Source organism: Lentzea kentuckyensis, assembly GCF_002150765.1.
GTDB lineage: Bacteria > Actinomycetota > Actinomycetes > Mycobacteriales > Pseudonocardiaceae > Lentzea > Lentzea kentuckyensis.
Map to the genome: position 1 here is coordinate 1 of NZ_MUYM01000102.1, position 82,710 is coordinate 82,710.

76 protein-coding genes and 1 pseudogene are annotated in these 82,710 nt (G+C 67.7%); 44 read left to right on the top strand and 33 right to left on the bottom strand.

Annotated features, from left to right (window positions below; all coding sequences use genetic code 11):
- Positions 1 to 91 precede the first annotated feature (91 nt).
- Positions 92 to 1,336, bottom strand: coding sequence for a TolB family protein (locus B0F77_RS37880; protein ID WP_086667874.1), 1,245 nt, complete (start codon positions 1,334 to 1,336; stop codon positions 92 to 94).
- Positions 1,337 to 1,376: 40 nt separating this feature from the next.
- Complete coding sequence (locus B0F77_RS37885; RefSeq protein ID WP_086667875.1) at positions 1,377 to 2,414, bottom strand: DUF2786 domain-containing protein; 1,038 nt, start codon at positions 2,412 to 2,414, stop codon at positions 1,377 to 1,379.
- Positions 2,415 to 2,476: 62 nt separating this feature from the next.
- On the opposite strand from B0F77_RS37885, the gene folP reads away from it, so the two are divergent.
- From folP to B0F77_RS37900, 3 genes are read left to right on the top strand one after another with little or no spacing between them, the layout of a single operon-like run.
- Entirely contained in the window at positions 2,477 to 3,301 is an 825-nt protein-coding gene (gene folP / locus B0F77_RS37890; RefSeq protein ID WP_086667876.1) for a dihydropteroate synthase, read from the top strand.
- Positions 3,302 to 3,315: 14 nt separating this feature from the next.
- On the top strand, positions 3,316 to 4,254 hold the full coding sequence (locus tag B0F77_RS37895; protein WP_086667877.1) for a hypothetical protein: 939 nt from the start codon (positions 3,316 to 3,318) through the stop codon (positions 4,252 to 4,254).
- Positions 4,255 to 4,302: 48 nt separating this feature from the next.
- Complete coding sequence (locus B0F77_RS37900; RefSeq protein ID WP_086667878.1) at positions 4,303 to 4,587, top strand: hypothetical protein; 285 nt, start codon at positions 4,303 to 4,305, stop codon at positions 4,585 to 4,587.
- Here B0F77_RS37900 and B0F77_RS37905 read toward each other — a convergent pair.
- On the bottom strand, positions 4,544 to 5,596 hold the full coding sequence (locus B0F77_RS37905; protein ID WP_086667879.1) for a cytochrome P450 family protein: 1,053 nt from the start codon (positions 5,594 to 5,596) through the stop codon (positions 4,544 to 4,546). The two genes, B0F77_RS37900 and B0F77_RS37905, sit on opposite strands and share 44 nt — an antisense overlap.
- Positions 5,597 to 5,680: 84 nt before the next feature.
- On the opposite strand from B0F77_RS37905, the gene B0F77_RS50640 reads away from it, so the two are divergent.
- The 3 genes from B0F77_RS50640 to B0F77_RS37920 are packed head-to-tail and all read left to right on the top strand — an operon-like array spanning position 5,681 to position 9,653.
- Complete coding sequence (locus B0F77_RS50640; RefSeq protein WP_086667880.1) at positions 5,681 to 7,954, top strand: helix-turn-helix transcriptional regulator; 2,274 nt, start codon at positions 5,681 to 5,683, stop codon at positions 7,952 to 7,954.
- 32 nt (positions 7,955 to 7,986) lie between these two features.
- Complete coding sequence (locus tag B0F77_RS37915; RefSeq protein WP_086667881.1) at positions 7,987 to 9,135, top strand: exonuclease domain-containing protein; 1,149 nt, start codon at positions 7,987 to 7,989, stop codon at positions 9,133 to 9,135.
- Positions 9,132 to 9,653 carry a DUF6998 domain-containing protein gene (locus B0F77_RS37920; protein ID WP_086667882.1) on the top strand — a complete coding sequence of 174 codons (522 nt, stop codon included), beginning with the start codon at positions 9,132 to 9,134 and terminating at the stop codon, positions 9,651 to 9,653. The genes B0F77_RS37915 and B0F77_RS37920 overlap by 4 nt, the downstream gene beginning before the upstream one ends.
- Here B0F77_RS37920 and B0F77_RS37925 read toward each other — a convergent pair.
- The 7 genes and pseudogenes from B0F77_RS37925 to B0F77_RS37955 form a co-directional block, all read right to left on the bottom strand.
- Positions 9,637 to 13,416 (bottom strand): TIGR02680 family protein, encoded by a 3,780-nt coding sequence (locus B0F77_RS37925; RefSeq protein ID WP_086667883.1) that lies wholly within the window; start codon positions 13,414 to 13,416, stop codon positions 9,637 to 9,639. The genes B0F77_RS37920 and B0F77_RS37925 overlap by 17 nt on opposite strands.
- Complete coding sequence (locus tag B0F77_RS37930; protein WP_086667884.1) at positions 13,409 to 14,488, bottom strand: TIGR02678 family protein; 1,080 nt, start codon at positions 14,486 to 14,488, stop codon at positions 13,409 to 13,411. Before B0F77_RS37930 ends, B0F77_RS37925 begins: the two co-directional genes overlap by 8 nt.
- Positions 14,485 to 15,867 carry a TIGR02677 family protein gene (locus B0F77_RS37935; protein WP_086667936.1) on the bottom strand — a complete coding sequence of 461 codons (1,383 nt, stop codon included), beginning with the start codon at positions 15,865 to 15,867 and terminating at the stop codon, positions 14,485 to 14,487. Before B0F77_RS37935 ends, B0F77_RS37930 begins: the two co-directional genes overlap by 4 nt.
- A gap of 61 nt (positions 15,868 to 15,928) precedes the next feature.
- Positions 15,929 to 16,726, bottom strand: coding sequence for a TIGR02679 family protein (locus tag B0F77_RS37940; RefSeq protein WP_245849167.1), 798 nt, complete (start codon positions 16,724 to 16,726; stop codon positions 15,929 to 15,931).
- 19 nt (positions 16,727 to 16,745) lie between these two features.
- Positions 16,746 to 17,483: pseudogene (locus B0F77_RS37945) on the bottom strand (TIGR02677 family protein).
- Positions 17,484 to 17,539: 56 nt separating this feature from the next.
- On the bottom strand, positions 17,540 to 20,875 hold the full coding sequence (locus B0F77_RS37950) for a type ISP restriction/modification enzyme (RefSeq protein ID WP_086667886.1): 3,336 nt from the start codon (positions 20,873 to 20,875) through the stop codon (positions 17,540 to 17,542).
- A gap of 250 nt (positions 20,876 to 21,125) precedes the next feature.
- A complete protein-coding gene (locus tag B0F77_RS37955; RefSeq protein ID WP_086667887.1) occupies positions 21,126 to 22,172 on the bottom strand; it encodes a hypothetical protein in 1,047 nt (348 codons plus the stop codon).
- A gap of 176 nt (positions 22,173 to 22,348) precedes the next feature.
- Here B0F77_RS37955 and B0F77_RS37960 point away from each other — a divergent pair, with 176 nt between their 5' ends.
- The 13 genes from B0F77_RS37960 to B0F77_RS38020 all read left to right on the top strand — a co-directional run bounded on the left by B0F77_RS37960 (position 22,349) and on the right by B0F77_RS38020 (position 34,807).
- Positions 22,349 to 23,107 carry an SbcC/MukB-like Walker B domain-containing protein gene (locus B0F77_RS37960; RefSeq protein WP_211294233.1) on the top strand — a complete coding sequence of 253 codons (759 nt, stop codon included), beginning with the start codon at positions 22,349 to 22,351 and terminating at the stop codon, positions 23,105 to 23,107.
- Between the two features lie 56 nt (positions 23,108 to 23,163).
- On the top strand, positions 23,164 to 23,847 hold the full coding sequence (locus B0F77_RS37965) for a TIGR02679 domain-containing protein (RefSeq protein WP_245849194.1): 684 nt from the start codon (positions 23,164 to 23,166) through the stop codon (positions 23,845 to 23,847).
- Positions 23,848 to 23,857: 10 nt separating this feature from the next.
- Positions 23,858 to 24,199, top strand: coding sequence for a DUF2399 domain-containing protein (locus B0F77_RS37970; protein ID WP_086667889.1), 342 nt, complete (start codon positions 23,858 to 23,860; stop codon positions 24,197 to 24,199).
- Between the two features lie 273 nt (positions 24,200 to 24,472).
- Entirely contained in the window at positions 24,473 to 25,603 is a 1,131-nt protein-coding gene (locus B0F77_RS37975; RefSeq protein ID WP_158102932.1) for a DUF2786 domain-containing protein, read from the top strand.
- Between the two features lie 174 nt (positions 25,604 to 25,777).
- Positions 25,778 to 26,389 (top strand): hypothetical protein, encoded by a 612-nt coding sequence (locus tag B0F77_RS37980; protein ID WP_086667891.1) that lies wholly within the window; start codon positions 25,778 to 25,780, stop codon positions 26,387 to 26,389.
- 116 nt (positions 26,390 to 26,505) lie between these two features.
- Positions 26,506 to 27,825 (top strand): purine-cytosine permease family protein, encoded by a 1,320-nt coding sequence (locus B0F77_RS37985; RefSeq protein ID WP_086667892.1) that lies wholly within the window; start codon positions 26,506 to 26,508, stop codon positions 27,823 to 27,825.
- A 15-nt stretch (positions 27,826 to 27,840) separates the two neighbouring features.
- Entirely contained in the window at positions 27,841 to 29,421 is a 1,581-nt protein-coding gene (locus tag B0F77_RS37990) for a hydantoinase/oxoprolinase N-terminal domain-containing protein (protein WP_086667937.1), read from the top strand.
- Complete coding sequence (locus B0F77_RS37995) at positions 29,402 to 30,463, top strand: S-methyl thiohydantoin desulfurase family protein (protein ID WP_086667893.1); 1,062 nt, start codon at positions 29,402 to 29,404, stop codon at positions 30,461 to 30,463. The genes B0F77_RS37990 and B0F77_RS37995 overlap by 20 nt, the downstream gene beginning before the upstream one ends.
- Entirely contained in the window at positions 30,460 to 31,995 is a 1,536-nt protein-coding gene (locus B0F77_RS38000; protein WP_086667894.1) for a helix-turn-helix domain-containing protein, read from the top strand. Before B0F77_RS37995 ends, B0F77_RS38000 begins: the two co-directional genes overlap by 4 nt.
- 397 nt (positions 31,996 to 32,392) lie before the next feature.
- Positions 32,393 to 32,647, top strand: coding sequence for a hypothetical protein (locus tag B0F77_RS38005; RefSeq protein ID WP_143467124.1), 255 nt, complete (start codon positions 32,393 to 32,395; stop codon positions 32,645 to 32,647).
- Between the two features lie 205 nt (positions 32,648 to 32,852).
- On the top strand, positions 32,853 to 32,987 hold the full coding sequence (locus B0F77_RS51000) for a DUF397 domain-containing protein (protein WP_245849169.1): 135 nt from the start codon (positions 32,853 to 32,855) through the stop codon (positions 32,985 to 32,987).
- An 87-nt stretch (positions 32,988 to 33,074) separates the two neighbouring features.
- Positions 33,075 to 33,908 (top strand): helix-turn-helix domain-containing protein, encoded by an 834-nt coding sequence (locus B0F77_RS38015; protein ID WP_143467126.1) that lies wholly within the window; start codon positions 33,075 to 33,077, stop codon positions 33,906 to 33,908.
- Between the two features lie 68 nt (positions 33,909 to 33,976).
- A complete protein-coding gene (locus B0F77_RS38020; protein WP_245849172.1) occupies positions 33,977 to 34,807 on the top strand; it encodes an SAM-dependent methyltransferase in 831 nt (276 codons plus the stop codon).
- On the opposite strand, the gene B0F77_RS38025 is transcribed toward B0F77_RS38020, so the two are convergent.
- The gene (locus B0F77_RS38025) at positions 34,808 to 35,605 is read right to left on the bottom strand and encodes a sensor histidine kinase (protein ID WP_086667898.1); all 798 of its coding nucleotides are present in this window, start codon (positions 35,603 to 35,605) and stop codon (positions 34,808 to 34,810) included.
- Positions 35,606 to 35,888: 283 nt separating this feature from the next.
- On the opposite strand from B0F77_RS38025, the gene B0F77_RS38030 reads away from it, so the two are divergent.
- From B0F77_RS38030 to B0F77_RS38085, 12 genes are all read left to right on the top strand, one after another.
- The gene (locus B0F77_RS38030) at positions 35,889 to 37,451 is read left to right on the top strand and encodes an ABC-F family ATP-binding cassette domain-containing protein (protein ID WP_086667899.1); all 1,563 of its coding nucleotides are present in this window, start codon (positions 35,889 to 35,891) and stop codon (positions 37,449 to 37,451) included.
- A gap of 196 nt (positions 37,452 to 37,647) precedes the next feature.
- Positions 37,648 to 39,861 carry a xanthine dehydrogenase family protein molybdopterin-binding subunit gene (locus tag B0F77_RS38035; protein WP_086667900.1) on the top strand — a complete coding sequence of 738 codons (2,214 nt, stop codon included), beginning with the start codon at positions 37,648 to 37,650 and terminating at the stop codon, positions 39,859 to 39,861.
- A gap of 12 nt (positions 39,862 to 39,873) precedes the next feature.
- Positions 39,874 to 40,329, top strand: a complete 456-nt coding sequence (locus tag B0F77_RS38040; RefSeq protein WP_086667901.1) for a (2Fe-2S)-binding protein — start codon at positions 39,874 to 39,876, stop codon at positions 40,327 to 40,329.
- 61 nt (positions 40,330 to 40,390) lie between these two features.
- Entirely contained in the window at positions 40,391 to 41,632 is a 1,242-nt protein-coding gene (locus B0F77_RS38045) for an SLC13 family permease (RefSeq protein WP_086667902.1), read from the top strand.
- Positions 41,633 to 41,635: 3 nt separating this feature from the next.
- Positions 41,636 to 42,070: a universal stress protein gene (locus B0F77_RS38050; RefSeq protein WP_086667903.1), complete on the top strand. Its 435-nt coding sequence runs from the start codon at positions 41,636 to 41,638 to the stop codon at positions 42,068 to 42,070.
- Positions 42,071 to 42,145: 75 nt separating this feature from the next.
- Positions 42,146 to 43,132 (top strand): glycoside hydrolase family 113 protein, encoded by a 987-nt coding sequence (locus B0F77_RS38055; protein ID WP_086667904.1) that lies wholly within the window; start codon positions 42,146 to 42,148, stop codon positions 43,130 to 43,132.
- A gap of 36 nt (positions 43,133 to 43,168) precedes the next feature.
- Positions 43,169 to 43,963: a TIGR02452 family protein gene (locus B0F77_RS38060; protein ID WP_086667905.1), complete on the top strand. Its 795-nt coding sequence runs from the start codon at positions 43,169 to 43,171 to the stop codon at positions 43,961 to 43,963.
- 235 nt (positions 43,964 to 44,198) lie between these two features.
- Complete coding sequence (locus B0F77_RS38065; protein ID WP_086667906.1) at positions 44,199 to 44,723, top strand: ribbon-helix-helix protein, CopG family; 525 nt, start codon at positions 44,199 to 44,201, stop codon at positions 44,721 to 44,723.
- A gap of 69 nt (positions 44,724 to 44,792) precedes the next feature.
- Positions 44,793 to 45,635, top strand: a complete 843-nt coding sequence (locus B0F77_RS38070) for a DUF4097 family beta strand repeat-containing protein (RefSeq protein ID WP_086667907.1) — start codon at positions 44,793 to 44,795, stop codon at positions 45,633 to 45,635.
- Between the two features lie 10 nt (positions 45,636 to 45,645).
- Positions 45,646 to 46,581 carry an ATP-binding cassette domain-containing protein gene (locus B0F77_RS38075; protein ID WP_086667908.1) on the top strand — a complete coding sequence of 312 codons (936 nt, stop codon included), beginning with the start codon at positions 45,646 to 45,648 and terminating at the stop codon, positions 46,579 to 46,581.
- Positions 46,578 to 47,360 carry an ABC transporter permease gene (locus tag B0F77_RS38080; RefSeq protein ID WP_086667909.1) on the top strand — a complete coding sequence of 261 codons (783 nt, stop codon included), beginning with the start codon at positions 46,578 to 46,580 and terminating at the stop codon, positions 47,358 to 47,360. The genes B0F77_RS38075 and B0F77_RS38080 overlap by 4 nt, the downstream gene beginning before the upstream one ends.
- 14 nt (positions 47,361 to 47,374) lie before the next feature.
- Entirely contained in the window at positions 47,375 to 48,574 is a 1,200-nt protein-coding gene (locus tag B0F77_RS38085; RefSeq protein ID WP_211294234.1) for a cytochrome P450, read from the top strand.
- A 62-nt stretch (positions 48,575 to 48,636) separates the two neighbouring features.
- On the opposite strand, the gene B0F77_RS38090 is transcribed toward B0F77_RS38085, so the two are convergent.
- The 3 genes from B0F77_RS38090 to B0F77_RS38100 all read right to left on the bottom strand — a co-directional run bounded on the left by B0F77_RS38090 (position 48,637) and on the right by B0F77_RS38100 (position 52,358).
- A complete protein-coding gene (locus tag B0F77_RS38090) occupies positions 48,637 to 49,338 on the bottom strand; it encodes an SDR family oxidoreductase (RefSeq protein ID WP_086667910.1) in 702 nt (233 codons plus the stop codon).
- A gap of 51 nt (positions 49,339 to 49,389) precedes the next feature.
- Complete coding sequence (locus B0F77_RS38095; protein WP_143467128.1) at positions 49,390 to 51,264, bottom strand: hypothetical protein; 1,875 nt, start codon at positions 51,262 to 51,264, stop codon at positions 49,390 to 49,392.
- Positions 51,265 to 51,371: 107 nt separating this feature from the next.
- A complete protein-coding gene (locus B0F77_RS38100; protein ID WP_086667912.1) occupies positions 51,372 to 52,358 on the bottom strand; it encodes a fatty acid desaturase family protein in 987 nt (328 codons plus the stop codon).
- Positions 52,359 to 52,568: 210 nt separating this feature from the next.
- Here B0F77_RS38100 and B0F77_RS38105 point away from each other — a divergent pair, with 210 nt between their 5' ends.
- Both B0F77_RS38105 and B0F77_RS38110 read left to right on the top strand, forming a co-directional pair.
- Positions 52,569 to 53,726 carry a 4-hydroxybenzoate 3-monooxygenase gene (locus B0F77_RS38105; protein ID WP_211294235.1) on the top strand — a complete coding sequence of 386 codons (1,158 nt, stop codon included), beginning with the start codon at positions 52,569 to 52,571 and terminating at the stop codon, positions 53,724 to 53,726.
- A gap of 20 nt (positions 53,727 to 53,746) precedes the next feature.
- The gene (locus B0F77_RS38110) at positions 53,747 to 55,405 is read left to right on the top strand and encodes a methyltransferase (protein ID WP_086667913.1); all 1,659 of its coding nucleotides are present in this window, start codon (positions 53,747 to 53,749) and stop codon (positions 55,403 to 55,405) included.
- Between the two features lie 18 nt (positions 55,406 to 55,423).
- Here B0F77_RS38110 and B0F77_RS38115 read toward each other — a convergent pair whose 3' ends face one another.
- The 5 genes from B0F77_RS38115 to B0F77_RS38135 form a co-directional block, all read right to left on the bottom strand.
- Positions 55,424 to 55,780, bottom strand: a complete 357-nt coding sequence (locus B0F77_RS38115; RefSeq protein ID WP_086667914.1) for a VOC family protein — start codon at positions 55,778 to 55,780, stop codon at positions 55,424 to 55,426.
- A 75-nt stretch (positions 55,781 to 55,855) separates the two neighbouring features.
- On the bottom strand, positions 55,856 to 56,641 hold the full coding sequence (locus B0F77_RS38120) for a GAF and ANTAR domain-containing protein (protein ID WP_086667915.1): 786 nt from the start codon (positions 56,639 to 56,641) through the stop codon (positions 55,856 to 55,858).
- A gap of 520 nt (positions 56,642 to 57,161) precedes the next feature.
- Entirely contained in the window at positions 57,162 to 58,055 is an 894-nt protein-coding gene (locus tag B0F77_RS38125; RefSeq protein WP_211294236.1) for a transglutaminase-like domain-containing protein, read from the bottom strand.
- A gap of 192 nt (positions 58,056 to 58,247) precedes the next feature.
- Positions 58,248 to 58,703: a DUF6292 family protein gene (locus B0F77_RS38130; protein ID WP_086667916.1), complete on the bottom strand. Its 456-nt coding sequence runs from the start codon at positions 58,701 to 58,703 to the stop codon at positions 58,248 to 58,250.
- 195 nt (positions 58,704 to 58,898) lie between these two features.
- On the bottom strand, positions 58,899 to 59,075 hold the full coding sequence (locus tag B0F77_RS38135; protein WP_086667917.1) for a CsbD family protein: 177 nt from the start codon (positions 59,073 to 59,075) through the stop codon (positions 58,899 to 58,901).
- A 273-nt stretch (positions 59,076 to 59,348) separates the two neighbouring features.
- Here B0F77_RS38135 and B0F77_RS49345 point away from each other — a divergent pair, with 273 nt between their 5' ends.
- Genes B0F77_RS49345 through B0F77_RS38150 form a run of 4 tightly spaced genes read left to right on the top strand, consistent with a single transcriptional unit; the run spans position 59,349 to position 61,079 of the window.
- Positions 59,349 to 59,528: a hypothetical protein gene (locus tag B0F77_RS49345; protein ID WP_086667918.1), complete on the top strand. Its 180-nt coding sequence runs from the start codon at positions 59,349 to 59,351 to the stop codon at positions 59,526 to 59,528.
- A gap of 55 nt (positions 59,529 to 59,583) precedes the next feature.
- Complete coding sequence (locus B0F77_RS38145) at positions 59,584 to 60,720, top strand: N(5)-(carboxyethyl)ornithine synthase (protein ID WP_086667919.1); 1,137 nt, start codon at positions 59,584 to 59,586, stop codon at positions 60,718 to 60,720.
- Positions 60,713 to 60,868 (top strand): RGCVC family protein, encoded by a 156-nt coding sequence (locus tag B0F77_RS51005; protein ID WP_211294237.1) that lies wholly within the window; start codon positions 60,713 to 60,715, stop codon positions 60,866 to 60,868. Before B0F77_RS38145 ends, B0F77_RS51005 begins: the two co-directional genes overlap by 8 nt.
- A gap of 28 nt (positions 60,869 to 60,896) precedes the next feature.
- Positions 60,897 to 61,079 (top strand): hypothetical protein, encoded by a 183-nt coding sequence (locus tag B0F77_RS38150; protein WP_086667920.1) that lies wholly within the window; start codon positions 60,897 to 60,899, stop codon positions 61,077 to 61,079.
- Here the strand turns inward: B0F77_RS38150 and B0F77_RS38155 are convergent, their stop codons facing one another.
- The 7 genes from B0F77_RS38155 to B0F77_RS50195 all read right to left on the bottom strand — a co-directional run bounded on the left by B0F77_RS38155 (position 61,080) and on the right by B0F77_RS50195 (position 67,215).
- On the bottom strand, positions 61,080 to 62,117 hold the full coding sequence (locus tag B0F77_RS38155; RefSeq protein WP_245849179.1) for a fatty acid desaturase family protein: 1,038 nt from the start codon (positions 62,115 to 62,117) through the stop codon (positions 61,080 to 61,082). It abuts the gene before it with no gap.
- 152 nt (positions 62,118 to 62,269) lie between these two features.
- Positions 62,270 to 62,893 carry a hypothetical protein gene (locus B0F77_RS48245; protein ID WP_086667921.1) on the bottom strand — a complete coding sequence of 208 codons (624 nt, stop codon included), beginning with the start codon at positions 62,891 to 62,893 and terminating at the stop codon, positions 62,270 to 62,272.
- A gap of 379 nt (positions 62,894 to 63,272) precedes the next feature.
- Positions 63,273 to 64,013 carry a GAF and ANTAR domain-containing protein gene (locus B0F77_RS38165; RefSeq protein ID WP_086667943.1) on the bottom strand — a complete coding sequence of 247 codons (741 nt, stop codon included), beginning with the start codon at positions 64,011 to 64,013 and terminating at the stop codon, positions 63,273 to 63,275.
- A gap of 437 nt (positions 64,014 to 64,450) precedes the next feature.
- Positions 64,451 to 65,212 (bottom strand): GAF and ANTAR domain-containing protein, encoded by a 762-nt coding sequence (locus tag B0F77_RS38170; protein ID WP_086667922.1) that lies wholly within the window; start codon positions 65,210 to 65,212, stop codon positions 64,451 to 64,453.
- Between the two features lie 41 nt (positions 65,213 to 65,253).
- A complete protein-coding gene (locus B0F77_RS38175) occupies positions 65,254 to 65,985 on the bottom strand; it encodes a GAF and ANTAR domain-containing protein (RefSeq protein ID WP_211294239.1) in 732 nt (243 codons plus the stop codon).
- A gap of 58 nt (positions 65,986 to 66,043) precedes the next feature.
- Positions 66,044 to 66,202: a sigma factor-like helix-turn-helix DNA-binding protein gene (locus B0F77_RS50190; protein ID WP_245849180.1), complete on the bottom strand. Its 159-nt coding sequence runs from the start codon at positions 66,200 to 66,202 to the stop codon at positions 66,044 to 66,046.
- A 35-nt stretch (positions 66,203 to 66,237) separates the two neighbouring features.
- Positions 66,238 to 67,215: an NsdA family TPR-like regulatory protein gene (locus tag B0F77_RS50195; RefSeq protein ID WP_483868453.1), complete on the bottom strand. Its 978-nt coding sequence runs from the start codon at positions 67,213 to 67,215 to the stop codon at positions 66,238 to 66,240.
- A 142-nt stretch (positions 67,216 to 67,357) separates the two neighbouring features.
- On the opposite strand from B0F77_RS50195, the gene B0F77_RS38185 reads away from it, so the two are divergent.
- Positions 67,358 to 68,857 carry a molybdopterin-dependent oxidoreductase gene (locus B0F77_RS38185; RefSeq protein WP_245849184.1) on the top strand — a complete coding sequence of 500 codons (1,500 nt, stop codon included), beginning with the start codon at positions 67,358 to 67,360 and terminating at the stop codon, positions 68,855 to 68,857.
- Between the two features lie 201 nt (positions 68,858 to 69,058).
- Positions 69,059 to 69,706 (top strand): fasciclin domain-containing protein, encoded by a 648-nt coding sequence (locus tag B0F77_RS38190; RefSeq protein WP_086667925.1) that lies wholly within the window; start codon positions 69,059 to 69,061, stop codon positions 69,704 to 69,706.
- On the opposite strand, the gene B0F77_RS50200 is transcribed toward B0F77_RS38190, so the two are convergent.
- Entirely contained in the window at positions 69,678 to 70,088 is a 411-nt protein-coding gene (locus B0F77_RS50200; RefSeq protein WP_169731040.1) for a hypothetical protein, read from the bottom strand. The genes B0F77_RS38190 and B0F77_RS50200 overlap by 29 nt on opposite strands.
- A gap of 18 nt (positions 70,089 to 70,106) precedes the next feature.
- On the opposite strand from B0F77_RS50200, the gene B0F77_RS38195 reads away from it, so the two are divergent.
- On the top strand, positions 70,107 to 70,676 hold the full coding sequence (locus tag B0F77_RS38195; RefSeq protein WP_245849186.1) for a sigma factor: 570 nt from the start codon (positions 70,107 to 70,109) through the stop codon (positions 70,674 to 70,676).
- 212 nt (positions 70,677 to 70,888) lie between these two features.
- On the opposite strand, the gene B0F77_RS38200 is transcribed toward B0F77_RS38195, so the two are convergent.
- Both B0F77_RS38200 and B0F77_RS38205 read right to left on the bottom strand, forming a co-directional pair.
- Positions 70,889 to 71,896 (bottom strand): NmrA family NAD(P)-binding protein, encoded by a 1,008-nt coding sequence (locus B0F77_RS38200; protein ID WP_211294240.1) that lies wholly within the window; start codon positions 71,894 to 71,896, stop codon positions 70,889 to 70,891.
- Positions 71,897 to 72,108: 212 nt separating this feature from the next.
- Positions 72,109 to 73,146 carry an NAD(P)/FAD-dependent oxidoreductase gene (locus B0F77_RS38205; protein ID WP_086667927.1) on the bottom strand — a complete coding sequence of 346 codons (1,038 nt, stop codon included), beginning with the start codon at positions 73,144 to 73,146 and terminating at the stop codon, positions 72,109 to 72,111.
- A gap of 621 nt (positions 73,147 to 73,767) precedes the next feature.
- On the opposite strand from B0F77_RS38205, the gene B0F77_RS38215 reads away from it, so the two are divergent.
- Complete coding sequence (locus B0F77_RS38215) at positions 73,768 to 75,411, top strand: FAD-dependent oxidoreductase (protein WP_086667929.1); 1,644 nt, start codon at positions 73,768 to 73,770, stop codon at positions 75,409 to 75,411.
- Positions 75,412 to 75,817: 406 nt separating this feature from the next.
- On the opposite strand, the gene B0F77_RS38220 is transcribed toward B0F77_RS38215, so the two are convergent.
- Both B0F77_RS38220 and B0F77_RS38225 read right to left on the bottom strand, forming a co-directional pair.
- The gene (locus B0F77_RS38220) at positions 75,818 to 76,660 is read right to left on the bottom strand and encodes an alpha/beta fold hydrolase (protein WP_086667930.1); all 843 of its coding nucleotides are present in this window, start codon (positions 76,658 to 76,660) and stop codon (positions 75,818 to 75,820) included.
- A 108-nt stretch (positions 76,661 to 76,768) separates the two neighbouring features.
- On the bottom strand, positions 76,769 to 77,584 hold the full coding sequence (locus B0F77_RS38225) for an oxidoreductase (RefSeq protein WP_086667931.1): 816 nt from the start codon (positions 77,582 to 77,584) through the stop codon (positions 76,769 to 76,771).
- 250 nt (positions 77,585 to 77,834) lie between these two features.
- Between B0F77_RS38225 and B0F77_RS47400 the strand changes: the two genes are divergently transcribed.
- Positions 77,835 to 78,068, top strand: coding sequence for a hypothetical protein (locus B0F77_RS47400; protein WP_342746886.1), 234 nt, complete (start codon positions 77,835 to 77,837; stop codon positions 78,066 to 78,068).
- Between the two features lie 211 nt (positions 78,069 to 78,279).
- Here B0F77_RS47400 and B0F77_RS38235 read toward each other — a convergent pair whose 3' ends face one another.
- Together B0F77_RS38235 and B0F77_RS38240 are read right to left on the bottom strand one after the other, a co-directional pair.
- Positions 78,280 to 79,521, bottom strand: coding sequence for an FAD-dependent monooxygenase (locus tag B0F77_RS38235; RefSeq protein ID WP_245849188.1), 1,242 nt, complete (start codon positions 79,519 to 79,521; stop codon positions 78,280 to 78,282).
- Between the two features lie 277 nt (positions 79,522 to 79,798).
- On the bottom strand, positions 79,799 to 80,740 hold the full coding sequence (locus B0F77_RS38240) for an alpha/beta fold hydrolase (RefSeq protein WP_086667933.1): 942 nt from the start codon (positions 80,738 to 80,740) through the stop codon (positions 79,799 to 79,801).
- Between the two features lie 293 nt (positions 80,741 to 81,033).
- Between B0F77_RS38240 and B0F77_RS38245 the strand changes: the two genes are divergently transcribed.
- Positions 81,034 to 81,657, top strand: coding sequence for a TetR/AcrR family transcriptional regulator (locus B0F77_RS38245; RefSeq protein ID WP_086667934.1), 624 nt, complete (start codon positions 81,034 to 81,036; stop codon positions 81,655 to 81,657).
- 305 nt (positions 81,658 to 81,962) lie between these two features.
- Positions 81,963 to 82,607 (top strand): transposase, encoded by a 645-nt coding sequence (locus tag B0F77_RS38250; protein WP_086667935.1) that lies wholly within the window; start codon positions 81,963 to 81,965, stop codon positions 82,605 to 82,607.
- The last annotated feature ends 103 nt before the right edge of the window (positions 82,608 to 82,710 follow it).

Consider the following 82,710-nt stretch of genomic DNA (forward strand, 5'->3'; position numbering starts at 1 on the left):
GACCTCGCCGAGCTTGATCTCGTTGTGGAAGGTGGATGTCATGGGGTTGACGTTAGGGAGGGGGTCTGACGCTTTTTTCTCTTCGGGGTCTTCAGATGCGGTTGTGAAGGAGGAGTTCACTCGAAGGGGTGGGGGTTGTGGGTGCGAGGTTCGTCGCGAGCGTCGCGAACACCACCGTGCGGCCGTCCGCGCTGATCGTGGGCGCGACCGAGAAGTTGTTGCCCTGCCTGCCGAATCGTTCGCTCAGCCGCACGACCGAACCAGACCTCATGTCCTTCAGGAACACGTCGTCGACGTTGTTGGTGTCACGACGCACGAGGTTCGACGCCAGCGACGAGAACACGACGAACCGGCCGTCCGCGCTCACTGAGGGCTGGTAGGGCTGCGCGTCGGACACCGTCCCGTCAGGACGCGTGTTGACCCGCGTGATCGCCTTGGTGCGCAAGTCCTTCATGAAGATGTCCGGCGTGTCCTCCGTGTCGCCGGGCACCAATGTGTCGCCCCACGCCACGAACAACACGCGCGAACCATCAGGCGTGATAGCGGGCATCAGCGTGTAGGAGGACGTCTGCTCACCAATGGCGGACACGTTGACTCGTTCCACCGCACCGGAAACGACGTCTTTCACGAACATGTCCACGCTGCCGTTGGTGTCGTCCGGCACCAGGTTCGTGGCGGCGGAGGGGAACACCACCAGCCGTCCGTCCGCGCTCATCGCGAGACCGTGGTGCACCAGTTTGTCGCCCTGCGCGCCGGAAGCCGAAGTGCTGATCCGCGCCACCTTCCCCGACGACCGATCCGCGAGGAACACGTCCGCCACGCCGTTGGTGTCGCCCTCCACCAACGTCGACGCCTCGGACCGGAACGCCACATAACGCCCGTCGGCGCTGATGGCCGGACTGCCGAACGCCGGACCGTTGCCGCCACTCACGCGAGACACCTGCCCGGTGCGCATGTCCGTCACGAACACGTCGTCCACGCCGTTGGTGTCACCGGCGACCAGATTCGCAGCGGACGACACGAACGCCACGAACCGCCCGTCCGCGCTCAACGCCGGAGGGTCGAACGAAGGCCCGTCACCGCCGCGGGAGGCAGAACGCACGACACCTGTGCGCAGATCCTTCACGAAGACGTCGGAGACGCCGTTGCGGTCTCCGTGCACGAGGTTCGACGCGAGAGAGGGGAACGCGACGTAACGCCCGTCAGCGCTGATCACCGGCGTAGTGGAGTCGCCGTTGCCTCGCGTCAGCGGTCTGAGCAGCGAGAACGACGCGGAAGCCGGAACCGACAGGCCCACCACGAGCACAGCGGCAACGGCAACGGACTTCCCGAACATGGACGTGCACCACCCTAGGTCGCGGGGCGGCGGCGCCAGCCTATCCCGATGTAACCGTTTTCCGGCCGGTTCCGATGTCGGCGACGTCGGCGGCCGCCCGGCCCGCACCCCACCCGGCCGCCGAACGCACCGTCACGCGCGACGTGCGCGTCCGCGTGAACATCTCCTCGAACAGCGTGTCGACTGCCTTCTTGCGGTCAGCGAGCACCGGCAGCAACCGCTCGTCCGAGACATCAGGCGTCTCGGTCAGCCGCTCACCGATCCGCGTCGCGTAGGCCACCAGGAACGACTTCCGGAACGGCCGTGAGCGCGCCTCGGACCCCTTACCGTGCTTCCCGCCGAACGCCACCATCGCCCGTGTCGCCTGTACGAGCAGCGACGTCGACAGCAGCTCCACGCTCTCCAGGTCCACCTCGTCGCCCACAAGTGCGACGAACCCGAACCCGTCGTACGCGACCGCACGCGCGCGGAAGGCGCTCGACACCACGTGCACGAGCTGTGACTTCTCCTTGAAGTAGCTCTTGTCGAGCCACATCCGCCGCGACGTCGCCTGTGCCGGCAGGTCCGCGTCGAGCATCGCCCGTTCCAGCGCGTGCCGGTTCATCAGCTCCTGCGCCTTGGCCGACAGCGCCTCGGCCTCCTCGGGGAAGGACGTCGACTCCGCCTTCGCGAGCAGCCCGCGCACCCGGTTCAGCACCTTCGGGTCCAGCCCCGCGCGCACGGCCGACATCAACCCGTCGCCCGGCAACGGCAGGATCTGCGGCAACGAAGGCAACCGCCTCAAAAACTCCAACAGCCGTGCGGCCGTACGAGACGCGTAGGACGCCGTCTCGATGTGACGCGAAGCCCACGCCTCCAGCAGTGGGCCCTCCCACCACACGGAGGCGCCGATCTCGTCGAGCTGACGCTGCCACCGCGGGTGCACCGTCGCCTCGGCATGAGGCGAACAGGACAAAGCGACCACGTCCACCACGAGAGAGGTGGCCGACTCGTCGAGTGAACGCGACACGATCTCGCGAACGTCGTACGGCAGCCAGCCGCGCTGCCAGGCCGCGTCGACCGCTTTCACCAGTTCCACGCCAGGCAGTATGAGACGTCCGCCATGTGCAAAGGACGGCGCCCGCCTGGTAGACACGGGATGTGATCGAGCTCCAGTTCCGCGGCCGGACCGTCGTCCGTGACCACGCGCTGGTGATGGCGATCATCAACCGCACCCCGGACTCGTTCTACGACAAGGGCGCCACCTACGCCGAGGACGTCGCGATGGAGGCCGTGCACCGCGTCGTCGGCGAAGGCGCGGACATCGTCGACATCGGCGGTGTGAAGGCGGGCCCCGGCGACCTCGTCGACTCCGGCGAAGAAGTGCGCCGTGTTGTGCCGTTCATCGCACGCGTGCGCGACGCGTACCCGGATCTCATCATCAGCAGCGACACGTGGCGCGCGGATGTCGGCCGGCTCGCCTGCGAGGCCGGTGCGGACCTGCTCAACGACACGTGGGCCGGCGCGGACCCGCAACTGGCCGAGGTCGCCGCTGAGTACGGCGCCGGTTACGTCTGCTCGCACACGGGCGGTGTGAAGCCCCGCACGCGTCCGCATAGGGTTAGTTACCCGAACCTGGTGGCGGACGTCATCGCCGAGACGACCGCGCACGCGGAGAGGGTGGTCGCGCTCGGTGTGCCACGCAAGAGCGTGCTGATCGACCCCACACACGACTTCGGCAAGAACACATGGCACAGCCTCGCGCTGGTGCGGCACACGGACGAGCTGGTGGCGACCGGGTGGCCGGTGCTGATGGCGTTGTCCAACAAGGACTTCGTCGGGGAGACCCTCGGCGTGGAACTGCACGAGCGCGTCGAGGGCACCCTCGTCGCGACCGCGATCGCGGCGTTGGCGGGCGCCGCGGTCTTCCGCGCGCACGAAGTGGCGCGCACCAGACGAGTACTCGAGTCCGTCGCTCGACTGTGAGCTGGAGGTATCAGGTGGACGACGTCTTCGCCCGGTTTTCGGAGGACCGGTGGGACGACTTCCTCGACGAACTCGACAAGATCCGCGTGAGCGTGGCGGATCCCGCGGAACGGCAGCAGATGAAGGTGACCGCGCGCCGGGACGCGCGGGAGGCGGGCACTCAGCCGTTGCTCGTGCGGATGGCCCTCGCGGACCACTACCTGAACCTGCTCGCCATCGGCGTGTGGGCGGGCGACGAGAGCTGGCGCGCGGATCTGCGTGACCTGGTCGCCACTCTCGTGCCCGAGAACGACGAGTCACGTGACGACGCCTTGGTGAGCTCTGTCATCGCCGTGGTGCTTGCACAGCTGCTGCAGGACGCACGGCTGCGCGGCGGCTCCGAGGCTGATGTCATCGCACGGTCCGCGTGGGAGAAGGCCCAGGAGTGGGCGGCCTACGCGGAGGACCGTCACGTCGAGCGGCTCCTGCACGCCTCCACGGAGGCCGGCGCGCGCGTGGTGACGGCCTCGGAGGTCCAGGAGGTCGTCGAACTGGCCACGGCCGCCGCGGACGACCAGCACGCCGAGACGATCGCCGCGCTGGAGGTGGAGGGCTTCCAGGCGGAGTTCATGAACGGCGTGTGGGTGGTCGACGGGGACTTCCGGAACGCCGTCAGGGCGGCCGCGCGGGCGATCACGTTGACCGGCTACGGATGTGTCCTCGCGCGAAACATCCGGCAATCCGCCGTGATGCTTTGGCACGAGAACACGCTCGCCATGGCGGACTCGAAGGTGCCGCGCTGGCGCGTCTACCCGATCCTCGCGCCGGTTACTCCGCAATCGAAGTTTTCCGGCGGGGAAGGGTTGCCGTTCACCCGCGAGACACACCCGTTGGCACCCGCGCCAGAAGTCGTGCGCCGGTTGGCGGACGCCGTTGGTGTCAACCTGTCCCATCTGCTGGCTGCATTGCGGTGAAAGGGTGATCTTTGACTTTCCGCAACCTTCACTCGTTATCTTGGTGGCATGCCCAGATTTGCCGAGTTCGATGTGGAAGGCCTGCGTAAATCCAGCGCCGTCGCGGACTTTCCCTGGTCAGAGACGTGGGTCACGTTGATCCGCGTCGATGCCAAGGGAGTTGTCCGGCAAGCCAAGTCGTTGACCGAGAAAGCTTCTTTGCTGACCGTCGCGTCGGACAAGGACCTCGTCATCGCCTCCTGCCCGGAGATTTACGCCGTCGACGACCTGTCGGCAGCCCGAGCCGCAATCAAGGCTTCGGTCGCACGCGAAATGACGCCAAGCCTCGGATGAATGAGTCCCGCCACTCGGGCTCAGCGGCGAGCACGAGTTCCGGGAAACGCCGAAGGAGTGTTCCGAACGCGATCTCTCCCTCGATGCGAGCGAGCCGCGCCCCCACGCAGTAGTGGATCCCGTGCCCGAACGCGACGTGCGGGTCTCGACCCAGCTGCAGCACGTCCGGATCGGAATACCGGGACGGATCCCGGTTCGCTGCCCCAAGCGAGACGGTGACCTGCGAGGACCGCGGAATCGTGACCCCTCCGATCACCACGTCGGAGGTCGCGATGCGCGTCAGCCCCGTGGCGAGCGGGCCGTCGAAGCGCAGGAGCTCCTCGACGGCGTCCGGGATCAGGAGCGGGTCGTCGATCAACTTCCGCGTCATGGCCGGATGGCGCAGCAGCGTCAGCAGACCGTTGCCGATGAGCTGCACGGTGGTCTCGTGTCCCGCTGTGATGAGCAACACGAGGTTCTGCACGAGGTTCGGTTCGTCGCGGAGCTCGGTGATGACGTCGTCGCCTGGCTCCTTCGTGTCCAGGAGATTCTGCACGTATCCGGCGAACCGGGCGTAGGCGTCGACCATCGTCTCCGGCACGAGCAGCTCTGAGGAGAGCGTGCGGACCTCGTCTCTGTCCTTTTCGGGCACACCCAGAAGTTCACAGATGACGGCTATCGGCAACGGGTAGGCGAACGTGCCGATCACGTCGACCTCTTCTTCGGTCTCCCACGCGTCGAGCAGCTCGTTGGTCATCTGCTCGATCCGCGGCCGTAGGGCCTCCATGCGCCGTGTGGAGAACGCGCGCGCGATGGGCTTGCGCAGCCGTGTGTGCTCCGGCGGGTCGCTGTGGTTCAGCATCCCGCCCGGGATGACGGCACTGCTGAGACCGGGGTGGCTGAGCGACTGGACGACGTCGTCGTAGCGGGCGATCACCCACGACTTCTGGCCGTCCGGGGTTTCGACCAGCGCGGGGCCCTGCCCGAGCCAGTCGTCGAAGTAAGGGGTCGGATCGCTGAAGAAGCTCATGGTCACAGCGTGGTGTTTGGGCTGTTCAGGGGCATGAGTAGGCGATCACTCATCTTGCGGTCGCGGATCACCTAGCCTGGCGGCATGGGGTGGCCGTTCGTGGGGAGGGACGCCGAGCTCACCGCGGTCCGACGTGCGGTGCGAGATACCGGGCTGATCGTGGCGGGCCCTGCCGGCGTGGGCAAGACACGGCTGTTGGACGAAGTGACGTGCGACATCCGTCTGCGTGCCACGGCGGCTGTATCCGAGATCCCGTTGGGCGTGATGGCGCCCTTCTTGCCGTCAGTGGATCCCTCGCCGTTGGCGATGTTGACCGCCGCACGGACCGCATTGTGTGGTCGTGTCGTGGTGGTGGACGACGTCCATCTGCTCGACGACGCGTCGGCGGGTTTGTTGCACATGCTCGTGCAGCACCGCGAGGCCGTGGTGGTGGCGACGCTCCGTTCGGGCGAGCGCGCGCCTGATCCCGTTGTGGCGCTGTGGAAAGACGAGCTGTTGCCACGCATCGAGCTGGAGCCGCTCGGGCGTTCCGCGGTGACCGAGGTGCTGGAGACCGTGCTCGGTGGTTCCGTGGACAGTGCTTCCGCGGAACGGCTGTGGACGGCGTCTGCGGGCAACATGTTGCTGCTGCGAGAGATGTACTTCGCCGCGCAGTGGGTGTCGCACGACGGAATGTGGTCGTTGGACGGACCGTTGCCTCTGTCGCCGCGGTTGGTCGAGCTGATCGAGGCACATCTTGCCGCTGTACCGGCGGAGGAACGCCGCGTGCTGGAACTGCTCGCGTTCGGCGAGCCGCTCGACCTTGCCGCTTCTGAGGTGTTGGACGGCCTTGTCACCGTGTCCGCGGACGGGTTGCGGTTGGCGCATCCGCTGTACGGCGAGGTGTTGCGTGCGCAGTGTCCTCCTCTGCGCAAGCGCAACCATCAGCGCCATTTGGCTTCCGTGCTGAAGGATCCGTTGCGAGTAGCTGTTTTGCGTCTGGACAGCGGTACGGCGGATGACCCCGCATTGCTCTTGCAGGCCGCACATCTGGCCAGCGCGACGGGTGGTGTTGTTCTGGCAGAACGACTCGCACGTGCCGCATGGTCCGTCGGTGGTGGTGTGGAAGCCGCCTGGCTGTTGGCGCAGGTGCTGATATTCACCGACCGTGCGGAGGAGGCCGAAGAGGTTCTCGCGATGGTCGCCACCGACGACGATCCGATCGAGATCCGCACCATGCGGGGGATCAACCTCGGGTGGGCTCTCGGGCGCAGCGAAGAAGCCGCGGAGATGATCGTGATGCCGGCGGGACGGTCCGTGATGCTGTTCCACGCGGGCAAGTACGACGAGGCTCGTGCGTTGCTCTCCGAAACCGATCCGGCTGATGCGCCGTTGATCGCGATGATCGACGTGGTCCTGGGCCGGTACACGGGGCAGTACCCGGAGGTTCCCCTGAGCCCGGACGCCGGGCTGGGTGGCGTGATGATGACGTTCGTCGAGGTGTTCGTGCACTCCCTGCACGGCGATCTGGCTCGTGCGGAACGTCTTGCCGTGCGCACGTACGAGGAGAAGGCCGAGTGGGACACCATGCGGTCGACCTGGGCGGTGTCGTGTGCAGGGCTGGCGAGGGCGGGTGGACGGTTGCTCGAAGCCCGGAGGTTGTTGTTGGAGGCCAGGCCCGTGCAGCCGTTCGTGCGACTGTGCGAGCTCGCGCATGTGGAGGCGTTGCTGGGCAACGACGCGCGGTCGTTGCTCGCGGACGCGGAAAAGCTGGCGCCGCAAGGGATGCGGCCGTACCGATTCGGGTTGTGGCTGGCGCGGATCTGGGCAGGTGGGGTCTCACCGTTCGAGGCAGCTGCCGATGCCCGCGCCCACGGTGAGTTCGCCGGTGAGGCGTTGCTGCTGCATGAGGCGGTGCGGCTCGGACACGCGGCCGATGCACTTGAGCGGTTGCGCGAACTCGCTGCTTCGACCACGGGATTGCTGGTCCCGGTGTTCGCGGCGCATGCGGAGGCCCTGGTGCGCAACGACTCCGCTGGGTTGGAGGAGGTGGCGGCACGGTTCGAGTCAGCGGGGTTCATGTTGCTCGCGGCGGAAGCTGCTGCTGAGTCCGGCAATCGGGCGTTGTTCGGCCGGTTGGTCGGCTTCTGTGAGGGCGCGCGCACTCCTGCGTTGGCTCTGATGTCCGCGGTATCGCTTACCCGCCGTGAACGTGAGGTAGCCGTGCTGGCCGCACGCGGACTCACGAACAAGGAGATCGCGTCGTCGTTGGTGATCTCCGTGCGGACCGTCGACAACCACCTGTCGAACGCCTACGCGAAGCTCGGCATCGCGACTCGCGGTGAGCTCGCGTTAGTCCTTACGGATGACAACGGTTAACGGAAGGCACGGGTCCGAACGACACCCCCGGCATGAGCAACGGGTACGCGGTCGTCGACGTCGAAACCACCGGGCTCTCACCCGGTCACCACCACCGGGTGATCGAGGTCGCCGTCGTGCACGTCGACGAGTCCGGCCGCCGCACCGACGAGTGGTGCACGCTGGTCAACCCGCGCCGTGACCTCGGCGCCCAGCACGTGCACGGCATCAGCGCCGCCGATGCCCGTCGCGCGCCGGACTTCGCCGGCATCGCCGGTGAGCTGGCCGCGCGGCTGTCCGGACGGGTGCTCGTCGCGCACAACCTGTCGTTCGACCTGCGGTTCCTGAGCGCCGAGTTCGCTCGTCTGGGGCACGAGTTCGCTGCTTCGGGGCTGTGCACGATGGAGTTGGCCGGGAGGTTCCTCGGCGCGTCGTCGCGTTCGCTCGCCGCGTGTTGCTCCGCGGCCGGTGTGTCGATGGGGACCGCGCACTCCGCGTTGCACGACGCACGGGCGTGTGCGGGTCTACTGATGCGCTGCCTCGATCGCGTTGGTGACGTTTCACCCGTGCGGCTTGATGTGCCGCGTTCCAGTGTTTTTGCCGTGCAACGCGGTCACGGCCATTCCGCCGAGCAGCACTTCCTCTCCAAGCTCGTGCGGCTGCTACCGCGCGTGGAGACGCCGGGCGGTGACGAGTACCTCGACGTGCTGGACCGGGCGTTGGTCGATCGGCACCTTTCGGTGGAGGAGCAGGAGGAACTGGTCGACGTGGCCGGCGCGCTCGGCTTGGGGCTGCCCGAGGTGATGGGGCTGCACCGCGGCTATCTCGCCGCACTGGCCGAGGCCGCGTGGGAGGACGGGATGGTGTCCGCCGACGAGGAGGCCGACCTGCGGCTGGTCGCGTCGCTGCTCGGGGTGGACGTGAGCGACGTGTTGCGGCGGCGTTCGGTGCGGCTTTCGCTGGGAGATCTGGTCGTGTTCACCGGTGACATGCGCGAGCCACGTGACGTGTGGGAGAGCAGGGCGTTGTCGGCCGGGCTGGCGGTGAAGGGCGGGGTCACGAAGAAGACCGCGCTGGTGATCGCGGCGGACCCGGATTCCATGTCGGGCAAGGCGGACAAGGCGCGCACCTACGGCATCCCGATCGTGTCCGAGGACCTGTTCGCGGGCATGCTCGGGGAGCTCGCGGGAGGCCACGCGTGAACGACGTGCGGCAGGTGGCCCGGTTGATCCAGGAGCGCAACCGCGTCGACGCCGCCCTGTCGGCGTGCATCCGGCGGCCCGCGCTGCCGGGGCACCTGGGCGACTGGATCGCGGCCCAGGTCTTCGGGATCGAGCTGGAACAGCACACCACGGCCAAGGGCGTCGACGGGCGGTTCGCGGACGGGCGGACCGTCAACATCCGGTGGTACCTCAAGCGGGACAACCTGCTGGACCTGCGTGAGGACGGGCCGGACCACTACCTCGTGCTCACCGGGCCGAAGGCGCCCGCCGAGAGCTCACTCGGCACCGTGCGGCCGATGGTCATCGACGCCGTGTACCTGTTCGACGCCGCGGCCGTGGTGGCCGAGTTGAGGGCACGCGGGTGCAAAATCGGCGTCGCGTCCAGTGTGCGCGGGCACGTGTGGGAGGCCGCGGAGATCTATCCGCGGCACAACCCGGCGTTCGTGCTCAGTGACGAGCAACGGGAACTGTTGGCGTTGTTCACTCATCAGCCGTGAGGCTGTGACCGTCCCAAGTGAAGCGAACCGTCGTCACGGCGTCGTCGCCGTCGGTGCCGGTCGTGAGCTGGTGGATGGCGATGCCGGTCAGCTCCCGGTAGTCGCACCACTCGTGGTCCGACGTGAGCACCAGGTCCAGGTCGAAGTTGACCAGCAGTTCCAGCAGCTGACCGCGGTTCGTGGCGTCGACGCCGACGAAGACCTCGTCCAGCAGGATCAGCCGGGGCGCGGTCGGGGTGGCGTGGTAGTGGGCGGCGGCCGCGGCGAACAGCGGCAGGTGCAGCACGATGGCCTTCTCGCCACCTGACAGGGCGCCGTGGACGCGTTTGGTCACGGGGACCCAGCCCTCGCCGCGGTCCACCTTCACGACGAACTGGTGCCACGTCGTGTAGTCGAGGACCTGCGCGAGTTGTTGTTCCCAGCCCGTTGCCGTGTCGTGCGCGCGTGCCTCTTCCACGCGCTCGCGGAAGAACTGGTGCAGCAACGAGCGTTCCGACGCGTCGAGGTCCGAGCGCAGCAGAAGGTCACGTGCTTCACGGGTGCCTGGTGGCAGTTGAGGGTCCACCTGCCAGTCGAGCTGCACACGGATGCCGGACGCGGTTTGGACGCGCTCCAGGCGTTGGTTCATCGTGTCGACGAGGTCGGCGGCGCCCTGGATGCGCTGGGCGATGTGCCTGCGGGTGTCGCCGGTGAGGGTCTGGTCGAAGAGGTCGCGTTCGGCGTCGGTGATGTGCGTACGCATGCGGTCGCGTTCGGCCTTCAACGCCCCCAACAGCGCGTGCGCGCCCATCCGTACGCCGTCGATGGTTGCGCTCAGCACCGTGACGTCGTCGTCGGGGTCTAGAGAGAGGTCGATGCGACCGGCGAGTTGTTGTTGGGCCGCGTGCACGGCCATGCCCAGGCGAGCCTCGAAATCGCGGATCAGCCGTGGGTCCACCACACCGTCCGGCACGTCACCGGCGTCGGCGGGCAGGTGTCCGCTGGTGAGGTGGCGGTAGCGCGCCTCGGCCGCGTCGCGGACGACGGTGGCTTCGGTGGCGCGCGCGGTGTCCGTCTTGCGCTTCTCCTCGAGCGTGCCGAGGGTGCGCGCCAGTCCTGTTTGCTTGTCCTGCAGCAGTTCGCGTTCCTCAGCCAAAGCGAGTGCCTTGGTGCGCAACGTGATCAACTGCTGGTCGAGCGCGTGGAACTCGGAGCCCGCGGAACGTTCGACGGTGTCGAGCGTGATGGCGAGGTCGGCGGCCTCCTGCTGGCGGGCGCCGGCGGTCTCCTCGGCCTCGTCCGCGAGCGAGTTGCTCAGCGAGGCCCGGCTCAGGGCGTCGTGCGATGTCGCCTCGGTCGCGAGGGCGTCGTGGCGGTCGTCCAGCCAGCGGTGGCCCGCGGTGCCGAACGCCGACACCGCCTCCATGTCCGTGGCGTCGGTGCCGATGTCGCGCAGGGTCTCCGCCACGGCCAGCTCGGCGTCCGACAACCGCCGAGTCGCGGCGGCCACGGCGTCTTTCCTCGCCGCACAACGCAACTGCGCCTTGGTGCGCTGGTCCTCGGCGATCTCGATCGGATCGGTGGACGGTTGCCTGGCCAGCTCGCCGGCCAGGGTCGCGCGGCGCACGGCGATCTGGTTCAGCGCGGCGTCCACACCGGACAGATCGGTCGCGAGCTGTTCGATCAGGCCGGTGAGCTCGGCGATTCGGCCTGCCCGTGCACGTTTGCGCGAATCTGCGCCGATGTAGGTGGGGAACGGTTTGGCCCAACGGCCGTGTGTGTTGCCCAGGCGCCACGTTCCGTCGGCGCCGATAGCGGCGATATGCCGGGGAGCCGTCTCGCCGAACGCGATGCTTTCCAGGAAGTGGTAGCAGCGTTCGTCGTCGGTGACCAGCACTTCCCGCAGCGTGGAGCCGGTCGCGGGGCCGGCGAGCAGGGGTTCGGCGAAGCGGTCGTGGTCGGAGAGACCGAACGAGTTGTCCGGCGTGAGCCAGGCGTCCAGCAGACCCGACGCCTCCAGGGCGGCTTCGACTGCGGCGCACACGGCCGGTGGCGTCTCGGGACGGAAGTTGACCAAACGCCACAGGGGCGCGCCCACGGCCGTGGTGCGGTACGCGGCGTTGCGCGTGTACGGCGCGGGTGGTGGCACGTCGACCTGATTAGCGAGCTTCTCGCGGATGGCGTTGTACTGCGCGAGTTCGCCGTTCAACGCCGTGCGCGTCTCGTGCAGGCGCGCCTCGATGCCGCTGAACTCCTCGCGGGCCATGGCGGCGGCTTCCGCGACCTCGCCGTGCTCGGAAACACGCAGCTCAGAGCAGCCGCGCGCCCACGTATCGAAGTCCGCGCCGAACTTCGCAAACGCTTGCTCGAACGCCTGTTGCGCCGATGCCTCAGCATCCGTGGCCAGGTCGAGTTCCTCGTGGGTTTCCTCAAGCCGTTGGCGAGCGGCATCCCGTGCGTCAACGGCTCTCTCGTGTGCCGCAACGGCACGCATGACGGCGCTGATCTCGGCGGTGCGGGAGTCCACGGCGGCGGAGAGCAGCTGACGGCCCACACGTGCGTCGGTGCCGGCTTCGATCTCTTCGAACACCGACGGCATGCCCGCGAGTTCGGCGGCTTCTCTGGCGATCGTCGCCGAACGCCGCACCTCGTCGGCGCGGGCGGCCGCGTCGGACTTGGCCTGCGCGGCCAGTTCCTCGTCGGCGACCGCGCGTGCACGGAGCTTCGCGGCGTGAGATGCCGCTTCCGCGGCACGGAGGTTCGCGGCGGAAAGCTGTTGCCGCAACAGGTCGAGCTGCTTGCCCTCCTGATAGGCGGGCAGATCGGAGATGCCGGAGATCTCCGCGTCGACCGCGCTCGCCTCGCGCCCCAGCGCCGCGAGCTGCTCGAACGCCTCGTCGGTCAGCGTGATCTGGCGTTCGTAGCGGCGTTCGCTCATGCGGGCCGCACGCGTCGTGTCTTCGAGGTGTTCGGTGGCGGACTCCAACGCGTGTGCCGCCGCACCGAGCACACGTTGTGCATAGGTGCGTTGGACATCTGCGAGCCGTTCGGCGGTGGTGATGTCCTCATCGAGCCGCCGCAGCGTCTCGCGTTGCTGGTCGAGCCGTTCGAAACCCTCGGCGATCTCGGTGAGATCGGACTGGTCCAACGGCGGAAGCGCCTTGGACAGCAACGAGGACAGCACGCTCGGGTCGAGACGTTCGGACAGCTTCGGCGTGCGCAGCTGCAGCAATGCGGTGATCAACGAGTCGTACCGTTGCTCGCTCACGCCGGGGAACAACGTCGTCCGCACCGTGTGGCGGTAATCGGTCGGTGAGGCGTGCACGACGCCGTGTTCACCAATCGCCGCAACGAGATCCGTCTTGGTCAACGGCCGCCCGGCCTCGTTCACCAGCGCCAGGTCACCGACCCGCAGCGACGTGGTGAAGTACGTGGCCGTGACGTTGGACGTGTTCGTGGTGGCCTGCAACCGCGCACCGCACGTGAACCACTGCTCGCCGTGCTGGAACTCCAGCCACACGTACCCAACGCGCGTGCTGCCCTGGTTGCCCTCGCCCATGAGGTTCCAGTGCATGGTGCGGTCCGCGCTGCCGAACGTCGACAGCCGGTGCGGCCGCAGGTTCGCGTCGAAGAGGTACGGCAACAGCAGTTCGAGCGCCTTCGACTTGCCCGTGCCGTTGGGACCCCTGAGCAACAGCCGGCCCTGGTAGAACGAGAAGATCTCGTCGTAGTAGCGCCAGACGTTGATGATCCCAGCGCGGCTGGGTTGCCACCGGTCAGTCATGCAGCTCCTCCACCGCGTACCTGGCTGCCGCGGGCAGCCTGCGAACGGTGCCGTTCTCCGTGCGCGCCAGCCCGAACGCCTCCAGCAGCGCGAGCCCGTCCGCCGTGAGCCTGCCCGCGCCACCGTCCGACTGGTAGGCCTTGGCCCAGTTGCGGAACTTCGTGAGCAGCTCGCGTGTTTCCTCGACGAGGTCCTCGGTGGTCGCCGGGCCTTCTGCCAACCGGTCGAGCAACAACAGCGCGGCGACCTTCTCGTTGCTGTCGTCGTCCGGAAACCTCATGTCCGTGGCGATCGCGTCGGCGTCGACCACGAGATACCCCTCTGCGCGTTCCTCCAGCGTGCACCCGGCGAGCCCGACACCCGTCTGAACGATCTTGCGGCCGCTCGGCGACGTGAGGAACGCGAGCTGGCTCGCGGTCAGATCTTCCCGGTACACCACGGGATCGTCGATGAGCCTGCGCATGGTGGAGTGCCGTTGCCACAGGCTGCGGTGCGCGTTCTCGTACCGCGACTCGCGGGTCAGGTCGTCGATGCTGTCCACCGTGGACGGCGAGACCGGCGCAGCCAGCAGCCGGGTGATGAGCATCGGGTCGGCGCGGAGCTGTGGTTCGTTGTGCTCGATGGCACCTTGTTCTTCGAGGAACTTCAACACGTCCGTGTACGCATTCCGGTCGCTACGGCGGTTCGGGTCGAACGACGGGAGGCCGTCCAACGCGATCGACTGCCTGGTCTTCTCGGCCAGTGCGTCCGCGGTTGTTGTTGGTGTGGTGAGCAGTTCCGCGCACACCACACACAACAACACGTAACGCCGACGGTCGAGCGCGGGCCTCGTGCGGTCAGGCCGTTGCGTCGTCTTGAACAGGCGCGCGTATCCAGCGCGTGGTTCGACGAGCACACGCCAGCCGGTGTAGTAGTCGAACCACTTCACGATCGGTTCGCGGCGCCTTCTGATGAGGTCGAAGCCATCGGGGTCGTGCACGGCGGTCAGCAACGGGCGTGCGAGCAGCATCCGCACACCGCGCGCCACCTCCTCACCTTCCAGCCGTGCCAGCTGGTTCCCGATCTTGCTCATCGGCTCTGCACGTCGATCACGTAGTCGGGCCCGCTCAGCCGGCCCTTCTGGGTGGTGATCGTCGCCCAGCCACGCGCGTTGCGCAGGTTGATCTGCATCCGCCCGTCCGTCGTGCCCGCCGTGCGCGTGCCGGTGCTGTCCGGGTCGCTGCCCAGCGCCCGCCCGACCAGGTCGATCAGCCGGTGGAAGGTCGCGTGGTCGAGGTTGGTGAGCGTGGAGATCCGGATCGCGCCGTCTGTCTGGATCTGCCCCCACGCGTGCTCGAGCTCTTCGCGTTCCTTTTGAGCCTGTATGCGCCGGTTCCGCCGGACCTCGTCGACGTTGCGAACCTTGCCGGTGCTGCCGATGTGCTCCTGCTTGCCCGTTTTGCGTAGCTGCGGCGACACCGGCACCGGCGGCGTGTTGCGCCACGGCTCGCCGCTCGGGATCAGCTCCCCGTCAGCGTGTGCGAGGTGTGCGTGCCGCGCCGGCCACAGCCCGAACGCGGCGTTGAACAGCTCGTGTGCCTCGTCCTCGCTCCTGGTCTCGGCGAACCACCGGGCGAGTGCCTTGAAGTCGGCCGCGGTGTTCGTCGGCTTCTTGCGCTCGCTGATCCGGTCGAGCACGCGCAACAGCTGGACGATCGCCCTTCTCGCCACGTCCTGCAGCTCGTCGACGTTCTGGAACCAGGTCTTGAGGCTGTCCCAGGCCCTCGTTCGGTCCTGGCTCCAGTTCTCGTCCTGATACAGGTCAGCGCCGTTGCGCGCGCGTTCGTGCAGCTTCACAGGGTCGATGCGGGCGATCTTTTCCCGGATGCCCTGCTTGCGCGCGTCCAGGTCGGCGATGAAATCGCGCAGGTAGGTGATCGTGGTGCGCTTGACGTCCTGGAAGGTGGCGAGGTCGGCCTGCTCGTCCCTGAGCAGCCGCTGCAGGTCGGCGTTGAACCGCGTGGTGTTGGTCCTGAGGGCTTCGAGGTGACCTTCGAGCTCCATCAGGGCCGTGAACGTGCGGCGGTCGTCTCTCGCTTCGCTGAGTTCATCAAGGCGGTCCGCGATCGCGTCGAGGACGGCGGTCTGCAGAGCGCCGCTGCTGGTCAGCGTGGTCTCCACCTGCTGGATGCCGGCGTGCGCCGCCTCGCCCAGCTTGGTGAGGCCGTAGCGGTGCTGCGACGCGTCGATGAGGCCCCACTGGCGGAGATTCGTCAGGGACGCGGTCAGCTCGTCGTCGGTTGTCTGGTTGGACCAGCCGGTGTCCCTGAGCGCCTGATGCACGTCGTCGAGAGTGAGAGCGGTCTCCAGCCGTTCGTTCGCCACGCCGAATGCGTGCAGCACTGCGGTGTGCAGCTCTGCGTGCTCGGTGGTGGTGAAGCGGAACAGGTCCGCCGGCACCCGTGGGGACATCGTCACGGGGCCCACCGTAGCTGGTCGCTGTAGCTCGTTCGGATGACACGGCGCGCCGCCATCAGGCCGACAAATCGTCCAGAAGGTTGTCCAGCACAAGTTCCTCCTCGATGCGGCGGCCCGTGTGGCTCATCGTCGGCGCGAGAGCGGGATCCCAGCGTGCTTCGACCGGCACGCCGGTGAGCGGCCGGCCCACATCACCGGCAGTGAGATAAGACGCGGCGTCGAAGCGCCACGGCGTAAAGGGCACGCGATCGTGCAGCACGTTCGCGATGCGGATGCCGCCCCAGTCGAAATCGCCGTGGTAACGCAGCGTGCCGCGCGCGGAGACGATCAGGCGAAGCAGCTGCATCACAGCCGCGCTGGGCTGACCGCTCGTGCAGACCAACGGAGGACAGGACGGTCCGAGATGGTCGGCCGCGGCCGCGACGACGACCGGGTTCTCGCAGACGAACACGTCCAATGCCGCCAGGCGGGGAGGATCACGGACGAGCTGGCGCAAGGTGAGGTGCACCGGTTGACCGAGCCACGCTTCCAGACCCTGATGGCCGCGCAGGCCCAGGGTGATGACCGTCGTCGACAGTTCGTCACGCATCAGGCCGACGGATGCCCAGACCTCCCGACGCCATTCGGCGCCGCTGCCCTCCGGCAGGCCGCTCAAGGTGCGTGCGGCACGAAGTGCCAGTGTCGCCAGCGGACGATCATCGTCCAACGCGTGGGCGTCGCCTGTCATACGTGCCGCGAACCGTCCGATCGGCTCACCCGGCGACGGCAGGTTTCCCACAACGACGTTCAACTTGGTGAACAGATCGGCCGCGGCCCGTGGAGTCGGAGCGAGGCGTTTGACCTGGCCGCTCATCCGCAGCGAGAGGGCCCACTCAGCGAGACGTGGATCGTTCAGCTCCTCTGCCGGGCGCCGCATCCTCGGCTTCGCGTCCTGCGGCCATCGCGAGCAGCCGTTCGGCGCCCGTGTCATCGATCTCCGCCACCAGACCGGCGATCTCGGCACCCGTGGTCACCAGGTCCTTGATGAACCGTTCGAGGTAGTCGATCAGCTGATCCTTGTACGCGCGGAACGCGTCGACGTCCACGTCGTGCAGATCGATCGAGCGCTGCAACGACCCCATGAACGCCTGGGCGTTGTCGGCGAGATCGGAAAACCGGCCGACCAGGCCGTGCAGCAGCAGATGCACCTTGGCCGGATCAGGTTCTTGCTGCCTGGCCAGCTCCAGCAGCGCACGCAGCTGGGTGACGATGTCCGTGAGCGCTACGGCCTAAAGCGCACCACGCCGCCCCAGTGCCTCGTCGAACGTCTGCAGCGCCTGTTCAGCCGCCTCGCCGGCTGGTGTCAGCTGATAGAGAAACCGGGCGCGATGGAAGTCCTCGACCGTGGTGACGCGGCTGGTGTCCGGGTCGGCGCGCAGGTTGCCCCAGTCCTTCAGCCTGCCCAGCGCGTCCGTGACCGCCGCGAGGTCCGCGTCCAACTCCTCGTGCACGTCCTCGGGGCGCAGGTGCACGACGAACCGCCGCTTGGCACGGACGAACGCCCCCATCACCGCGCGATAGAGGTCGACGTTCGGCGCAGTCAGATGCGCGAACGGCTGAAAGTCCGGCATGGCGCCCAGCGTGCCAGGAGGGTCCGACAGTTTCGGAACCGAACGCCCGGAACAGGTCAAAGCAGCGGAGGCTCGCCTTGTTTGGGCGGCTTTCGGTACGCGGCGGGCACCGGTAGGACTCCCTCTCGTTCGAGATCCGCCACGGTGACGAGCGGGCCCGTGACCACTTCGTCGAGCAGTTCGTCCTGCTCAGGTTCCAGACGAACGCACATGTCGAGGACGGCCAGCAGTTCCAGCAGCTCCTCGTCGAACTGGGCCGTCCACCGTTGCGGGTTGATGTCGTCCAGTTCAGATGTCCGCTTACGGTGTTTGGGATCGCTCTGCCGGTAGCTGAGCCACTTGCGGACGACCGACATGCCGCCTGTCGAGTAATTCCACACCGCACGGCTGACCGGACGGATGCAGCCAGCCTCGTGGAACAGCGTGTCCTCCCCAAGCACCAGGGTTTGGGTCGAGTCATCCAGACGTGCCGAACGCGGAATCTCGCCGTCACCTGACGGCACCGGTGAGACAGGGCTTGGCTTTGCGTCGTCAGGAATCCCGAGCGGCCGCCCGGCGGCCGCATCGACCATGCGCTCACCGAACGTGTGCAGCCAGATGACCTTGCGGCCGACCTCGACCGCTCGTCGCCAGAGGCGAGCATCCAGCGTGATCGGTACTCGGATTCCCGGCGTTTTCAACTGCTCACGGAATCGCCTCGTGTAGCCCGGATGCGCGGTGACGCAGGCTATGTAGGCCAGCAGGTCGTCCGCGGCCACATGGGCACCGGTGAAGGTGTCTAAGGCGTTCAGTAGCGAGGGAGCGAGATTGGGGATCTCGCCCGCCGGATCTCGATACAACGGAAGCACGCGGCCGCCGCGGCCGTTGAAGCAGTGCACATCCGGGATGTCCGCCGTGAAGTGAAGAGCGATCCCGTCACTGATCGAGTGTGTGTGCTGCTCGGTCACGTAGAACTGTTTTGGGCCGTTGACTTGCCAGAGGGCCGGTCTGGGGCGGTCGATCAGTCGCCGATCGTGGATCATGACTTGGCGGTCGAAGCTGCGGTAAGCAAGTCGAATCAGCGGTGGCTTCAGTTCCTTCTCGGTTGCAATGGGACCTTCTCCGGCCAGTAGGCCTGGTTGGCCACAAACGTTGTCGGAGATCGTTCGGTCTTGCGTTTCCTTGAACAGGGCAGGCTTCTCGTCCTTATTGGCGTGTACCAAGCGAGCCCATCTCTCAAGCAGCGTGTCAGCGTCAGGAGCGTGAACCCAGTTGCGGTTGGGTGTGATGCCCGGCTGTTGCCAGGGCATCAGGTCTCCAAGCGCTGGATAGGTTTCCCATGCGTCGTCGCTCGGTCGAAGAGCTGCTTGCCACTCGGTGGAGCAGTCGGACCACCCGGAGTCGAGACTGAGTTCCGCCAGCGCCGCGAACTTCTCCGCCCGCGTGCCGGAAAGCGCCTGGTAGTGCACCGTGGCAGGTGTTTCCAGCTGTGGATCGCCTGCCCGGACGAAGATCCCGATGCAGATCTTGTGCTGGGTCGCGGGGAAGATCCGTGTGTTCGTGTCGGCGCGGTGCTCTTCGGGGGACAGGTCGATGATCCAGCCTTCGTCGGCGGTCTTGCGAAGGTACTGACGCATTCCCGCATATGCTTTTGACGTGAGGTAGGCGCTTGGAGTGATCAATGCGACCACACCGGCTGGTTCGTTTGCCTCGAAGGCCTTCCAGGCGGACCAGCGCCAGAAGTAAGTCCACATGTTGCTGAGGTTGAACTCGTGACGGCCCGCGCCGGGAATCCGGAACTCGTCGAGCGAGGGTCGCTTTGACCTGCTGGTTGGCCTCTTGGGATCACGGCGCTGCTCCAGCCACGGCGCGGCGCCGTGAGCCTTCTCTCGCCATGGCGGGTTGCCGATCACCACCATGACCGGGACGTTCCGTTTGTGGTGGTTCGCCTTCTCTCGGGACTCCATCAGGACCTCGTACTGCTGTCCCAAGGGAAACGGCTGGTCGTACGGGTTGTCCAAGGCGTTGGTGAGGAACCGCGGCTCCTCCTTGGGGAGTTCGACCTGGTACCGGCTCTTGAGTGTGGCGTGCAGGCGCAGCTCGGCGACGGCGAACGGTGCGGCCTGCAGTTCGAAGCCGACGAGCCGGTTGGCGAAAAGCTCGCGGAGGTGTGCTGCGGGAACGGCGTCGGTGTTGCGTATACGCCGCAACGTGTTCGCCGCACTTTCGAGCACCTCGGCCAGGAAAGTGCCCGCGCCCATCGCCGGGTCCAACACCGTCACGTCATCGGCAGCGAATCCTCGCTTCTTCTTGAGTCGCTTCTTCAGGATTTGGTCGACGAACGCGACCATCGACCGGGCAACGGGTGCAGGGGTGTAGTACGTGCCGCTTTGGCGGCGCAGCGCGGGGTCGTAGTGATCGAGAAAGGTCTCGTACAGCCGCGCATACGTATCGGCATCGCCGAGTTGGACGTGCGTCCAGTCGATGTTGCCGATCACCCGCACCAGTGAGTCCACGATGTTGAGGTGGCCCACCCACTTGGGGTTCGCGAGCATGGACAGCGCCGCGCCGAGCAACGAGTGCTTCTTCGCGAGCTGCTCGGCGATCGCCCACGGCGTGCGACCTTCGAAGTTGATGCCGTCGACGCGCGCCAGGAGCAGCGCGAACGTGACGGCCTGCGCGTAGGAGTCCGCGAAGTTGGTGTCGTTGTCGCGTCCGTCAGGGTTGGGGAAGAGGATGTCCCGCCACTCGTTCGCCAAGCCCGTGAACGGTTTGCGGCCCGGTGTGCTCTGTTCCTTCTGCAGTGTCTCCAGCACCTGGTCGCGGAGCAGTCTGCATAACGGCGCTACTTCACTGACGATAGCGCGCAGGCTCCGCGGTTCTGGTGGACGCCAGAAGAGGAAGTCACGAATCAGGCGCTCGAAGGCGCCATCGACGGCAGTGAGCCGGCTTCCGGCTCGTGAGATGTCGCCGTTGAACCGTGCGGCGTCGTCGACGAGCACGCCCTTTCTGTACAGTGCGAACGACCTGCCGTCGGAGTAAATCAGATTGGGTAGTGACTTGAGTTTCTCCCACTGCATTCGGTCGTGTTTGTCTGGCCGCCATTCACTTGTCTCCGGTGTGCCCTTGCCGGGCGCTTTGAGCTCGACGTAGCCCACCCGGCCGCTCGGCACATCGATGGCGATGTCGGGCCGGGAGCGCAGCTCGGTGATCGTCACCTCGTCGTGCACCTGGACACGCAGCCCCAGGATCTCGCCGAGTCGTTCGAACAGCTTGCTGACGGGCAGCCGCAGCCGATCCTCGTTGCGGCCGTCGCCTCGCATTCGGGGGACGAGCGCCGAACCGTACGCGGACACCGCTGCCGCGAACTCGTCGGTGCCGAGGGGAGACCTGCGTCGTTCCGGTCGCCCCATCGCGCCTCCCCGGCTGAAGTTGACGTCCTTTCGAGATTCGTTGCGATGTGGGCCACAAGTCAAGCAATAAACGATGTAGATTAGCGCGTCACCTGAATGCCTTGAACTTCATTGTTGTAGTTAACTCAGTGACCTGGTTTTGTTCGTGATTTTTTCGATCATAGGCCAGTCGTGTTCGCGCACTCACCCGTTGAGAGGCATTAGAATAATTGATGGACTGGCGTCCGGTTGCCCACCGCCGTGGGGATCTTCAGGCTTCGTTGTTCCACACTGCGTGCATGTACCGTCGCCGGTCATCTGGAGCCGTGTCGCGAACGAACGCACCGTCGTCGGTGCGGTAGACGCAGTCGATGCCAAGCCGGTGCAGATAGTCGACCCCATACTGCGCCGGCCGTAGCGGGAAGAGAGCGCTGAGCCGTGTCACCGGTCGAGGGCTGTGGGCGGAGTAGTCGAGCAGCTGTGCCGCGGCCTCGCGCACCTTCTCGTGGTTGGCCAAGCTCTTGGCCTCGACGATCTCGACCTCTTCCTCTTCGGCGCGGTACAGGTCGGGCCTCTTCCCATGGTGCGTGTAGAAGCTCGTGAACGTCAGGTCCACATGGAAGCGCTGGTAATGCGATACAAGCTGGCTTTCCACCCGCTCATAGTGAGCATTGCGCTCGGCGACATGTTGTGAGACCACATCAGTGTGGTAACTCTCTACCGGAACCACACGCGAACCTGCGGCAAGTGCTTGGCTGATGGCGGTGAGTTCCGCGCCGATCCGACTCTCTGTGGCACTCGGTACGATCCGGAGTTCGGTCAGCATCCTCGGTACGCGTTCATCGGTGACCAACCGTTGGCCGGCGACGTTGTCCCCTTCGTCGAATCCGAGCCGACGCCATACTTCGCGTCTGGGGCGCTCGATCGTACGGACGTTGTACACGCTGTAGACGTTGACGAAACTCCGCCCGCCGTCGAACTGATCCCACATGACATCGGCCAAGGCCTGGTTGCGGAAGAGGTGCCCAATCTCGCCTGCTGCCTTGACCTTGTTGTCACCGGTGAACACGACGATGTCGCCGGTACGCAGTCGTTCCATCATTTGGTTATGCGTGGCGATCGCGCCCCAGAAGTGAGCGGTGCCGGACGGATGAAGGGCACGCAACGCGGCAAGGTCTGCTGGCTGGAGCAGGTCGTGGTGCTCGCCCGACTCGAAATCGACCGCCGCCTCGATCGTCTGGTGGTAGCGGCGACGAGTCTTCGGATTGCCGTAGCAGGGTGCGAGGAGGACGTAAGGCTGCGTTCGCTGATCACCCATATGAGTGACGATATAGGGATTTTCGCAGGTCTGCGGCGGTCACGTCGTGTCGGTGTTGACATCGCCGTCGGCCTATCGGTTACCGACGGCTGTTGGAGAACTGCCCGTTCGGCGCCGAGCGGCGGTGCTGCTGTGCGTCCGGTTGGTTACGCAGTAGCCATTGGTGTGGGTGGCACATGAGTGATCTCAAGCTGTTCCGAATCACGGCGGGTCGCGCCAAAGAACTCGCCGGCGGTTCGGTCGCGCTGGAGCGTCACTTGCAGCGGACGATCGAGTCGAACATGGAGACCTTGTTCGGTGTCACGTTCCTTGAGTCCGAGTTCTCGACCGGCCCGCACCATCGGGGCAGGATCGTCTCCATCGGTATCGACGAGACTGGTTCTCCAGTGGTGGCGAGCGACGGCACAGAGGAACGCCTCACCCAGGCGCGCCACAGCACGCTTTCCGGTGGTGAGCGATCGGTGTCGCTGCACCTGCCGTTGTTCGCCGCGGCCCACGTGCTGCTCAGCTCCGCGGCCGAGCACGCTCCCCGGCTGCTGGCGTTGGACGAGGCGTTCGTCGGCGTGGACGACAAGGGGCGCAGCGAGCTGCTGCAGCTCACCGCGCAGTTCGACCTCGACCTGTTCATGACGGGTTACGACCTCTGGGCCACGTACGCCACCGTGCCTGCGTGTGCGCACTACGACCTGTCGCACTCGGCCGCCGAACACACGGTGAGCGCCTGTTGGTCGGGTGGGACGGCAGTGAGATCCTCGCCGACTACCCGGCCGGGAACCTCGCCACCGAGCTGGGTTCGCCGGGAATACGCCGTCGTGTCGCTGAAGGAACGGACATCTTCGCGTGACCACAGTGGACGATCTGCTGGCAGACCCGGCGTGGCAACGGATCCTCGCTGCGGCCCGGCCGCAAGATCGAACGTGACGGCGGTGAGCTGACTGGATCCATCGGCCTGGCCAGGCCCACCGACGCCGAGCGCAGACCGATCATCGGAATCACCGGGAAGTACCGGTCCGCCGACGTGGCCGCACCGCGCATCCAGCTGGTGGACGTGGATGATGCGATCCGTGCTGCGCACGGTGTCGGGCTGCTCGGGCTGCTCGCACGCCGGGACGGGCCGGTGCGCGACCGTGCCGCCGAGCGGGCCGACGAGGAGCTCGGCAAGGTGGCGGCGGTGGCGGACCTGCGCGCCAGGTGCGACTCCCATCGAGGTGAGCGGTGGTTCGAGCAGTGGGTCGACGAGATCAGCGGTGACGGCACGGTCACCAGCCTGGTGCGGCGCGGTGACGCCGATCTGCTCGGCTGGGCCGGCGAGGTGCTGAACAGGTTGCCCGCCAACGACAAGCCGCTGCCGGTGCTGACCGAGTGGGCCACTGGCAACACGAAGGCGCTGACGGGTACGCCACTGGCCTCGCTGGTGCTGTGGGCACTGGCGAAGCGCGACGGTGTGCCGGCTCCGGCGAACCGCGCGGAGCAACGTGCTCGCTGGGAGTCCGCGGGTGTGATCGTCGACGATCTCGCGAGCCAGGTGCTCGTGCTGAACCTGCGCAGTGATCACGACCATGTGGTCGCCGGGTGGTTGAACGACGCCGCGGTCTTCGGCATCCCGTTCCGGCTCACCCTGCATCAGCTGACCGTCGACCCACTGACGCCGAAGGCGGGCGACCTTTACGTGTGAGAACCCGGCGGTGCTGCGGGCGGCAGCGAGCGAGCTGGCAGACCGGTCTGCCACGCTCGTGTGCACAGAAGGTCAGCCGTCGGCCGCGTGTCATCGGCTCCTCGCCGCTGCCCGCGGTCAGGTGCACTGGCGCGGTGACTTCGACTGGACCGGACTGCGCACCACCGCGGCCGCGACCGCGCGCTATGAGGCGCTGCCTTGGCGGATGACGGTCGACGAGTACATGAGCGCTGGAAACCGTGGACTCCGAGTCGCTGAAGGGGCCACCTGCCGGCTCGCCGTGGGACGCCGCGCTGGCCAACGCCATGGGGAACAGCTCATTCCCCGCTTGCTGGAGGACCCGGTCACCTGACCGGGAGTGTCGGACCGGGTCACTACTCTGCAAGGACGGCGAAGTCACCAACTACCGCAGGGAGGGGCCGGCGTGGGCAAGCGCAACCGCGAGAAGCGGGCTGCGAGGAAGAAGGTCAAGGCGAGTCGCGGCCCGACTCCGCCCCGACAGGGCTTTGACGGGTACGAGGACACGTGGGCAGCGCCTCCAACCGTGTCGCCGGAGATGGTTGCCGAAGGATTGAAACAGGCTGCCTACTCGCGCGCGGTTGACACGGACTTCGTGGACAGCTGTATGGCCGATCTCGCGGGTCGCAGGCCAGTTGCCGCGCCTCGGACGGTGGCCATCGGTGCCGGGATCGTACTGGCCGCGGTGATCGACCGGATGTGGGCGGTGGGCTGGACGCCCGCCGATGTCCGGGAACAGATCCGCCGGACCGTCGACGCCACCGCGACCAGCCTGTTGATCGACGCGGTCGCCGCGGACGCCGCGAAACACTCTCCGTCCACTGTGGATGAACGATGGGCCGCGCAGGTGCGTGAGCTTGGCGCCGAGGTCTGGTGGGAGCCTGGTGTGCCACAGCTGTTGCAGTGGATGGAGCGACACCGGACCGATCTCGAGAGTGCGCTGCGGACCACGATCTTGTTGGTCGACGAGTTGATGAGGCTGCCTGAGCTGCCCGTCATCGTTCCGGCGCCGGGGTCGGCGTCCGCGCGCTCGTCCGCGTCGGTGAGCGGTGTGGACCAGAAGGTGCTGGCGCGGGTACGGGGGTTGTTGGCCAAGGCGGAGTCCACGCAGTTCCCTGAAGAGGCTGAGGCACTTTCGGCCAAGGCGCAGGAACTGATGAACCGGCACGCCTTCGAACGTGCGGTCCTCGACGCCGACGAGCACCGGAAACAGACGGCGAGTTCGACCCGGTTGTGGCTTGATGCGCCGTACGTCGACGCCAAGTCGCACCTGGTCGCCGCGATCGCCAGGACGAACCGATGCCGGTCGGTGTTCTATCCCCGGTTCGGGTTCGTCGCGCTGGTCGGCGAGTCGATGGACCTGGAGATCACCGAGCTGCTGACCACCTCACTGCTGGTCCAGGCCACCCGCGCGATGGTCGCCGAAGGCAGTCAGGCCACTCGAACCGGAACGTCTCGCACCCGGTCGTTCCGGCAGTCCTTCCTGGTCTCGTACGCCACGCGGATCGGCGAACGGCTCGACGAGGCCGGTGTTCGGGCACACGATCCGGTCGAGGACGAGCGACTGCTTCCGGTACTGGCCGAGCGGTCCCGGGTGGTCGAGGAGACGTTCGAGAACATGTTCAGCGATCTCGTCCGGAGGTCGGCGACGGTCAGCAACGGCGCCGGGTGGGATGCGGGCCGGGCAGCCGCCGACCGGGCGGACATCACCCTCGAACGCCAGGCCGTCGACGCTTGACCACTCGCTGATTCGGGCCGCGCGGCTCTCGTGTGCTTCGTCGCAACGGCGGTGGGCACCTCCGGACTTTCGGAAACCTCGATGGGGTGATCCGCGCGGTGGCGTGGATCAAGAGCGGGGTCGCGTTGCGCCGTTCGGGCTAACCTCCCGCGCGTGCGGACGAGGCTGACCCCCATGCAGCAGGCGGTGGTGGATGCCGGGCGCCCGTTGCCGCAGCTCACCGACCCGCTTGAGGTCGAGCTCCAGGTGAGCGCGTTCGTGGGACCGTTCGCCGACAACGAGGAACTGTGGGAAGTCGTCGTGCGGCACCTGCGGGAGGTGCCGAGCCGGCGTAGCGCCGCGCTGCTCACCGCGTTGGCGCATCTGTTGCCCGGCAGGCCCGCGCAGTGGGCGCGGGAAGCGGCCGAGCGGCAGCAGGAACCGCCGTGGGACCTCGAAACGCTGACGTTCGGAGAGTGCTGGATCGGCGACCGATCGATCGACGCGGGATATCTGGCACTGCTGTGCAGTTATTCGTATGGCGATGAGCCGCACGCGATGGTTTTCATGATCGACGAAATCAGTGGCGGCCTCACGCGGCACGCGTTCCTCACGCGGCAGGTCGATGAAGCGTTGGAGCGGCTCAAGCAGCAGGTGCGGTTGGAGTCGATCACGGCCGAGGCGGCGCATTGGTTGCTGAGCCGCAGCTACGACCGGTTTGAGCGGCGGCCTGGGCTCGGGTTCGGCACTGATGTGCACCACACCCGGTTGGTTGCGCGCAGGCGGATCACGCTGGCGATGAATTAGACGGCCTGTGCGAGTCGCAACGTGATGATTCACCTGACAGTGCACATTGTCTGTAGCTCGATCGTGGGGTGGCGATTACTGTCCGACTTGTCGATCACAGGGCGGAGGGACGAGACGTGGCCGCTCTTGCGGGGCGTGATGACCAGGCCCTCAGTCGTGTCCCTGACCAGGCGCGGCACCCGTGGTTGTCGGTCGCGACCCAGCGCTTCGGGCAGACGTCCGCGCTGAGCCAGTTGCTGCTGGGCGCGACACTCGGGTTCGGCATGACGTTCTGGGACGCCTTTCTGGCCCTCGCGATCGGGGTGGTGCTGCTCAACGTCATCGCTGTCGCGGTGGGGGTGATCGGGCAGCGGGAAGGGCTCTCGACCGCGATCCTCACGCGCTGGACCGGGTTCGGGCACGCCGGGTCGGCGATGCTCGGGCTGATCATCGCGTTGTCCTGCACCGGGTGGTTCGGGGTGCAGACCGGGCTGGCGGGGGTGGCGCTCGCCGACGTCACGGGGGTGTTGCCGTCGCCGGTGTGGTCGTTGATCTTCGGGATCGTCGTCACGGTCATCGCGGCCTACGGGGTGCGGTGGATGGCGTGGACGGCTTATGTGGCGGTACCGGCGTTCCTGTTGCTGCTCGGGTGGCTCGTGCTGACCAACGTCGGCGACGTCGGGGCCACCCTCACGAGCGCGGCGCCGGGGCCGCCGATCGGGTTGGTCACCGCGGTGACGCTGGTGACCGGGAGTTTCATCGTCGGTGCGGCGATCGCGCCGGACATGACGCGTTTCAACCGTTCCACCCGGGATGTCGTGAAGCAGACGGTGCTGGGCATCACGGTCGGCGAGTTCGTCATCAGCCTGGCCGGGGTGATCATCGCGCACGGGTTGGGCACCACCGACATCATGGGGGTCATCAGCTCGTCCAGCGGGTGGATCGGTGCGCTGATCGTGGTCACCGCCGTGCTGAAGATCAACGACTGGAACCTCTACTCGGCGTCGCTCGGGCTGGTGAACTTCTTCGACGCGGTCTTCGCGGTGCGGATCAGCCGCGCGCAGCTGACGGTGGTGATCGGGTGCGCCGGCAGTTTCCTCGCCGCCGCCGGGATCGTGCACCAGTTCAGCAACTTCCTGGTGTTGCTGGGCGTGGTGTTCCCACCGGTCACCGGGATCATGATCGCCGAGTACTACGTGGTGCGGCAGTGGCGCAACGAGATCATTTCCACCCGGCCGCTCGTGCCGCGGTCGGCGCCCTCGTGGGTGCCGGCGACCGTGGTCATCTGGCCGGCCGCCGCGCTCGTCGGCGAGCTGTTGCCGTTCGGACAGTCCAGCCTGAACTCGCTCGTGCTGGCCTTCGCGCTGTACGTCTCAGCTGGGCGACTGGACCTGCTTCGAATGAGGACGCGGAGGGCCACCAACCGTAAGGTGGCCGGGGAGGCGTCGGCCGCCTGAGGGGTGGTTTCGTTCATGCACATCGGTATCGACGTCGGCGGCACGAACACCGACGCCGTTCTCCTTGAGGGTCGGCGTGTTCTGGCCGAGTGCAAGAGGACGACCACCGCCGACGTGACGACCGGGATCGTCGCGGCGGTCGGCGGGCTTCGGCAGCAGCTGGCGTTCAACCCGGCGGCGATCAAAGCGGTCATGATCGGCACGACGCACTTCGTCAACGCCGTCGTCGAGGGCAGGGGACTTGCCAGGACGGCCGCGGTCCGGCTCGGACTTCCCGCCACCAAAGCACTTCCGCCGTTCGTCGACTGGCCGCAACGGTTGCGGCAGGTCATCGGCGGGCACGCGTACCTCTGCCACGGCGGCCACGAGTACGACGGCCGGGTCATCTCGCCGCTCGACGAGGACGAGCTGCGCGCTGTCGCCGCCGACATCGCGGCCAAGGGCGTGCGGTCGGTCGCGATCTCGTCGGTGTTCTCGTTGGTCAACGACGACTTCGAACGGCAGGCCGCGGAGATCCTCACGGCCGAGGTGCCGGACCTGTTCGTCAGCTTCTCGCACGAGATCGGACGGCTCGGCCTGCTGGAGCGGGAGAACGCGACGATCATCAACGCCGCGCTGCGCGAGCTCGCCGGGCAGATCGCCGACGGCCTCACCGAATCGCTGACGGCACAGGGCATCGGCGCCCCGCTCTACCTCAGCCAGAACGACGGCACGCTGATGGACCTGGAGTACGCGCGCTGCTACCCGGTCGCGACGTTCTTCTCCGGTCCGACGAACTCGATGCGCGGCGGCGCGTTCCTGTCCGGTTTGGACGATTGTGTCGTGATCGACGTCGGTGGCACGACGACCGACGTCGGCATGCTGCGCAACGGGTTCCCGCGCGAGGCGTCGTCGCAGGTGCTGATCAGCGGGGTGCGCACGAACTTCCGGATGCCGGAGGTGCTGTCGTTCGGGCTCGGCGGCGGCAGCCTCGTGCGGCAGGGGCCGAACGGTGTCGAGGTGGGTCCGGACAGTGTCGGATTCCGGTTGCCGCAGCAGGCTTTGGTGTTCGGCGGCGACACGCTGACCGCCACGGACGTCGCGGTCGCGGCCGGTCTCGCGGACATCGGCGACAAGGCGCTGGTGCGTCACCTCGACCGCACGCTCGTCAGTTCGGTGCTCGACCACGTCAGCGACCGGATCGCCGCCCAGGTCGACCGCATGCGCACGTGCCCCGCGTCGTTGTCCGTGGTGCTGGTCGGTGGTGGCAGCGTGCTGGTGCCGGACGGGATCGAGGGCGCCAGCGACGTGATCAGGCCCGCGCACCACGCGTTCGCCAACGCCATCGGCGCGGCGATCGCGCAGGTCGGCGGCGAGGTCGACCGGGTGTTCGCGATGGCACCGGACCGGCGGGACGAGGTGCTCGACGCGGCCCGGCAGGAGGCTGTGGACCGGGCGGTGGCGGCGGGAGCGAAGGCCGACACCGTGCGGATCGTCGCCGTCGAGGAGATCCCGCTCGCGTACCTGCCGGGAAACGCGAGCCGGGTGCGGGCGCGTGCGGTGGGTGATCTGGTGCTGGACCACTACAGTCCGGCCCATGCACCTGCTCCAGCCTGACGAGGTCGACCGGCTCGCGCTGGGCGTGGTCGTGCTCGGCAGCGGTGGGGGTGGCGGCGAGCACGAGACCCATGCCTTCGCCGCGATGCTCCGGCACGAAATGCGACAAAGCGGTCCTGTCACTGTGCTTTCACCCGAAGAAGCCGATCCGGACGGGTACGGGGCACGCGTGGGACTGATCGGCGCGCCGACCGTGATGATCGAGAAGCTGCCGTCGGGCCTGGAGGCAGAGGAAGCCCTGAAGGCGTTGCAGGCGCACGACTCCACGCCCGCGACGGCCGTCATCGGGTGGGAGGTCGGCGGGTGCAACGGGCTGTTGCCGCTGCTCCTGGCCGCGCGGCTGGGGCTGCCGTACGTCGACGTGGACGGGATGGGGAGAGCGTTCCCACGGATCGACCAGACGACCTACGACGCGGCCGGACTGCCCACGACCCCGTTGGCCATCACCGAACCCGGCGGAAACCGGGCGGTGCTCGACGCGACCGGCATCGAGAAGCTCGCCCGCACCGTGATGGTCGACTTCGGCGGCTGGGCGATGATGGTGGCGAAGCCGTTGAAGCTCGCAGACGCACTCAAAGCGGGCGTAACGGGCTCACTCGCGCGTGCACTGGAACTCGGTGAGATCTGGTCCCAGCAAACGGTTTCAGTCGACGAACGCGCCAAAGCTTCCGGCGGTTTCCTTGTCACGCGGGGAAAGGTCGTCGAAGTGTGGCGGGAGTCCGTCGGGGACTTTCCGCGCGGAACGGCGGCACTGCGCTGCCTGGACGCCGACGACGCGTATGTGCGGCTGGAGATGCAGGGTGAGTACCTCGTCGCGCTCGCGGACGGCGAACCGCTCGTGACGACGCCTGATCTGCTGTGCTGCTTCGACGCCGAGTCCGGCCGCCCGCTGACGACCGAGCGCCTCACGTTCGGCGCGGTGGTCGACGTGGTAGCGCTCCCATCGCCGGTGCAGTGGGTGCGGCCGGAGATGCTCGGCCGGGTCGACCCGCGGGCGTTCGGCTACGACCTCGACTACGTGCCGTTCCGGGACGTCACATGATCGACGACGCCGACTCGCTGACAGTGCGCGATCTGCTGGAGATCGGCGTGCTCGGCGACGCGAGCCTGCTGGCGGGAGAACGCGGCGTCGACACCGAGGTCGCGGACGTGCGGCTGGCGGCGGACATGACGGCGGTCGAGGCGTGCTCGGCGGGCGACCTGGTGATCCTGACGGGAAACCAGCCGTACCTCGTCGAGGTGGCGCTGCGCCGGGCGTACAGCGCGGACGTGCGGGCCGTGGTGCTGGTGCGGCCGTCGACCGGCAGCTATCAACTTCCTTCCACCGCAACGATCTCGTTCGCGAACCGGCTCGGCGTCCCGCTCGTGCAGACCAAGGCCGACGACCCGCTGCTGGTCGCCGACGCGTTGCGCACGGCCGTGCGCCGTCCCGAGGTCGCGGCGGCCAGGCTGCTCAACGCCGTCACCGCCCGGCTGGGCCGAAGCAAGCCCGACCCGCGGTCGGTGATCACGATCCTGTCCGGCGAGCTGCACGTGACGTGCGCGGTGATCAGCGCGGACGGCACCGCCATCGAGGGCGTGTCCCCGCCCGGCCTGCCGCCGGACCTGCTGATCGGCTCGGTCGCCACGACCGTCGAGATGACCGGGGGGTTCGCCGTCGCCGTGCCGGTGGAGACCGACCGGACCGGGCACGTGCACCTGTGGCTGGTCTCGCACGCCCGCGGCCGCAACAAGCGCTGGGCCGAGACCGTCATGCAGATCAGCCAGGTCGCCTCCTGGGCGCTGGGCAACTGGGTCGCCGCCGAACGCCTCGAAACCGAGCGTCGCGCCCGCTCCCGCGCCTCACTGCTGTCCGAGCTGCTCGCCTCCGGTGACGACGTGCCGCCGCAGCTGGTGCAGCAGGCCGTGCTCGCCGGGTGGCGGCTCGACGGCTGGCACACGGGCGTCTACGCGATGCCGAGCCAGCCGGCCCCGAACATGCTCGACACCGCCACCACCGAACGGCTGCGCGTCGAACTGTCCCGGCGCGGCCTGCACGGTCAGCTGGTCGAGGGCGCCGAGGGCTGGTCGTTCTGGCTCACCAACGACTCGGAACCGCCGCAGTCGCAGCACCGCGAGCTGACCGCGAAACTGGCCCAGGTACTGGGCTCCAGCCCCATCGTCGCGGGCATCGGCCGGCCCCATCCCGGCACCTCGGGCGTGGGCCGCACGCTGGGCGAGGCACGTGAGGCCGCCGCGATGACCGGCTCGGCGAAGGTCGTGCACATCGACGAACTGGGCGTGCGGCGGCTGCTGTCGATGGCCGCCGAGACACCGGCGCTGGTCGAGCAGGCGACGCGGCTGCTGGAACCGCTGGTGGGCGTGGAGGACGGGCAGCTGCTGCGCACCCTGGCCGTGTACCTGGACGAGGAGTCGGTGACGTCCTCGGCGGCGGTGCGGCTGAAGGTGCACCGGAACACGGTGGCGCAGCGGATCAACCGGGTCGAGCAGCTGCTCGGGGTGAGCCTGCTGAACCCGGACGAGCGGCTCGCGGTGCATCTCGCCTGCCGCGCGGTACGTGCGTCGGACGAGTGACAGCCGAACGCGCTCAGAAACACTCGATGGTCCGTGTTCGGAATATTCCCTCGGGAACTCGTGTCGAGTCTTTCCCGAAGGTTCACTCGATTGGCGGATCAAGGCTCCGGGCTGGCCTAACGGAACGTCTCGAACTTCTACAGAAATACGCTGATCAGCAGTACTGAAACGGTTCTCCGTTCGTCCTGCCGTGGAGGCCGTTCGTCGCTTGGTAACAGATTGGCTATGACGCGCACTCTCTCTCGTGTAAGGATGACGACAGACAACGACCTGCGGTGAAGATGCGTTCCAGTGGATTAACTGCGGACGCGGACACTAAAAAGCGTGGCCCCTGCTCCAACAGGGGACCACGCGGTCGCTGTCATATCCACACATCACACCAGTAAGGACAGACAACATGGCCATTATGGCCTCCTCGGGTGGCGGCCGCCACCGCAAGCCCGGCAAGTCCTGGCAGTGCCTGCTCGGTGATGTCCTCGCCGACTGGAATCTCACCGCCCGAACCGGGGTGTTGCTGGTCATCGTTTTCGCGGGACTCAGTGCGGTGATGGTGTCGGCTTTCGGTGCCGCTGGCATCACGATCCTCGCCGGGCTGCTGCTGTTGCTGCGTCGCACGGCGACCTGTGGTGGTCGGCCCGTGGCGGAAAACTGATCACCAAGCGTGTTCGGATCTGAACCCTTTCGGTTGGTTGTGTCCCGAACGATCCCGGGGGAACATCGTTGTTCCGGGAAAGGGAGATACCGGCCGAGGGGGTTCGATCATGATGTCCAATTCGCGTGTCCATTCGCAATCCTTCGCTGAGCGGGCATGGAGGTCCGCACGCGCGTGCGGACCGAACGGTGGCAACTGCGTCGAGGTGAACCTGGGCGTTCCCGGGTTCGTGGGAGTCCGCGACTCGAAGTCGTCGTCGCCAGAATTGTTGATCTTCGAGAGCGCCGGGTGGGGTGTGTTCGCCGACGCGCTCAGGCGTGGACGGTACGACGTGGACTGACCGTTTCGGGAAAACCACGTCGGAGCTGGGCGGACGTGACCTAGCATCGAGGCTCCCGCGTTCTCGGCAGTGCACAGTGGAGAGTCCTTGTCCGCCTCCTTCCCATCGCAACGCGTGCAGCTGGGCAAGCTCGTGCGCCAGAGCCGCTTGGCCGCGGGAATGAACCAGACCACGCTGGCCGAATTGATCGGATGCCGGCAGGAGAAGATTTCGAAGATCGAAACCGGGAACTCCACGCCCAGCCACGACGATCTGCGGCGCATTGTCGACGTGCTGCGGATCGGTCGCGATCGTGCCGCCGAGATGCACCGGCTCGTGGACGTCGGCAAGCTGAGCGGCTATCGCCGAGGAGTTCCCGAGTGGTTTCAGCGGTACTTCGGCGACGAGCCTCATGCGAATGAGGTGCGCGCATGGCACAGCGAACGCATCCCGGCGTGGCTTGAGGCGGAGTCGTACACGCTGGCGATGTTCGCGCCGGAAAGCCCTGAGGAGATCGCGGACCACCTGCGCCTTCGGGAGGAAAGGCGAGCATTGTTCAGTTCGCCGTCGCCGCCGCAGTACCACGTCGTGTTCAGCGAGTCCTCATTACGGCGCTCGCCGGGTGGGGCGTCCGTGGCGATCGACCAGATCCGGCATTTGCTCGGGCTCGGTGCCGAGCACGACTGGCTGCACATCCGGGTGATCCCGTTCGACGTGCCGATGCCGTATTCGGCGAACGACTTCACGTTGATGTCGATGGGCAAATCGGACTACGTGTACGTGGAACACCTGAAGGGCGCGCTGTATCTGGACAAGCCGGAGGACCGGCACAACTACGAGGAATACTGGAAGGACGTCGACCGGCGCGCGCTCACCGAGCAGGCCAGCCGGGAGTTCCTCGAACAACTGGTCACCGAGTTGCACGATCGGATGTCACGCTAGCGCCGGATTTCGCTCGCTCGTTCGGGTGCGTACGCTGAACCGTGGCCGGTGAGAGGTGGGCGGAATCCGTGCGTGAAGAGTTCCCTCCGCACGGCATCGATCTCCACAATCCCAGCCCCGCGCGCGTCTACGACTTCCTGCTCGGCGGCGACTACTGCTACGAGGCCGATCGGCGGTTCGCGGAACAGGCGCTGCGGGTGTTCCCGAAGCTGCAGGCGATCGCGAGGGCGAACCGGCTGTTCCTGCACCGGGTGGTGCGGTACCTGTTGCGCAGGGGTGTTCGGCAGTTCGTGGACATCGGGGCGGGGCTGCCGACGATGGGGCACACGCATCAGGTGGCGGACCTGTTCGCGCCCGGTGAGAGCCAGGTCGTCTACGTCGACCACGAACCGGTGACGGTGGCACACGCGCAGGTGCTGCTGGATCGGGACGGCGACCGGGCAAGACATGCGGCCGTTCACGCTGATCTGCGTGATCCGGACGGGTTGTGGCGGCAGGTCGCCGACACGGGGGTGGTGGATCTCGAACGGCCCGTCGCGGTGTTGCTGATCGCCGTGCTGCACCTGCGGCAGTCCAACGCCCGCGGCGTGGACGTCGGGCCACGGGCGGTGGCCAGATATCGCGAGCTGAGCAGCCCGGGGTCCTACCTCGCCATCTCTCATCTCACCGACGAGGGCGTGCCGAACAAGGCCAAGCTGGTCGGGTTCGGCGAGCTCGCCGCGGTGTGGCGGTCGAAGCCGGAGATCGAGGAGTTGTTCGGGGACTTCGAACTCGTCGAGCCCGGAGTGACGTGGACGGCGCAGTGGCATCCCGAGGAAGCGGCTCCCGGTGCGCCGGCCGTCGAGTTCGAGGCGCCGGGCGAGTCGGCGATGTGGGCGGGTGTCGGGCGCAAGGGGTGATCAGGTGGGGACGAACGCGGGCAGGACCGCGTCCACCTCGTAGCCGCCGTCGTCCGTCGGACCCGCCGTGAGGGTGCCGCCGACCATCTCGACCCGGCCGCGCAGGCCGAGCAAACCCTGGCCGGAGCGAGGTTTCGGCGGTTCGGGGAGGAACGGCGGCGCGGTGTTGCGGATGACCGCGCGGACGGTGCTCGGTCCGGAGTGGATGGTGATCTCGGTCTGGGCACCCGGCGCGTGCTGGTGCACGTTCGTGAGCGACTCCTGGACGACGCGGTACATCGTGCGGCGCACGGCGGGGGAGATGATGTCGGCGTCGCCGTGTTCGGTCAGGGTGATCGCCAGCCCGGTGGCGGCGGAGTCGGCGACCAGGCTGGAGAGCCGGTCGGGCAGGACGTCCGGGATGCGTGCGGTGCGGCCGTTGCGCAGCACGCCGACCAGGTCGCGCAGTTCGACCAACGCCTGGCAGCCCGCGGTGCGCAGTTCCTCGGCGGCCGCGCGGCTGCTGTCGTCCTTGGCCGCCATCCGCATCGCGCCGGCGTGCAACACCATCAGGTTCAGGCGGTGCGTGACGACGTCGTGCATCTCGGCGGCGAGCCTCGTGCGTTCGTCGGCGCGGGCGCGCTCGGCCAGCAGTTCGCGTTCCAGTTCGGCGCATTCGGCCGCGCCCCTGGCGAGGCTGCGCCACCACACCGCGGACGCCGAGAGCAGGACGATCCCCAGCGTGGCCAGCGCGAATTCGCGCCAGGTGTCGGGCGCTGCCACGAGCAGCACCTGCGCCAGGTCTCCGGCCCGTCTCACGCGCCTGACGATACTGCCGGATTTGTGCCTTGGATCACCTACGGGAGCAGGGGGTGCACCCTACTTTCGCAGGTGGCGGACGCCGACGTTTCCGCCTGCCGGACGTCGGCGTCCGGTCGTCGTGACGATCAAGCGTGACGCTTGTCCTGTGTGGAGTGTTCCGGTAAGGCCGTTGCGCTCTCGTACAGTGTATGGGAACATCAACTCCATGATCTTCTGACTCCACTGCGGGCACGCCACGCGTGCGTCTTTTCCGAGTTCACTTCGGACAGCAGGGGGTCATGTGTCAGGTCAGTTGACGCTCAAATCCATCACCAGGAACTACGCGCGTCGGCGTGTGCTCGACGACGTCTCGCTGACGGTCAGGCCGGGCGAGAAGATCGGCGTCGTCGGCGAGAACGGTTCCGGCAAGTCCACGCTGCTGCGGTTGGTCGCCGGGCAGGACGTTCCGGACGACGGTGAGATCACCGTGGTCGCGGACGGGATCGGGTACCTCGCGCAGGTGCTCGACCTGCCCGGCGACGCGACCGTGCGCGATGCGATCGACGCCGCGCTCTTCGAGATCCGGTTGCTGGAGCAGCAGATCGCTCACGCGGCCGAGCAGGAAAGGCTCGAAGAGCTCGGCGATCTGCTCACCGCGTTCGAGTTGCGCGACGGCTACTCGGCCGACGCGCGGGTCGAAGCCGCCATGTCCGCGCTGGGCATCGGCGGGCTGGCCGGCCAACGGCGGCTCTGCACGTTGTCCGGTGGGCAAAAGGCCAGGCTGGCGCTGGCCGGGGTGCTGTCGGCCGAACCCGAGCTGCTGCTGCTCGACGAGCCCACCAACCACCTCGACGACCAGGCGCTGGCCTGGCTGGAGAACAGGTTGCGGGCACATCGCGGCACGCTGGTCGTGGTGACGCACGACCGGCTGCTGCTGGAGCGGGTGACCACGGCGATCATCGAGGTCGACGAACGGAAGATCTCCCGCTACGGCAACGGGTACGCGGGCTATGTGGCCGAGAAGAGGGCGGCGCGGCAGCGGTGGGAGCAGGCCTACGCGGAGTGGGTCGGCGAGATCGCCCACTGGACCGACTGGCGCGGCACGACGGCGTACCGGGTCGCGCCGGGCCGTCCTGTCCAGGACCACAACAAGTGCAAGTACAACGGCGACGGCCGCCGGGTGCAGGCGTCGATCCAGACGCGGGTGCGCAGCGCGTCCGAACGGCTGGAGCGGTTGCACGCCGATCCGGTGCCCAAGCCGCCGGAACCGTTGCACCTCAACGCCCCGCTCGACGCGGCGGTGCGCGAGGGTGCGGTGCTCGAACTGAGGCAGGTTGAGGTTGATCAACGGTTGTGCGTCGATGAGCTGACTGTCCAGGCAGGGCAACGGTTGTTGGTGACCGGACCGAACGGCGTCGGCAAGTCGACGTTGCTCGACGTGCTGGCCGGTGTGCTGGAACCCGACCGCGGCACGGTCATCCGCACCGGTGTGGTCGGGTACCTGCCGCAGGAAACCGTTGTCGCGCGGCCGAAGCAGACGCTGCTGGCGGCGTTCGGCGGGACTGCCGAGCGGCTGGCGGCGCTGGGGCTCTTCCGCGTGGAGGACTTCGGCACGCCGGTCGGAGCGTTGTCGATCGGGCAACGCCGAAGGCTCGCGTTGGCGCGGCTGCTGGTCGGGGAGTCGGACGTGCTGCTGCTGGACGAGCCGACGAACCACCTGTCGCTCGCGCTCGTGGAAGAGCTCGAAGCCTCGCTCGCGGACTACCCCGGTGCGGTCGTCGTGGCGTCGCACGACCGTTTGCTGCGGCAGAGGTGGCAGGGAGAGGAACTCAGAATGGCTCGTAGCAGTCGAACGTCTCGATAGAGCTGTCGCCGGAGCGCAGGCGGCACCGAGAACGTGCTGCGGCGCCGTGTTGCCCCGAGCGACTAGGGCTGCAAGATCGGCTCATGTGCGGGAGATCGTCCTTGCTCTCGCCGCAGTTGCGGTGACCTGCCGGTCGGCGGTGCGTCCGTTCGGCTGACGGTCGCATCCCGGTGGTCCGAATGTCGTTGACGATTACATGACCTGTGACAACGAAGTCCCGGTCCCCGAAACCCGGGTCCCCGTGCGTCGTCGGCAGTTCCTCGCGTTTCTGGTAGCCGCTCCGGTGCTCACCGTCGCGGTGCCCGGTACCGCGGAGGCCGTCGTTCCGACGCTGCCGCAACCGGCCGAGATCATGGATCTCGGCGACATCCTCATCCTGGCCGGAACCCCGACCGAGGGCGCGCTCGCCGTGCTCAGCGTCGGCGAGGACGGCGTCGTCACCCTCGAACTGCCCCGCGCCGAGGTCGGCCAGGGCATCACCACGGCCACCGCGATGCTCGTCGCGGAGGAGCTCGACCTGCCGTTGGACCGCGTGCGCGTGGTGCTGGCGGACGCGCGCTCCGAGCTGCTGTTCAACCAGCTCACCGGTGGTTCGAACACGATCCGGTCGGTGTACGGGCCGGTCCGTTCCGCGGCGGCGGCCGTGCGGGCCAGGCTGGTCGCGGCGGCTGCTCAGGAGTACGGCGCGGCCGTCGGCCAACTGTCCACTCGCGACGGTGGGGTGGTGCTGCCGGACGGACGGTTCATCGCCTACGGGTTGTTGACCTCCGCGGCCGCTCAGCTGACCGGAGTCTTTTCCGCACAACCGAAGCCCGCGTCGGAACACCGGCTCGTCGGCACGCCGCAGTCGCGCATCGACGCCCGTGCGATGGTCACCGGTCAGTTCAAGTACACGCTCGACCACGACGTGCCGGGAGCGATGCCGACGGTCGTGCGCCGGCCGCCGACGATCAACGGCACGGTCAGGTCGGTGGATTCGGCTGCCGCGCGGTCGATGCCGGGCGTGCTCGCCGTCGCTGTCGTGCCGACGGGCGTCGCGGTGGTCGCGGAGACGTTCGGGCAGGCGATGGCCGCTCGGGACGCGCTGAAGGTCACCTGGCATCCCGGCACGATCGATGCCCTGTCGGACAAGGACATCCGGGCGAAGTTGCGGGCCGCGGCGTTGCCGTTCGTGGTGCCGCCGTTGCTGACCCAGCACGTGGACATGGAGTTCGACTTCGCGTTCGTCAGCCACGCGCCGATGGAGACGAACTCGGCGATCGCGGACGTCCGGGACGATCGCGCCGAGATCTGGGCCGGGCTGAAGTCGCCGATCGTGGCGCGTCAGACGATCGCCTCGGTGCTCGGACTGCCGGAGGCCGCGGTGACCGTGCACGTGATGCAGGGTGGCGGGTCGTTCGGGCGCCGGTTGTTCTTCGACGCCGCCATCGAGGCCGCGCAGATCTCCCGGGCGTTGCGGCGGCCGGTGAAGTTGATGTGGTCGCGCACCGACGACATGCGGCACGGGCGGGCTCGTGCGGCCAGTCATCACAAGCTGCGGGCCACGTTCGGGCTCGGCAACGTGCTGACGTTCGAGCACCGGGTGGCGTCCGTCGAGACCGACTTCCGGCACGGGCTCGGGGAGATCCTCACCGCCACCGCGGCTTCGTTGCCGGTGGGCGGGAACCTTTCCTTCGCGCAGACGGTGTTCCTGACCACCTGCAAGGTGCCGTACAACTTCGGGGTGGTGACCTCGTTGCTCAACGAGGTGCCGCTGCGGATGCACACCGGGTCGTGGCGGTCCGTCTACTCGGCGAACACCCGTGGCGCGGAGGAGATCCTGGTCGACCAGCTGGCGGCCCGGATGGGCAAGGACCCGGTCGCGTTCCGGCGGGAGCACCTGAAGAGCGCTCGTCAGCGGGCGGTGCTGGACAAGGCGGCCGCGCTGGGCGAGTGGGGGCGGCCGATGCCTCGTGGGTTCGCGCAGGGTGTCGCGTTCCACGACGAGTACAAGTCGTGCACGGCCTGTCTGGTGGAGATCGATGCCCGCGATCCGCAGAACCCCAGGGTGGTCAAGGCGGTGATCGTGGTCGACGTCGGACGGCCGGTGAACCCGCGTGGGCTCGAGGCGCAGATGCTGGGTGGGCTCACCGATGCCATCTCCACGACCTTGCGGGCCGGCCTGCACATCGACCGCGGGTTGCCGTTGGAGGGGTCGTACTCGCAGTTCCACTATGCGCGGCAGAAGGACGCGCCGCTGGACGTGCGGGTGCACGTGATGCCGGCCACTGGTGAGCCCGGCGGTGCGGGAGAGCTGGGAGTGCCCGCTGCCGTCGGGGCGATCGCCAACGCCTACGCGCGGGCCACCGGCGTGGTTCCGCGCAGCTTCCCGATCATCTTCCCCGTCGATTTCGAGCCGTTCCCGCGCTGAAGGAGCGTCCCTGTGCCTACCTACACGTTCGTCGTCAACGGGAAGCCGGTCTCGGTCGAGGCTCCTGCGGACCTGGCCCTGCTCTGGGTGCTGCGGGACAAGCTCGGGGTGCGCGGGCCCAAGTTCGGCTGCGGCATCGGTGTGTGCCGCGCCTGCACGTCCCACCTCGACGGCGCCGAGGTCCAGCCTTGCGTCACGCCGGTGTCGTCCTGTGCCGGGAAGACCGTCACCACCATCGAGGGGCTGGCTTCCGGGGACGAGTTGCATCCGGTCCAGGAGGCCTGGCTGGAACAGGACGTCGCCCAGTGCGGGTACTGCCAGCCCGGGCAGATCATGGCCGCGGTGGCGCTGTTGAACTCCGTCGGTGAACCCAGCGACGAGGACATCGACCGAATCGCGAACGTTTGCCGTTGTGGGACCTATTTCCGGATTCGGCAGGCGATCAAGTCCGCCGCGGCGAAGATGTGAAGGCGCGGCGCGGGTTCTAGAGTTTCGGAGGTGAGCCGGGCCCGCCGGCGCAGGAGGATCCGTGCTGGCGCTGTCGGTGTTGTTGCTGGTGGCTGTGCTTGTTTGCGCGGTCGTCCGGCCGTGGGGATGGCCTGAGGCGGCGGTCGCGGTGCCAGCCGGGCTGCTCGTCGTGCTGGTCGGGGCGTTGCCGGTCGACCACGCGGTGGACGAGGCGGTGCGGCTGGGACCCGTGATCGGGTTCCTGGCCGCGATTCTGGTGCTGGCACAGCTTTGTGACGACGAAGGGCTGTTCCACGCCTGCGGAACCTGGATGGCGCGGGCGTCTGGTGGACGCCCGCGGACGTTGCTGGGCGGTGTGTTCGTTGCGGCGTCGGTGACCACGGCGGTGCTGAGTCTGGATGCGACGGTCGTGTTGCTGACGCCGGTGGTGTTCGCGACGGCGGCTCAGCTCGGGGTTCGGCCCAAGCCGCACGTCTACGCGTGCACGCACCTGTCGAACAGCGCGTCGCTGTTGTTGCCGGTGTCCAATCTGACGAACCTGCTGGCGTTCGCGTCCAGCGGGCTGAGTTTCACCCGGTTCGCGGCTTTGATGGCGTTGCCTTGGGTGGTGGCGATCGCCGTTGAGTACGTGGTGTTCCGGTGGTTCTTCCGGACGGATCTGGACGCGCCGGTGCACGCGCCGGACGTGCGGCCGCCGAGTGAGTTGCCGGTGTTCGCCCTGGCGACGGTCGGGTTGACCTTGGTCGGGTTCGTGGTGGCGTCGGCCACCGGGATCGACCCGGCCTGGGCGGCTTGCGCGGGGGCGGTGGCCATGGCGGTGCGGGCGCTGGCACGGCGGCGGACGTCCGTGGTCAAGGTGGTGCGGGCGGCTTCGGTGCCGTTTCTCGCGTTCGTGCTCGGGCTCGGCCTGGTGGTGCGGGCGGTCGTCGACAACGGGTTGGACGACCTGTTGCGGCACGTGGTGCCCGGCGGGAACGGACTGCTGGCGTTGCTGGGGCTCGCGGCGGTGGCCGCGGTGCTGGCGAACGTGATCAACAACCTGCCCGCGGTGCTGGTGCTGTTGCCGTTGGTGGCACCGTTGGGCGCCGGGGCGGTGCTGGCGGTGTTGCTCGGGGTGAACCTGGGGCCGAACCTCACCTACGCGGGGTCGTTGGCCACGTTGTTGTGGCGGCGGATCGTGCACGACCACGACACCGAGGTGAACCTGCCGGAGTTCACCAGGCTGGGGGTGCTCGCCGTGCCTGCCACGCTGGTCGGCGCGGTCGTGGCACTGTGGGCGTCTCTGCTCGTGATCGGAGGATGACCGATGACGGTGGTCGTGTGGGTCGCTGACGACACCTGGCAGGACTGCGTCGACGCGGCTCGGGGGTTTGGCGGGGAGGAGTTCCTGCTGCTGCACGTCAGTGATCACGACGTGCCCGGCGCGGCTCATGGCGCGTTCGCCGGGTTGTTCGGGCGGCATCCGTCCCGTGATCCCGGTACGCGGCTGGACGGGCTGGCGGCGGACCACGCCGCGCGGTTGCTGGAGGCGGCCGCCGAACGGCTCGGGGTGCCGTGCACGACGTCGGCGCGGGTGGGGCGGGTGGAGCACGAAGTCGTTGCGGCTGCTCGGGAAGCGTCGCTGTTGGTCGTGTGCCGTGACGGCGACGTCAGTCATGCCGGGCCACGCAGTCTCGGGCCGGCGACCCGGTTCGTGGTGGATCACGCGACCTGCCCGGTGTTGCTGGTGTGGCCGACGTAGGTTCGTAAACGCAAACTTGCGTGCACGCACTTTTGTCTTCTAGTCTCGGGGCATCGAGACGGAGGGGGACTGCCCATGCGTGCCAAGGGGATCGCGTACGACACCGGGTTCGTGCGTGGCGGGAAGATTTCGGTGCCGCGCTTCGACCTCGACGTGGTGCGGCGGGATCTGGCGGTGATCAGGGACGACCTGCACTGCAACGCCGTTCATCTCGTCGGGGGTGATCCGGAACGGCTGGAGCAGGCCGCTCGCATCGCGGCTGACCTGGGGCTGGAGGTCTGGTTCTCGCCGTATCCGCTGGAGCTGAAGCCGGACGAGATCCTGGAGCTGTTCACGGAGTGCGCGCGCCGGGCCGAACGCGTCCGGGCCGGCGGGGCCGAGGTGGTGTTCGTGACCGGGGTCGAGCTGAGCATCATGAACGACGGGTTCCTGGACGGCGACGACGTCATGGACCGGGTGAGCCGGCTGCTGGGCAACGCCGAACGGATGGCGGAGGCCGCCGCGCGGCTCAACGAGTTCCTGGTGCGAGCGGTCGAGGTCGTGCGGGAGCACTTCCTCGGGAAGATCACGTACGCGTGCATCCCGTTCGAACGGGTGGACTGGAGCCTGTTCGACGTGATGTCGTTCGAGCTGATCCGGTCGGCCGAGGTGGCGGACCGGTATGCGGAGGGCATCCGAAGCGTGGTGGCGCAGGGGAAGCCGGTGGCCATCACCGGGTTCGGCACGGCCGCCTGGCGGGGCTCGGGCGCGGTGGCTCCGCGCAGCATGGAGATCGTCGAACTCGATGACACCGGGCTGCCGGTCCGGGTCAAGGACGGTTACGTCCGTGACGAGGAGGAGCAGGCCGTTTATCTGCGTGAGGTGCTGGAGATCTTTGAGGCGGAGGGCGTGGACGGCGCGTTCGTGTACATGTTCGCGCTCAGCAACTACCCGCATCGGCCGGACGACCCGAGCCGGGACGTCGACATGGCCGGTCCGGGCATCGTGAAGGTCTACGAGGACGGCAGCTGGGCACCCAAGGCCGCGTTCGGCGCGGTCGCGGAGGTCTACGCGCGGATCTGAAAACCACTTGGCGGCTTTGGAACAATTGTCCGCATCATGAGCAGCAGGCTGCGAGCGATCGCCCGCGACACCGTCGAGATCTCGGAGCGAGGTTCCTACTCCACCGGGTCGCGCGAGGTGCCGATCGCCGTCACCCCGGCGGTGTCCGGGACGCGGCTTCACCTTCCCGGGGACGCGTTGTCCTTGCCCGCACCGGGAGAGCCCCCGAAGGTGGACGTCACCAACGAGTCCACTTTGGAGGCGACTCGACGGCTCGGGGGCGACATCGCCTGCCTGGTCTTCGCTTCCGCGCGCAACCCCGGCGGTGGGTTCCTCAACGGGGCACAGGCTCAGGAGGAGAGCGTCGCGCGTTCGTCGGCGCTCTACCCCTGCCTGCTCGCGGCCGGCGACTTCTACCGGCACCACCGCGCGCACGACGACCTCACCTACAGCGACCGCGTCATCCACTCGCCTCGGGTGCCGGTCTTCCGCGACGACAAGGGAAACCTGCTGCCGGAGCCGTACGAGGTCTCGTTCCTGACCTCGGCGGCACCCAACCGGTCCGCGATCGTGCGCAACCAGCCCGAGCGTGCTGAAAGCATTCCCGCCGCGCTGCTGCAACGAGCCGTGCGGGTTCTGCACGTTGCGGCAACGCATGGCCACCGCCGGCTCGTGCTGGGCGCGTGGGGTTGCGGGGTCTTCGGCAACGACCCTGCTGTCGTTGCCGAGACCTTCCGGTTGGCGTTGCGGGACAATCCGTACTTCGACCACGTCGTGTTCGCGGTGCTGGACCGGCAGAAGGGCACGCCGACGCTGGCGGCCTTCGCCGAGGCGCTCACCCGACCTCGGTGAACCCGTCCGGGATCGAGGTCCTGAGCTGCGCCGTCCTGCACCGTGCGCACGTCGTCGAGCAGTTCGTTGTCAGACACCATGAACGTTCTCCGTGATCTTGTCGCCCAGCAGGTGACATGGGTGACGTGCCTTTCTGGAGACCTGGCTCAGGCCTCTGACCTGCACTGAGCCAAAATGATGCCACGCTGAGCCAGATCTCCTTGCTGGTGGTGCCACCGTGTGCCATAGTGATGCCATGGATCTGACCCCGTACGTGGCTTCCCTCGGTCGCGAACTGCTGACCGCCGTCGAGACGGGCGGTGACGAGGCCAACGCGCTCGTCGAGCGGTTGACCGTGTCGATGGAGTCGGCGATCCGGCTGGCGCTGCTCGAGGCGCTGTCCGCCGCCGCCGACGAGATCACCGCGGACCTGGCGCCGGACTCGGTGCAGGTGCTGCTGCGGGGCCGGGACCCCAAGTTCGTCGTGACGCGCCGGCCGGTCGAGCAGCAGCCAGCCGCCGTCGCGCCGGAGCCCGTCGCGGCACCCGCCGAGGACGTCGCGGCCGGCTACGAGGACGGCACCACCGTGCGGATCAACGTCCGCCTGCCCGAACCGCTCAAGGCGGCGATCGACGAGGCCGCGGCCAAGGAGGGCCGCTCGGTCAACGCGTGGCTGGTGCGGGCCGCGTCCGCCCAACTGGCGCCCAAGCGCGAGGCCGGCCCCGAAACGCTCATCGAGGGCATCACGGGCACCCAGCGTTTCGTCGGCTGGGTCCGCTAACCACACCCGTTCTTCTTCACGTCTCTGACCTGCGGAGACGTTCTTCCTGCACCTTCTGAGGGGACAGCCATGCCTTCTTACGACACGCCAGAACCGATTTCCGTACTGCTCGACGTCTACGCGGGCTACGTCGAGATCGTCGCGAGCGACCGCACCGACACGAAGGTCGACGTGCGTCCTTCCGACCCGTCCGACTCCTCGGACGTCGAGGCCGCGCAGAAGACCCGCGTCGACTACAGCGACGGCACGCTGATGATCCGCGGGCCGAAGCGGACGGTCGACTTCTCGAAGAAGACCAGGTCGGTCGACATCGTGGTCGAGCTGCCCACCGGGTCCAAAGTGGACGCCGACGTGACGGCCGGCACGACCCGCACCTCCGGTGTGCTCGGCGTGACCGAGGTCGACATGTCCGCCGGCAACATCCACGTCGACCGGGCCGGCTCGCTGAAGGCGGACACCGGTGCCGGTGTGGTCCACGTCGGCGCGGTCAAGGGCAACGCCGAGGTCAAGACCGGCAGCGGGCACATCCGCATCGGCGCCGTCAACGGCTCGCTGGTCGTCAAGAACTCCAACGGACACATCGAGGTCGGCACGGTCGAAGGCGAGCTGCGGGCCCGTTCGGCCAACGGCGACATCAACGTCGAACGGGCCGCCGCTCTCGTGGAGGCCAAGACCGCCATGGGATCGATCGGCATCGGCGAGGTCGTCCGCGACACCGTCTCGCTGAACACCGCGATGGGCGGCGTCGAGGTCGGGATCGCACAGGGCACCGCCGCGTGGATCGACGCCAAGACCAGCTTCGGCCGCGTCACCAACACGCTCGAGGGCAGCGACGGCCCCGGAAACGCCGCACAGACCGTCAAGGTCACCGCCCACACGTCCTTCGGCGACATCACCGTCCGCCGTGCCTGAGGGGAACTCCATGAACGCGATCAAGGCCACCGGGCTGCGCAGGTCCTACGGCGACCACGATGTGCTCAAGGGCGTCGACATCAACGTCCAGCGCGGCACCGTCTTCTCCCTGCTCGGCGCGAACGGCGCCGGCAAGACCACCATGGTCAAGATCCTGTCCACGCTCATCAAGGCCCACGGCGGCAGCGCGTCCGTCGCCGGCCACGACGTGGCGAGTGATCCCGACGCGGTCCGCGCCGCGATCGGCGTCACCGGCCAGTTCTCCGCCATCGACAACCTGATGACGGGCCGGGAGAACCTGAAGCTGATGGCCGACCTGCACCACCTCGGCCGGGCGGAGGGCAGGGCGAAGACCGAGCAACTGCTGGAGAGGTTCGACCTGGTCGACGCGGCGGACAAGTCCGCGCACACCTACTCCGGCGGCATGCGGCGCCGGCTCGACCTCGCCATGACGCTGGTGGGCTCGCCACAGGTGATCTTCCTCGACGAACCGACGACGGGTCTCGACCCGCGCAGCCGGCGCGTCATGTGGGACATCGTGCGGCGGCTCGTGGCGGACGGCGTCACGATCTTCCTCACCACCCAGTACCTGGACGAGGCAGACGAGCTCGCCGACCGGATCGCGGTGCTGGACAAGGGAACGATCGTCGCCGAGGGCACCGCGGACGAGCTCAAGCGCCGCATCCCCGGCGGGCACGTGCTGCTGCAGTTCAGCGATCCCCGCCACCTGGAGAACGCCACGCGGGTCGTGGCCAACGCTTCTCGTGACGGTGACTCGCTCGCGTTGCGGGTGCCGAACGACGGCAGCGTCCACGCGCTCAAGACTCTGCTCGACCGGCTCGACGACAACGCGGTCCTGGTCGACTCGATCAGCACGCACACGCCCGACCTCGACGACGTCTTCCTCGCCCTCACCGGCGACTCCGAAAAGGTGAGCCAGCCATGACCTACGTCCTGACCGACTCGGCGACGATGGTGCGCCGCAACCTCAAGCGGATGATCCGCTACCCGTCCATGACGTTCCAGCTGCTGATCATGCCGGTCGTCTTCCTGCTGCTGTTCGTCTACGTCTTCGGCGGCACGCTCGGCGCCGGCCTCGGCGGACCCTCCGGCGGCCGCGCGGAGTACCTGAACTACGTGACGCCGACGATCATCCTGATGGCGATCACCGCGGCGGTGCAGGGCACGAGCATCTCGATCGCGATGGACATGACCGAGGGGGTCGTGGACCGCTTCCGCACCATGGCGATCGCCCGCGTGTCCGTCCTGACCGGACACGTGGTCGGCAGCCTGGTGCAGACGGTCCTCGCCATGACGTTCGTCTTCGGTGTCGCGGTGGCGATCGGCTTCCGGCCGCAGGCGAGCTTCGTCGAGTGGCTGGCGATCGCCGGACTGCTGGTGGCCATGGCGTTCGCGCTCATCTGGTTCTCCGCGGCGCTGGGCCTCAAGAGCAAGTCCGTCGAGTCGTCGAGCAACATCGGCCTGCCGCTGATCCTGCTTCCCTTCTTCGGCAACGGTTTCGTACCGACCGACTCGATGCCGACCGTGCTGCGCTGGTTCGCCGAGTACCAGCCGTTCACCCCGTTCATCGACGCTCTGCGCGGCCTGATGATGGGCACGCCGATCGGCAACAGCGGCTACATCGCGCTGGGCTGGTGCGTCGTCATCGGGTTCGGCGGCTACCTCTGGTCCAAGAAGCTCTTCAACCGCGAATCCACCCGCTGAACAGGAGAATCCCGATGACCGTGCACGGCCTCCCGATGGACCGCGACGTCAGCCCGTTCGACCCGCCGAGCAAGATCACCGAGGTGCGCACGACCCGCCCGGTCAGCCCGATGCTCTTTCCCGACGGCCACGAGGGCTGGCTGATCACCGGGTACGACGCGGTGCGAACCGCCTTGGCGGACACCAGGTTCAGCAACCGCCAGGACCTCGGCATCCTGCACGTGCCGTTCCCGACCCCCGGCATGCCGGAGCAGACCGAACCGTCCCCGCAGACCCCGGGGCTGTTCATCAGCATGGACCCGCCGGACCACACCCGGTTGCGGCGCAAGCTCACCGGAGCCTTCACGGTCAAGCGCATGAAGGCGTTGGAAGAAGGCATCATCGAGATCACCGAACAGCAGCTCGACGCGCTGGCCAAGCTCACGCCGCCGGTCGACCTGGTGGCCGAGTTCGCGCTTCCGGTGCCGTCACTGGTGATCTGCGAGATCCTCGGAGTCCCTTACGCGGACCGGGAGACGTTCCAGGTCAACTCCTCCAAGTTCATGGAGCGGGAGGTGAACCTGGAGGACAAGATGGCCGCGTACATGGCGATGAACACGTTCCTGGCCGAACTGGTCGTCAGCAAGCGTGCCGAGCCCGCCGACGACCTGCTGTCCGACCTGGCCAAGGACGAGGACCTCAGCATCGAGGAACTCGTCGGCATGGCGTTCCTGTTGCTGCTCGCCGGCTTCGAGACGACCGCGAACATGTTGGCGCTGGGCACTTTCGCGTTGCTGGAGCACCCGGACCAGCTGGCCGAACTGCGGGCGAACCCCGAGCTGATCCCGGACGCGGTGGAAGAACTGTTGCGGTACCTGGCGGTCGGCGACATCTTCTTCCGCTACGCCTCGGAGGACATCGAGTTCTTCGGGGAGACGATCCGCGAGGGCTCGACGGTCATCCTGTCGCTGCTGGCGGGCAACCACGACCCGGAGCGCTACGAGCAGCCGGACACGTTGGACGTGCACCGCAACGCCCGTGGGCACCTGGCGTTCGGGCACGGGGTGCACCAGTGTCTCGGCCAGCAGTTGGCCCGCATCGAGATGCGTGCCGGGTTCGAGGGGCTGCTGCGCCGGTTCCCGGCGCTGGAACTCGCTGTGCCCGCCCGTGAAGTGAAGCTCCGCACGGACATGAACATCTACGGCGTGCACGCCCTGCCGGTCACCTGGGCGTGACGCGAGGCCGGGTGCACCATGGGCACCCGGCCTGCGCGGCCGTGAATTTCAGACGGTGAATCTCAGACGGTGAAGCCGCCGTCAGCGTTGATGCTCGCGCCGGTGACGTACGCACCGGCATCGCCCGCCAACGCTGCCACCAGTTCCGCGATCTCCTCCGGCTGTCCGTAACGACCCAACGCGGTCAGCCCGCGAATGGTGTCCGCCATCGGCCCGTCCGCCGGGTTCATGTCCGTGTCGGTGGGACCGGGGTTCACGATGTTCGCGGTGATGCCCCGCGGCCCCAGTTCCCGCGCAAGTCCTTTGGTCATCCCGATCAGCGCCGTCTTGCTCGCCGAGTACAGGGCGAAACCGGGGAACGGCGCGTACACCGCGACATTGCTGCCGATGCTGATGATGCGCCCGCCCTCACGCATGTGCCGTGCCGCCGCGCGCGCCGCGAGGAACGGCGCCCGCACGTTCACGGCCATCGTGTGGTCGAACTCTTCTCTCCCAAGGTCTTCCAGCGGTCCTACCTGGAACACGCCCGCGTTGTTCACGAGCACGTCGAGCCTGCCGAACTCGGCGGCGGTCTCGTCCACCGCCGTGACAACGGCATCGGGGTCGGCGCTGTCGGCCTGGATCGCGAACACGTTGTCCGGCTTGGTGTTCTGGTACGTGACCGCGACCTGTGCGCCGAGTGCGGCGAGCTTCGCCGCCACCGCCGCCCCGATGCCGCGGCTCCCGCCGGTGACGAGAGCCGCTTTCCCCTCAAGTGATCCCATGCCTTTCAGCCTGGCGAACTGCTCGCCGGGGTGCTGGCGGGAATCAGACCGTCAGTTCGCACCTCGGGTGTACGCCCACGCCGTGCGGTTGAGGGAGTCCTCGATCCCGCTGAAACCCTCGTTGGGGTTGAGGACGTCCTCCTGGAAGTCGACGTCGATGTCGTCCGCGGTGCCGCCGATGCCGTCCGGTCCGACCCCGAACATGCCCTTCGGGTTGCCGCCCTGGTCCATGATGCTGTCCAGTGCGTTGAACTGGTCCTGGTGCCAGCTGCCGGACATGTGCCCTGCCTCGTGGGCGGTGATGTTGCCGATCGCCCGGCCGATGAACGGGATCTTGGCGCTGGCCGGGGTGAGGTAGGTGTTCAGGGAGGTGCGGGACTGGCCGGCGGGCAGGCTGAGAACGTCCAGCAGCACCAGCGCGGTCTCCTCCTTGCCGAAGTTGCCCGCGTCGATCGACTGCGCGATGCCGACGGTCTGGATGCCGGACTCGGCGATCGAACCGCCGACGACCACCCTGCTGACGTTCGGCTGTCCCCACGGGTCGGCGTGGTCGCGGCTGTTGAGGACGCGCACGGCGAACCGCCGGTTGGTGCCGTTCGCGGCGAGGTCGTGCTCGATGTTCTCGCGCACGGTCGCGACCACGTTGTCGATCACCGCGTTCTCGTCGGCGTCGGTGAGACCCCAGCCGGGCAGGAACTTCCTGAGCGGTGAGAGGTCGCGGTTGCCGGCCGGGTCGACCCCGAAGATCCGGGTGTTGACCCGTGCGCCGTTGAAGTCGAGGAAGATCGTCAGCACCTCGGGCCGCTGGTTGAGCTCCGAGCCGGGACGGTAGGCCTCGACGGTGACGTCGTAGCGGCCCTCGCCGTTCTCGACGCCGACGGTGTAGCGGCCGTCCTTGGGCGCCACGAAGTCCGCGACGGCGTTGCCACCGGCGGGCATCGGGGAGTTCTCGGCGTACAGGAAGCTGAAGTCCTGCGACGAACCGAAGACCTCGCGTCCGGCCGGGTCGTGGATGACGACCCTGGTCGCCTTGCCCGCCGCCGAAGCGCCGAGCACGTCACCCGCCTTCAGGTCGACGGAGAAGTGGTCGCTGTCGCCCTGGCCGTCGCCGGTCGCGATGGTCAGGTCGTACGGGCCCTCGGTGAGGACCCGCTTGCCGGTGCCCGGCGTCATCGGGTCGCTCGGGAGCCCGCCGGGGCCGGACGCGGCGACCATGACGTAGGAGTTCGCGCCCGGCGGTACGTAGACCTGCAGCCTGCTGTCGGTGCTGCCGGAGAGGTTGTCGTGCTGGCCCATCAGCTGGCCGGTCTCGTCGTACGCGGCGAGCAGCGTGTCCAGGTCACCGGTCGGCGTGTTCGTCTCGACGGTCGCGAACAGCCCGGTCGTGCCGCCGGTGAGCTTGTAGAAGTCGTGGTCGCCGGAGCCGTCGCCCGCGCTGCCGTACGGGCCGTCACCGATCGTGCCGCTGGTGCGCACGGCCTTGCCACGCGCGGGCACGCCGGTGTCGCTGCCGAGCGGGATCGCGTCGTTGACCTCGGCGAACGGCGGCACCACCGGGATCGTGGGGTCGCTCGCGAGATCACCGGTGAGCGTGAGCTTCGGGTTCTTGCCCCGGCCGGTGCCGAACCCGGCCACGTGCTCGGCCGAGGTCGGCGTGTCGTTGCCGCCCTGCGTGCCGGCGGCTTCCTTCTCGCTGTACGTCAACGGCTGGCCCGCGGTCTTCGCCTTACCGGCCACGCGTGACTGCTTGCGCGACTCCCGGTTGCGGTGCACCGCGGCCCAGTCGACCTGGGCCTCGGCCGGCAGGAAGGCCAGCATCGGATCGGGCTGGCTGACCTGCGGCGACGGCTCGGCGGCGGACTGGCCGCCCACCACGAGTGACAACGCCACCCCTGCGGAGAGCACGCCAAAGAGATGTTTGCGCATATGAAGTTCCCCCAGATCGCTCTAGAACCCGAGGAAACCAGTGCCGCGCGCCGTGGACGAGCGTTTTGACGATCCTTTGTCCACTTTCGGACAATCGCTGCCTGAGGTCAGACGGTGGCCTTGGCGCGCAACGGCGCCGCTGCCTCGTGCAGGTGCTGCAGCACGTACCCGTACGAGCGGAACAGCCCGCACTGCGCGTAGGAGATCCCGCGCTGCGTGCAGAACTCGCTCACGATCACCTGTGCGTGCCGCAGGTGCGGCCGCGGCATGCTCGGGAACAGGTGGTGCTCGATCTGGTAGTTCAGCCCGCCGAGCAGGAAGTCCACGAACCAGCCGCCGCGCACGTTGCGTGACGTGAGCACCTGCTTGCGCAGGAAGTCGAGCGTGTGCCCGGCCGAGAGCACCGGCATGCCCTTGTGGTTGGGGGCGAACGAGCACCCCATGTAGAGGCCGAACACGCACTGGTGGACCAGGACGAACGCGACGGCGTAGACGGGGGAGAGCACCCAGAACACCACGCCGAGGTACACCAGGACGTTCGCGATCATCAGGTACCGCTCGCGGCCGGAGTGCCTGATCGAATGCCAGTGCAGCGCATAGCCTTCGAGCAGCAACAACGGGAAGAACAGGTACGCCTGGCGTGCCGCGATCCACCGCAGTGGGCCGCGCTTGGCCACGCTCTGCTTCTGCGTGAACGCCAGCACCGTGATGTCGACGTCCGGGTCCTCGTCCTCGTGGTTCGGGTTCGCGTGGTGGCGGTTGTGCTTGCTGACCCACCAGTCGTAGCTGACCCCGACGATTCCGCTGTGCACGTAACCGAAGATCTCGTTCCACTTGCGGGACGCGAAGATCTGCTTGTGGCCGGCGTCGTGGCCGATGAACGCGAGCTGCGTGGTCATCACCGCCAGCGCGACCGCCACCGCGAGCTGCCACCACGAGTCACCGAGCAGCGCGAACGCCACCCACGCCCCCGCGTAGGCCGCGAGGTTCACCCCGACGCGGAAGTAGTAGTACCCGCGTCGCCGTTCGAGCAGACCGGCCTGCTTGATCAGGACGGAAAGCTGGGCGAAGTCGCTCGCCTGCCGAAGCACCATTCGCGCAGAATGCCAGATCCCCTCCACATGGCAATGCACGCGTGATGAAGTCGCCGCGAACCGCGCGCGTCGGCCCGGCTCCGACACGATGGAGTGATCATGATCCACATCTCCGGCGAGCCGCTCGCACGCGCCAGGGCCGGTGAGGTCCAGTGCTGCCGCATGAGCCCGCCCGGACGCGGGCTCGATCCGTAGAGAGGACCAGAAGTCGTGGTCGACCACACGACCGTGCTCATCGCGGGCGCGGGGCCGGCGGGGCTCGTCTTGGGCAACCTGTTACGCGCCGAGGGGATCGACACCCTCATCGTCGAGCGGGCGAGCCGGGAGCAGGTGCAGACCAGGGCGAGGGCGGGGTTCCTCGGTCCGAACAGCGCCAGGGTGCTTTCGCAGCACGGTCTCGGCGCCGGGATGCTCCACAAAGGACGTTCGCACGGCATCTGCGCGTTCCGCGGTGCGGACGGCGAGTTCGAGCTGGACTACTCCCTGCTCGGCAGGGGCGAGGTGCACACCGTCTACCCGCAGCAGGACCTCGTCACCGACCTGATCGCCGAGTACCTGGACCGGGGCGGGGACATCAGGTTCGGCGTCACCGTCACCGACGTCGATCCGCACACCGCGACGATCCGTTACCGGGACGCGAACGGTTCGGGAGAGGTCACCGGCCGGTTCCTCGCCGGGTGCGACGGGAGCAACGGGATCACCCGCACGGCCGTTCCTGAAGATTTTGGCAGGCGGCACACCCAGGACCACGGCATCAGCTGGCTGGCCGTGCTCGCGGAGGCCCCGCAGAGCATGGCCGCGGTCACCTACGCCATCCACGACGACGGGTTCGCGGGCCACATGGCGCGCAGCCCCGAGGTGACGCGGTACTACCTCCAGGTCACTCCCGGCGACGACCCGGAGACCTGGACGGACGAACGGATCTGGGCCGCACTGGACACCCGGATGCGCACCGATGAGTTCGGGCAGCTCAAACAGGGCCCGATCAGCGAACGCCGGATCGTGCGCCTGCGGTCCGAGGTCGTCGACCCGATCCAGCACGACAGGCTGTTCCTCGTCGGTGACGCGGCCAGCCTGATCAGCCCGTCCGCCGCCAAGGGCGCCAATCTGGCGATCATGGAGGCCGAAGTGCTCTCCCGCGCCCTCGTCGACGCCATCACCCGTGCCGACGAGCAAGCGCTGACCTCGTACTCGTCCACCTGCCTGCCCCGCGTCTGGCGGGCGCAGGAGTTCTCGCGCTGGATGATCGATCTCCTGCACAGCCCGGACGACGACTTCCACCGCGCACTGCGACGCGCCCGGCTCGACAGCCTGCGCGACTGCCGCGCCCACCAGAACTTCTTCGCCGAGCACTACGTCGGCATCTGAGCTCTAGGAACAACATCACCATGATCTCGACCCAAACACGCACGCCGGTCCTCGCCGAGGCCGACCTCGACCGCCTCACCGCGGCGATGGCCCTGCTGGGCGCGCACGACACCCACTCGGCGCTCGCGAACGCGGTGCCGGCACTGGACGACGAGCAGCGCGCGGCCGTGACGCGGCACGCGAGCCTCGACCACGTGGCGTTGCTGATCTTCCCGGAAACCCTCGTGGGCCTCGCGGACGAACTCGTGCGGCACGGCATCGAGGTCGGCACGATGACACCCAGCGTGGTGGTGCGAGAACGGTTGAGCACCAGATACTCGGTGCCCGTCGCGGACCTGAAGGTCGGCATCCTGCGCGCCCCCGTCTCCGACCGCAACGGCTGGCCGTGCGAACTGGAGATCTTCGTGATGGTGACGCCGCCGTCGCTCGCGCACATCGCCGAGGACGAACGCCGGCACGAACGCGAGAACCACGTCGCCCTGGCCGTCCGCCGCCCGGATCCGGTGCTGCTGCGCGGTTTGCGCACGATGATCACCGGTGTGATGCGGCCGGACGGCGGCGGTTACAACGGCTACGAGAACAACACCGTGCTCTACTTCCGCGACGCGCACTGCGCCGACCCGGCGTTCCGCCGCCTGGAGCTGATCGCCAGCGGCCGGTTCCCGCAGCTGCAGGCCACCCACCAGCGCGAGTCGTGCGCCGGCACCGAACTGCTGCGCCTGCTGACCGGCGCGTGGGCCACGCAGGCCATCGCGACCGCGGCCGAGCTGAGGCTCCTCGACCACCTCGCGACGGTGCCCGACCTGACGGCGCTGGCCCGCGTCACCGGCACCGAACCCCAAAGCCTGGCAAGGCTTCTGCGCTACCTCACCGCGCTCGGCGTCGTCCACACGTCCGGCGAACGGCACAGCCTGACCGACCTCGGCGAACTGCTGCGCTCGGACCTGACGGGTTCGATGCGCCCGCTCGCCCTGATGTACGGCGGCCCGTTCTACCGTTCGTTCGCCGAGCTCACCGAGGCCATCCGCAGCGGCGAGGAGTCCTACGCCAAGGCGTTCGGCGCCCACCACTTCGCGCACATGGCCGGCGACCCGGCGCTGTCCGAGCTGTTCCACGGCTCCATGGCCGCGAGCAACGCCATGTTCACCGGCGTCACCAAGGTCATCGACTTCTCGGGCGCCCGCACCGTCGTGGACGTGGCCGGCGGCAACGGCGAGCTGCTGTCCCGCGTCCTGCACGCCAACCCGTCGCTGCACGGCGTGCTCCTGGACCTCCCGAACGCCCTCGCCTCCGCCGAGCCCCGGCTCGCCGAGCTGGCCGGCCGCGTCACCCTGGTTCCCGGTGACTTCACCCGTTCCGTCCCCGCCACCGGCGACATCTACCTGCTGTCCCGCGTGTTGCACGACTGGGACGACCAGCAGTGCCGCACGATCCTGGCGACGTGCGCGCGGAACATGCCCGCGCACGCCGAGCTGCTGGTGATCGAGCGCCTGCTGCCCGAGGCCGGTGACGTGGACTCCCTCGCCATCCCGTGGGACATCCACATGCTCTGCAACACGGGCGGCCGCGAACGCACCGAGTCGCACTACAGCGCCCTGCTGGCGGAAGCGGGCTTCGAACTGGTCGAAACCCGCGCCCTGCCACTGGACGCGCACGTGATGCGAGCCCGGCGCCGCTGAGGTTCGTGCTGCCTGGTCTCAGTCCTGCCACGAGACCAGGCAGAACGGATGCCCGGCGGGGTCCGCGTAGACGTGGAACACGTCGCTCCCGCCTTCGAGCCGTGTCGCGCCCAGCGCCAGCACCTTCTCACCGGCCACGCCGAGGTCGTCGACACGCACGTCGAAGTGCATGGTCGCCGACTCCTCCGGCCACTTCGGCGGTTGCCAGTGCTCGACCCGCGCGAACGCCACGCCGGAGCGGTCGGGGGCGTCTCCGATGACGACCCAGCCGGGTTCGTCCTGCACCCGGACCATCCCGAGCAACTTCTCGTAGAACTTCGCGAGGCCCCGCGGGTCAGGGCAGTCGATCACCAGGCCGTGCCAACGTCCGATCATGCGCGGGAGCGTGGCACCGCATGCGGACAACGGCTGTCCTGATCGACGCGGAGGTGGACGAGCTCATCAGCCAGGTCAGGAACGCATCACCGAGTCGAGCAGGTTCTTGGCGACGTCGCGCAGTTTCACGTTCTCGTACTGCGACCGCTCCACGAGCATCGCGAAGGCCTCGTCCGGTGTGCACTTGTTCACGGCCATCAGGATGCCCTTGGCCTGATCGATGACGGCTCGTGACACCAGCGCTCGCTCGAGCTGCTGGATGTGCTCGCGGGAGCGTTGCCATCGTTGGGCGCTGCTGATCGTGGCGGAGGCCGCCGTGGTGAACAGGCGCATGAGGCCCTCGTCGAACGGGTCGAACGCCGCCGCGGTGTGGCTGTAGATGTTGAGCGAACCGACGTGTTCCGCCTGGGTCCGGCCGGTGGCGGGCAGGATCACGGGGACCGACAGGTACGCGCGAATGTCGTGTTCCGCCGCCGCGGCTTCGAACTCCGGCCACTCCTCGCGGTGCTCGCCGACGACCGCGCGGACCGCCTGCAGCGTGCGCGCGGACTGCAGGCACGGGCCGCGATCGGCGCTGTACTGCTTCTCGTCGACGTCGACGAGAAGGTGGTCCGTGGAGGCCGCGGTGCGCGGCTGCTGCAGTGTCATCACGGAGACGGTCACCGCGTCGGCGTCGGGGATCGCCTTCGTCGCGGTCTCCGCCAGGCGTTGCAACGCATCGTCGAGCGATTCCTCGCCGGAGAGCGCGTCACGCAACACCTCCAGCGCGTCGGCGGCCTCGTCGAGGCGCTCCAGAACGTCGGGACGATCACCGTTGAGCGACTGATGGGATGATGAGAACGTTCGCGTGTCGTCGGCCATGCCGGGCACTCCTTCGCCGTCGGGTGGAACCCACGGCGCCAGCTGCTCGACGCACGTTCAACGGATAATACGGCTGGGGGAGCGCAACCGGTCAGAACGTGTAGTCTCAAGCTTGGGGTCGACGCGTTTCGCGTCCCCCGTCAGCCACGCGCCGTGCAGTCACTCCGGTTCCGCGCCATCAGCGACGACCACGCACGGTACGCGAAGAAAGTTGTCACCATGAGAAACGCTTCTTTGCCCCTGTCCTCGAACGGAAAGTATCCAGTGACCCTGAATTCGGCGAACCAGCTGTTCAGCCACCCTGAAACGCACGACCCAGTTGCGACATCCAGTTCGCCTGAGCCCGAACAGCCGTCCTGGACGAACCTGTTCCAGGAGCCGGTACCGGCCCAGCGAGTTTCCTCAGAGCACTGAGGCCACGTCCGGCTCACCCAGGCTGCCCGCGTTCCGGCGCAGCGAATTTGATTCCACAGTGGATGGTGGGCGAGACCGGACTCCGGTGCGCGCGGGCGGAACCCGCTCAGCGCCAGGACGGGGCCAGGTCCTCTTCGGCTTGAACGACCATCGACTCGAGCACCGGGCCGCCGAACGTGGTGACCATCGCGACGTCGGCGGCGTCACGGCCCCTGCCGACGACGACGCGGCCCTTGCGGGGCTCGTTGTTGCGCGGGTCGAAGGTCCACCAGCGGTCGCCCAGCCAGACCTCCATCCACGCCGCGAAGTCCATCGGGGCACCGTCGGGCGGCACGTCCAGATCCGGCAGGTAGCCGAAGACGTACCGGGCCGGAATGTTGAGAGCGCGGCAGAACGAGATCGCCAGATGCGTGAAGTCACGGCAGACACCGAAACCCGCGGCGTTGACGTCGGCGGCGGTCGACAACGCGGTGGAGGTGCCGTAGCCGAAGCTCAGCGTCTCGTGGACGTGCCTGCAGATCTCGCGCACCCGGTCGTAACCGGGCGGATGAGCGCCGAACCTGGACCATGCCTCGTCGCCCAGCACGTCGGACACGCAGTACCTGCTGGGCAGTGTGTACAGCAGCACGTCGTCCGGAAGGCCGTCGGGCAGCGTCTCCGGCATGGAGTCGTCCACGTCCTCCGTCCTGTCCGGCACGTCGACCCACGCGCTGTAGTGCACTGTGGACAGACCAGCAGGAAGCACGATCCGCGTGTTCCGATTGCCGTACAGGTCGAGGTAATGCCGCATCGGGACGTCCGGCTTCACGTCCAGATGCTCCTGGCTCAGCCGCAAGTCCGCGCTCCACAGCGGGCGCACGAGGAACACCGCCGGCGTGGGCACTTCGGCGCGATAGGTGAACGCACAACCGACGCGGAGCAGTCGGGTGCCCCACGTCAGTCGCGTCGCGCCAGTGCCGTAGTGGCGCGAGTTCAACGCACCCGCGCCAAGAAAGTCCACAATGGACCCATCGGGGCCATGGAATGGTGAGGAGCCGACGTCATGCCGGGACTCCCATCTCCGGCCCGAAAGACGACCGGTTCAGGTTTCGCCGAGTGCGACGTGAGCTTGAGTGCCCAGGTGCGAGAGGCTCTCGGCAAACCGACACTACACGCGTTCGAGCGTGATCAACCGAAATGCCGTCCACCAGTTCTAGGGCGCGTAACGCTCCATGCACTCGGCGAGGTCCGACCACCCCATCGGCGGCGGCCCCGTCACCGAGGCCTCGCGGGCACCGACGCGTCCCAGGGATTCGGCCACCAGACGTGCCACGGCCTCCGGCGCCTGCACGATGTCACCGGTCGAGCGGGCGAGCACGATCCGAGGCTCGGCGGGACCGGTCTCGATCGACACCGCCCAGCCCTGCGTCGCGCTCCAGACGAGCATGACGTCACGATCCGGGTGAGCCACAGCGCGGCCGCCGAGTGCGATGTAGGCCGTCGCGGTGTCGGTGACCTCGAAACTGATGCCGTCGCGCGGCACGCCGAGAGCCTCGGCGACCTTCCCCACATAGCGTTCGAGGGCGCCTGCCAGCAGGTGCGTGCCCTCGGACGTGGCGTCCCGGCCGCCCAGGATCCGATCATCACCGATGGGGGCGGTCACTGCCATGCGGACTCCGTCTTCTCAGATCGCTGCGGAGCCACGGCGGGCGACGCGCGGACCGCGGAGCTGACGAAGCGAGTGAATGAGCCGATCAACGGCCTGCGCGTTCACTGTAGCCGCTCGCAGCCGTGAAAGAGCACCGCACGCGCCCAGGAGCACGCACCGCGGCGGTGCGTGCTCCTGGGGAGAGCGGTGAGCCGTTCAGTCCTTCTTGAAGGCGTCCTTGACCTTCTCGGCCGACTCACTCAGGTGACCCTTCGCCTGGTCGACCTTGCCCTCGGTTTCCATGCTCTTGTCGTCGGTCGCGTCGCCGACGCCTTCCTTGACCTTGCCCTTGAGCTGGTCGGCCTTGGCGTCGAGCTTGTCGTCGGTGCCCATGTGGTCCTTCCCCGACACCCGAATCTCAGGTGCGGCGTCTGTCTCCGGATGCCCCCTCAGACGGACCTCAACCGCGCAGCGGGTGAGCATTTGGCTCGATCGGAGATGTGGGTGGCTCTGTTGGCAGTCGGCCGGATCCCGCCTCGCCCGAGAAACTCCTGAACAGCGTATGGTGAGGTCACCGAGGGTATGTCGCGCATCGGCGTTCAAGCTGATGTCGCCTTGGGCGTATCAAGAAATCCGGCCGGTTCGGCTGGAGGCAGGAGCGCCGAGATGATCTCGGATCTGCTCTGCACCACCACTACGGCGCCGATTGTGTCGCACGGTCTGAAGTTGCCGCTGAAATCAGATGCGATGTCCGCCGGGTACCTCAGCGGCGGCTGGCGACCGTTGTCGACCGACCCTGCCATCCAAGTGCCTTCGCTCGTGGCTCCGGCCAAGCGTTCCTGGTGACGCTCTGGTCGTTCCGGCGATCGCGGTCGTACCCCCATCGATCAGAGAGACCCTCGTGGATCAGCTCAGCCTCGGCGTCATCGCACTGTCACGCAAGGAGAACGAGTTCCGGCTTCCGATCCACCCGCTGCACGTCGACCGGATCGACGCGGACCTGCGGGCCCGCATCTACCTCGAACACGGTTACGGCGACCGCTTCGGCATCTCCGACGAGCAGCTCGCCGCATCGGTCGCGGGGATGCGCTCACGCCAGGAGTTGATCGAGGCGTGTGATGTCATCCTGCTGCCCAAGCCTCTCGCGCAAGACGTCGAAGAGCTGCGGGAAGGGCAGGTGCTGTGGGGCTGGCCGCACTGCGTGCAGGACACGAAGCTCACTCAGTTGGCCATCGAGCGACGGCTGACCGTGATCGCCCTCGAGGCGATGAACCACTGGACCGCCGACGGTTCGTTCGGTCTGCACGTCTTCCACAAGAACAACGAACTCGCCGGCTACTGCTCGGTACTGCACGCACTGCAGATCGCCGGCTCTACCGGTGACTACGGGCGGAGACTGAACGCCGCCGTGATCGGTTTCGGTGCCACTGCACGAGGTGCCGTGACGGCTCTCAAAGCGCACGGGGTGCACGAAGTCAACATTCTGACCAATCGGGGTGTCACGGCGGTCGGCTCGCCGATCCACTCGGCGCGGATGGTCCACTTCGACCACGACGACGCCGATCCGCGGCGCAGTCACGCGTTCACCGACGCCGGGCGCGTCTCCCTGGCGGGATTCCTCGCGAAGCACGACATCATCGTCAACTGCGTGCTCCAGAACCCGGACGAGCCGCTGATGTTCCTCGTTCAGGACGACCTGGCCACGTTGTCCCCGGGAACGCTCATCGTCGACGTGTCCTGTGACAGGGGGATGGGGTTCACCTGGGCCCGCCCCACCACGTTCGCCGAGCCGTCCTTCCTGGTCGGTGACAACGTCCGCTACTACGGGGTGGACCACAGTCCGTCCTACCTGTGGAACTCGGCGACCTGGGAGATCAGCGAAGCACTGCTCCCGCACCTGCGCTCCGTCCTCAGTGGAGCCTGGGACACCAGCGACGTCATCCGGCGCGCCATCGAGATCCGCGACGGCGTCGTGCAGAACCGCCGCATCCTCTCTTTCCAACACCGTTCATCGGAGTACCCGCATGCCCATGTCTGAGCCGAGACGGCCCGCCGTGGCAGACAATGCCGACGCTCACCTCTGCGCCGTGTGCCCTCACCAGTGGTACGAGCACGATCCTCTCGGCGTCCGTTTCTGCGCCGCGACCACCGCCGCCGCACTGACCCGAAGTTGTATCTGCCCGTGACCGTCGGCTGCGGTACAGGAAGGCGAGCATGAGCACATCGACGTGGAAGACCACCGGGTTGACCACCGAGCGACTGACGCTGCGGCCATGGGCGGTCGACGACGCGGCCGCCGCACTGGACATAGACCTGCGGGTCTTCCGGCTCCGCCTGGTAGATCTCGACTCGGCCGCACCGGTGGCCCTGCGGCCGCCCCGCCGCGACGGTGACTGATCACGGGTGGCGCAGGGGTGACCCGGCGTCGTGCAGATGGCGCAGCACCTGGGCGTAGGAGCGGCACAGGGTGGTTTTGCTGTAGGGAATGCCGTACCTGGCGCAGAAGTCCTCGACGAGAGGCTGCGCGTACCGCAGGTTCGGGCGGGGCATGTGCGGGTAGAGGTGGTGCTCGATCTGGTGGTTGAGGCCGCCGAGCAGGGCGTCGACCCACCGGCCGCCGGTGACGTTGCGGGAGGTCAGCACCTGCTTGTGGAGGTGGTCGAGGCGCCGGCCCTCGGCGATGATCGGCATGCCCTTGTGGTTCGGCGCGAACGAGCAGCCCAGGTAGACACCCATCAGACCTTGGTGCACGGCGATGAAGACGATCGCCTTCACCGGCGACAGCACGAGGAACACCGCGACCAGGTACCCGGCCACCGGCACGATCTGGAGCGCGGCTTCCCGCCACGGATTGCGCAGTTCGTTGCGGCACAGGGCGACGAGGCCGGAGATGCGCAGCACGGCGGCCTCCGCGAGCAGCAGCGGGAAGAACAGGAACGCCTGGTTCTTGGTGACCCAGCTGTAGAAGCCGCGTTTCCGCAAAGCCTGCGCACGGCTGAACGCGAGGGCGTGGATCTCGATGTCCGGATCGTGGTCCTCGTGGTTGGGGTTGGCGTGGTGCCGGTTGTGCTTGACGACCCACCACTGGTAGCTGATGCCGGTGAGGCTGCCGTGCAGGTGCCCGACCGCGTTGTTGTTGCGGTGGCTGCGAAAGATCTGGCGGTGACCGGCGTCGTGTCCGATGAACGCCAGCTGCGTCGAGGCCACGGCCAGGGCGACCGCCGTCAGCGCCTGCCACCAGGAGTCGCCCAGCAACGCGAACGCGACCGCGATCGCGCCGAGCAGCAGCCCGTTGATCGTCATCCGCGCCAGGTAGTAGCCGCGCCGGCGGTCCAGCAGTCCGGCGTCCTTGAGCTCTCTGGTCAGACGTGCGAAGTCGCTGCCGGGTAAGCGTTCCGCCGTGTCGTTCGAATCTGGCTGAGTCGTGGTGCTCACAGTGCGCGCATACCTCCGGTATCGGTCTCCGACGCCGGGGTCCGGGGTCATCGGTGCGGCAGTGCTGTTCACAGCGCCATTGGTCGGCATTCCCCTCCACGTCGGTCACAAACCCCTTGGAGCAAGGTCAAACGGGTGTTGGGACGTTCTCGTCACCCGCCGGACGTCACCAGTCCGGCGAGGAGGAGTGCCGCGCCGACGACGGCGGCGAGAAGTTCGACCGGAACCAGCCGGTGCCGCGCCCACCGGGCGAACGCGACGTTGACCACGGCGTGCGCGGCCGCGGTCACCAGCGCCCACCACGGTCCGGCGGTCAGGAGAAGGGTCGCGCCGAGGTGGAACGAAGCGCTGGTGACCGCGCGAACGCCACCATGCACGGGATGTGTGCTGACGAACCCGCCCTGCGACCTCAGTTGTTCGGCCGCCTGTCGTCCGACGGGCCAGCTGAACTGGGCCAGCCGGGTGGATCCGGCGAACGTGAGCCCTGCCAACGTCCAGCCGAAACCCGCCCAGAGCGCCGATCCGGCTCCGCTGACGACGACCAGCACGAGCAGGACCCGGACCACCTCATCGGTGGTCCCCGATGTCACCGCGAGGATGGTGTCGCGCCGCCTGAGCGCATGCAGCCGGCCCGCCGACGCCAGCACAGGCAGGCGCGCCGCCAGTGCGACCAGCCACCCCAGCACACCCAGCAACGCCGCGCCCGCCTCCGAGACGCCCAGCACCACCACCAGGGTGACCGCGAGGAGCAGGAGAACCCCCGCCATCACGGCCACGCCGGCCCGGATCCTCCGGGTGACCCTGGTCGAGTTCGTGAGGGGATGCTCGCTGCTCGCTGATTCGTCGATGTCTGCACGCTACGCCCGCGCTCGCCTCGCCGCACGGGCATCCGGGTGGCAATCGTCCATTGTGGAGTAACTCGGAGTGAGAGGTCGGAATTGTTTCCGGGCAACGATTCCGCATTGCTCGACGCAGGAGTAGCGTCCAAGTCAGCTGCCCTGGACCCCGGCGCGGTCCGACCAGGGAGGGCTCATGACACACCTCGGCCAGATCCCGGGAATCGCCCAGAAGCCCTTGTCGAACGACCTGGCCGGGGATGTGGACGCCGTGTTCGACCTCCACCCCGATCTCGCCCGCGCGCTGACGTGCCGGGAGCTACCAGCGGGGCCTCGGCCGGCTGACCCTCGTCAGCCCGGCGACCTCCGGTGATCTGGCGTTGACCTGCTGGGCGACTTCGGCCAGCAGCTGGCCGGAGTTGCGGGCGTAGTTCCTCATGAGGGAGAAGGCATCCGCGACATCGATCTGCAGGCGTTCGGTCAGTACGCCCTTCGCCTGCTCGATCTCGACGCGGCTCGCCAGCGCGGTCTGCAGCTGATCGGCGAGCATCTGGTTCTGCCGCACGGCCCGCACCTGCAGAAGGCTGATCGTCGCGACGTTCGCGAACGACTGCGCCAGTGCGTCCGACCGCTCAGGCAGAGGGCCGGGTGAAGTGCGGAACAGGTTCAACGAACCGATGACTTCCTCCCGAAGTCGCATGGGCACCGCGTCGACCGCTCCGAACCCGAGTCCTGCCGCCGCTGTGCCGAACCCCGGCCACCGCTGGGGTTCCGCGCGCAGGTCGGGGCACCGCACGGTCTGCCCAGAGCGGAAACACTCCTCGGACGGCCCGTCCTCGTCGCCGAGCTGGAACTGCTCCAGCGGGCGCGCGATCTCGCTGGCCGTGGCCACCAGCTTGAGCACACCCCGGTCGTCGGCCAGGAGGATTCCCGCCGCGTCCACGGTCAGCAGCTCGACACAACGTTCGGCCAGCACGTGGAGGAACTCGATGCCGTCGAACCGCTCCACGAGCGTGTCGGCCAGCTCTGCGAAGGTTTGTGCCACCCGTTGGTCCGACACCAGCGCCACCCCTCACTCGTCCTTGACGGTGAACATCACTCCGCGCTCGACCACATCGCTCGCCACCTGAGAGAGGCTTTTGTCCAGCGTAGTCCAATGTCGGCCTGGATGAAATTGTTCTGCTCATTTTTCGATGCCTGATCCGGTGGTCGTCCCGAAGCGGCCGATAATTTCTGGACTGAACGGCCGAACGGGGAGACCTTCGGTCGAGGTGTCGGCTACCAGCGGCGATGGGCGGGCGACGGCTGAAAATATTCGCTGTCGACCCGGTAGATCATGCTGGAAAGTGTGTGGTGTCGATTTTGCCGAGAACATCTCGCGCCTGAGTGATCAGTTCAGGTCGTACTCGGTGAAACCTCAACCAGTCGTATTGTTCGGCTGGGCGAGATCGCCAGGTGTGGGAGCTGCGGGCACCTCCACGACTCGTCACTCCCCGGCTACGGCTGCTCCCTTCGTGATCCATCGCCATGACCGGTGTTCTCGGTCGCCATGAGTGCCGCCATGTCGATCGTTCCGGCTATGACACCTTCAGCCACCTTGCTGAGGTGCTTGCCGTGGGTCCTCGAGTACCGGCGCAAGGCGTCGAACGCCTGGCTCATGTCGCTCTGCATGCGTTCGGCGAGCACCCCCTTCGCCTGTTCGATGAGCACCCTGCTCTGCAACGCGTTCTGCAGCTGCTCGGCGAGCAGGTCGCGGTGACTGATGACCTGGGCCTGGAGCAGGCCGATCGTGGCGACGTCCGCCATGGCCTGCGCGACCCTGAGCATCGGCTCGTGGAGTGCTCCCGGCGCGACGGTGAACAGGTTCAACGCGCCAATGGTCTGTTCCCGCAACCGCATCGGCAGTGCGTGCAGGGCGCTGAACCCGGCACCCCTCGCCGCCGAGGAGAACTCGGGCCACCGTTGCGGGGCCTCGGCGAAACTGGCGACTGTCACCGGTGCGCTGGTGAGGTAGCACTCCATGCACGGACCCTGCCGGTGCTGGAGTTCGAAGAGTTCGAGCAACCGGGCACGGTCGCTGGAGGCGCCGACCACCTGCAGCTCACCGTGGTGGTCGACGAGCAGAATGCCGGCGGCGTCCACCTCCAGCGTGGTGACGCAGCGGTCCGCCAGAAGGTGCATGAACTCGACCGGGTCGAAGTCGGCGATCAGCGTGTCGGCCAGCTCGACGAACGTTTCGGCCAGATTCTCCAGGGACATGGGCGCCACCTCTGTTGATCGATCGCCGGACGGAGGAGTGATCACTCGAGATCAGACCGGGCCTCCGGACTCAGTCGCAGTCGCCGGGCGACGATGTCGCGCGAGACATCGACGACCGACTGGTCATGAGCGAACGCGTGTGCGCGCAGTCGCACCAGTGCCTCGTCCATGCTCACCCCCAGCTGGACGGACAGCATCCCGGTGGCCTGGTGCACCTCGGCACGGCTGAGCGGCATCCCGTCGGCTGGAGGAACCTCGGAGGCGAGGTGCAGACGAGTCAACTCATCCAGCAGCAGGGACATGGTGAGATCGGCGATGATGTGCGCGTCGTGCACTTGTTCCGAGGTCAGCGGCCCTGGGCTCGTCCGGTGCAGCGCGAGCGCACCGACACGGATCGCACCGCTGCGCAAGGGGAACACGAACACAGCTCGCGCGCCGGTGGCGATCGCGGCCGGTGCGAACAGAGGCCACCTCTGATGGTTCTCCCAGGAGTCCAGCTGTCCCGCCAGCACCGGCACCCCGGATCGGACCGCGTCCTCACACGGTCCTTCGCCCAGGGTGAACCGCAGGTTCTCGAGCTGGCTGCCGATCTCGTTGGTCGAATAGCGGGACTCACCCCGGCCCGTGCCGTTCATCAGCGTCAGCTGGGCGCCGCTCACCCCGATCAGCATGATGCACGCCTCGCACACCGCCTCGCTGGAAGTCGTGACGCCGCGGGCCGCCGCATCGTCGGCGAGGTACGCCAGGAGCTTGGCCAGTCGCTCACCGCTCACCGACTCCGCCTTCCGTTGCGAAAAGCATCCCACGTGAAGCAGTTCATGCCGGGAGGGGTCACCGCCGCGTGATCACCGCCCGCAGTACTTCGAGCGCCTGGTGCTGCACCAGGCGGACCGCCGCCGGACTGGAGCCCAGCACCAGTGCCGCCTGCTCGGCGGACAGCCCGTGCACGACGCGCAACGCCAGCACCGCGCGTTGCTCGTCGGTGAGCACCGCCAGGCACCACGGGCCGGGTCCGGGCGAACCACTCACGGCGCCGGCGGCCCGGGGGTGTCGGCACCCGCGTCGATGCGGTCGGCGAGCGCCTGTGCGGAGGTGTGGTCCCGGTGCTTGCGGGCGTGCGACGCGAGCGGGCGTAAACGATCGCGAATGCGGGCTGACCCAACGGTCTCCGACGTCGCGAGCGCACGCAGACCGGTGTCCACGCCGGCTTCCACATCCCCTTCGATCAGATGGCTGGTGGACAGCAGGATCAGGCTGAGCGTCCGACTGCGGACCATGCCCTCGCCGTATCCGTCGATCGCCGTGGTGAGCAACGGAATGGCGCTCTGTGCGTACTGCCGACCCGTGGTGCAGGCGAGGTCCGCGTGCACGGCTCCGGCCAGTCCGGACAGATCCGCCTCGGTGAAGAACTCCGCCCAGCCCGCCACGCCGGTGCGGTTCGTGGCAGCGAACTGCTCCTGACCGCGGTCGAGCAAGGTGCGGGCATCATGCTCCGCGCCCTTCTTGGCGCACACCCAGGCAGTGTTGACCGACAGGATGCTGGCGGCTAGGCCATCGCTGGACCGGGATGCCGCGAGCCGCCCGACGTCGAAGTACCGCAACGCCTCATCGAAGTGTCCGTGGTGCAGGAACACCCGGCCGAGCCGGTAACACACGTTGGCGGTCAGCCCATCCGCGCGGGCAAGCCCCGCGAGCACCAGGGCGTGGCAGAAGTGGTTGTACGCGGAGTTGACCAGACCGGCGTCGAAGCACACCCAGCCCGCCAGGTTCCGCAGGTCCGCCATGGCGACGTAAAGCCTCTGCCGCACCTGTTCGGACGCGGGTGAGGTGAGCAGCGGAAGACTTCCGCGGACCCGCAACCGGACATCGTCGAGACAGCTCTCGCCGCCTTTGAGGTAGTCCATCTCGCGCAACGCGCGGGTGCTCTCCTCCAGGCGCGCGACATCGGATAGCCCGATCATGGCAGACCGCACCTCAGACCGTGGGTGGATGCTGAGTGGCACCGCCGGGGTCCGGGGCGGTCGGACAGTTCCCGATACTAGTGCACGCGCAGTTCCCGGTCAGCTGATCAGCTTCCAGCCGTTGAACTGGTGTTGACTTTCTCCGCTGTCCAATCTGTGGCGTGGTCGGCTCCGAACCACAGGTGTGAAGGCAACACGATCCATCCTCATCGGCCTGGTGTCGGTGGCCGCGGCCTTGGCGGCGGGACACCTCGTCGCCGGACTGGTGAGCCCGCTGGCGTCGCCGTTCCTCGCGGTCGGCAACACCGCCATCGACCTGACACCTCACCAGCTCAAGGATTTCGCGGTCCGCACGTTCGGTGAGAACGACAAGCTGGTGCTGCTGGGCGGCATGGCCGTTGTGCTCGCCGCGCTCGGTGTGGTGGCGGGGTTGGTATCGCGGCGCAGTCCGTGGCCGGGTATGGCTCTCGCCGGTGCGCTTGGCCTGCTTGGAGCCGCCGCAGTGCTCACCAGGCCGACAACGACGGCGTGGTCGGTGGTCGCACCATTGGCCAGTCTCGTGGTCGGTGTTCTGGTATTTCGCTGGTTGTGGTCGCAGGCGCCTGCCGAGGTGCCCGGACGGCGGAGGTTCCTGTTGTCGACCGCCGCGATCGCCGCAGGGGCCGGTGTTGCGGCGGTGGGCGGGCAGTTGCTCGCCGGCCGCGTGGACGTCGAGGCTTCCCGGCGTGGAATCACGTTGCGCCCCAGGGTGAAAGCGCCGGAGATTCCGTTCAGCGCTGACTTCTCCCGTGAGGGCACCCCGCCGTTCCTGACTCCGAACGACAAGTTCTACCGCGTCGACACCGCGCTGAGCGTGCCGCGCCTGAGGGCGGAGGACTGGCGGCTGCGGGTACACGGCATGGTGGACAACGAGATGGTGCTGACCTACGACGACTTGCTGCGGCGTCCGTTGGAGGAGAAGACGATCACGTTGGTGTGCGTGTCGAACGAGGTCGGCGGCCCGTACATCTCGACGTCGAACTTCATCGGCGTCTCCCTGCCCGACCTGTTGCGGGACGCGGGCATTCGTCCTGGTGCCGACCAGCTCGCGACGCGCAGCGTGGACGGCTGGACGTGCGGTACCCCGGTCGAGTCGATCATGGCGCCGGGCTCGAACGCGATGCTCGCCATCGGGATGAACGGTGAGCCGTTGCCGCTGGAGCGGGGTTTCCCCGTGCGCATGGTCGTGCCTGGTCTTTACGGATACGTCTCGGCGACGAAATGGCTGGTGGACGCCGAGCTCACCACCTTCGACGCGTTCGACCCGTACTGGGCGCAGCGCGGCTGGGGGAAGAAGGCGCCGGTCAAGGTCATGTCCCGCATCGACCGGCCGAAGTCCTTCGAACGGGTGCCGGCGGGCAAGTTCGTCGTGGCGGGCATCGCCTGGGCCCAGCACGTCGGCATCGATCGCGTGGAGGTGCGCGTGGACGGAGGGCCGTGGCAGGAGGCGACGCTCGCCACCGAGGTCAACATCGACACCTGGCGGATGTGGCGCATCGAGCTGGACCTGAAAGAGGGCAACCACACCGTGGAATGCCGTGCCACCAATCGGAAGGGTGACACCCAGACCAACGAGCGCGCGGCTCCCGTCCCCGACGGGGCGACGGGCTGGCACTCGATGGTCTTCACCTCGGTGGCAGGCTAGGCGTACCTCTTCGCCCAACACTGTCCATATCAGACAGTGGCCCATCCACTGTGGACATTTGTTCTTCGGTGGACCTCTTCGCTGGTCACGCGTGATCCGCAGATCTGTTGGTAACAGGTCGATAACCACACCCATCCGCTCGTCGAGGGGTGGCGAATCACCTGTAGCAACCGCCCGAACACTCCTTGGAGATGTCTCGTCATGAACAAGACCGTTCGCAACACCGTCCTGGCCGTCGGCGCCGCCTCGCTCGCCCTCTTCGGCGCGGCGTGCGGCGCGGGTGACATGGCCGGCAGCAACAACTCCAGCGCCGCGCCCACCCCGACGACGACGTCGTCCGCCGCGATGGCCGACCCGGCCAAGGATCTCGTCGGTCCCGGCTGTGCCGACTACGCGAAGCAGGTCCCGTCCGGTGCCGGTTCCGTGTCGGGCATGGCCGCCGACCCGGTCGCCGTCGCCGCGAGCAACAACCCGCTGCTCACCACGCTCGTGAGCGCGGTGTCCGGCAAGCTGAACCCGAAGGTGAACCTGGTCTCGACGCTCAACGGCGCCGAGTTCACGGTCTTCGCGCCGGTCGACTCGGCGTTCGCGAAGATCGACGCCGCGACGATCGAGAAGCTCAAGACCGACGACGCGCTGCTGACCAAGATCCTGACTTACCACGTCGTCCCCGGCCAGATCTCGCCCGACAAGATCGCCGGTGACCAGAAGACCGTGCAGACCGGCACGGTGAAGGTCAGCGGTTCCAAGGACGCGCTGAAGGTCAACGACGCCAACGTGATCTGCGGCGGCGTGCACACCGCCAACGCCACCGTCTACCTCATCGACTCGGTGCTGATGCCCGCCTGACATCTCCAGGGCAGCAGTACCGCGACTCCGGGAACCGCGCTGTGTGCGCGGTTTCCGGAGTTTTCACGTCTGCCGGCCGCCTGTTCGCCGCAGTCGGGCTCGCGCCGAAAGGCCGCCCCGGAGCGCGGTCGGGGCGGCCTTTCCGAACACAGCTGGGGTCAGAGACCAGGTCGAGATCGTTGAGCACGCCGTCGAAGCCGTTGGTGACGCCGTGCACCGCGGCAGTCAGGCCGGAGACGGCGCCGAGGACCGTGTTGTCGTCGATCTGCTGGCCGGCGGTGTTCTGCAGCGTGCTCATCAGGTCGAGCTGCTGGCCGAGGTCCAGGTCGGAGATGGTCGAGCCGAAGTCGCCCAGCGAGGTGACCGGGGCGAAGTCCAGCACGAGCGGCAGCAGCTCGAGGTGTGGCGCAAGGCAAGTCGCTACGACTCCTCGCTGGGCAGCCCGTCCACCTGGGTCATGACGATCACGCACCGCCGCGCCGTCGACCGGGTGCGCTCGGCGCAGACCGCCGCCGACCGTGAGATGCAGGTGGCACGGCGCGAGACTGACCGGCCGTTCGACGACGTCAGCGAGCAGGCGGCCGTGCGGTTCGAGCAATGGCAGGTGCGCCAGTGCCTGAGCACGCTCATGGACAGCTTGGCGCTGCTGAATCCCACGCGTTCGCCTGCCTCGGCGAGGCTGAGCTCCCGCTCGTTGCGCCACCCGGCCAACTGTCGCCCGACAGCGCGCTCAAGCGCCGTAGCACGGAAGTCCTTGGGCATTTTCGGGCCTGCCGTCTTACGGCTGGGCGGCCTCGTGTGCCGCACGAGGACCCTGGTTCGTGGCGGCGACGTACAGTCCCGCCTTGAGCGCGTCTTCTCGCCGCTGCAGAAGGTGGACGAGGCCGAGCGGGAACATCGAGTGCTCGATCTCGCCCGACTGGCCGACGTTCGGCACTGGGCGGTGCTGAAGCGAACATCACTACGGTGACATGGTTGTCGTAGGCGTCGGTGGCCTGGATCGGGTGATGACCACGAGTCGATGTGGAGACTGCACGGGCGCTCCCCTCTTCGGCGCAACAGCTGGCAAACGGCACGGCACCAACGTGGGTGAAGTAGGTCAGGTCCTCGGTCAGCTGACGGAACAGAAAAGATCCGCCCGCTGAGGACTCCGGTGTGGCGTCATGTTCTGCTCCGGAGCGCTCAGTGGTTCGGGGCAGCCGCCAGTTCGGGCAGGCGAGTGTTGTTCTGCAGCGCCCACCGCATGGTCCGAGGTGGGCGCCCGAGCAGGGTTTCCAGTTGGTCGGTGACGACGTCGTACCGCCCGCCGGCGATCAGCCTGGTCTGAATCCTCAGGTGCGCCGCCACATGTCGGGCCGCAGCCGGATCGCCCAGGGTCTCCTGCAGGACGGCCTCGTCAATGAAGGCCTCGTTCCAGGCCTCCACTTCCTCAGGCATGTAGGTGACCTGGCGTCCCAGCACGGCTGCGTAGTCCTCAGCGAACCCGTACATGTCCTTCAGCTCCGGGCCGGTGAGCGCGTAGGACTTCGAGATGTGCGGTGCGGGGTCGACCAGCATCTTCACGCACGCCTCTGCCAGGTCGTGAACGGCGATGGGCGCGAGCCGCTGGTTGCCGAAGGGCAGGCGCAGTTCACCGTTGCTCAGCGGGCCCAGTGGCATCCAGGTCAGGACGGGGGTCTCGGCGAACAGGGTCGCACGCACGTTCACGGTCGGAATGCCGGACCAGTCCAGCACCCGCTCGCAGACCCAGTGTGCCCGCTGCTGCGGTGACCAGTCCGTGACCAGTCCGCCGAGCCAGGAACGCCGCTCCTCATCCGGTGTGGTCATCTTCTCGAGCGTCATGTACGACTGCTCGTAGTTGGACATGTTCACGAAGGCCTCGATGTCGCCCTGGGCTCGCGCCGCGGCGGCCATCAAGGTGAGGGCATCGGTGTAGTACGGCTGCGGGCTCATGCTGAAGTAGATGCGCCGGACACCCTTCAGCGCGGCGGCCACGTCCGCGAGTTTGAGCAGGTCGCCGACGAAGACCTCGGCCCCGGCCTCGCGCAGCGACTGCGCGCGTTCGTCGTCCCGTCGCACGAACGCGCGCACCGGGTGGCCCTGTTCGAGCAGCATGTCGACCATCACCCTGCTCACGCCACCGACTTGGCCGCCGGCGCCGGTGATCAGAATGGGATTGCGCTCCGTCATTGTCGTGTCCTTCATCTGGTTGGGATGGGTCGGCCGTTCAGGAAGCCGAGGAGTGTGGCATTGACCTCGGCGGGACGCTCCTGCTGCTTGCTTGCTGGGCATGGCTGAAACCGCCTGGAAACTGGTCGGTTTCCAGGCGGGAAAACAGGTCGGTTTCGTCGCCGACGACGGTGAGGCGAGCGGTGGCGGGCTGAGATCTCAGGGCTTCAAGATCATCGTGTGGCCCCTTCTAGGCCTACCTCGGCGATCCCTTGCAGGGCCGCGTCGGTGTCCGCGATGGCCAGCATCCTGTTGATGTCGGCGCCGGCCAGTGCGCCGGCCGCTGCGGAGGCCCCGACCTGGGCGACCAGATCGGTGGCGTTGCCGGCCACCCACACACCCGGCACCTCGGTGATGCCGGCCGTGCCGGAGGCGAAACTGCGGCCCATGTTCGGCAGGTCCTGCACCGGCAGGCCCAGACCTTCCAGGCCCTGGGCGCGGGCCTGTAGCGGCGCGGCGATCGCGAGGACGCGGCGAGCCACGACCTGGCCGTCAGCCAGGCGGACCCCGGCGAGGTCACCGTTCTCGTCGTTGACGACCTCGGTGACCGGGGTGTCGATGACGCGGATGCCGCGGGCGGCGAAGCGGGCGCGGCTGTTCTCATCCAGGTCAATGCCATGGGTGAAGTAGGTCAGGTCCTCGGTCAGCTGACGGAACAGAAACGCGTGGTTGATGGAGATCGGGCCGGTGGCGAGGACGCCGATGGGCTCATCACGCACCTCCCAGCCGTGGCAGTACGGGCAGTGCACAACACTGTGCCCCCAGTGCTCGGCGAGCCCAGGCACCTCAGGCAGCAGATCCGTGAGGCCGGTGGCCACCAGGATGCGGCGAGCGGTGATGCTGCGGCCGTCGGCCAGGGTGACGGTGAACCGCAGGTCCCCGTCCGCCGACGGGGCGGCAGGCTCGGCCGAGACCACCTCGCCGTGGACGACGCGTCCGCCGTACTGGCGCACCTGCTCCCGGCCCCGTCGAAGGATCTCGGACGGCGGGGTGCCGTCGAAGACGATGAAGCCGTGCACCGCCTCCGCGGGCGCGTTGCGCGGGGAGCCGCTGTCGATCACGACGACCGAGCGGCGGGAGCGGGCGAGGATCAGTGCACCGTTCAGCCCTGCGGCGCCTCCGCCGATCACCACCGCGTCGACGGCCCCCTCGGCCAGTGCATCGCTCGAGAAGTCCTCGCCAAAGGGCGGTCGCTGGGTCACCTGTGTCATGGGTTCAACCTCCAAGCCGCCTTCGCGGCGTCGCGGTCCTGCAAGCCCGGACCAAGCCGGTCCGGCGAGCTCAGGATGGTTGTGTACTGAACTGTCAGAAACCTAGGCGGTTCTGTACTGAGTTGTCAAGTACGCGGGTCGGCTTTACCTTCTGCGTATAGGGCCCGCCCGTGGTTCCGGCGCAAAAACAACGATCAGGCTGGTCAGGGTCGAGGAAGAGGGCTCTCGCTGTGGTGGTTGGGCACGGCCGCGATGGCCGTGGCGAGAGAGTTGAGCCCAGGCAAGCGGAAGTCGGGGCCGACGCAGGCGACGCCGGCGGCGGTCAAGGGCGAGTTGGAGAAGCTGGCCCACTTACCGCGCTTGGACGGGCACACACTGGATCTGTCGGTGTTGCCCGTCGGGGAGCTCGCAGCTCCGGCGTAGCTGAGCGGGGCGCGGCCGGCTCAGGAACGTGAGCGGGTGGGGGATTGCGAGCGTGACCGCGCGTTCGATCCGCTCCGGCGCGGTAACGCAGGTGTGGTATGCATCATCGAACGCCCCTGAAGGTCCACAAAGAAGCGTCGAAAACGAGCGGAGGAGAATCGCGACCGGAGCGATTCGCCTGCCAGGTAAGGGAGAAGCATGAGCATCATCCCCGTGCCGGACGAGCTGACCCATTACTCGTCCCGTCGGCTGGACGAGGTTGATGAGTTGGCCTTCCCGGTGTTGAGCCAACACGCCCTGGACCTGTTGCGGTCATCCGGTGAGGAGCTGCACCCCGCGCCCGGCGAGCTGCTGTGGGATGCCGGTGATCCCACCGACTTGCACCTCGTGCTGACCGGTGGCGTGCTCCTCGTGGACCGCCGGGACGACCGGGTTGTCTTCGTGATCGAGGCTGGTGACTTCGTCGGCGAGCTGGGCATGTTGATGGGGCAACGCGCCGTCTTCCAAGGCGTGGCCATGGAGGAGACCGCGATCCTGCGGGTTCGGGTGGAAGAGTTGCGCCGGCTGGTGGAGATCTCAGGGGAGCTGAGCGATGTCGTGCTGTCCGCTTTGGACGCCCGGCGGCGCTTCCTGAGCAGGAAGGGCGAGGGCGGTCTGGTACTGGCCGGAGACGACGACCGCGACCTGCACCGCCTCCAGGACTTCGCTGAACGCAACCAGATTCCCTACCGGACGGTGCTGCGCTCGAACCCGTCGGCGTGGTCGGAACTGGCGCAGACCTGTGCCTTGCCCGAGACCGGTACGGCCGTTGTCACGGCACAGCGCCGCGTGATGACAGCGCCGACCACACGTGACCTGGCAACCGCGCTGGGAATCGACCTGTGGGGCACCGCCGACGATTCCCGGTGTGACCTGCTGGTGGTGGGCGCCGGACCGGCGGGGCTGGCCGCTGCTGTGTACGGGGCGTCGGAGGGACTGGACGTGGTCGTCGTCGAGGACGTCGCCATCGGCGGCCAGGCCGGCAGCTCGTCACGGATCGAGAACTACCTCGGCTTCTACCGCGGCGTGTCCGGGGTTGAACTGGCACGAGCGGGGATGCTGCAGGCGGTCAAGTTCGGGACCAGGCTTCTGTCACCCCGCTCAGTCACTGGGCTGTCGCAGGTGCCCGGCGGGTTTCGGGTGCGGCTCGACGACGAGCACGACATCCTCGCCTCAGCAGTGATCATCGCCAGCGGCGTGCGCTACCGGCGCCTGGACCTGCCTGGCCTGGCCGACCTGGAAGGCCGTGGCGTCTACTACGCCGCAAGCCAACTGGAAGCCAACACGGTCTCCGGGCAGAACGCCGTCGTGGTCGGGGGCGCCAACTCCGCCGGCCAGGCGGCCCTGTTTCTCGCGCGGAACGCCGGCCACGTCCACGTCCTGATCCGCCGCGATGACCTGTGCGACACCATGTCGAACTACCTGGCGCAGCGCCTGACCCACCACGAGCGGATCACCGTGCACCCTCGCTGCGAACTGTCCGCCGTCCATGGCAGCAGCCGGCTCAGCGGGCTGACCTGGCACGACCGCGCCCGCGACCAGGACGTACAACTCGACGCGGCCGCACTGTTCCTCATGATCGGCGCGGACCCTTGCACGACCTGGCTGCACGACATCGGCGTCGACCTCGACGCCAAGGGCTTCGTGTGCACCCACGACAGCTTCGCCACCTCGATACCCGGGCTGTTCGCCGTCGGTGACGTGCGCGCAAACTCCGTCAAGCGGGTGGCATCGGCCGTCGGCGAAGGATCCGTGGTCATCTCCGCAGTCCACGCTTACCTCGCCAGCAGAAGGACGTTCTGACCCGAGCCTTACCCGACCAAATACCGCGGCGGTGCTGACGGTGTCCAAGCAGGTCGCGGTAGGCAGAAGTCGTTGTGGCGCTGGGTCGCCCAGGCCGAGATTGACGGCGGCGAGGCACCCGGGGCCACGATCGAGGAGAACTAAGAGAACCGTCGGCTGCGTGAGGACGCGATTCTGAAGGCGGCCGCAAGTTTCTTCGTCGGAGAGCTCGACCTTTGCAACGGCTGATGGTCGCCGTCATCGACGAGCAGCGTTCACCTGACGGTTCTGACCGACCGGTTTGAAGGTTGCACCGCTGGTCACTGGGCGGCGATCCGCGCCATCCCGCCGTCCGCAACAACGCCGTGTCAGAGTCCGCCCCGCGCCGCCCGTCCCGGTGATCTCGCCGCGAGGGTCGAGTAATCCGTTACTGGGCCCATGCCGCGATCCGTTCCGCGATCGCCTCGGGGGCCTCGATGTGCAGGAAGTGACCGACGTCGGGGACGACCTCCAACGCGTGCGGGGCGGCGAACCGATGTCGGTCGTCGACCTGCGGGGGGAGGAAGCAGCCGTCGTCGGCACCGTAAAGCTGCAGCAGGGGCACCGCGATCGGCTGAGACAGGCGGCGCGTCGCCCCGAGCATGCCGGGTCGCAGCATCGCCCGGTAGTACTTGAGAGGCGCGGGCATGCTCGCCCGCAGGTGCTCGTGCAGCTCCGCCTGCAGAGCTGGATCGAGCGAGAGGCCGGGCGACCACTGACGCCAGAGCCGGTCGATGAAGGCGAGATCGCGGGCGGTGGCGATCCAGCCGCTTCCCGGCAGTTGAAAGAGCCCCATGTACCAGCTCCGGCGTAGCTGAGCGAGGCGCGGCCGGCTCAGGAACGTGATTGGGTGGGGGACTGCGAGCGTGACCGCGCGTTCGATCCGCTCCGGCGCGGTGGCGCAGGCATCGTATGTGATCAGGGCGCCCCAGTCGTGGCCGATCAACTCCACGGCTCGCCCGGGAGACCAGCGGTCGATCAGCGCAAGCACGTCGCTGGTGAGGGATGCGAAGTCGAACGGCCCCGCGGTCGGGGACGGCGCGTAGCCGCGAAGCCAGGGTGCGAGGACGTGACGTCCGCGGCGGCCGAGCTCGGTGAGGAAGGGCTTCGCGGTCGGCGGATGGTCCGGGAAGCCGTGCAAGACGAGCGTCGGTTGACCGTCGGGATCACCACCCTGCAGCGCGTGAAAGGTGCCGTGTGGCAGGTCGAAGGTGACGTGTTCGAACTTCATGTGTGTCAGCCTTTTTCAAGAGCGGTCGGACGAGAGATGCTGGTGCTGGCTTCGGTGTCTCTGGTTTTGGACATGGGCGTCTGCTCAGGCGCCGGGTGTGCTGCGGGGTCAGCCGGCCAGTCGGTTGAGCTTGCGGATTTGTTTGTCGAAGGCGCGCGAGGGCACGATCCGGCGCAGGAGGCTGACGCGTGCGGCCATCGAGCCGGCGGTGTACCGGAGCTTGGGCTTGGAGTCGGTGGAGGCCGCGACGATCACCTTCGCGACAACGTTCGGGTCGTCGGCGGTGCGCACGGCCGTGGCCAGCACGTCTCGGGCGACCTCCCGCTGCGCGGCGTAGACCGGCAGGGGCGAGTCGGGCGCCAGGCTGCTCGCCTCGAAACTCGTGCTCGTGTAGGCAGGCTCGACCAGCAGCATCCGGACGCCGTGCTCGCGAAGCTCGTGGTCGACGGACTCGGTGTAGCCCTCGACCGCATGCTTGGTGGCGGCGTAGACGGCCATGAAGGGGGCTGGGATCAGACCGAGTACCGAGGCGACGTTGACCACGCGGCCACTGCCCTGGGCGCGCATGTGGGGCAGCACTGCGTTTGTCATACGCATCAGGCCGAAGACGTTGATGTCGAAGACCTCCTTGGCCTGGTTGATCGAGCTCTCCTCGCCGGCGCCGACCGCGCCCACGCCCGCGTTGTTGACCAGGACGTCGATCCGGCCGAACCGCTCGATCACCTCCTCGACCAGGGAGCGGACCGACTCGTCGCTGGCCACGTCGAGATCGAGGAACGTCACCCCGGCGAGCGGCTCGGCGTTCGCCGCGTTGCGGCTCGTGCCGACCACCGCGAAGCCGGCGTCCACGAGGGCGAGCGCTGCCGCCCGCCCGATCCCGGAGGAGGCTCCCGTCACGAGAGCCACTGGGGAAGCTGTCTGCATGGTGGTTCCTTCGGTTGTGGGCATGACTTCGTCGTGCTGTGCGGGGTCGCCTGTGCTCAGGTCGACACGGTCCGCACCGGTCCGGCAAACCGGACCAAGCCGATCCGCCAAGCTCAGGATGGTTGTGTACTGAACTGTCAGAAACATAGGCATTTCTGTACCAAGTTGTCAAGAACTGGTCTACGCCGGCGAGAGAGCGGTCCGGCGCCGGCGCCCCGAGCAGCAGTCGGAGCAGATGTGGTGCCTGGCGGTGGCCACCAACGCATCGTTACCTGGAGCACCGAGTTATTACGGCCTGGCGGTGACCGCGCTGCGGCGTGCCGACCGGCCCAGCAACGATGAGGTGTCGGCGCACATCTGGCCCAGCCACCACGCCAACGTCAACTTTTACGGAACCCGCGCGGTGGACATCGACGGCGAGTTGGCCAAGCTGGACACCGATGGCTACCGGCCGCTGCGACTACCCAGGGCCGACCGCGGCTGATCTGTGCTGTGGCTGCTCGCCTTACGGACATGGCCAGCGAACTGCACGATGTCTACATCGGGCGGCTGCGTTCGTTCCTCAACAACGCACGCACTAGCATCGGACCCGGCTCCTTCGTCGTCCGCGGCCGCGACCTGCGTCCGAGCATCCGTTCGACGAAGTTGCGGGCGCAGACGACCTCGTTCTCCCGCTCGTATTCGAGGAACTCCACTCACGCTGCAGCGGCGGCGATGTCCAGACTTTTCATCCGCGCCCTGTTGGTCATCACCTTGGCGACCAGCCGGCCGGCGATCGGCAGCCGGGCGAGGCGGATCATCATGGATCGAAGTAGCAACTCGGCGCGGTTGCCCGGGGTGAAGAAACCGCGCATGCTCACACCGCTGCCGAGGTGGTGGTCGATGAACGGGCGCAGGTGGTCCTCCCAGTCCTGCAGCGCTCGTGGAACGTCGTGCGGGTGGCGTTCCAGCATGGTGCCGAGCAGGTCCGCTCCGGCCAGGCCGGTGGATGCCCCCATGGCGGAGTAAACGGTCAGGCACCACGCGGCGTCGCCGACGAGCACGACTCGGCCGCGGTGCCAGTGGTCGAGGTGCACCTGCTCGGCGGAGTCGAACAGGTGGTCCGGGGCCTTCTCGAACTGGTCGAGCAGCCAACCGAGCGTGGAGCCGGTGGGCTCGGGGCCGTAGGCGGCGCGCAGCGAGTCGATGGCCGGCCGGGTGAACTCGGCGTCCACGTCGTCGGTGCGGTAGGAGAACAGCACCGACGGCGGACGGTCGGCGAACGAGAACACCCACACCGATCGGCCCGCCTCGGCCATGATCAGCCCGTCCTGTGGGCGGTAGCCGGGTACCGGCTCGGGCAGGCCGTACACGGCGATCATGTAGTTCAGCCGACGGATCGGGCTCTGCTCGGGCTCGAACGCAAGCCGGCGCACCGTCGAGCGCAGTCCGTCGGCCCCGACCACCAGGTCGAACCGTTCGACGGTCGTCGTCTCCGTCGTCAGGTCGCGGATCCCGACGTCCACCCCGTCGAGGTACTGGTCCAGCGCGATCGGCACGGTCGAGTACCGGATCTCGACCTCGTCGGGTAGGGCGGTGAAGGCCGCGTCTTCGACGTCGCCCCGCATCACCATTCGAGACCCGCCGAACACATCGGCGTAGCTCAGACCGCGGCGGCGCCGGCCCGTGCGGTCGACGTCGTAGCTCACGCCTTCCGGAGCGAAGCGATTCGGCACCGCATCGGCGAAGCCCAGCCGTTCGGCGGCGGCGAGCCCGGTCCCGAACAGGGCGATGAAGTATCCGCCGCGGCGCCGCTCGGGGGCCTTCTCCAGCACCACCACGTCCCAGCCCGCGCGATGCAGTCGCAGCGCGGAGGCGATCCCGCTGATCCCGAGGCCGGCCACCAGGGCCCGCTGTCGCGATGTCGTGTTCTTGCCCATGGGATTGCGCTCCGTCATTGTCGTGTCCTTCAGCTGGTTGGGGTGGGTCGGCCGTTCCGGAAGCCGAGGATGTGGAGTCGTCGAGGCGGGGTGTGGCGTTGACCTCGGCGGGACGCTCCTGCCGCTTGCTTGCTGGGCATGGCTGAAGACCGCCTGGAAACTGGTCGGTTTCCAGGCGGGAAGAACAGGTCGGTTCCTCGCCAACGAAGGCGAGGGGATGACGGGCTGAGATCTCAGGGCTTCAAGATCATCCTGTGGCCCCTTGTGGGCCTACCTCGGAGATCCCCTGGAGCCTTCAGGAGCGCGCGGACGTCTGCAGGAACAGTTCGAGCAGTGCCAGCAGCGTCTCGGGAGCGTCCTCGGTCGGGAAGTGGCCGGCGCCCGGGATCTCGACCACAGGTGCGTCGGGGTAGCTGAGCTTGAACGCAGGGATCACGTACTCGGGCAGCAGTGCGGTGTCGCGCATCCCGACCGCCAGCATCGCCGGCAGGCCTCGCAGCGCGGCGACAGCTTCCATAGGCGGTGGGACGGGCGGCGGGCCCTGCGGGCCCTCCAGGACCTGCCGGGGGAACGCGATGACACCGCGGGACTGCGCCGGGGTTGGGAAGGGGCTGGAGTACGCGCGGATCCAGGTCGGCGTGGCGATCTCCGGTCGGGCGACATGTTGCAGGTCGATCATCAGGTGGGCGATGGTGTGACCCGCCTGTCCGAGGATCTGCTCGAACGAACCGTCCGCGAGCGCCGACTGGGCCCACTGGAACCACCGGCTTTCGGCGCCGTTGGCCTTCATCAGATCCTCGATGCCCTCGGCGAGAGGCAGCACGGTGTTCACCGCGAAGATCCGGGAGATCCGGCTGGGATTGCGCAATGCGAACCCGGTGCCGATGGGGCCGCCCCAGTCACGGACCACCAGGGTGATGTCCGTGAGATCGAGCGTGTCGACGAGCAACGATTCGAGATTCAGGATGTGTTCGCTCGCGTCGTACGTGCGATCCTGGGGCGTCTCGCTCTTGCCGAAGCCCATGTGGTCGGGAACGACCACCCGATGGTGACGTGACAGCGGCCCGATCAGATGGCGCCACTCGTAGCCCCACGTGGGCTCACCGTGCAGCATGACGATCGTCTGACCGGGCCGCTCGGGGCCCTCGTCGACATAGTGCTGACGGAAGCCGGCAGCCTCGTTGAAACGGGCGGGATACGGCCACGTGCCGTCGAACGTCTCGTCAGCAGCAATCACGGGATGTCGTGCCTTCCGGTGCGGTGTTGTCCGTACTGACCGCGGTCATGAGGTCCTCCGAAGTTTTGGTTCTGAGCAGCCTTCATCGGCTGGCTCGTTCTTGCGCCGAGCTGCGTGCTACGCCCTGAACGTCATGGGTTCAACCGCCAAGCCGCCTTCGCGGCGTCGCGGTCCTGCACGCCCGGACCAAGCCGGTCCGGCAAGCTCAGGATGGTTATGTACTGAACTGTCGGAAACATAGGTAGTTCTGTACTGAGTTGTCAAGTACGGCAGGTCGGCGTTACCTTCTGGGTATGGCAAGACCACGAAGCTTCGACCGCGACCACGTCCTCCATGCCGCTGAGCGGCAGTTCCGCGTCTCGGGCTACAACGGCACGAGCGTCGACGACATCAGCGCCGCCACCGGCCTGGGTCGCGGCAGCCTCTATGCCGCGTTCGACGGCAAGCACGGCGTGCTGCTGCAGGCGATGACCGGGTACTTCGCCCGGCTGGGGCAGTTTGCGCCCAAGGCGCTCGAGGGACCGGACGAGGGCGCCCTGGAACGACTGCGCACGTACCTGCTCCGCGCCGTCCACGGGGTGCCACTCGCCGACGACGTACCCCCCGCCCCTGACCGGGCGGCGGCGGCCTGCTTCGCCGCCAAGATGGCCCTGGAACTCGGCGCCTCCGACCCCGAGGTGGAACGCTTGGCCAACGACTGCTTCTCCGTGGTCAAAACGGCGGTGGCCGAGTGTGTGCGAGCGGCGCAGCGCAACGGCGACATCGACTCCGACACGGATCCCGACGACCTTGCCTACCTTCTGCTGACCATCATCCGCGGGAGCGATGTCGTAGGCGCATACGGCCACAGTCCCGACCGCCTGACCTCGATCGCGGAGAGCGCGTTCGCATTGCTGCCTCGCCCGCGCCACCGCTGAGAAGGGCACGGCCGGCCTCGTTGCACAGGCATCTGATGCGGTCGGCCCACTTCGACGCCGCGGAGGCAGGGCCCGTGGGTTTCCGCGCCGCCGGGCGGTCGTGTGGGCGGTTGTCGAAGAATTGAGCCCGCATCCAGTCGAGTTGCTCCACCGCATGCGCGGTGTCGCCGGGCTTGAACTGCACGCTCAGTCGCCGAACGCCTCGCCGCCAGCAGACGGTGGTACTTCGGCTGCCGCTCCGCCAACTCGGACCGCGTTTGCAGGAATTCGGGCCAGTGTCCGGGTCGGCATGAGGCGCTCCTGGCGTGCTCGACCTGCTGAAGCGCGCCCCGGACCCAGATGCCGCGGTCAAAGTCACGCGGGAGCAGATCATCGCGGCGCTCCAGCGTGCAGGCAGGCGAAAGATCGACGAGCGAGCGGAGGGGATTCACGCGGCTCTGAACTCCGAGCATCTCCGCGTGCCCATGGCTCTGCAACGCGCGTACGCCGTGACGGTTAAGTCGTCGGTGGCGGTCGTCGCGGAGGTCACCGCTATCGAGAACGAGACGGTCAAACGCCTGCGCAAGCACGCGGACGCGGAGATCTACCTGTCTCAGCCGGGTATGGGCGAGACCTTGAGCGCCAGCGCACTCGGCGAGTTCGGGGACGACCGCACCCGCTGCGCCAGCCCGAAAGCGCGCAAGAACTACGCCGGTACCAGCCCGGTCACCATCGCCTCCGGCCGCAAGACCTGCGCACCTCACCAGGCGCACGGGCCTACTACGACCGCCAACGCGCCCGCGGCGTGCCACACAACGCCACCCTGCGCCACCTCGCCAACCGTCTCGTCGGCATCGTCCACGGCTGCCTCGCCAGCCGCACGACCTACGACGAGGCCACCGCGTGGGCGCACCACGTCGCTGCGGCGTGACCCCTTAATCCCAGGGATGTCTCGGGCTCGCAAACCATGATCCACAACGTAGAAACGGAGAATCAGGATGAGCGGGCAGAATGCAGAAAAGCAGGTAGAGACGAATCTCTACCTGCTTCTCCGGAGTACGCCGCCAGGGACTC

Bases quoted from the DNA above. Each gene is read 5' to 3' on its own strand.
- B0F77_RS37880 (WP_086667874.1), bottom strand. From the start codon at position 1,336: ATGTTCGGGAAGTCCGTTGCCGTTGCCGCTGTGCTCGTGGTGGGCCTG.
- B0F77_RS37900 (WP_086667878.1), top strand. From the start codon at position 4,303: ATGCCCAGATTTGCCGAGTTCGATGTGGAAGGCCTGCGTAAATCCAGC.
- B0F77_RS37905 (WP_086667879.1), bottom strand. From the start codon at position 5,596: ATGAGCTTCTTCAGCGATCCGACCCCTTACTTCGACGACTGGCTCGGG.
- B0F77_RS50640 (WP_086667880.1), top strand. From the start codon at position 5,681: ATGGGGTGGCCGTTCGTGGGGAGGGACGCCGAGCTCACCGCGGTCCGA.
- B0F77_RS37915 (WP_086667881.1), top strand. From the start codon at position 7,987: ATGAGCAACGGGTACGCGGTCGTCGACGTCGAAACCACCGGGCTCTCA.
- B0F77_RS37925 (WP_086667883.1), bottom strand. From the start codon at position 13,416: ATGACTGACCGGTGGCAACCCAGCCGCGCTGGGATCATCAACGTCTGG.
- B0F77_RS37930 (WP_086667884.1), bottom strand. From the start codon at position 14,488: ATGAGCAAGATCGGGAACCAGCTGGCACGGCTGGAAGGTGAGGAGGTG.
- B0F77_RS37935 (WP_086667936.1), bottom strand. From the start codon at position 15,867: ATGTCCCCACGGGTGCCGGCGGACCTGTTCCGCTTCACCACCACCGAG.
- B0F77_RS37940 (WP_245849167.1), bottom strand. From the start codon at position 16,726: ATGAGCGGCCAGGTCAAACGCCTCGCTCCGACTCCACGGGCCGCGGCC.
- B0F77_RS37950 (WP_086667886.1), bottom strand. From the start codon at position 20,875: ATGGGGCGACCGGAACGACGCAGGTCTCCCCTCGGCACCGACGAGTTC.
- B0F77_RS37955 (WP_086667887.1), bottom strand. From the start codon at position 22,172: ATGGGTGATCAGCGAACGCAGCCTTACGTCCTCCTCGCACCCTGCTAC.
- B0F77_RS37960 (WP_211294233.1), top strand. From the start codon at position 22,349: ATGAGTGATCTCAAGCTGTTCCGAATCACGGCGGGTCGCGCCAAAGAA.
- B0F77_RS37975 (WP_158102932.1), top strand. From the start codon at position 24,473: ATGGCCGATCTCGCGGGTCGCAGGCCAGTTGCCGCGCCTCGGACGGTG.
- B0F77_RS37980 (WP_086667891.1), top strand. From the start codon at position 25,778: ATGCAGCAGGCGGTGGTGGATGCCGGGCGCCCGTTGCCGCAGCTCACC.
- B0F77_RS37990 (WP_086667937.1), top strand. From the start codon at position 27,841: ATGCACATCGGTATCGACGTCGGCGGCACGAACACCGACGCCGTTCTC.
- B0F77_RS37995 (WP_086667893.1), top strand. From the start codon at position 29,402: ATGCACCTGCTCCAGCCTGACGAGGTCGACCGGCTCGCGCTGGGCGTG.
- B0F77_RS38000 (WP_086667894.1), top strand. From the start codon at position 30,460: ATGATCGACGACGCCGACTCGCTGACAGTGCGCGATCTGCTGGAGATC.
- B0F77_RS38005 (WP_143467124.1), top strand. From the start codon at position 32,393: ATGGCCATTATGGCCTCCTCGGGTGGCGGCCGCCACCGCAAGCCCGGC.
- B0F77_RS38035 (WP_086667900.1), top strand. From the start codon at position 37,648: ATGACCTGTGACAACGAAGTCCCGGTCCCCGAAACCCGGGTCCCCGTG.
- B0F77_RS38050 (WP_086667903.1), top strand. From the start codon at position 41,636: ATGACGGTGGTCGTGTGGGTCGCTGACGACACCTGGCAGGACTGCGTC.
- B0F77_RS38055 (WP_086667904.1), top strand. From the start codon at position 42,146: ATGCGTGCCAAGGGGATCGCGTACGACACCGGGTTCGTGCGTGGCGGG.
- B0F77_RS38060 (WP_086667905.1), top strand. From the start codon at position 43,169: ATGAGCAGCAGGCTGCGAGCGATCGCCCGCGACACCGTCGAGATCTCG.
- B0F77_RS38065 (WP_086667906.1), top strand. From the start codon at position 44,199: ATGGATCTGACCCCGTACGTGGCTTCCCTCGGTCGCGAACTGCTGACC.
- B0F77_RS38070 (WP_086667907.1), top strand. From the start codon at position 44,793: ATGCCTTCTTACGACACGCCAGAACCGATTTCCGTACTGCTCGACGTC.
- B0F77_RS38075 (WP_086667908.1), top strand. From the start codon at position 45,646: ATGAACGCGATCAAGGCCACCGGGCTGCGCAGGTCCTACGGCGACCAC.
- B0F77_RS38080 (WP_086667909.1), top strand. From the start codon at position 46,578: ATGACCTACGTCCTGACCGACTCGGCGACGATGGTGCGCCGCAACCTC.
- B0F77_RS38085 (WP_211294234.1), top strand. From the start codon at position 47,375: ATGACCGTGCACGGCCTCCCGATGGACCGCGACGTCAGCCCGTTCGAC.
- B0F77_RS38090 (WP_086667910.1), bottom strand. From the start codon at position 49,338: ATGGGATCACTTGAGGGGAAAGCGGCTCTCGTCACCGGCGGGAGCCGC.
- B0F77_RS38095 (WP_143467128.1), bottom strand. From the start codon at position 51,264: ATGCGCAAACATCTCTTTGGCGTGCTCTCCGCAGGGGTGGCGTTGTCA.
- B0F77_RS38100 (WP_086667912.1), bottom strand. From the start codon at position 52,358: ATGGTGCTTCGGCAGGCGAGCGACTTCGCCCAGCTTTCCGTCCTGATC.
- B0F77_RS38110 (WP_086667913.1), top strand. From the start codon at position 53,747: ATGATCTCGACCCAAACACGCACGCCGGTCCTCGCCGAGGCCGACCTC.
- B0F77_RS38115 (WP_086667914.1), bottom strand. From the start codon at position 55,780: ATGATCGGACGTTGGCACGGCCTGGTGATCGACTGCCCTGACCCGCGG.
- B0F77_RS38120 (WP_086667915.1), bottom strand. From the start codon at position 56,641: ATGGCCGACGACACGCGAACGTTCTCATCATCCCATCAGTCGCTCAAC.
- B0F77_RS38130 (WP_086667916.1), bottom strand. From the start codon at position 58,703: ATGGCAGTGACCGCCCCCATCGGTGATGATCGGATCCTGGGCGGCCGG.
- B0F77_RS38135 (WP_086667917.1), bottom strand. From the start codon at position 59,075: ATGGGCACCGACGACAAGCTCGACGCCAAGGCCGACCAGCTCAAGGGC.
- B0F77_RS49345 (WP_086667918.1), top strand. From the start codon at position 59,349: ATGATCTCGGATCTGCTCTGCACCACCACTACGGCGCCGATTGTGTCG.
- B0F77_RS51005 (WP_211294237.1), top strand. From the start codon at position 60,713: ATGTCTGAGCCGAGACGGCCCGCCGTGGCAGACAATGCCGACGCTCAC.
- B0F77_RS38150 (WP_086667920.1), top strand. From the start codon at position 60,897: ATGAGCACATCGACGTGGAAGACCACCGGGTTGACCACCGAGCGACTG.
- B0F77_RS38170 (WP_086667922.1), bottom strand. From the start codon at position 65,212: ATGTCCCTGGAGAATCTGGCCGAAACGTTCGTCGAGCTGGCCGACACG.
- B0F77_RS38190 (WP_086667925.1), top strand. From the start codon at position 69,059: ATGAACAAGACCGTTCGCAACACCGTCCTGGCCGTCGGCGCCGCCTCG.
- B0F77_RS38200 (WP_211294240.1), bottom strand. From the start codon at position 71,896: ATGACGGAGCGCAATCCCATTCTGATCACCGGCGCCGGCGGCCAAGTC.
- B0F77_RS38205 (WP_086667927.1), bottom strand. From the start codon at position 73,146: ATGACACAGGTGACCCAGCGACCGCCCTTTGGCGAGGACTTCTCGAGC.
- B0F77_RS38215 (WP_086667929.1), top strand. From the start codon at position 73,768: ATGAGCATCATCCCCGTGCCGGACGAGCTGACCCATTACTCGTCCCGT.
- B0F77_RS38220 (WP_086667930.1), bottom strand. From the start codon at position 76,660: ATGAAGTTCGAACACGTCACCTTCGACCTGCCACACGGCACCTTTCAC.
- B0F77_RS38225 (WP_086667931.1), bottom strand. From the start codon at position 77,584: ATGCAGACAGCTTCCCCAGTGGCTCTCGTGACGGGAGCCTCCTCCGGG.
- B0F77_RS38235 (WP_245849188.1), bottom strand. From the start codon at position 79,521: ATGACGGAGCGCAATCCCATGGGCAAGAACACGACATCGCGACAGCGG.
- B0F77_RS38245 (WP_086667934.1), top strand. From the start codon at position 81,034: ATGGCAAGACCACGAAGCTTCGACCGCGACCACGTCCTCCATGCCGCT.